General features: G+C 69.1%; 82 protein-coding genes, 1 tRNA gene and 1 other annotated feature (1 of these 84 cut by a window edge). Of the genes, 30 read left to right on the top strand and 53 right to left on the bottom strand.

What is annotated here, in order from left to right; genetic code table 11:
- On the top strand, positions 1-224 hold a 224-nt coding region (locus ABD324_RS22285), incomplete at its 5' end, for a hypothetical protein (RefSeq protein WP_344420345.1).
- 169 nt (positions 225-393) lie between these two features.
- On the opposite strand, the gene ABD324_RS22280 is transcribed toward ABD324_RS22285, so the two are convergent.
- Positions 394-2,571 carry a bifunctional copper resistance protein CopD/cytochrome c oxidase assembly protein gene (locus tag ABD324_RS22280; protein WP_344420342.1) on the bottom strand — a complete coding sequence of 726 codons (2,178 nt, stop codon included), beginning with the start codon at positions 2,569-2,571 and terminating at the stop codon, positions 394-396.
- A 61-nt stretch (positions 2,572-2,632) separates the two neighbouring features.
- Here ABD324_RS22280 and ABD324_RS22275 point away from each other — a divergent pair, with 61 nt between their 5' ends.
- Positions 2,633-3,166, top strand: coding sequence for a methyltransferase domain-containing protein (locus ABD324_RS22275; protein ID WP_344420338.1), 534 nt, complete (start codon positions 2,633-2,635; stop codon positions 3,164-3,166).
- A 25-nt stretch (positions 3,167-3,191) separates the two neighbouring features.
- Here ABD324_RS22275 and ABD324_RS22270 read toward each other — a convergent pair whose 3' ends face one another.
- A complete protein-coding gene (locus ABD324_RS22270) occupies positions 3,192-3,986 on the bottom strand; it encodes a PP2C family protein-serine/threonine phosphatase (RefSeq protein ID WP_344420335.1) in 795 nt (264 codons plus the stop codon).
- A gap of 138 nt (positions 3,987-4,124) precedes the next feature.
- Here ABD324_RS22270 and ABD324_RS22265 point away from each other — a divergent pair.
- The 3 genes from ABD324_RS22265 to ABD324_RS22255 all read left to right on the top strand — a co-directional run bounded on the left by ABD324_RS22265 (position 4,125) and on the right by ABD324_RS22255 (position 6,986).
- Positions 4,125-4,198: transfer RNA gene (locus ABD324_RS22265), tRNA-Arg, on the top strand.
- An 80-nt stretch (positions 4,199-4,278) separates the two neighbouring features.
- Entirely contained in the window at positions 4,279-5,793 is a 1,515-nt protein-coding gene (locus tag ABD324_RS22260) for a tyrosine-type recombinase/integrase (protein ID WP_344420332.1), read from the top strand.
- A 98-nt stretch (positions 5,794-5,891) separates the two neighbouring features.
- Positions 5,892-6,986: a GntR family transcriptional regulator gene (locus ABD324_RS22255; protein WP_344420329.1), complete on the top strand. Its 1,095-nt coding sequence runs from the start codon at positions 5,892-5,894 to the stop codon at positions 6,984-6,986.
- Positions 6,987-7,196: 210 nt separating this feature from the next.
- On the opposite strand, the gene ABD324_RS22250 is transcribed toward ABD324_RS22255, so the two are convergent.
- Entirely contained in the window at positions 7,197-7,715 is a 519-nt protein-coding gene (locus tag ABD324_RS22250; protein ID WP_344420326.1) for an Rv3235 family protein, read from the bottom strand.
- 349 nt (positions 7,716-8,064) lie between these two features.
- On the opposite strand from ABD324_RS22250, the gene ABD324_RS22245 reads away from it, so the two are divergent.
- The 3 genes from ABD324_RS22245 to ABD324_RS22240 are packed head-to-tail and all read left to right on the top strand — an operon-like array spanning position 8,065 to position 10,157.
- Positions 8,065-8,727, top strand: coding sequence for an HhH-GDP family DNA glycosylase (locus ABD324_RS22245; RefSeq protein WP_344420323.1), 663 nt, complete (start codon positions 8,065-8,067; stop codon positions 8,725-8,727).
- Positions 8,630-9,205: a DUF6416 domain-containing protein gene (locus tag ABD324_RS37350; RefSeq protein ID WP_425565879.1), complete on the top strand. Its 576-nt coding sequence runs from the start codon at positions 8,630-8,632 to the stop codon at positions 9,203-9,205. The genes ABD324_RS22245 and ABD324_RS37350 overlap by 98 nt, the downstream gene beginning before the upstream one ends.
- A 7-nt stretch (positions 9,206-9,212) precedes the next feature.
- Positions 9,213-10,157, top strand: coding sequence for a hypothetical protein (locus ABD324_RS22240; RefSeq protein WP_344420320.1), 945 nt, complete (start codon positions 9,213-9,215; stop codon positions 10,155-10,157).
- A 77-nt stretch (positions 10,158-10,234) separates the two neighbouring features.
- Here ABD324_RS22240 and ABD324_RS22235 read toward each other — a convergent pair whose 3' ends face one another.
- The 4 genes from ABD324_RS22235 to ABD324_RS22220 form a co-directional block, all read right to left on the bottom strand.
- The gene (locus ABD324_RS22235) at positions 10,235-10,489 is read right to left on the bottom strand and encodes a hypothetical protein (RefSeq protein WP_344420317.1); all 255 of its coding nucleotides are present in this window, start codon (positions 10,487-10,489) and stop codon (positions 10,235-10,237) included.
- A 278-nt stretch (positions 10,490-10,767) separates the two neighbouring features.
- Complete coding sequence (locus ABD324_RS22230; protein WP_344420314.1) at positions 10,768-12,084, bottom strand: FAD-dependent oxidoreductase; 1,317 nt, start codon at positions 12,082-12,084, stop codon at positions 10,768-10,770.
- Positions 12,081-13,637 (bottom strand): phenylacetic acid degradation bifunctional protein PaaZ, encoded by a 1,557-nt coding sequence (gene paaZ, locus ABD324_RS22225; RefSeq protein WP_344420312.1) that lies wholly within the window; start codon positions 13,635-13,637, stop codon positions 12,081-12,083. The genes ABD324_RS22230 and paaZ overlap by 4 nt, the downstream gene beginning before the upstream one ends.
- Positions 13,634-13,939 carry a hypothetical protein gene (locus tag ABD324_RS22220; protein WP_344420362.1) on the bottom strand — a complete coding sequence of 102 codons (306 nt, stop codon included), beginning with the start codon at positions 13,937-13,939 and terminating at the stop codon, positions 13,634-13,636. The genes paaZ and ABD324_RS22220 overlap by 4 nt, the downstream gene beginning before the upstream one ends.
- On the opposite strand from ABD324_RS22220, the gene ABD324_RS22215 reads away from it, so the two are divergent.
- Positions 13,865-15,088: an IS110 family RNA-guided transposase gene (locus tag ABD324_RS22215; protein ID WP_344420310.1), complete on the top strand. Its 1,224-nt coding sequence runs from the start codon at positions 13,865-13,867 to the stop codon at positions 15,086-15,088. The two genes, ABD324_RS22220 and ABD324_RS22215, sit on opposite strands and share 75 nt — an antisense overlap.
- A 43-nt stretch (positions 15,089-15,131) precedes the next feature.
- On the opposite strand, the gene fdxA (ABD324_RS22210) is transcribed toward ABD324_RS22215, so the two are convergent.
- The 17 genes from fdxA (ABD324_RS22210) to ABD324_RS22130 all read right to left on the bottom strand — a co-directional run bounded on the left by fdxA (ABD324_RS22210) (position 15,132) and on the right by ABD324_RS22130 (position 34,114).
- Positions 15,132-15,473, bottom strand: a complete 342-nt coding sequence (gene fdxA, locus ABD324_RS22210; protein ID WP_344420307.1) for a ferredoxin — start codon at positions 15,471-15,473, stop codon at positions 15,132-15,134.
- 15 nt (positions 15,474-15,488) lie between these two features.
- The gene (gene boxB / locus ABD324_RS22205; protein WP_344420304.1) at positions 15,489-16,901 is read right to left on the bottom strand and encodes a benzoyl-CoA 2,3-epoxidase subunit BoxB; all 1,413 of its coding nucleotides are present in this window, start codon (positions 16,899-16,901) and stop codon (positions 15,489-15,491) included.
- Positions 16,902-16,961: 60 nt separating this feature from the next.
- Positions 16,962-18,653, bottom strand: a complete 1,692-nt coding sequence (gene boxC / locus ABD324_RS22200) for a 2,3-epoxybenzoyl-CoA dihydrolase (protein ID WP_425565880.1) — start codon at positions 18,651-18,653, stop codon at positions 16,962-16,964.
- Between the two features lie 254 nt (positions 18,654-18,907).
- Complete coding sequence (locus ABD324_RS22195; protein ID WP_344420298.1) at positions 18,908-20,146, bottom strand: ABC transporter substrate-binding protein; 1,239 nt, start codon at positions 20,144-20,146, stop codon at positions 18,908-18,910.
- 55 nt (positions 20,147-20,201) lie between these two features.
- Positions 20,202-20,897: an ABC transporter ATP-binding protein gene (locus tag ABD324_RS22190; protein WP_344420295.1), complete on the bottom strand. Its 696-nt coding sequence runs from the start codon at positions 20,895-20,897 to the stop codon at positions 20,202-20,204.
- Positions 20,894-21,685, bottom strand: a complete 792-nt coding sequence (locus ABD324_RS22185; RefSeq protein ID WP_344420292.1) for an ABC transporter ATP-binding protein — start codon at positions 21,683-21,685, stop codon at positions 20,894-20,896. Before ABD324_RS22185 ends, ABD324_RS22190 begins: the two co-directional genes overlap by 4 nt.
- Positions 21,640-22,584: a branched-chain amino acid ABC transporter permease gene (locus tag ABD324_RS22180; protein WP_344420289.1), complete on the bottom strand. Its 945-nt coding sequence runs from the start codon at positions 22,582-22,584 to the stop codon at positions 21,640-21,642. The genes ABD324_RS22185 and ABD324_RS22180 overlap by 46 nt, the downstream gene beginning before the upstream one ends.
- Positions 22,585-22,673: 89 nt before the next feature.
- Positions 22,674-23,528 carry a branched-chain amino acid ABC transporter permease gene (locus ABD324_RS22175; protein WP_344420286.1) on the bottom strand — a complete coding sequence of 285 codons (855 nt, stop codon included), beginning with the start codon at positions 23,526-23,528 and terminating at the stop codon, positions 22,674-22,676.
- A 151-nt stretch (positions 23,529-23,679) separates the two neighbouring features.
- Positions 23,680-24,477: an SDR family NAD(P)-dependent oxidoreductase gene (locus ABD324_RS22170; protein ID WP_344420283.1), complete on the bottom strand. Its 798-nt coding sequence runs from the start codon at positions 24,475-24,477 to the stop codon at positions 23,680-23,682.
- The gene (locus ABD324_RS22165) at positions 24,474-25,286 is read right to left on the bottom strand and encodes a citrate/2-methylcitrate synthase (protein ID WP_344420280.1); all 813 of its coding nucleotides are present in this window, start codon (positions 25,284-25,286) and stop codon (positions 24,474-24,476) included. Before ABD324_RS22165 ends, ABD324_RS22170 begins: the two co-directional genes overlap by 4 nt.
- Before the next feature lie 35 nt (positions 25,287-25,321).
- Positions 25,322-26,491, bottom strand: coding sequence for an acyl-CoA dehydrogenase family protein (locus tag ABD324_RS22160; protein ID WP_344420359.1), 1,170 nt, complete (start codon positions 26,489-26,491; stop codon positions 25,322-25,324).
- Positions 26,492-26,684: 193 nt separating this feature from the next.
- Complete coding sequence (locus ABD324_RS22155; RefSeq protein WP_344420277.1) at positions 26,685-27,533, bottom strand: PaaX family transcriptional regulator; 849 nt, start codon at positions 27,531-27,533, stop codon at positions 26,685-26,687.
- A gap of 158 nt (positions 27,534-27,691) precedes the next feature.
- The gene (locus ABD324_RS22150) at positions 27,692-29,866 is read right to left on the bottom strand and encodes an acetate--CoA ligase family protein (protein ID WP_344420274.1); all 2,175 of its coding nucleotides are present in this window, start codon (positions 29,864-29,866) and stop codon (positions 27,692-27,694) included.
- 61 nt (positions 29,867-29,927) lie between these two features.
- Positions 29,928-30,275: a Rieske (2Fe-2S) protein gene (locus tag ABD324_RS22145; RefSeq protein WP_344420271.1), complete on the bottom strand. Its 348-nt coding sequence runs from the start codon at positions 30,273-30,275 to the stop codon at positions 29,928-29,930.
- A complete protein-coding gene (locus tag ABD324_RS22140; RefSeq protein WP_344420267.1) occupies positions 30,272-31,408 on the bottom strand; it encodes an amidohydrolase family protein in 1,137 nt (378 codons plus the stop codon). The genes ABD324_RS22145 and ABD324_RS22140 overlap by 4 nt, the downstream gene beginning before the upstream one ends.
- A 502-nt stretch (positions 31,409-31,910) precedes the next feature.
- Positions 31,911-32,042: a sequence feature (AL1L pseudoknot), on the top strand.
- A gap of 187 nt (positions 32,043-32,229) precedes the next feature.
- Positions 32,230-32,847, bottom strand: a complete 618-nt coding sequence (locus ABD324_RS22135; protein WP_344420356.1) for an enoyl-CoA hydratase/isomerase family protein — start codon at positions 32,845-32,847, stop codon at positions 32,230-32,232.
- Between the two features lie 505 nt (positions 32,848-33,352).
- Positions 33,353-34,114, bottom strand: a complete 762-nt coding sequence (locus tag ABD324_RS22130; protein WP_344420264.1) for a GntR family transcriptional regulator — start codon at positions 34,112-34,114, stop codon at positions 33,353-33,355.
- A gap of 137 nt (positions 34,115-34,251) precedes the next feature.
- Here ABD324_RS22130 and ABD324_RS22125 point away from each other — a divergent pair, with 137 nt between their 5' ends.
- From ABD324_RS22125 to ABD324_RS22090, 8 genes are all read left to right on the top strand, one after another.
- Positions 34,252-35,022, top strand: a complete 771-nt coding sequence (locus ABD324_RS22125) for an IclR family transcriptional regulator (protein ID WP_344420261.1) — start codon at positions 34,252-34,254, stop codon at positions 35,020-35,022.
- A gap of 7 nt (positions 35,023-35,029) precedes the next feature.
- Complete coding sequence (locus ABD324_RS22120; RefSeq protein WP_344420258.1) at positions 35,030-36,163, top strand: acyl-CoA dehydrogenase family protein; 1,134 nt, start codon at positions 35,030-35,032, stop codon at positions 36,161-36,163.
- A gap of 114 nt (positions 36,164-36,277) precedes the next feature.
- Positions 36,278-37,228, top strand: coding sequence for an isocitrate lyase/PEP mutase family protein (locus tag ABD324_RS22115; protein WP_344420255.1), 951 nt, complete (start codon positions 36,278-36,280; stop codon positions 37,226-37,228).
- 51 nt (positions 37,229-37,279) lie between these two features.
- Positions 37,280-37,681 carry a putative quinol monooxygenase gene (locus ABD324_RS22110; protein ID WP_344420252.1) on the top strand — a complete coding sequence of 134 codons (402 nt, stop codon included), beginning with the start codon at positions 37,280-37,282 and terminating at the stop codon, positions 37,679-37,681.
- Positions 37,682-37,801: 120 nt separating this feature from the next.
- Complete coding sequence (locus ABD324_RS22105) at positions 37,802-37,999, top strand: ferredoxin (RefSeq protein WP_344420249.1); 198 nt, start codon at positions 37,802-37,804, stop codon at positions 37,997-37,999.
- A gap of 92 nt (positions 38,000-38,091) precedes the next feature.
- The gene (locus tag ABD324_RS22100; RefSeq protein WP_344420247.1) at positions 38,092-39,543 is read left to right on the top strand and encodes an aldehyde dehydrogenase family protein; all 1,452 of its coding nucleotides are present in this window, start codon (positions 38,092-38,094) and stop codon (positions 39,541-39,543) included.
- A gap of 58 nt (positions 39,544-39,601) precedes the next feature.
- Entirely contained in the window at positions 39,602-40,438 is an 837-nt protein-coding gene (locus tag ABD324_RS22095) for a mycofactocin-coupled SDR family oxidoreductase (protein WP_344420244.1), read from the top strand.
- A 102-nt stretch (positions 40,439-40,540) separates the two neighbouring features.
- On the top strand, positions 40,541-41,716 hold the full coding sequence (locus ABD324_RS22090) for an NAD(P)-dependent malic enzyme (RefSeq protein WP_344420242.1): 1,176 nt from the start codon (positions 40,541-40,543) through the stop codon (positions 41,714-41,716).
- Positions 41,717-41,720: 4 nt separating this feature from the next.
- Here the strand turns inward: ABD324_RS22090 and ABD324_RS22085 are convergent, their stop codons facing one another.
- Positions 41,721-42,554, bottom strand: coding sequence for an SDR family NAD(P)-dependent oxidoreductase (locus ABD324_RS22085; protein ID WP_344420239.1), 834 nt, complete (start codon positions 42,552-42,554; stop codon positions 41,721-41,723).
- Between the two features lie 152 nt (positions 42,555-42,706).
- On the opposite strand from ABD324_RS22085, the gene ABD324_RS22080 reads away from it, so the two are divergent.
- Entirely contained in the window at positions 42,707-43,735 is a 1,029-nt protein-coding gene (locus ABD324_RS22080) for a phosphotransferase family protein (protein WP_344420236.1), read from the top strand.
- Between the two features lie 37 nt (positions 43,736-43,772).
- Entirely contained in the window at positions 43,773-45,128 is a 1,356-nt protein-coding gene (locus ABD324_RS22075) for an acyl-CoA dehydrogenase family protein (protein ID WP_344420233.1), read from the top strand.
- A 56-nt stretch (positions 45,129-45,184) separates the two neighbouring features.
- On the opposite strand, the gene ABD324_RS22070 is transcribed toward ABD324_RS22075, so the two are convergent.
- The gene (locus tag ABD324_RS22070; RefSeq protein ID WP_344420353.1) at positions 45,185-46,561 is read right to left on the bottom strand and encodes an NAD(P)-binding protein; all 1,377 of its coding nucleotides are present in this window, start codon (positions 46,559-46,561) and stop codon (positions 45,185-45,187) included.
- Between the two features lie 22 nt (positions 46,562-46,583).
- Positions 46,584-47,762 carry an acyl-CoA dehydrogenase family protein gene (locus ABD324_RS22065; protein WP_344420230.1) on the bottom strand — a complete coding sequence of 393 codons (1,179 nt, stop codon included), beginning with the start codon at positions 47,760-47,762 and terminating at the stop codon, positions 46,584-46,586.
- A 308-nt stretch (positions 47,763-48,070) separates the two neighbouring features.
- Between ABD324_RS22065 and ABD324_RS22060 the strand changes: the two genes are divergently transcribed.
- The 8 genes from ABD324_RS22060 (at position 48,071) to ABD324_RS22025 (ending at position 54,940) form a co-directional block, all read left to right on the top strand.
- Complete coding sequence (locus ABD324_RS22060; RefSeq protein WP_344420227.1) at positions 48,071-49,327, top strand: MFS transporter; 1,257 nt, start codon at positions 48,071-48,073, stop codon at positions 49,325-49,327.
- A gap of 17 nt (positions 49,328-49,344) precedes the next feature.
- Complete coding sequence (locus ABD324_RS22055; protein ID WP_344420224.1) at positions 49,345-50,328, top strand: NAD-dependent epimerase/dehydratase family protein; 984 nt, start codon at positions 49,345-49,347, stop codon at positions 50,326-50,328.
- 78 nt (positions 50,329-50,406) lie between these two features.
- The gene (gene fdxA, locus ABD324_RS22050) at positions 50,407-50,748 is read left to right on the top strand and encodes a ferredoxin (RefSeq protein WP_344420221.1); all 342 of its coding nucleotides are present in this window, start codon (positions 50,407-50,409) and stop codon (positions 50,746-50,748) included.
- A 90-nt stretch (positions 50,749-50,838) separates the two neighbouring features.
- The gene (locus ABD324_RS22045; protein ID WP_344420218.1) at positions 50,839-51,195 is read left to right on the top strand and encodes a hypothetical protein; all 357 of its coding nucleotides are present in this window, start codon (positions 50,839-50,841) and stop codon (positions 51,193-51,195) included.
- Positions 51,196-51,310: 115 nt separating this feature from the next.
- Positions 51,311-52,141, top strand: coding sequence for a TauD/TfdA dioxygenase family protein (locus ABD324_RS22040; RefSeq protein WP_344420215.1), 831 nt, complete (start codon positions 51,311-51,313; stop codon positions 52,139-52,141).
- Between the two features lie 40 nt (positions 52,142-52,181).
- Positions 52,182-53,693, top strand: coding sequence for a class I adenylate-forming enzyme family protein (locus tag ABD324_RS22035; RefSeq protein ID WP_344420212.1), 1,512 nt, complete (start codon positions 52,182-52,184; stop codon positions 53,691-53,693).
- Entirely contained in the window at positions 53,662-53,964 is a 303-nt protein-coding gene (locus tag ABD324_RS22030) for a hypothetical protein (RefSeq protein WP_344420209.1), read from the top strand. Before ABD324_RS22035 ends, ABD324_RS22030 begins: the two co-directional genes overlap by 32 nt.
- 40 nt (positions 53,965-54,004) lie before the next feature.
- Positions 54,005-54,940 carry an SDR family NAD(P)-dependent oxidoreductase gene (locus ABD324_RS22025; RefSeq protein WP_344420206.1) on the top strand — a complete coding sequence of 312 codons (936 nt, stop codon included), beginning with the start codon at positions 54,005-54,007 and terminating at the stop codon, positions 54,938-54,940.
- Between the two features lie 133 nt (positions 54,941-55,073).
- Here the strand turns inward: ABD324_RS22025 and ABD324_RS22020 are convergent, their stop codons facing one another.
- The 11 genes from ABD324_RS22020 to ABD324_RS21970 form a co-directional block, all read right to left on the bottom strand.
- The gene (locus ABD324_RS22020) at positions 55,074-56,375 is read right to left on the bottom strand and encodes a cytochrome P450 (protein WP_344420203.1); all 1,302 of its coding nucleotides are present in this window, start codon (positions 56,373-56,375) and stop codon (positions 55,074-55,076) included.
- 52 nt (positions 56,376-56,427) lie between these two features.
- The gene (locus tag ABD324_RS22015) at positions 56,428-57,249 is read right to left on the bottom strand and encodes an SDR family NAD(P)-dependent oxidoreductase (protein ID WP_344420200.1); all 822 of its coding nucleotides are present in this window, start codon (positions 57,247-57,249) and stop codon (positions 56,428-56,430) included.
- Positions 57,250-57,253: 4 nt separating this feature from the next.
- Positions 57,254-57,682 (bottom strand): nuclear transport factor 2 family protein, encoded by a 429-nt coding sequence (locus tag ABD324_RS22010; RefSeq protein WP_344420197.1) that lies wholly within the window; start codon positions 57,680-57,682, stop codon positions 57,254-57,256.
- A 20-nt stretch (positions 57,683-57,702) separates the two neighbouring features.
- Positions 57,703-58,884, bottom strand: coding sequence for a thiolase family protein (locus tag ABD324_RS22005; protein ID WP_344420194.1), 1,182 nt, complete (start codon positions 58,882-58,884; stop codon positions 57,703-57,705).
- 1 nt (position 58,885) lies between these two features.
- A complete protein-coding gene (locus tag ABD324_RS22000; RefSeq protein ID WP_344420191.1) occupies positions 58,886-59,296 on the bottom strand; it encodes a Zn-ribbon domain-containing OB-fold protein in 411 nt (136 codons plus the stop codon).
- Positions 59,293-61,752, bottom strand: coding sequence for a CaiB/BaiF CoA transferase family protein (locus ABD324_RS21995; protein ID WP_344420188.1), 2,460 nt, complete (start codon positions 61,750-61,752; stop codon positions 59,293-59,295). The genes ABD324_RS22000 and ABD324_RS21995 overlap by 4 nt, the downstream gene beginning before the upstream one ends.
- Positions 61,749-62,885, bottom strand: coding sequence for an alpha/beta hydrolase (locus tag ABD324_RS21990; protein WP_344420185.1), 1,137 nt, complete (start codon positions 62,883-62,885; stop codon positions 61,749-61,751). The genes ABD324_RS21995 and ABD324_RS21990 overlap by 4 nt, the downstream gene beginning before the upstream one ends.
- Positions 62,886-63,006: 121 nt before the next feature.
- Positions 63,007-63,735 carry a GntR family transcriptional regulator gene (locus tag ABD324_RS21985; protein ID WP_344420183.1) on the bottom strand — a complete coding sequence of 243 codons (729 nt, stop codon included), beginning with the start codon at positions 63,733-63,735 and terminating at the stop codon, positions 63,007-63,009.
- Positions 63,736-63,831: 96 nt separating this feature from the next.
- The gene (locus tag ABD324_RS21980; protein WP_344420180.1) at positions 63,832-64,410 is read right to left on the bottom strand and encodes a VOC family protein; all 579 of its coding nucleotides are present in this window, start codon (positions 64,408-64,410) and stop codon (positions 63,832-63,834) included.
- A gap of 110 nt (positions 64,411-64,520) precedes the next feature.
- Positions 64,521-66,614, bottom strand: a complete 2,094-nt coding sequence (locus tag ABD324_RS21975) for an oxidoreductase (protein WP_344420177.1) — start codon at positions 66,612-66,614, stop codon at positions 64,521-64,523.
- A gap of 20 nt (positions 66,615-66,634) precedes the next feature.
- Entirely contained in the window at positions 66,635-67,807 is a 1,173-nt protein-coding gene (locus tag ABD324_RS21970; RefSeq protein ID WP_344420350.1) for a PrpF domain-containing protein, read from the bottom strand.
- A gap of 222 nt (positions 67,808-68,029) precedes the next feature.
- On the opposite strand from ABD324_RS21970, the gene ABD324_RS21965 reads away from it, so the two are divergent.
- Complete coding sequence (locus ABD324_RS21965) at positions 68,030-69,235, top strand: cytochrome P450 (protein ID WP_344420174.1); 1,206 nt, start codon at positions 68,030-68,032, stop codon at positions 69,233-69,235.
- A 72-nt stretch (positions 69,236-69,307) separates the two neighbouring features.
- On the opposite strand, the gene ABD324_RS21960 is transcribed toward ABD324_RS21965, so the two are convergent.
- The 6 genes from ABD324_RS21960 to ABD324_RS21935 form a co-directional block, all read right to left on the bottom strand.
- Entirely contained in the window at positions 69,308-70,093 is a 786-nt protein-coding gene (locus ABD324_RS21960; protein WP_344420172.1) for an enoyl-CoA hydratase-related protein, read from the bottom strand.
- 49 nt (positions 70,094-70,142) lie between these two features.
- Positions 70,143-70,931 carry an SDR family NAD(P)-dependent oxidoreductase gene (locus ABD324_RS21955; RefSeq protein WP_344420168.1) on the bottom strand — a complete coding sequence of 263 codons (789 nt, stop codon included), beginning with the start codon at positions 70,929-70,931 and terminating at the stop codon, positions 70,143-70,145.
- Positions 70,932-71,073: 142 nt separating this feature from the next.
- Positions 71,074-71,877 carry an SDR family NAD(P)-dependent oxidoreductase gene (locus tag ABD324_RS21950; protein ID WP_344420165.1) on the bottom strand — a complete coding sequence of 268 codons (804 nt, stop codon included), beginning with the start codon at positions 71,875-71,877 and terminating at the stop codon, positions 71,074-71,076.
- Positions 71,874-73,007: an ABC transporter ATP-binding protein gene (locus ABD324_RS21945; RefSeq protein ID WP_344420163.1), complete on the bottom strand. Its 1,134-nt coding sequence runs from the start codon at positions 73,005-73,007 to the stop codon at positions 71,874-71,876. The genes ABD324_RS21950 and ABD324_RS21945 overlap by 4 nt, the downstream gene beginning before the upstream one ends.
- Positions 73,008-73,033: 26 nt before the next feature.
- Entirely contained in the window at positions 73,034-74,737 is a 1,704-nt protein-coding gene (locus tag ABD324_RS21940; protein ID WP_344420161.1) for an ABC transporter permease, read from the bottom strand.
- A 4-nt stretch (positions 74,738-74,741) separates the two neighbouring features.
- Entirely contained in the window at positions 74,742-75,788 is a 1,047-nt protein-coding gene (locus tag ABD324_RS21935; RefSeq protein ID WP_344420159.1) for an ABC transporter substrate-binding protein, read from the bottom strand.
- A 259-nt stretch (positions 75,789-76,047) separates the two neighbouring features.
- Here ABD324_RS21935 and ABD324_RS21930 point away from each other — a divergent pair, with 259 nt between their 5' ends.
- A complete protein-coding gene (locus ABD324_RS21930) occupies positions 76,048-77,085 on the top strand; it encodes an LLM class flavin-dependent oxidoreductase (protein ID WP_344420156.1) in 1,038 nt (345 codons plus the stop codon).
- A gap of 21 nt (positions 77,086-77,106) precedes the next feature.
- Positions 77,107-77,460 (top strand): EthD domain-containing protein, encoded by a 354-nt coding sequence (locus tag ABD324_RS21925; protein ID WP_344420153.1) that lies wholly within the window; start codon positions 77,107-77,109, stop codon positions 77,458-77,460.
- 100 nt (positions 77,461-77,560) lie between these two features.
- On the opposite strand, the gene ABD324_RS21920 is transcribed toward ABD324_RS21925, so the two are convergent.
- The 9 genes from ABD324_RS21920 to ABD324_RS21885 form a co-directional block, all read right to left on the bottom strand.
- Positions 77,561-79,012: an MFS transporter gene (locus ABD324_RS21920; RefSeq protein ID WP_344420347.1), complete on the bottom strand. Its 1,452-nt coding sequence runs from the start codon at positions 79,010-79,012 to the stop codon at positions 77,561-77,563.
- 42 nt (positions 79,013-79,054) lie between these two features.
- The gene (locus tag ABD324_RS21915; RefSeq protein WP_344420150.1) at positions 79,055-80,662 is read right to left on the bottom strand and encodes a class I adenylate-forming enzyme family protein; all 1,608 of its coding nucleotides are present in this window, start codon (positions 80,660-80,662) and stop codon (positions 79,055-79,057) included.
- Between the two features lie 2 nt (positions 80,663-80,664).
- Complete coding sequence (locus ABD324_RS21910; protein WP_344420147.1) at positions 80,665-82,005, bottom strand: amidohydrolase family protein; 1,341 nt, start codon at positions 82,003-82,005, stop codon at positions 80,665-80,667.
- 42 nt (positions 82,006-82,047) lie between these two features.
- Positions 82,048-82,875 (bottom strand): SDR family NAD(P)-dependent oxidoreductase, encoded by an 828-nt coding sequence (locus ABD324_RS21905; protein WP_344420144.1) that lies wholly within the window; start codon positions 82,873-82,875, stop codon positions 82,048-82,050.
- Positions 82,872-84,161: a cytochrome P450 gene (locus tag ABD324_RS21900; protein ID WP_344420141.1), complete on the bottom strand. Its 1,290-nt coding sequence runs from the start codon at positions 84,159-84,161 to the stop codon at positions 82,872-82,874. The genes ABD324_RS21905 and ABD324_RS21900 overlap by 4 nt, the downstream gene beginning before the upstream one ends.
- A 92-nt stretch (positions 84,162-84,253) precedes the next feature.
- Entirely contained in the window at positions 84,254-84,790 is a 537-nt protein-coding gene (locus tag ABD324_RS37345; RefSeq protein WP_425565878.1) for a PaaI family thioesterase, read from the bottom strand.
- The gene (locus ABD324_RS21895; RefSeq protein WP_344420138.1) at positions 84,741-85,490 is read right to left on the bottom strand and encodes an SDR family NAD(P)-dependent oxidoreductase; all 750 of its coding nucleotides are present in this window, start codon (positions 85,488-85,490) and stop codon (positions 84,741-84,743) included. Before ABD324_RS21895 ends, ABD324_RS37345 begins: the two co-directional genes overlap by 50 nt.
- Complete coding sequence (locus ABD324_RS21890; protein ID WP_344420135.1) at positions 85,487-85,903, bottom strand: Zn-ribbon domain-containing OB-fold protein; 417 nt, start codon at positions 85,901-85,903, stop codon at positions 85,487-85,489. The genes ABD324_RS21895 and ABD324_RS21890 overlap by 4 nt, the downstream gene beginning before the upstream one ends.
- 4 nt (positions 85,904-85,907) lie before the next feature.
- Positions 85,908-86,493: the 3' end of a thiolase family protein gene (locus ABD324_RS21885; protein WP_344420132.1), read on the bottom strand. Its footprint extends 617 nt past the window's final position; the window shows 586 of its 1,203 coding nt (coding positions 618-1,203); the start codon falls outside the window, past its right edge — the gene reads right to left on this strand; it ends in the stop codon at positions 85,908-85,910.

Raw genomic sequence — 86,493 nt, 5'->3', positions numbered from 1 at the left:
CAAAGGACACCCGCACACCATCACCGAACCCACCAAAGGGCCACAAGCTCAGGGGCGTCGTCGTCGTTCTGTCAGTCCCCATCGAGCCGACCGGCTCGGAGGCAACTTTCTTATCTTACAGCTCCCGATCGACCGAGGCAAGCCCCAGTTTTTCCGGCGCTGTCCGCATGGTTCTGCCCGAAGGCTTCGCTTCCGCGGAGGTGGTTACTCACGTGGCGGTCTGACTCTGGGCCGAAGATCTCGTCCCGGTCTGTCGTGCTGGCCGCCGTGGCAACGAAGAGAAAGTTACACAGGGCCTCCGGGGGTGGTCAAATCGCCCCCCTATTTGGGCCCTGAGCTGGGAAAACAGCTCGATCGACGATGATCGGCCGGATCCGGGCCGGCGACGAACGGTCAGTCTCCGGAGGTCCGGTCCGACGGCTGCTGACCAGGGACGATGTCACCGTCCGTGACCGTCGCGAGACCGCTGTGGGACCCGTTCGACTGTCGTTCGTCGTGCGCACCGCCGCCCCGAGAAACTTCGGAAAAATCTTGGACCGCGCCGGACGGTCGTTCTCCCCCGGCCAAGCGGCGCAGCATCTCGTTGTACGCCTTGAGGTCTGCATCCCCGTCCGCGTCCGCCCGGCGATCATCGCGCCGCGCCGACCGTTCGTCCTGCCGCGACCACTGGATCAGCAACGCGAGGATGACGAGCAGCAGCGGGGCCTCCCCCGACGCCCACGCGAGCCCGCCGCCGAGCTTCTGGTCGACGAGCGGATCCGTGACCCAGGGCAGGGCCAGCGACCGGTAGAACGCGCCGCCGATCACGGTGTCCGCACTCATGAGCGCGACACCGAAGAACGCGTGGAACGGCACCGAGATGAACACGACCGCCAGCCTGGCCACCGGGGGCAGCCTCCGTGGCGCGGGATCCACCCCGATCAGGGGCCAGAAGAAGATCAGGCCGGCCACCAGGAAGTGCAGGTTCATCGCGATGTGCGCCCAGTGTTCGGTCAGCGCCCAGCCGAAGAGGTCCGAGAAGTACAGCGCGTAGTACGTGCCGACGAAGACCGGCAGCGAGAACAGGGGGTGGGTGACGACCCGCGCGACCGGCGAGTGGATCGCCGCCAGCAGCCACTCCCGCGGCCCCGGCGGATTGTCCTTGCCCGCGACCGGCAGCGCGCGCAGCGCCAGCGTGACGGGGGCGCCGAGCACCAGCAGGATCGGCGTCAGCATCGCCAGCATCATGTGCGAGGCCATGTGCACGCTGAACATGGCCGGCGCGTACTTGCCGACCCCCGAGCTCGTCGCGATCAGCAGGACCGCGCAGCCGGCCAGCCACGCCGCGGTCCGTCCCGGCCCCCAACTGTCCCCGCGGGCCCGCAGCCTGCGCACCCCCAGCAGGTAGAACAGGGCGAGCAGCACGGCGGCCGTGCCGAAGACGATGTCGAAGCGCCACTCGAAGGCCAGTCGCGCGAGGGTCGGCGGACCGTCGAGGTCGTACCCCAGCAGGACGTCCAGGCGCGAGGGCGGCGCGGCGGCGGTCGCGGGCGGCGAGCTGCGCCCGAGCGCCACGGCGAGGCCGATCGTCCCCAACATGATGAGGACCTCGACGGCACCGAGCCGGAGCAACGCGCCCCGCTCTCCCCGCCCGGCCGCCTCCACGGAGTGTCGCCGGTGGAGGGCGCCGAGCGCGCCGAGGGCGAGCAGCGCGAGTGTCTTGGCCAGCAGCAGCGCTCCGTAGGTGGTCCCGACCAGGTCGCTCAGCGAGACGCGGACCAGCGCGTTCAGCACCCCGGTGATCGCCAGCACCACCCAGCACCACAGCGCCGTGCGGGAGAACCGGCGCACGGCCACCCCCAGCACCCCGGGGTCCCGGTCGCGGGCGGCGCCGAGCGACAGGACCGCCACCAGCCCACCCACCCACAGGGAGGCCGCCAGGACGTGCATCACCAGGCTGTTGGTCGCGATGTCGTGCGAACCGCCCGACGACGAGTGCCCGGTCAGCGCCACCGGCAACGGCCCCAGCAGCGACAACCCGAACGTCACGACCGTCCAGCCCCATGACAGCACCAGCCGGCAGGCGACCAGCAACAACAGGGCGACGATCGCCGTCAACAGCCAGGACGACGCGTCCGACAGCTTGGGGATGACCTCGATGAGCAGCCCCGGGTCGAGGACGTCCGCGACCGGTCTGCCGAGCGCGTCCGCGGCACTCAGCGGCACGAGGAGCAGGGCGCTGACCGCCCAGCCCGCGGCGGCGTACGAGGCCGCGCGGATCCCGCGGTACCCGGCCACGTCCAGGTACCCGCTCCGTTGGGGAGGGACCAGGAACGCCGCGAGCAGCAGGAAGCCGATCGCCAGCACCGCACACGACTCGGCGGCGGCCCGCATCGCCGGCAGCCCGATGGTGGTGAGCGTGCCGGGATCCGGCAGCCCCAGGTTCTCCACGGGACGGGCCCCGGTCAGGGCCGTGAGGCCCGCCGCCACGAGCACCGCCACCGCGATGCCGAGCCCCACCAGGCCTCCGACGCCCGACCCGGGCCGCGGGTCGGACGGCGACAGGCTGGGCTCGACGGTCGTCTGCGCCATGCGACCAGGCTATGCCCGCACCACGACGGTTTTCGTCGTACCCCGCTGCCACACTCCCGGCATGGACGATGTCGAGGTGCCCGGGCTGCGCGGGTGGATCACCGCCGCGGTCCCTCGCGAGGCCCGGGTCGTGGAGGTCGGCCCGGCCGGCGGCGGGCTGGTGCGGTGCGCCGGTGGGATCGGCCCGCCCGGTTCGCTGCCGGTCGCCACCTCGGATGCGGACGTCGTGGTGGTCGCCTTCGCCCTCCCCTGCCTGGAGCGCCCGCAGGAGCTGCTCGCCGAGGTCAGGAGGGTGCTGCGGCCCGCCGGCAGCATGGTCGTCGTCGGGCCGGCTCCCGGTCGGTCTCCGGCGGAGCTGCGGCGCGCCCCACCTCGGAGGACCTTGCGGGACGGGTGGGCGTGCCCGACCGCCGTCGACCATCCGGGATGGATGGTCGCCGCGGCGGACTTCGCCGTCCTCGGGGACGACCGCAGGGTCTTCGAGATCCCCGAGGCGCCCGCGGACGCGCTGGCCGGCGCCGGCCTCTGCCCACCGGGTGCGGAGGTGGCAGGCGGATTCCCGATGGGCGTCCGGCGGCTGGTGGCGCGCCGGTGAGCGGCCTCGGTCCTACGCGACGGTCCTACGCGACCTCGGCCGCCGCCCCCACGATGCGCACCTCGGGTTCGTCGTCTGCCGGCTCGTCCGTGTCCACGATGTCGGCGACGATGCAGGTGATGTTGTCCGGGCCGCCGCCGTCGTTCGCGTAGGTGATCAGGGTGTCGACCACGGCTTCGGGCTCGGTCGGCGCGGCCAGCAGGTCGAGCAGCGCGGCGTCCGGCAGGACCGCCGTGACCCCGTCCGAGCACAGCAGGTACCGGTCCCCCGCCTGCGGCTGGACGACGAACAGGTCGGGCTCGACGGGATGGTCCGTGCTCAGCGCGCGCATCAGCACTGAGCGGCGCGGGTGCACCAGCGCCTCCTCGGGCGTGATCTGCCCTTCGTCCACGAGCTGCTGGACCATCGTGTGGTCCTTGGTGAGCTGGACGAGCTCTCCCGCGCGGCAGCGGTAGATGCGCGAGTCCCCGACGTGGGCGAGGCCGAACCGGTCGCCGTCGAGCACCAGCACGACCACGGTCGTCCCCATGCCCTGGGTGTCCGGCTCCTGGCGCGCGTGCTGGGCGAGCCGGTCCGACACCTCGTCGACCGCGCCCGCGAGCTCGCGCAGCAGGTCCTCGTCCGGCAGCTCGCGGGGCAGCCGCCCGCCGAGCTCGAGCATCGTCGCGACGGTGAGCGCGCTCGCCAGCTCGCCATGGGCGTGCCCACCCATCCCGTCGGCCACGACGAGCAGGCGGCCCGCAGTAGCACCGGAGTCCTCGTTCGCGGTGCGCCGGCGGCCGACGTCGGAGCCGATCGCGGAGCGCAGTCCCAGAGCCATGTGCCCAGTATGGATCTCGCCTCCCGGGATCGTGAGGGCGGACACCGCGAAACGGACGGGTGATAACGGTCGGGCAGCGTCCGGGGCTCTCACCGGACCCCTGCCGCTACGCTCTCCGGCGGCGGCCTCCGGCCCCACGCCCTCGTAGCTCAGCTGGATAGAGCAAGAGCCTTCTAATCTCTAGGTCGCAGGTTCGAGTCCTGCCGGGGGCACCCAGGTCAACGCGTTGCCGCCTCTGACCAGCACCGACACGTGGAGCTACACGTGGAGCCAACCGGCCTACCGTGGCTCCATGCCCGCATCCCGCAAGCCCCGTCGTAGCCGCGGCGAGGTCGAGCAACTCCCGAGCGGCTCCTACCGCGTCCGGGTCTATGCCGGCATCGACCCGCTCTCCAGGAAGCGGCACTACCTGACCGAGACGGTGCCGGCAGGCCCCGGAGCCGCCACCGCGGCGGAGAAGGTCCGGACCCGCTTCCTCAACGAGGTCGACGAGCGCCGCGCACCCCGCACCAAGGCGACCGTTTCCGAACTCCTCGAGCGATACCTCGACGTCCTGGAGATCGAGGACACGACGCGCAACGGCTACGAGCAGATGGTGCGGCTCTACATCGGCCCGCTGCTCGGCGCGATCCCGGTCGGTCGTATGGACGGCGAGGTGCTGGACACCTTCTACTCCCAGCTCCGTCGCTGCCGCAGACGCTGCTCACGCCGCCGCGGCCAGGTCGACCACCGGGTCGTCGGCGATCACGAGTGCAACGGCCGCTGCAAGCCGCACGTCTGCAGGCCCCTCGGCGCCTCCTACCTCCGCCAGATGCACAGCCTGCTCAACGGGGCCTTCGCCCGAGCAGTGAAGTGGCGCTGGCTCGGCGTCAACCCCGTCGAACAGGCCGACGCGCCGTCGCAACCCCCGCCCGACCCGCAGCCTCCGACGGCCGAGCAGGCGGCGCGCATCGTCGAGGAGGCGTTCAAGGATCCGGACTGGGGCATGCTCGTCTGGACCGCCATGACGACCGGTGCCCGACGCGGCGAACTCTGCGCGCTCCGGCTGGACCGGCACGACGTCGACGGGGGCGTGCTCGACATCCGCACGAGCATCGCCCAGATCAACACCCGGCTCTGGGAGAAGGACACCAAGACCCACCAGCGCCGCCGCATCGTCCTCGACGACCAGACGGCCGCGCTCCTGGCCGCCTATCGGGCCGAGGCCGTCCGCACGGCCAAGGTCGTCGGAGTCGATCTCCGGGACATCGACTATCTGTTCTCGGCCCTCCCGGACCACAGCGAGCACCTCAAGCCGGACACCGTCACCCAGCGGTACTCGCGGATGTGCGCCCGCCTCGGCTACGACATGCACATCCACCAGCTGCGGCACTACTCCGCCACGGAGCTCATCGCCGCAGGCGTCGACATCCGGACCGTCGCCGGCCGCCTCGGTCACAGCGGCGGCGGGACCACCACGTTGCGGGTCTACAGCGCCTGGGTCGCCGAGGCGGACCAACGCGCGGCGAAGTCCCTGACCGGCCGTCTCCAGCTGCCGAGCTCGATCACAGCTCCGGCTGATGCGCCGCTCCTCCGGCCCAAGAGCGAGCCCGCCGGCCCCTACGAACGGATCGCGAACGACCTCGAGGGCGCCATCCGCCTCGGCGCACTCGCACCCGGCGAACGTCTCCCCACGCTCAAGCTGATCGCCGAGCGCTACAGCGTCTCCGTCGGAACCGCTCACCGGGCACTGTCGCTGCTCGCCGAGCGCGGGTTCGCCGAGCTCGGCGGACGAGGGCGACCATCGACGGCACTCCTCGGCGCTTGATCCACCGCCCAGTCGCAACCTGTTGTCGTCGTTCACCATTGCGAACGCATGCCGACGTTTCGCCTCCTTGAGCCGCCCGCCCTGGTTAGCCTCCCGCCGTGCTCGACGACCTCGGGAGCCTCGATCCAGGATCTACGGTCCCGCCCTACCGGCAGATCGCGGCTCACCTGCGCTCGCAGATCGTCGGCCGCGCGCCGGGGACCAAGCTTCCTTCGGAATCTCAACTGACTTCTCACTACGGAGTCGCCCGCATGACGGTCCGGGCGGCCATGCGAGCTCTGCAGGACGACGGCCTGGTCCGATCCCGGCAGGGCGCGGGCGTGTTCGTCGTCGACCCGGCCGCGACTTCGGATCCCGCTGCTCCCCGGCCCGCCGAGGCGACCGGGATCACCCCGGACTTCACCGTCCACGCGCTCAGCGCGGCAACCGCGCTTCTCCGAGTTCACAGCCCCGAGGAGCAGCTCCGGCATCTCGCCGACCTGGCCGCCGCCGTCGAGGTCGGCACCGGTGTCGTCCGCCGACGCCTCGTCGACGATCGCCTCGAGGCAGACGTCCGTGCCGCATCCCGCCAGTTGGCGGCCGCGAGCCGCCGACTTCGACAGGCCGCCGCCGACTCGACGGTGGCGCCGGAGGACCAGATAGCCGCTGCGCGCGACCTCGCTCGCCATCACCTGGCCGAGGCGCTTCCGAGGCGCTGGGCGCATGTCCAGGCGGTAGCGGCCCGGGCGGCCGTACTCGCCATGGCATTGGACGAGCCCGACGGAGCCGCATTGTGCATGGCGGCGTGGCTCCACGACATCGGCTATGCCCCATCCTTGGCGCACAACGGGTTTCATCCCCTGGACGGAGCCGGTCATCTCCGGGCGAGCACTGTCGACGCCCGAGTGGTCGCGCTCGTCGCGCACCACTCCGCCGCCGCGTCCGAGGCAGCCGAGGTCGGGCTCGCCGATGAGCTCGCGGCCTTCGTGGACGAGGGCGGCATCGTCCGAGATCTCCTGTGGTTCTGCGACATGACGACGGGACCGGACGGGCAGCCGATGACGTTCGGACAGCGGATGGACGAGGTCCGAGCGCGATACGGACCGGACCACTACGTCACCCGCGCCATGGCCCAGGGGATGCCGGCTCGCGAGCAAGCTGTCGCCCGGGCATGGGCGTGGATCTGCGAACACGGCCTCGCGTCGTCCTTGTGACGGTTCCGCTCGCTCGTCATGACAACTGGTACAACCTGAGTCCGCGAACGCGGTCGATCACGGTGCTCCGGCCCGGGGCGGCCTTGAGCCCCTCCCGCGCCGGCATGGTCCGGCGGCACTATTGCCGGCCCACACCGGCGCAGCGGTAGAGCCCGTCAGGTCCGCTCCACGCCCGGTGGGGCGGGGACAGGCCCCGCCCCCGCTGCCGCGTCACAGAATGCGGACCGTCGTGCACGTCCACGCGTCCAGCCCGGCCAGGACGAACGACGCCGCCATCGCCCGAAGGCGACCGCCCAACCGGATCATCGCGGCGACCTCCACCGCACCCTCGTGAGGCTGACTCGCCCGGGCGGAGAGCAGCCGCGCCCCGCCCCGCAGCCCGGAGGGTCCGGTAGGCACCGCCCGCAGGTACCGGAGCACCTCAGGCACAGCCAGGTTCACGACCTGCTTGGGCGGACGGCGCTGGTCGAGGACATCCACCAGCCATGCGACCGTCCGCGCAGCCGTCCTCAGCGCCCTGGGGTCCTGCACGACGTCGACGACTGGCTCCCCCGGCGGCAGCTCCGGCGGGATCGACGTCGGCGGGACGTGTCCGCAGGCCTTGCAAGCCTCGGTGAACTCGCCGTGCTCATAGACGACCGTCCGGACCAGCGGCAGCCCGAGGAGACGCCGAAGCTCGTCGTCGGTCGCTTCTTGGCTGGTCCCGGTGCGCTCGAACGTCGCGGTCATGGCGGCCTCCCGGCGGGGTCGGCAGCAGGCCCGAAGGGTCAGAACGGTGGTGGGCCAACTGCGGGGCGCGGTGCGAAGCGCCCGCCCTTGCCGTCCGCGCCCGACTCCGCCCGGAGAGGCTCGCGACCAAGGGCGGCCGCAGGCCGTCGGCGAAGCCGATGCGCAGCACCCTTTGTCGGGAGAGCCCGGGCGGAGTAAGCGGCCCACCGGAAAGAACAGCCCGAAGGGCCGCGCCGCGTCAGCGGCCTGCAGTGGACAGCACTAGCGGCCGTTGCTCCGATCGGCGGCCAACTTGATCAACTGCCGGACGTCTTGACGCTGGGAGCAACGCATCAGGAGGCAGCGGGCAGTGGATCTCTTTCATCGCGAGCGAGTGGTGGCGCTCCTTACCAAGGTCGGCCGACTCCCGGGGTTCCCCGACTTCCCGGGTGTCGAGGCCGGTGGGGCCCGCTACCAGCACATGGGTGCGCTCCTCGCCGACGCTGCGCTGCAGGCCGCGATCGACTTCGACTCCGTCGTGAAGCTCCGCGTCGAGAAGCTCCTCGTTGCCTGGCCCGATGCCGTCACCGTCGACACCTTCCGCGCGCGGGTAGCTGCCGAAGGGCTGGGCGGCGTCCTGGACTGGAAGCACCCCGAGAAGCTGGCCCGAGCTCTTCGCCTCGCGGACCTCCTCGCGGCCGAGGGGGTCCAGACCGTCGATCAGCTCCGCTCGTGGTGCCAGCTACCGGACAGCCGTTCGAAGCTGCTGAAGATCAAGGGCGTGGGCGAGAAGACCGCGGATTACGTCGCCGTCCTCGCCGGCGGCCAGGCGATCGCCGTCGACCGGCGAATCCGCGCCTTCGTCGGCAGCGGTTCCGGCGAGGAGATCCGGAGCCTGCTGACGGCCGTCGCCTCCGAGCTGAACCTCGACCTCGGTGTGCTGGACCGGGTGGTGTGGGCAGCGGGCAAAGCCGAGCTCCCGCCGGACGACCCGTCCCGACACCGTCGAGGTCGTCCTGACCGTCCCTGCTGACAAGGCAGCGCGACTCCGCGATCTCACGAAGCTGTGGCTCGAGGGGAGACCGAACGCCGAGTGGCGAGACACCGATCACGATCTCGCCGTCACACTCTGGGAGCAGCTCGACGATCGACGGCGACGAGTCCTCGGCGTCTTCATCGACCACCCCGGCCGGCGGTTCCGCGCCGACGAGCTTCTCGATCGCACCGGCGACGCCACGTCACCCACAGGCCTGACGAGTCTGTTGGGCCAAACCCAGGTGCTCTGCGAAAAGCTCGGCCGTGCATGGCCCTGGCACTTCGACTATCCGGCGGGACGAGCCAACCGGGCCGTCTACTGGTTCGAACCCGAGATCGCCGCGATGTTCGAGAAGGTACGAAGGCAGTACACGCGACTCCATCGAGTGACGCGCTGCGTTGGGCTCACGGGACTACCGTGGCAAGGAATGACAGCCCGGGCGATTCCTACTCTGCTGCTCGTCGCGCACTTCTGAGCCGGCCGTGGACGAGGCCCCTTCGAAGGTGTGCGCGAACTGCGGGACCAGCCTTGGTGTCTCGGTCGCCCGGAGCGGCGGCGTCCGCGCGGTGGCATGGATGAACCACTGCGCCGAGTGCGCAGAAGGCGTCGCGGACCAGATGGTCCTCGACGAGGAGCTCGCCGGCATCGGGATCTGGCGATGCTCCTGGTGTGGGCTGACGAGGACCTGCCGACGGGGTTGGACCACCCGTTGCCACGCCTGCCTCGACGACCGCACGAACACCAGGGAACTCGAGCTCGACGGTCTCGCTCAGGCCTTCGCGAGCCGATTTCCCGGCTACTTCATGCAGGTGCAGGCAGAGCTCCCGACGATCGAGCTCGACGACGTTGCCGTCCACGAGTTGCTGTCCGCGTCGGCGTACGCGGACGAACTTGAGTTTCGGGGCCAGCCTGGCTGGACCGTCGTGGCCGGCGATGTGAAGGGGCTGCCCTACCTTCGATGGGGCAACGAATCCCACGGGTTCTGGGGCCGCCACGACAAGTGCGGCAAGGTCCAGAACCTCAGCGCACGGGAGTGCCGCTTCTGCGACCCCGAGCCGGGATCGAGGACCCATCGTGCGCGGAAGGACGATCCTCATCTGCTCTACCTCGTCCGGTACAACGACCGTCTCAAGGTCGGCCACGGCGACCGCGGCCGAATCCTCACCCACGTCCGCGGCGGAGCCACGATCGTCGCCGTCCGACGGGCGCGGTTCGCGGAGACCGTCCAGGCGGAGCGGGCCATCCTCCGGCGACACGAGAAGCTCATCAAGAAGCGCCAGAGAGGGCTCCCGCTCAGCTTCGGCTCCGGCACAGAGGTGCTCCCCGGTGGCACCGACGTCGACCTGGCCGAGTTCCTGCCGGAGGCCGAGGACGTCACGGGTTATTACGAGCTTCATGCGCTCGGCATAGGAGCGGCTAAGGAGTAGCGGCCTACTCTTGGCACGTCGTGCCACCAGCCCGTGACCGGACGTGCGACAACGCCGTACGCGCCGGGCCGGAGGCCTCAGCCGGGGTAACGCTCCGACCAATGCGGGTCAGTCCCCTTGTTCTGGTCGCTCCCCGCGGGGTGATCGAACTGCTGAGCGACGATGTCCCGGGCGAGGACATCGACGACCCAGGCCAGGTCGAGGCGCGCAAGCAGTGCGACGGGCAACGACTCGACGCCGCACGTCGCACCGAGCAGCGCACCGGCCACCGGACCGGCCGCGGCCGGCACCGCTGCGCCGCGCGCTTCCCGGAGTGCGTCGGCTACTGTCACCGATGTCCTGATGCCGAACTGTCACCCATGTCCTGAGACATCACAGCCCGGGTGTACCGCCGGGTGTCTGCCCTGGACAAGTGCCTGACGTCAGGAGTTCTGCGGCGTCCAGGAGCGGTGTGGTCGCGGATCGCACCTCGACATCTGCGTCCCTCGTGCGGTGCAACCAGATCATCAGGCCTTACCCCTCGGCTCCTGATACGACTACCGCGGTCGCCGAAACCCACGTGAACCTGCTCGACGGACACGTAGGCGGGCTAGCTGCGCCGTTGCTCACCTCAGGCCCCAAGACACTGCTTCAGCATCGAGGCGAGATCCCGGACTTTCACCCGGCCACGGCCCGCGGACCCACCTAGCTCCGCCTCGTGGCCATCCAGACGCAGCCAGGCCGCCCAGTCGACAACTCGCACGGCCCGTTCGTCGAGCAGTTGGAGCAGGTCGCCGCGGATCGGTCGCGCGGCCAGCGCAGCAAGATCCTCCACCACCGCGGCGGCGGTCTCCGCACCGTCCGGCTTGTTGGTGCCGATGATCCCGCTGGGCCCGCGCTTGAGCCAGCCCGCCACGTAGACACCCGGCACCGGTGCGCCGTCGCGTACCACCCGGCCCTGCACGCTCGGCACGATGCCGTGCTCGTCGTGCGGCAGGTCCGCCGGGGGCGCCCCGCGGAACCCGACCGCGGTGATCACCGCGCCGACCGGGATCCGTTCGGTGCGCCCGGTGCCGGTGATCCGGCCGTCGGCGCCCCGCTCGTTGTGCTCGACGACGATCCCCTCGACCCGCCCGTCGCCCACGATCTCGGTGGGCGACACCAGGAACCGCAGGTGGATCCGGCGCGAACGGCCCGCGGGCGGGGTATCGGCGAAGGTCCGGAAGGTCTCCAGGTTGAGCCGGACCCGGCGGTCCTCGGCGGTCTCCGGATCGTCGACGCCCGCTCCCCCGTCGTGCAGGATCACGTCCGCATCCGCGAGCTCACTGAGCTGGAAGAGCTCCGCCGGGGTGAACCGCGCGTCCGTAGGGGTGCGGCGGATCAGCACGTGCACGTCCGTGACCCGGCTGCGGTCGAGCACCTCCAGGACCCGATGCGGCACATCGGTCTCGCGCATCTCGTCCGCGGTCCGGGACAGCACGCGGGCCACGTCGAGCGCGACGTTGCCGGCGCCGATCACGGCCACCTCGCGGGCGTCGAGAACCAGCTCGCGCTCGGCCGCGTCCGGATGCCCGTTGTACCAGCGGACGAATTGCGACGACCCCAGGACACCGTCGAGGTCCTCGCCCGGGATCCCCACGCGCGCATCGTGTTCCGTGCCCGACGCGTAGACGACCGCGTGGTACTGCTCGAGGAGCTCCTCGTGGGTCACGTCCCGACCGACCTCGACGTTGCCGAGGTAGCGGACACCTTTCGCGAAGGGCTTGGCCAGCACCCGGGTGACGGCCTTCATCTTCGCGTGGTCCGGTGCCACGCCGTAGCGCACCAGGCCGTACGGCGTGGGGAGCCGGTCGATCACGTCGATCTCGACCGGCTCTCCCGAGGACAGCAGAGCCGCAACGGTGTAGAGCCCCGCCGGCCCCGACCCGACGACCGCGACGCGGCTCATCGCGACACCGCGTCCAGGACCGAGGGCGACCCCTGCACGGCGACCGTCTGCATGTGGTGCCGCACGGACTCGAGCCCGCCGAGCTCGGCGCCGCCGCCCGCGCGGCCGGGGCCGCCGTGCAGCAGCGTTGGCATCGGCGACCCGTGGCCGGTGGACTCCGGCGCCGAGTCGCGATCCAGCACCAGCACGCGACCGTGCCACGGGCCGAGGCCCCGCACCACCTGGCGGGCGACCTGCGGATCCGCGGTCACGACCGATGAGGCGAGGCTGCCCCGCCCGCGGGCCGCGGCCGCGATCGCGCCCTCGACCGAGCCGTACCCGATCACCGTGCTGACCGGCCCGAACGCCTCGACGTGGTGGGGCTCGGGGCGCTCCGGATCGTCGGCCACCAGGAGGACCGGCGCCAGGAACGCGCCGCGGGTTGGGTCGGCGTCGACCGGATCGACCTTGTCCGGGTCCCCGATGACGGTGCGCGCGCCGACCGCAAGGGTGCGCACCGCGGTGCGTACGTGCTCGCGCTGGGCCAGCCCGGCCAGGGCACCCATGGTCACGCCCTCACTCGTCGGGTTGCCGACGACGACCTGGTCCAGCCGGGCCGCCACCGCGTCGACCACCGCGGCGACGAGCCCGGCCGGGACCAGCGCCCGGCGGATCGCCGTGCACTTCTGCCCGGCCTTGACCGTCATCTCGGTGACGAGCTGGGCGACGTAGAGATCGAACTCCGGCGTGCCGGGGACCGCGTCGGGCCCGAGAATGGAGCAGTTCAGCGAGTCCGCCTCGACGGTGAACCGCACGGCCTCGCCGAGCACCGTCGCGTTGCCGCGCAGGCGCCGGCCGGTGGCGGCGGACCCGGTGAACGCCACCGAGTCCTGCGGCCCGAGCCGGTCCAGCAGGTCGCCCACGGAGCCGCAGACGAGCTGGAGCGCACCCTCCGGGAGCAGCCCGGACTCGATCACGTCCCGCACCACGAGCTCGGTCAGGAACGCGGTCGGCGTGGCCGGCTTGACGATCGACGGGACCCCGGCCAGCAACGCGGGGCCGAGCTTCTCGAGCATCCCCCAGACCGGGAAGTTGTAGGCGTTGATCTGAACGGCCACACCGGGTCGCGACACCGCGAGGTGCCGGCCGACGAACCCGCCGCCGCGCCCGAGCAGATGCGGCTCGTCGACCGGCAGGACGGTGTCGTCCGGCAGCTCCCGCGCCCCGATGCCCGCGTAGGCGCTGAGCACCCCGATTCCGCCGTCGACGTCGAACCGCGAGTCGAACAGGGTCGCGCCGGTGCGGTGCGACAGCGCGTAGTACTCCGGCCGCCGCTCCTTCAGGTATCCGGCGAGGGCCTTGAGCAGGGCGGCACGCTGCGGGAACGTCAGCTCGCGCAGCGCGGGCCCGCCCACGCCCGTCGCGTGGTCCAGGACCGCGCCCATGTCGAGCCCGGTGCTGGAGACCACGGCGACCGGGTCGCCGGTCACGGCGTCGGACACCACGGTGCCCGCCGCCGCGTCGGGTGCGGTGTACCACCGGCCGGCGACGTAGGACCTCAGCGGTGTGGTCACGGGTTCTCCGTAAGGTTGTTGATGTTCGGGACGAGGTGTTCCGGACGCCCGTAACGGCAGGGTGTGGCTGATGGGTTCTTGCCCTCGAGTGGCTTCGAAGGAGTGGCCGCCCTGCCGTTTCGGACGCCTTGGCCGCTGATTGAGATCTGCGCACGGTCGCTGTTTACGGAGCTGCAGGCGGGGACGTCCATGGGCTGTCGAACCGCACGAGAAAGGGCCGCCATCACGTGGCCGGCAAGAAACTGTGGGTCGGGATCGACGTCGGCGAAAGCGCGCATCACGCCTGCGCCGTCGACGACCACGGAAAGATCGTCTTCTCCCGTAAGGTGACCAACACCCAGGCCGCGATCGAGGACCTGATCACCCGCACGACCACGAAAGCGGGGCAGGCGGGTGAGGTGGTGTGGGCGGTCGACATGACCTCCGGATCGGCTGCGCTGTTGGTCGCGCTGCTGCAGGGCAGCGGGCATCGGTTGTTGTCGGTGCCGGGCCGGCTGGTCAACCGCATGGCCGGAGCCTTCACCGGCGAGGGCAAGACCGACGCCAAGGACGCCCGCACCATCGCCGAGACCGCCCGGCTGCGCGCCGACCTCGCCGAGGTGGCCGTGCCGGACCAGATCACCGGGGACCTGCAGGTCCTCACCGCCCGCCGCGAGGACCTGATGGCCGACTGGGTCCGTGGGGTCAACCGGCTCCGCGAGCTCCTCGGCTCGATCTTCCCCGGCCTCGAGCAGGCCTTCGACTACACCACCCGGTCGGCGTTGATCCTGGTCAGCGGTTACCAGACCCCCGCCGAGCTGCGCGTGGCCGGGGTTGAGCAGGTCGAGGGGTTCCTGGCCGCACAGCGGTCCTGGGCGCCCGGGCGCGCGGCGATGGCCGCGACCGCGGTCACCGTCGCCGGCGAGCAGAGCCTGGCATTGCCCGGTGAGTCGGTGACCGCCCCGCTGATCGCACGACTGGCCCGCCAACTGCTCGACCTTGACCGGGAGACCAAGGACCTGGACAAGCTGCTCGGGGCCCGTTTCGTCGAACATCCCCAGGCGGAGATCATCACCAGCATCGACGGATTCGGACCGATCCTCGGAGCCGAGCTGCTCGCCGACACCGGCGGGAACCTCGTCGCCGCGTTCGGCACCTCGAGCCGGCTGGCCGCCTACGCCGGGCTGGCGCCGGTTCCGCGGGACTCCGGCCGGATCCGGGGGAATCTGCACCGCCCCAAGCGCTATCACCGCGGCCTGCGGCGAGTGTTCTACATGGCCGCCCTGTCGTCGCTCAAACGCGCCGACAGCCGATCCCGCGCCTTCTACGACAAGAAGCGAGCCGAAGGCAAACGACACGTCCAGGCCCTGATCGCCCTCGCTCGCCGACTCGTCGACCTCGTCTGGGCCCTGCTCCGCGACAACCGCCCGTTCACCACCGAGGCACCCGCCCCGACGGCAACTGCGGCTTGACACGGTCATTGAAACTCCCTCTCGCTCGGGTGCCGGAGGCGCGCTAGTCGGCGCGCTTGAACTGTTTGACGAAGTCCGTGTCGATCCCGATCGGCCCGATGTCCGACGCGCCGCCGGGCTGGCCGAGCGCCTCGTCCCGGCCCGGCAGCACGTCCTCGAAGAACCGCAGGTTGTCGTCGACGAACTGCTCCTGCCCGGCGGGCACGGCGCGGTCCTGCGAGATCGCCTCGACCGGGCAGGCCGGTTCGCACGCGCCGCAGTCGATGCACTCGAGCGGGTTGATGTAGAGCTTGCGGCTGCCCTCGTAGATGCAATCGACCGGGCACTCGTCCATACAGGACCGGTCCATGATGTCGACGCAGGCGGCAGCGATGACGTACGGCATGGGTCGCCTCCGGTCTCAGGTGAGGTGGACGTACTCGTAGTCGAACGGCCTGCCGTTGATCCCGCTGACGGGCGGGGCCACCCAACCCGCGATCTTCCCCGGCTCGTAGACGGGCCGCATCAGGCTCTGAACGTGGGCGCGGTCCGCGTCGGACGGGAGCCACCGGTCCCGCTCGGCCTCCCAAGCGTCCGTCCCGACGAGCCGGCCGGCGGGGGTGACGTGGTGCTCGGCGAACAGCCCGACCTCGCGGTTGAAGCCGACGTGCGGCAGGTACAGCGGGGTCTCGATCCCGGCCTTCTCGATCACCCGGTTCCAGCGCTTGAGGCCGTTTTCGCAGTCCTTCACGTACTCGCCCTGCAGGTCGAGGTTCAGCGCCAGCAGCGCGGACACCTCGTCCGTACCCATCTGGCCGTCGCGCACGACGACGATCGAGGCCGAGTCGTCCGTGAGCCGGTGGTCGTCACCGCGGCGCTCCTCCTGCCAGCGGCCCTTCAGCCCGGCGGTGAAGTAGTTCGCCGCGTTCGTGGACTGCTCGGACCCGAACAGGTCCAGCGACACCGAGTAGTGGAAGTTGACGTACTTCTGCAGCACGTCCAACGGGATCCCGCCGTGGGGGGCGATGTCGACGGTGTCGTGCTCGCGCATCAGCTCGCAGGTCCGGGTGACCACGCGGTCGATCCCGGTGGTGCCCACGAACATGTGGTGCGCCTCCTCCTTCAGCATGAACTCGCAGGTGCGCGAGAGCGGGTCGAAGGCGGACTCCTTCAACGTCCCGAGCTGGTACTTGCCGTCCCGGTCGGTGAAGTACGTGAACATGTAGAAGGACAGCCAGTCCGGGGTCTCCTCGTTGAACGCGCCGAGGATCCGCGGGCTGTCGAGGTCGCCGGAGTTGCGCTGCAGCAACGCCTCCGCCTCCTCGCGCCCGTTGCGGCCGAAGTAGGCGTGCAGCAAATACACCATCGCCCAGAGGTGCCGGCCCTCCTCGACATTGACCTGGAACAGGTTCCGCAGGTCGTACAGCGACGGCGCCGTCTCCCCCAGCCGCCGCTGCTGCTCCACCGACGCCGGCTCGGTGTCGCCCTGGATCACGATGAGCCGCTGCAGGTCCGCCCGGTACTCGCCCGGCACCTGCTGCCAGACGGGCTCGCCCTTCTGCTCCCCGAAGGCGATGCGGCGGTCCGGGTTGCGCTCCGACAGGAACACTCCCCAGCGGTACTCCTCCATCGCGACGTGCCCGAAATGCGCCCACCCCTCCTGGCCCACGTCCACGGCTGTGCGCAGGTACACGTCCTCGGTCGGCACGGCCGGGCCCATGGTCTTCCACCAGTCGAGGAAGTTGGGCTGCCAGGACTCGAGGGCGCGCTGGAGCTTGCGGTCGCCGGCGAGATCGACGTTGTTGGGGATCTTCTCGCTGTAGTCGATGCTCATGAGGGTCCGTCCTCTCCACCGCGGGCCGCGGCGGGTCGAAGGTCGATGGGTGCGGGCGGGTCAGATCCGAGTGCGGTCGAAGTCGGCGCGGGTCCCCGTGCCGTACCTGCGCAGCGCACCCTCAGGACCCGAAGCGTTGGGGCGGACGAAGATCCAGTTCTGCCAGGCCGTCAGCCGCGAGAAGATCCGCGACTCCATCGTCTCCGGGCCGACGAACCGGTGGTTGGCCTCCATGCCGGTCAACGCGTCCGGGGACAGCGAGGCCCGCTCCTCCAGCATGATCCGGATCTCGTCCTCCCAGTCGATGTCGTCCGGGGCGTCCGTGACCAGGCCCAGCTCGAGGGCGTCCGACGCCGTGATCCGCCGGTCGATCCCCTCCCGCAGCTCTGCGACATGGTCGTTGTCCCCGTAGAACCGGCTGCCCAGCCGGGAGAGCCCGTTCGCCATCGGGAACGCGCCGAAGTTGCTGGCGGACAGCATGATCTGCGCCCCGTCGCCCTGCTCGGAGTCCGTCTCGTCGAGCGTCCCGTCCAGCATGTACTGGCGGTCGCAGGCCAGGGCCAGCTCCAGCAGCGCGCCGGCGAAGCACGAACCCGGCTCGATCAGCGCGATCAGCGACCGCGAGGTCACGTCGAGCCGCTTGAGGACTCGCTTGAAGTAGTGCCGGATCTCGTTGACCAGCCAGTCGTCGCGGCTGTGCTCCTCGATCAGGCGCTCGAAGGCCAGCGCGTCCTCGACGTCGCCCTTCGTGCGGATGATCCAGGTACCGAGCTCGAGCTCGTTGGCGCGCAGCCGCAGGATCAGGTCGTCGAGCTCGCGGGTCACGGCCAGCGGCCAGAACTCGTCGCCCAGCTGGTGCACGCGGTCCAGGGACTCCGGGACCCCACCCTCGGGTCCGTGCACCGTGATCTCGACCAGGGCGCGCTCGCGGTCGACGTCGGCCTTCACGTAGCGGTAGTGGTAGCCGTCCGAGACCAGCGGGCGCAGGCTGATGCCCGCCGCGTCTACCGGGCGGGTCGAGCCCTCGGCCGCCCGCGCCGCCCGTTCGGCCACGGTCTCCGACCACACCCGCTTCGGGATCGTCTCGTCGACCAGCTTCCACTCCACGGCCTGCTTGCCCTGGATCCCCTCGGGCCGGGTCGCGAACACATCCGCCCGGTCCTTGCGCACCCGACGCTTGTCGATCACCCGCGTCAGGCCACCGGTCCCCGGCAACACACCCAGCAGCGGTACCTCCGGCAACGACACCGCCGACGACCGATCGTCGATCAACAGGATCTGCTCACACGCCAGCGCCAGCTCGTACCCGCCACCCGCCGCCGTCCCGTTCACCGCCGCGATCCACGTCTGACCCGAGTTCGCGGTCGCGTCCTCGATTCCGTTGCGGGTCTCGTTGGTGAACTTGCAGAAGTTCACCTTCCACGGATGACTGCTCTGCGCCAGCATCCGGATGTTCGCACCGGCGCAGAAGGTGCGGTCTTTCCCGCTGGTCACGACCACCGACCGGACGCCCGGGTGCTCGAACCGCAGGCGCTGAGTCGCGTCGTAGAGCTCGATGTCCACCCCCAGGTCGTACGAGTTCATCTTCAGTTCGTAGCCCGGGACGATCCCACCCGCCTCGTCGATGTCGAGGGTCAGCGTCGCAACGGGACCGTCGATGTCGAGCCGCCAGTGGCGGTACCGCGCCGGGGCGGTCCGGAAATCGACCTCCGGTGCCGTCGGCGCGGTCTGAATCTCCTCGTGGTGGGACATCGGCGTCTCGGCTGTCGGGACACTCATTTGGGCACCCTCCTCGCAAGCTCGGTCGAGATCGACCGTTCTATGGTCGACTTGAACACGATGCCGCGTCAAGATTTTGTAGAATGACTGGACGTGGGGCACAGCTCACTCGTGTGGGTCCGAGAGATGCGTCGGGATCACGCAAGTCGGGGACCAGCGCCAGATCGCAGGAGCGCACGGCATTCGTCGTCGTTCGTCGCGTCGTCCTATCGCGGGTCGCCCGCTCGTCAGCCCAGGTTGCACCCCTCCACCGGAGGCACCAGCTGGTCGGCCGGGATGGCGCGCGCCTGTGCCAGCCGCCACTTGCCGTTCTCCTGCACGATCTTGCCGATAGCCCCGGGGACCAAGAGCTGATGATCCTCGGCTCGCATCTTCGCGGTCCCCAGAGGCAGCTCGATCGTCAGGCCACCGAGAGCCTTCCTGACGGCGAGGGGGTCGTCGCTGCGGGCGGCAGCGACGCCACTGACGATGACCTGCACAGCATTCCAGCCGTTGTTGGCCTTCTTTGCCGTCTCGTTGATGTCCTGTCCGGGGCGGGCCTCGGCGAAGCGCCTCAGGTAGTCGGTGTTCGCAGGCGTGCTGACCTCCTGCGGGTAGTAGCCGCTCGACACCTCCACCGTGTTGGCCTGCAGCTTCGGTGCGATGTTCGCGAAGTCGCCCGCCGACAGGTTGGTCAGCAGGACGTCGCCGACGATCTGCTTGTACGTCGGGAGGAAACCGAACTGGTCGGCCTGCTTGAGGAATGTCGACGAGTCGGCGCCGGGGAGTGCAGTGAAAAGCCCGTCGGACCTCTTCGCGGCCAGCTGAGAGATCGCCGACCCGAAGTCGGAGTTGCCAACCGGAGTACGGATGATCTGATTGACCGTGCCGCCCGCCTCCGCGACAGCCTTGGACACTCCCTCAGCCATATCGTTACCGAACGCATAGTCCGCGACCACCAGCGACCACGTCTTCGCCGGTGAAGCCGAGACCGCCGCGCCGACGATCTTGCTGTAGATCGCTGCGTTGGCGACGGCGCGGAAGTACCCGGCCTGGCAGGCTGAACCGGTGAGCTGGTTCCCCTGCGCGCTCGTGTCCACGAACAGCGCGCCGAGCCGGGTGACGACCGGGCCGACGGCGAGTGCCTGCGCGGAGCTGACCACTCCGGTGATCAGACGCACGCCACGCTGCTGCACCAGTTGTGTCGCCGCGGCGGCGGTACCTGCCGGGGTCCCGTCCTCCTCGGCGGTCACCAGTTCGACGCGACGGCCGCCGAGCGCGCCGGCCGCGGCCGCCGCTGCGACCTCGTAGCCGGCCTGGTACTCGGCGCTGGACTGGGCGAGTGTGCCGGCCTTGTTCACGAGCACACCGATCCGCAGCGGTTCGGTGGTGGCTCCCGACGTGGAACCACCACCCCCACCCCCGCACGCGGAGAGGACGGTGAGAGACACGAGGACGGTGAGAGAGGTCAGTATGCGCCGATGCATCGTCGACCCTTTCGGGAGAGGTGTGGGGAAAGCGCGGACGAAAGGAGGACTGGCTTCAGAGGGCGAGAAGCCCGCGCAGGTCGGCGACGCCGACATCTGCGATCGGACCGCCGAGGGCAAGCTGCCCCTTGTTCATCACCGCGAACTCACGGCTGGTGCGGGTCACGAGCTCGAGGTGTTGTTCGACGATCACGGTGCTCGTACCGGTGGAGTGGATCGTGGCGAGGGCGTCGACGATCTGGTCGATGAGTACGGGCGCGAGACCCTCGCTCGGCTCGTCCAGCAGGAGGAGGGCAGGGTTGGCCATCAGCGCTCGACCGATCGACACCATCTGCTGCTGCCCGCCGCTGAGGGCGGTGCCGGGCTTTCGGGCCCGCTGGGCGAGCACGGGGAAGAGATCGTAGACCGTGTCGAGAGTCCAGACGCCTCGACGACGACTCGCGGCACCGAGCATCAGGTTTTCGGCGACACTGAGGTTGGGCAAGAGGTGCTTGCCCTGAGGCGCCAGTGCGATGCCGTGTGCCGCGGCGCGGAAGCCCCGGCGGGTGTCGAGCGGTTCTCCCCTGACCAGGATGGTCCCCGAGAAGATCGTCGTGCCGCCGTAGATCGTGGCGAGAAGGCTGGTCTTGCCAGAACCGTTCCGGCCGATGATGGCCAGCGCGTCGCCTTCCTCCACGACGAGATCGACGTCGCGCAGCACCGGAGCTCGGCCGTATCCTGCAACGAGACCGCGGATCTCCAACAAGCTCATGCGGCACTCCCGAGGTAGGCGGCGATGACAGCGGGGTCGCTGCGGACCGTTCGTGCATCGCCGGACCGCAGCACCTGTCCCAGGTCGAGGACGGTGACCGTGTCGCACGAGGCGAACACGGCGTCGACGTCGTGCTCGACCACGAGCGCAGTGACACCGCGCTCGCGAACCAAGGTTCGAAGGTGCTCGAACAGCGTGTCGGTCTCCTCGACCGACAGGCCGGCGGCCGGTTCGTCGAGTACGAGCAGCCGAGGCTTGCCCAGTAGTGCCAGCGCGATGTCGACGCGGCGTTGGTCACCGTAGGCGATCGTGCCGGCGACCCGATCGCGCAGGGCGGCCAGCGACATGATCTCCAGTACGGCGTCGACGTCCTGGTCTCCGAGATGGTCACCGACCAGGCCGAGCTGTTCACCGACTGTGAGCTCGGGAAATATGCTCGTCCGCTGGAAGGACCGGGAGATGCCCAGGCGGCGGCGGGCTGCGATCCGGGAGCGGGCGATCTCCCGGCCATCGAACAGCACCGAGCCTGCCGCCGGACGCCTGCTGCCCGTCACCGCGTCCATCAACGTCGACTTCCCTGCCCCGTTCGGTCCGATCACCCCGTGGAAGGCGCCCTCCCGAACGTCCAGGGTCACATCGCGCAGAGCGGTGAACCGGCCATAGCGCACGGTCACGTCTCGTACCGCGAGCAGCGGCTGCGCTTCCGGCAACGGGGTGGCGACCGTTGCCGCGTGGTGTGCCGTCACAGCAGCCGATCCTTCACTCGTCGAGCCGCGGACCGGGTCCATCTGATCGTCGCGGGCACGGCTCCGCCCGGCAGGATTACTACAACGACAACCAGGCTCAGCCCGACGAAGAACTGCAGGTTCCCCGAGTCGGAGAGGGCCGACTGACCGAACGCGAACACCACGCCACCCACCATCGGGCCGATCACCGTGGCCGAGCCACCGATGAGCGCGGCGACGAGGGCGTTGCCGGAGAGGTGGAAGCCGAGGATGTCCGGCGACGCCAGCCCCTGGGTCAGCGCCTGCAGCACTCCAGCAACGGCCGCGATGGCTGCCGACACGACGAATACGAGGATCTTGTCGCGATACGGGTCGAAGCCGGAGTAGCGCATACGCTCCTCGTTCTGCTTGATCGCGCGGAGCCGGGTCCCGAAGCGGGACCGCACCATGACGGCGGTCAAGGCGACAACCACGACCACGACGGTCCACACCAACGGCCAGGCGCTCTCGGGGTCGAGCAGGTCGCTCTGCCGCAGACCTGCCAGCTCACCGCTGAACTCGACGAGAAGCCCGTCGTCTCCCCCGGTCAGGTCCTTCAGACCCGCCAGGCCCGCCGCGACGAAGAACGCCTGCGCGATAGCGAGCGTCACCATCACGAACGACAGCGCCTTGACGCGCACCACAACCGCCCCCAGCAGCGCCGCGAGAGCGATCACCCCCAGCAGCGCCACAGCAGCGGCGGCGGTAGGTCCCCATCCGAAGCGCGTGGTGAGGATCGAGAACGCGTAGCAGGAGAGGCCGAAGAAGGCCCCGATACCGAAGGAGACCAGGCCGAGTTGCTGGTTCAGCAGTCCGACAGCCAGGCCGGCGAGGCCGAGCGTCAGCCCGCGCACCAGCACGGTCACCAGGTACGGGTCAGCGAGGAAAGTGGGCAGGAACAGGCCGAGCACGGTGGCGGCCACGACTGTGCCTGCCACCGCGGCGCGGTGACCTCCGACCCGCGGAGCGCGCCTAACGTCGGTCGGTGGCGGGGGCGACGGGTCGAGGGCGGTCATACGATCACCCGACCCATGAGCCCACGGGGTCGCAACACCAGGACGACCACCAGGAGCAGGTAGGGGACCAACGCGGCGACCGACGGCACCACAAGATCTCCCAGCACCTGCACGAACCCGATCACCACGGCGGCGACCACCGCGCCCGCGATGCTGCCGATGCCGCCGAGCACCACGACGATCAGGCTGGTGATGAGGATGGCATCACCCATTCCGGGGTTCACCGCGAGGTACGGACCGGCGAGGACGCCGGCCAGGCCGGCAAACGCGGTGCTCAGACACACCACGAGCAGTCCGAGCCGCCCGGTATCGACACCCGCCATCCGGGCGGTGTCGGGGCGTGCGCTCACCGCGCGCACATGCAGGCCGCTGCGGGTGAAACGCAGCCAGGCCGCGATCAGCAGTACCGAGCCGATGCCGAAGCCGATCAAGAGCAGGCGGTATGCGGGGTACGGCTCCTCACCGATCTGAACGACGCCGTCCAGTGGAGCCGGAGTGGCCATCACGCGGGCCTGAGGGCCGTAGACCGCGACGATGACGTTCTGGAGCATCCAGGCGATGCCGGTGAGGACGATGGCGAGCTCGATCGGGCCGCGGCCGGCCAGCGGCCGGAGAACGGCGAACTCGAGTGCGACACCGAGCCCGAACATCGCCACCGGAACCACGACCAGGGCCGTCCAGAAGCCGGCGACTGCCGAGACACTGGTTCCGAGGTAGGCGGCGAGCATGTAGTTGCCGCCGTGTCCGAAGTTCATCACGTGGCGCAGCCCGTAGATGAGCGCGAGGCCGCTGGCGAGCAGGGTCAGCAACGCGCCGAGCGCGAGACCGTTGAGAACCTGCGCGGCGCTCATCCTGGCCCCACGGGATCTCGTGCAGGTCGCAGGGGGCTTGGGTTCATTCGCGTTCTCCCTTGAACGGCGAGGCAGGTGCCCGGAAGCCGCTAACCTTCCACAAGTTATTCACCTGGCGCAACAACTTTGACGAAAGTCGTCGGAGGTCGGGTCACCAACCCCCGAACGACAGTCCACCGTTGACGCTGATCGTCTGGCCGGTGACCTGAGACATCTCGGTCGCGAGGTGTTCGGCGACGGCGGCCACCTCACCCGCCGTCGGCGCCCGCCCCTGAGGAAACCGATCCACAGCCTTGGAGAACAACCGCGACTGGAAGGTCTCGCCGGCGAAAGCGCGGTCCCACGACGGTGTGTCGGAGGTGATCGTCATTGCCACGCTGTTGACCCGGATGCTCCATCGGGAGAACTCCCGGGCGAGCGCCTTCGTCGAGAGGATCACCGCAGCACCGACGGCGCCGATGATCGACTCACCCGGAGTCGGGTAGCGAGCGGCATCGGTGGTGAGCATCACCACCGATCCTCCACGCACACGCAGTGCGGGGAGCGCAGCCTTCACCGGAAACAGCCGTGCGTGGAGAAGTGTGTCGATCTCTTGGCTGATCTGCTCAAACGTCAGATCGGCGAACGGTGTCGGCCCTACGTTGTGTCCACTGCCGGCACTGACCAGCATGTCGATCGCGTCGCCGTGGGACGAGCGCACCCGTTCCACCAGATCGGTGATCTCGGCGGGATCACTTGCGTCACCCTGCTCGAAGGACACGGTGCCGGCGAGCGGACCCATCCGGGTGAGCGCCTTGGCGCCTCGTCCTGCATCGCGGCCGGTGATTACCACGTGAGCGCCACGGCGAGCAAGACGCTCGGCGACATCGAAACCCACGCCGTCCGTTCCGCCGGTAACCAACGCGCAGCGGCCCTCGAGATGGCCTTCGCCTGTCGACGAGCCGGTCATGTCGACACCTCCTCGACGTTCGACTCACAGGCCCGACCTGTATAGGTCACCTGACCGCCCGAGACATTTCGTATCCGATGCCCCTGGTCGACCTCCTCGAGGAAATGCGCCGCGAGACCGATGGCTCGGGGAGAAATGATCAGGGCGCGCGCCGCCCGATGGTCGATTCCCAGGTCCAGGGCGAGCGCCGCCGAGACGCTCTGAAAGCTCGCCGGCACACGTCGGCCGAGGGACTGCGCCAGCTCGGTCTCCAGGTACGACACGAGGCGCGTGTGCAGCCCGGCGACCCCTTCCTCGGCGGCGATGCGCAGCAGGATCGGGACTCGTGGGTCGACGTCGTGCTGAGGGTGACCGAAGCCCAGCACCCGCTGCTTCGCCTCGCGGCTTTCCGCCACGTGGCGGGCTGCTGTCGTCCGCAGATTCCGGTCCAAGTCTCCAGGCGTCGCCGACGCCGCCACGACGAGACTGCTCAGCTCCTCGCCGATCTGCTGGCTCGTGCCGCCGTGGTAGTCACCGAAAGCGAGTTCGCCACCCGCGATGGCCACCTGGATGGGCACGCCGTAGGAGGCGTACATGCGAGTCAGCATGCTCGAGGGGGAGATCCCGTGATCGACGACGGAGACCAGGAGCGCTTCCAGCACTCGTGCCTGCCCGGGGGTGGCCTCGCTTCCCGTCAGGACCAGGTAGACCATCTCCGCGAAGCTGAGCTTTCCGAGGATGTCGGTCAGTCTGCGTCCGCGGACGACGACGTCGTCGGGTAGGACCTCGGCAATCGCCGTCTCCCAGTGGTTGATGTCGGCCTGCGGCATGCTGATTACCTCCTGTTCGATCCTGCCGGCCCGACTTACCAGACCTGCCCGACCTTGTCATAGCCTCGCAACAGGTTGCGGGAGATGGACAGCAGGTTGATCTCGTCCGTTCCCTCGTAGATGCGGGCGATCCGGAAGTCCCGGTACCACCGCTCGATCGGGAGCTCCTTCGAGTACCCCATGCCGCCGTGGATCTGCAGGACACGATCGACGATGGCATTGGCGACGCGTGCGCCGTGGAACTTGGTGAAACACGACGAGTGTCGCGGATCACGTCCCGTATCGCCGACCCACGCGGCATGCAGGGTGAGCAGCTTGAGGGTCCGCAGCTCGACCTCGGACTCGGCAATCATGAAGCGGATGTTCTCACGATCTGCCAGCGGTTCTCCCCAGGTGACCCTGTTCTTGGCGTAGTCGATCGCCATCTCGAGGAGGCGCTCGCATGCGCCCGCCCACAGGGCCGGCATTACTACGGCCCGGTTGCGGTGGATCAGTCGCATCGCAACGTCGAAGCCGGCGTTGACCTCGCCGAACCGGTTGTCGTCCGGCACGCGGACGTCCTGGAACGAGATGGTGGCCGGATTGCGCACCCCCATCACCGGGACGGGCGAGGACTTCCACCCCATGTCGCGGTCGACGAGGAAGGCGGTCACGCCGTAGGTGCCCGAATCATCGCGTGTACGGCAGAAGGCGACGCCGTAATCGGCGTCGTTGCCCCTGCTGATCCACGTCTTCTCGCCGTTGATCACCCAGCCGTCGCCGTCGCGAACCGCGGTCGTCTGGATGTTCCGAGCGTCGGATCCCACCCCGGGCTCGCTCAGCATGAAGCAGAACCGCTTCTCTCCCTGGATGGTCGGGACCAGGTAGCGCCGCTTCTGATCGTCATTGAGCCTGTAGAGGATCTCCTGCGCCGACCCGCCGAACGTGAACGGAATGAAGGTGCGTCCGAGCTCCATGTTTATGAGTGCCTGCGTACCCCAGTCCAGGTCGGCGCCGCCGTACTCCTCGGGAGTATCGACGCCCCACAGCCCCGACGCCTTCGCCTTCTCACGGAGCTGCCGCTCCTCGGCATCGGTCAGGTGCGGCTCGAGGCCGTTGATGTCGCGCTCCATCAGAAGCGGCTCGAACGGCAGGAGCTCCTTGTCGACGAAACGGCGCACCGTCTCCCGGATCGCCCGCTGTTCGTCCGTCGGCTCGAAGTCGATCACGTATCCCCCTGAGGGTGCTGGACGCCGGACCGCAGCTGCGTGGCGTCGTTCGAGGACCTGCTCTCCCGCAGGCCACATCACACTACATAGACGTCGTGCTGAGCAAGATTTTCGTCGAACTTTGCAAGGTAGCCTTGGCGGGGCTCCCACGAGAGCCTGCTCGAGGCCGTGTCGGAGGGAACGCTGCCCGTCAGGCGCGCACGAGCGCGTGCCAGTGCTCGTCGGCCGAGGGGCGCCACATCGCGCGCAACGCCGCGAACAGCCGGGCCGCCTCGAAACCCGTCCACTGCGCGGGGAGCAGGGCGGGTGGCAGGCCCGGGTCGACGAACGGAAAGCGCCGCCATCGATGTGTGACCTGGACGAGCGCGACGAACCGGTCCGTCCCGGGGACGGGCGACAGATCTCGGAACTCATCGAGGAATGCCTGGTAGTCCCGCTCGACAGCGGCCAGATCCCAGGACCGCCAGACGACGTCGCGGAACACCCCCAACGTGCCCGGCTCGGCGACGTACGAGTTGCAGGGCAGGCTGAGCTTCTCCATGAGCATGCCCGCAGGGATCTCGTTCGGCACATGGGTGGAGATCCACACCCCCGGAGCCAGCGCGGCGAATCCCAACCAGTCCAGCCGGGTTCGAAGCTGATGCCGGACCGCCCGGTCGTTCTCCGGCACCTCCGCCGTGAGGATGAGCGCCCGTCCGTCCCAGGGCCGGTCCACGTCGGACAGACGGGCGATCCGCGCCGCACCCTCCTCGAAGAGCTGGTAGCCGGCGCCCGTCAGATGCCAGTGGGCCTGCCTGCCCACCTTCGTCGCGGTGATCCAGCCTGACGCTGCGCTGCGCTGCAAGGCCTGCCGGGTGGCGTTGCTACCGAAACCCAGCGGCTCCAGAGCGTCGATGAACGTCGACGTGGGCACCGGCTTCGGGTCGGGGTACACGAACAAACTGATCACCGTGAGCAGTGCCGACCGGGCGCTGTTCATGTGCATCCCGCTGGTCCGCCGGCCGAGGGCCGTCTGACCGCCCGCTCCACTGGTCGCCATCGCCCGCTCCGTCAGGTCCGCTGTCGCCGGCGCTCTGCCCGGCGCACATCGTGGCTCCCAGGACAGAGCCGCATCGTCCCGAGAGACAGATCGCCGGCCGGCCGAGGATACCTCGTGTGCTCGCCTGCCCCCTCGGCCGGGCACGAGCGCGGACGGCTCTATGGCTTCCTCCACGTGATGAGGCCGTCGAGTGCCTCCACGACCTGCCCGTCCACCCGCATCGGGTTGACGTCGAGCGATCCGAGCGGCGCGCCCAGGGCCGCGGCCAGGTCCCCGACACGCACGATCTGCGCCGCCAGGGCCTCGAGGTCGACCGGTCGTCTGCCGTGGCCGCCGTCGAACAGTCCGGCGCCACGGAGGCCCCGCAGCTTGTCGATGACGCGTTCCGGCGTCGTGGGCAACGCCAGGACGGCCGTGTCGGCGAGGACTTCGGTCCACACCCCTCCGAAGCCGACCACAAGGACGAGTCCCCAGGTCGGGTCCCGTTTGGCACCCACGATAAGCTCGAGGCCACCGCTGCGCATGGGCATGACCAGCGCCCCGTCGAACGCGGCACCCGGCTGTGCGCTCCGCGCGGCTTGCATCACCGCGTCGAACGCGGCCGCCGCAGCAGCACCGTCCTGGACGTCGAGGACGACGCCACCGATCCGGCTCTTGTGGGCGATGTCGGGCGATGCGATCTTCACGACCACGGGATGGCCGAACATCTCGGCCGCTTCGACTACGTCGTCTCGCGAGCTACACAGCGCCCACGGCACCGTTGCGACCCCAGCCGCCCCTAGGAGATCGAGCACCGCGCTCTCGCCGAGCGAGCTGCCCGGCGACACGCTCAGCCCTGGCACGCTACCGATGACGCCGGGGGCCGATGCCAAGAGCCGTTGACGCCGCTCGGTCCACCAGACAGCCCGTTCGAGCGCGAAGGGGCCGTGTTCGGAGCCCCCGATCTCGAATCCTTTCCCCGTCCGCTCGGCCATGACGGCATTGAGGGGGTGTGGGGCGCCGTACGTCGTGGTCGCGGCCAGAACCGGTATCGGCGATGCCTTCACCGCCGCACCGACCGCCTCAGCGACCGCGTACATCGGATGGGCCGTCACGTCGCCCGGTTCGTCCCCGTCCAGCTGGTCAGGCGCGGCGACGATTTCCAGCTTGGGGTCGCCGTAGACCACCATGTCGATGTTCCGGTCGGCGGTGATCACCCGCAACACATCGGCCACGAACGCCCGGTTCGACTGGGCGACGCCGGTGTAGTCCAAGGGGTTCTTCGTCGCGGCGAAGGGCGGGAGGATCTTCCGCAGCTCTGCCTGGGTTTCCGCCGTGAACTGCGGAAACGTCAGACCGACCTCCAGTGCACGGTCGGCGAACAGCTCGCAGAGCCCGCCGGAGACGCTCGTGAACGCAACCCTTCGGCCGTGCAGTGGCCCGTAGTTCGCCAGGAGCGCGGTCGTCGCGTAGAAGTCTTCGAGACACGTCACCATGATGATGCCGAGGTCGTCGAACATCGCTTCGCGTACACGCTGGTCGCCGACCAATGCGCCTGTGTGGGATGCCGCCGTGTCCGCCGTCACTGTCGTCCGTGCACCAGTGAGGACGACGATCGGCTTGCCCGCCTCCAGCGCGCGCCGCGCCGCCCGCCGGAAGCCGGCCGCATCCCGCGTCGTCTCCATGAACAGAGCGATGACCTTGGTCGCCTCGTCGTCGACGAAGTAGTCGATCATGTGATGGAGAGCGATGACCGACTCGTTCGCCACGGCGGCGAGCACCGACATGCCGACGCCGGAGGCGGCAAGGTTCCGCACCGTCTGACTGAGCAGAACACCGCTCTGGGTGGCAACCCCGACGCACCCCCGCTTGATGGGGCTGTCGTTCTGCGTCCCGTACAGGACGACACCATCGTTCAGGTTGGCGAATCCGATGGTGTTGGGCCCGAGGATGAGCATGTCGTTCGCCCGCGCGATCTCGACGAGCTCGGCCTGGCGCCTGCCGCCGTCCTCGCCCACCTCGTCGAAGCCCGAGGAGAGGACGACGAGGTTCTTCGTCCCGATCGCTGCGGCTTCACGGGCGACCTCGATCACCCGGTCGCCGCCGAAGAGCACGAATGCGAGGTCAACCGGACCACCCGCAGCAGACAGCGACGACACCGTCGGACGCCCGTGGACGCTCTCGGCTCGGGCGTTGACGTAGTACACGGGCCGGTCGTACCCGTGCATCCGCAGATTGACATCGACCTGGCGCGACATGTCGTTCCGGTCGCTGGCTCCCACCAACGCGACGGAGGCCGGGTCGAAGAACGCCCGCAACCGTGCTGCGGAGAGCCCGCTACGCAGCTCACTCACTTCGAATCACGCTCCTGCTTCGCGACGAGAGACAAGATTCGCGCCAGGGGCCGGCAGGATCTCACCATTCGACGACTACCATGTCGTTCTCGATCGACACGGCGAACGGACGCACCCGGTGGCTCGCGTCCGCGGGACAGAGGCCGGTAGCGACATCGAACTCGTGTCCGTGCCGGGGGCATCGGACGATATAGGTGTCCGAGAGCTCCTTCTCCCCCACTTCATCGCCGACCACCATCTGCTCCAGGCGACCGTCCGACAGCCTCGCATAGTGGTGCGGGCAGACGTCGCGCAATGCGGTGAGGTTGCCCGCGCCGTCCCGGATGACGACGACCGAAATCTTTCCGACCGAGGCCCCACGCATCGTACCCACTGCTAGCTCGGCTGCCGGGAACAACTCGTGTCTCATCTTCCGACGCCCGCGAGACGCGGATAGGTGTCGATGGCGTTCTGGTGCAGGATCTGACTGCGGAACTCGTCGGGAAGCTGTTTCGGCAGCACAGCCTCTACAGAGTCGGCGTCGTAATGGGGGTAATCGGTGGAGAACATGAACACTCGATCCAGGCCCGCACCCGTGACCAGCTCCAAGAACTCGCGCGGACGGATATCGGCCAGCGGCTGGGTCGACATCCGGATGTTGTCGCGGAGGTACTCGGTGGGCAGCCGGTGCACCCACGGAACATCGATACGCAGCTCACGATACTGCTGGTCGAAGCGCTTGAAGAAGGAGGGAACCCAGCTGACGCTCGCTTCCAGGATGGCGACGCGCAGCTCGGGCAGCCGATCGAAGATCCCGTTGCAGATCAGGCTGACGATCTGGTTCTGCGCGGCCTGCATCGCAGCGAGCATGTGCCACTCGATGAAGTTCCGCGGGTATCCGAGGAGCGTCTGTGTGGCAGTTCCGTGATGGAATGCCACAACGAGGCCGTGTGCGAGCGCGGTCTCGAAAATGGGCAGGTAGCAGGGGTCACCGTACTGGCGATCGGTGGCCAGCGGCAGGAACACCTGAACCATCTGCGGGTGGCCCGCAAGACGCTCGATCTCTCGGACCGCCGCAGCCGGATCGTGGGCCACCACGTGAATCGAGCCGCGGAGGCGTGGCTCAGGATCGAGCCACGTAGCGATCTGCCAGTCGTTGTAGGCCGATGCCAGAGCTATCATCAAATCGTAGTTCCCGTGCACAGCGGACGGGTGATACAGGCCGTTGAGGATGCCCAGCGACACCCCCTCGCCGTCGAAGAGCTGCTTCTGCATGAGTGACAGCGAGGTCCCTGGCGTGTGATCCGGATCCTGCCACTCGAGCCGCGAATTGGCCTTGCCCTGCGTCGGCATGGAGTAGGGGAAAGCCGTGGGCACGCCTGTCGCACTGCCAGCGAAGGGGCCGTTGTACTCCGACAGATGCCGCCGCCAGGAAGGGGCGAGGTGCGGTAACAGGTCCTTGTGTGAGCGCAGTAGCTCGTGAATGTCGGTATCCACGACGAACATCGACCTGTCGCTGTCCTGAATCGTTCTGGCCAAACCGGACTCGATGACGTCAGTCATCTTTGACCTCCTTGTCCGCGTGGTGGTCTGCGCCGGCGAGAGGCCTCCGACCAGCCACGCCGCATCGCGCAGCGAGAGCTGTGGCGACCTGCCACCTCTGCAGTGCGTCCCAAGTATGCCATATTTATCGCATGGCGCAAGAGTTGTGTAGTACATGAGCTCGGCTGGCCCCTGCCGCTCAGCGCGCTGATCACGACCGTGCTCGCGACTCCTGCCGCCTGAGTGTGGGCCGCCGTACGAACCAGAGATGCGTGAGCGCGCGTAGCGGATGGTCCGCCAGGCGCGTCGGGAGAATCCGGGGCTCTCGGTCAATGCGGCGTGCAAGCGGATCGGCCCGCAGGGTGGGGATCCTGCCCGACACCCTGTGAGGGTGGTGCCGCCAAGCCGACATCGACGACGGTGTCACCCCAGTGTGACCACGGCGGAGTCCGAGGAGCTCAGGCAGCTGCGGTAGGAGAACGCCGAGCTGCGGCGGGCGAACGAGACATCCTCAAGACGGCGTCGGCTTTTTCGCGGCGGCGGAGCTCGACCGTCGTATCCGCTGATCGTCGCCTACATCGACGCTCCCAAGGACCGGTTCGGGGGCGAGCCGATCTGCGCCGACCTGCGCGCGCAGGGCATCGCGGTCGCCCCGTCGGGCTACTACGTCCACAAGAACCGGCACCCGTCGTCGCGTGCACCGACCGACGCGGTGCTGGCGGAGACGATCGCGGCCACGTTCTTCGACCGGGACGAGGGCCGCGGGCCTACGGCACCCGCAAGATGTGGCAGCAGTTGCGCCGCGACGGCGTCACAGGCCGGTCGGGGCGGCCGGTGGCGCGCTAAACGGTGGAGCGCCTGATGCGCTGCCTCGGGCTGCGCGGTGTCCGACGGGCGGTGGACATTGGCGCGGGTTCTGTGGAGCTGCCGGGTGTTCGGTGAGCCCTGGAACTGGTCGAGGTAGCGCTCCAGGAGCTGAGCGAGGCTCGCGCTCGTCTTCGGGTTTCGGCGCTCGGCAACCTGGACGAGCAGTCGCGAGCCCGCTCGGCGTCCCGCCTCATGTTTGGACCCTTAGGGATGACCTCGGTGAGAACCTCGACTCGATCCCTCAACTCGTGGAGGGGGAGCGCCGCCCCTCCCCGGGTGCGCACGAAATGCGCAGTCGCCAGGTCCGGCGTAGTGCCGAATTCATCCAGGTCACCACCGGCGCAGAATGCCGGGCCGATCCCGCTGAGCTCGATAGTTGCCACAGAGTGGTCGTGACGCGCCAAATCGAGAGCGTCGACGAGGGAGTCCCGCAGTTGGCGTCCGTAGGCGTTGCGCCGTTCCGGTCGGTTCAGTCGAATGACAAGCCTGTCTCGCTGGCGTTCGAGCAGGACGGGGTCAGATACGTTTGACGGCGTGGTCCGGTCTCCACGGCGAGTGAGCCATCGGCGAAACTCCACTCCGCCCAGCAGCATCGAGTACGCAAACGACTCGGCATCCACGGCCGCTTCAACGGGAAGCTGGATCGACCACCGGAGTACGTCGGCCAGGGCCTGAGCAGCGAGCGGCGAAGCTGCCACTGCTCGGCGAAGTGCAGCAAGCTCCTCTTCGGAGTTCTCGACCGTGACCGTCTCCCTGCCTCCCGCCTCGGGTACGAGGGTCACGTCGAGCTTGCTCAACAGAGACTCCAGGCCCGGCGCGACGGGGCCGATGCCGACGAGGATCCCGCCTCGAGGAAGGAGATCAACAGCCAGGCTCGCGACCCGGAGATCGATCCCGATCACGGGATTGCCGGGGAGACCAGGAATGTCGCGGCGATAAGGATCGACCGATTCACCAGCCGAAATGATTGACATACCCATTAGACTCGCCTTTCGCAAATTTGGACAGCGGCTGCGACATATCGCGACCGACCGAGTGGTCGCGCCGCCGCACACGGCATGTCTTCATGATCAGCCGTGGGTACTGCCCCTCACATAGCTATGAAATAGCCTTGTCCATGACGAGATATTCGGGTACACCGACCCCTAGTTTGGCGAATCCCCCAGAGAGGATATGCGACCGCACCGCGGCCTCTGCTTCACCGGGAACCGTCTCCTTCAACGTCGCAGCCAAGCTGGTGTAGCGACCCGCCCGGTCGGACAGTGTCCTGTTGTCCGTAATGTTCGCGAACGCGAGCCTCAGCCTGCGGTACACCTGCTCCCAGGTCGTGACCAGTTCGCCGGTCCCGGCGGCCTCACAGAGAGCCCGGGAGAACCTCCACTCGAGCCTCTTGAACACGGATCCATTCTTCGCCTCGGCTGCGCGCTCGAGGTGCATGGCCACAACGTGCAGTTCGGTGAGGTCCTTGCGGGTGCCGATCAGCATCCGGGCCGCCACTCCCTCGAGCGTGCTGCGCAAAACGATGAGATCCTTAATCTGAGCACTCGAGAACTCGACGACGAACGATCCGTGATGCGGCACCGCTTCGATTATGCCGAGGTCTTGAAGATAGCGAAAGGCCTCGCGAACCGGTCCGCGGCTCGTCCCCATACGTTTTGCGATCTCCACCTCGTTGAGCCGACCACCGGGCGCGATCTCGCCGAGGAAGATCGACTGGCTCAGGCGGTCGGCGATCTCGACCGCCAGCGTCCTGCGCTCCGCCAAGCCGTCCGCCGGCGTAGTTACGAGACTCCGGTGATCGTGTCGACCCATCTTCCAGCCCTCCCAGAGAACAGCTCTAACCGTCGCTGTGCGCCTCAACTGTTGACAGTTGGTGGCACCTTCCCAGATCCCGTAGGAGGGTGTCACCCTCCAGAACGCGCACACATCCCGCCCAGTGCATGCTGTCGACAGCACACAGTACGGCCGGGACGCGGTCCTAATGCAAGGGAGCACTAATGACCACAGCGGGGGTAGCGCCCGGCCGTTGCCGCACCACTCGGGTCTTCACCGTCCTGGAGCTCATCTCGCGTACCCGTGGCGCCCGGCTCACGCAAATCGCAGACGCCTCGGGCTTGCCGGTCACGACGACCCATCGGCTCCTGGCAGAACTCGTCGAGCTCGGGGTCATCGAACGACGGAGCGAGGGCTACCAAATTGGATCCGCTCTCTTTGACATCGCCTTCCGCGCCCCTGCGCGGGCCGAGCTGCTGGCGGCTGTCCGCCCTGCACTGCACGACCTGTACGCGAGCACCAGAGCGACCCTCTACCTAGCCATCCTGTCGGGTTCCGCAGTCTCGGTGATGGATGTCGTCGGCGGGGGCGAGTTGTCCGGCATCAGGGTCCGGAGCGGGGACCAGCTGGCTGCTCATGCGACTGCTGCAGGCAAGTGTCTGCTCGCCACTGCCGGGAGCGACACGCTACCGGTCAAGCTCGAACGCCTCGTGCCGCGAACCGTCACCAGCTCGCAGGTCTTCGCACAGCAGCTTCAGTCCGTCCGCGCCCTGGGGTATGCAGTCGATGTGGAGGAATGGCAGGTCGGCGTCGCCTCGGTGGCCGCCCCTGTGGTCTCGGAGGGGCATGTGGTCGGCGTCGTCGCCGTGGCCCTCCCCGTCCACCACTTCAACCCCCACCGATGGGGATCACAGGTGGTCAACGCGGCCCGAGCGGCGTCTGCGCGTCTGGCCTCCGGGCGCGCGCACGCGGACTCGCGGGAGCGCGTGGCATGAGCCGGCCGTGCCCGTGACCCGCCGGCCGGGCTCCGCAGGCCAGGCCCCCCTCCCCGGATTCCCGTACGAGCTCCAGAAAGAGGCGACTGAGTTCGCGCAGACCTGGGTCGAGCAGCACGGGGGCTACGACGACTGCTGGATGGTCGGGCACAGCCGCGACGCGGCGCTCGCCGTCGCGGAGCGCGGCTGGATCGGTATGACGTGGCCGGAGGCGGTCGGTGGCGGCGGGCGTTCCGCACTCGAACACTTCGCAGTGCTCGAGGCCCTGATCGAGGCCGGGGTTCCCATTGCCGACTGGTGGTTCGCGGACCAGACCGTGGGCCCGGTACTCGCCGAGTACGGCAGCCCAGAACAGCGGGACCGTTGGCTCACCGACATCGTTCACGGCCGCACGCGATGGACGCTCGGCAGCGCCGAGCGCGCCGCCGGCTCCGATCCGACGCTTATGACGACCACAGCCCGACCAGACGGACCGGAGCATCTCCGCATCAGCGGGGAGAAGATGTGGGTCCAGTGGCCGGCGGACTGGTGCTACGTCATCTGCAGGATCGAGGCCGGCGGTGACTCCGCAGCCACGCCAACGATGGGTGAGTTCCTCGTCGACCTCGCCTCCGAAGGCGTCGGCTGGGAACCGCTCCGCGACTCGTCGGGATCGGAGAGCTTCGGTGTCCTCCACCTCGATAACGTGCGCATCCCACGCTCGCAGCAGATCGACCCGGGAGCCTCGCGCATCCGCCTACTCCAGGTACTCGACGCGGAGCGCGGTGGCATCGACAGGCTGGTGTCGAACCGCGCCGCCTTCGTGGACGCGGTTCGTCGACTGGACCCGGACGACTCGACCGGCCGCGAGTGGGCAGAGCGTCTAGAACTCGAGTACAGGGTCGCCCGACTGATGGTGGTCCGCTCCTCGGTGGCCCCGCCCTACTCGGGCTACGGGTCGCTGTCAAAGATCTTCTGCTCGGAGTACTCGCAACGCGTAGCGAAGTTCGTCGCCCGCGCCGCCGGTGCAGCAGGGCTACTCGAGGCCCGCCCAATTCGCGCGCAGCTGTCCGCCGGCGCCTACACCGTGATGGGCGGGACGAGCCAGGTCCTGCGTGCGGTCGCTGCTCGGCGAGTCCTTGGGCTCCCCTCGTCCCTCTGACGGTCGGCGTCCGCTTTCGGTGAGCGGAAGGAAGATCTGGCTCCCGGCAGGGAGCACGGCGATTCTAATGGCGGCTTTGCGCACGACGCTCCCATCACGACAGGCAGGTATTCCGTGATCCCAACCAGCGGAGCTGGTCGACTACGGCAGCTCCTCGCAGCGCCCGGCACCTTGACCGTCCCGGGCGCGGGCAACGCGCTCACCGCGCGACTGATCGAGGATGCGGGCTTCGAGGTCGTCTACCTCTCCGGTGCCGGTGTCGCAAACACGTTCCTCGGAGCTCCGGACATCGGACTGGTGACGCTCACCGACATCGTCGCCCACACCGCCGCGCTCCACGGGGCGGTCGGGATCCCGATCATCGTCGACGCCGACACCGGTTTCGGGAACGCCATCAACACCTGGCACGCGGTCCAGTCCCTGGAGCGTGCCGGCGCCAGTGCTATTCAGCTCGAGGACCAGACGTTTCCCAAGCGCTGCGGGCATTTCGCCGATAAGACCGTTGCCCCCGCCAGCGAAATGGTCGAGAAGATCCGCGCCGCGCGCGACGCTCGCCGCAACCCCGACACGGTCATCATCGCCAGGACGGACTCACTCGCGATCGAAGGAGTCGAGGCTGCGTGTGAGCGTGCCAATCTATACCACGACACCGGGGCGGACCTTGTGTTCGTCGAGGGACCGACGTCGATCGCCGAGATCGACCACGTCGCCAGGGCCGTCCGCGGTCCCCAGATCCTGAACCTTGTCGAGGGAGGGAGCACCCCCATCCTCGACAAGGCAGCGATCGAGGAACGCGGGTTCGCGATCGCCCTCTACGCCAACCTCGCGCTGTTGGCCGCGATCGAGTCGACCCGGGCGGTCCTCCGGCACCTCCGGTCCGCGGACGGGACCGCCCTCGACCGACCGCGCACGGCGACCTGGGCCGAGCGACAGGCAACAGTTCGCAAGTCCTGGTTCGACGACCTCGGCGCGCGTCTGGCGGATCCCGGGCAGGACGACGAGCCCCGCGTTCTCACGACCCGGATCGCGACGCCGGAGTCCAACGGTCACCTGCCCACTAGCTGACCGTCACATTCCCGAGACGCATCAACGGCGTCCGAACTCTGTGGAGGAACAATGGTCATCATCTACGCCTCGTGGAAAGTCAACGCCGCCGATCGCGACGCCTACGACGCGTGGTTCCTCGAGAAGGTCCGGGAGGCCCAGAAGGAGCCGGGAGCCATCAGGTACCAGTACCTGGTCGACATGGAGCGTCCCGGCCGCGCGATCAACTTCGAGGTCTGGGAGGACCAGGCAGCCCTCGAGAAGCACCTGCTCGCACCCGGTCACATCGAGGTCGTCCGCGACAACAGCGGCAAGTGGGGATCGTCCGACTTCGAGATCGACTTCTGGGACGACGCGCAGGGGCATCGTCATATGGATGTCCCTTCGTCCCGGAACACCGTGGGGATCCACGGCCTCGGTGAGGGCAATGCGGCCGAGAAGGAGCTCGCCGAGCGGGTCTCGGCTCAGGACTGATCGACGGCTGCAGCGGACGTGGCCACGTCGTCGGCATCCGGGCCCAACCGGCTCCGAGCGCGGCGTCCGCGCCACCACCGGCTGCAGTCCGAACCGCGACATCAAGTGGAGATGATGCTGGTGAGCCTCAGTGTGACCGTCGACTACGACCGGTGCGAGGGCCACGGGCTGTGCGTGGCCGCAGTGCCCGAGGCCTTTCAACTCGACGACAACGGCGACCTGGAGGTCCAGGAGGGCCTCAGTACGGCCGACCCCGAGAAGCTCGAGGTCGCCGTATCGATGTGCCCCGTCGCTGCGTTGTCCGCTCGGCGCGGATAGACGAGCGGCCGGCCACAGCCTCGCTCGGCAACCCGACCCGGACCGGTCGAGACGCCTCTCACCCAGACGCAACGACGCACAAGGAGGTCGTCATGACCGTCGCAGAAACAGCCTTCCCTCCCCTTCCCTCCCGGATGCTCGTCGCCGGGGACTGGGTCGACACCGGGAGCGCCGGAACACTCGAGCCCTTCAACCCGAGCACGGGGAAGGTGGCGGGCTGGCTGCCCTACGCCGGAGCCGAGGAGCTCGACCGCGCGGTGGACGGTGCGAGGACCGCGTTCGTCACCTGGCGCACGACCCCGCCTGCTGAGCGTCGCCGCGTCCTGCAGCGCGTCGCGGAGCTGATGACGACGCACATCGATGAGCTGGCACTGCTCGTCACGCGGGAGACGGGGGTACCGATCAGCCAGACCCCCTGGATGGTCCAGTACGGGATCGACTGGCTCGAGGACGCCGCCGGATGGCCCGAGAAGCTGCTGGGTGAGGTCGCACCGGGCGGACAGGGCAACCTGACGTACTCCGTCCACGAGCCGTACGGGGTAGTCGCGTCGATCGCCACCTGGAACGGCTCGGTGGGCGGGTTCGCGATGTGCGTCGCGCCTGTGTTGGCGGCCGGTTGTTCGGTCGTGGTCAAACCGTCGGAGTTGGCCCCGTTCGGGGCTCTCCGGATGGCCGAGATCTTCACGGAGGCCGGCCTGCCACCCGGTGTGCTCAGCGTCCTCGTCGGAGGGGCGGAGCTCGGCGACCGGCTCGTCCGTCATCCCGGCATCGACAAGGTCGCCTTCACCGGAGGCGGAAAGGCGGCGTCGGCGATCGCTCGAGCCTGCGCGGACTCGCTTGTTCCGTGCTTGTTCGAGCTCGGGGGGAAGTCCGCCAGCCTCGTCTTCGATGACGCGGACGTCGACCGGGCGGTGGCCGCTGCTATGCACCTGACCTTCAACGCCGGCCAAACCTGCACGGTCGGCACACGTCTCCTCGTCCAGAACGGGGTGTACGACGAGTTCGTCGACAAGTTGGGCCAGGCGATGGCGGCCACGGCCGTGGGCGACCCGCTGGCAGCCGACACCGCCATGGGCCCGCTGATCAGTGCCCGGTCACTCGCAAGGACGCTCGAGATGATCGGCCGCGCTGCCGGCGACGCTCGGCTCGTCACCGGGGGCGAGGCCGTCTCCGACGGTCCCGGCGGGTTCTTCATGCGGCCCACTCTGCTCGCGGATGTCTCCAACACCTCGGAGCTGGCCCGGACGGAGGTGTTCGGGCCCGTCGGTGCCGTGATCCCCTTCGGGGACGAGGCCGAAGCCATCGCGATCGCCAACGACACGGAGTACGGCCTCGCCGCCTATGCCTACACGTCGGATCTGACGAGGGCGCTGCGCGTCGCGTCGGCACTCGACGCCGGCGGCGTAGGCGTCAACGGTGGCACCGTGCCCGCGGGCCCGTCGATGCCCTTTGGCGGGCGGCGCCGCAGTGGCTACGGCAGACAGGGTGGTCGGGCCGGCGTCATGGAGTACATCAACACCAAGACCGTCAACATCTCGGGCTGAGTTCATCCGTTCCACACCGCACGACCACATTTCGCTTCGGACAGAGAAGGAGTCGATGATGAGTTCCGGACGGGTTGCAGGAAAACTGGCGATCATCACGGGGGCGGCACGCGGTCAGGGCCGGGCCCACGCGGTCCGGCTTGCAGAAGAGGGCGCGCGGATCGTGGCGGTCGACATCGCTGCTCCGATCGACACGGTCGAGTACGACCTGAGCACTCCCGACGACCTCGACGAGACCGTCCGCCTGGTCAAGGACGCCGGAGGCGAAGCTCGGTCGTTCGTGGCCGACGTGCGCGATCAAGCGGCGCTCGACGGCATCGTGTCGACGGTGCTGGCCGAGCTCGGACCGATCGACGTCGTGGTGGCGAATGCCGGTATTTCGACCTACGGGCCGAGCCAGGACCTGAGCGAGCAGCAGTGGCAGACCATGCTCGACATCAATCTGACCGGTGTCTGGCACACCGTCAAGGCGGCACTCCCGGCGATGATCGAGGCCGGGCGCGGCGGGTCGATCATCCTGACCAGCTCGATCAACGGCCTGAAGGGTATCGCCAACTCGACGCACTACACCGCGGCCAAGCACGGGGTCGTCGGCTTGATGCGGGGGCTGGTCCAAGAGGTGTCAGGTCACAGCATCAGGGTCAACACGGTGCACCCGACCTGCGTCGAGACCGGCATGATCATCAACGACGCCACCTACCGGCTCTTCCGGCCGGACCTGGAGAACCCGACCCTCGAGGACACACTCGAGGGATTCCAGAGCCTGCAGATGCTGCCGACTCCGTTCGTTCAGCCGGTGGACATCGCCAACGCCGTGCTGTGGCTCGCCTCGGATGAGGCTCGCTACGTCACCGGCGTGACCCTGCCGATCGACGCCGGCTGTCTGCAGAAGTAGCCGGCACCGGCGTCCACCAGCTCGACGGTGCGGCCTGGCCGGGGCCAGGCCGCACCGTCATATCGGCGACACCTTCTCGCGGGTGCGCACAAGGACCTCACCATGACACACTTCACCAAGCCGACCCCCAACGAGATCATCAACGCGCACCTGGGCGGCAAGCTGAGCACCGGGCTCACGGTCGACCTCGAGTCCTCCCGTGACCTCTCGATCTCCTACACGCCCGGCGTCGCCGACATCTGCCGCCTGATCGCGACGGCTCCCGATCGAGCAGCCTCCCTCACCTGGGCACACCGGATGGTCGCGGTGGTCAGCGACGGCAGCGCGGTGCTCGGCCTCGGTGATATCGGGCCGCGCGCGAGCCTGCCCGTCATGGAGGGCAAGTCGGCGCTCTTCAAACGATTCGGCGGGCTCGACTCGGTCCCACTGGTGCTCGACACTCAGGATGTCGACGCGATCGTGGAGACCCTGGTCCGCCTGCGTCCGTCTTTCGGCGCCGTCAACTTGGAGGACATCTCCGCCCCCCGCTGCTTCGAGCTGGAGCAGCGGCTCATCGATGCGCTCGACTGTCCAGTCATGCACGACGACCAGCACGGTACGGCGATCGTCCTCCTGGCTGCGTTGAAGGGTGGGTGCGCGGTCCTGGGACGTGCACTGGACGGTCTGCGAGTGGTGATCTCCGGCGCGGGCGCGGCGGGGGTCGCGTGTGCGCGGATCCTCCTCCGTGCGGGGGTGTCCGACCTCGTCGTCGTGGATTCCCAGGGCATCATCGGCTCGGACCGGGGCGGCATCAAGGGTTCACTCGCCGCGGTGAGCAACCCCCGGGGAGTGAGGGGCGGGATCGGCGCCGCCATTCACGATGCCGACGTCTTCGTTGGCTTGTCGGGCGCCACGCTGCCGGACGGTCTCGTCGCGATGATGGCGCCCGAAGCCATGGTCTTCGCCCTGTCGAACCCTGATCCCGAGGTCACGCCCGAGGTCGCTGCCCGGTCGGCCTCGATCGTCGCCACCGGCCGCAGCGACTACCCCAATCAGATCAACAACGTGCTCGCCTTCCCCGGTGTCTTCAGGGGCGCGCTCGACGCCGGTGCCCGGACGATCAGTGAGTCCATGAAGCTGGCCGCGGCGGACGCGATCTTCCGGGTCGCCGAGGAGAACCTCAGCCCCACCCGAATCGTGCCCGACCCCTTCGATCCTCGAGTGGCACCCGCGGTCGCCGCCGCAGTCGCGGCAGCGGCGACCGCGACGGCTTCCAACCCGCAGCGACTCGTCGGCTGACGTCCTAGTCCTCGCGCGGACCGCCGAACGAGTTCCTCGCCCGCTCCCAGCGCTCCTCGTCGTTGCCGGACCTCCAGGTGTCGAGCGCGGCGGCGGAGACCGGGTCGCAGCCGCGGCGGACCGGACCCGTGCCGTCGAGGAGGTCGTCGACGATCCTCGACGCCGCCTCGGCCGGTTCGGTCCGCGTAGCCTTGGCTCCCCGACCCGCGGGGAACGCGCGCTCGGCCAACGAGGCATATCGCGGATCAGCCGCGGCGTCCGGCGGGCGGAACATCGTCGAGTCCCGCAGCATGTCGGTCTCGATCGGACCGGGCACGAGCTCCAACACCCGGATCCCGAACCCCATGACCTCCAGCCGCAGGATATCGGTGATCGCGCTGACTGCGGCTTTGCTGCCGCAGTAGGTGCCGAAGAACGGGCGCGGCGCCAGGATCGCCGCGCTGGTCACGTTGCCGATCACTCCGCCTCCCGCGGTTCTGAGCACCGGTATCGCCTGACGTGTGACTTCGAGAGTGCCGAACACGTTCGTCTCGAACACGGTCCGCCACTCCTCGCGGTCGGTGCTCTCCACGGGGAGGTACGCGCGCCGCACTCCCCCGTTGTTCACCAGGATTCTCAGGTCCGACGGGAAGGCGATCTCGCCCGGGTCGCGCAGATCCAGCCGCAGGAGCTCGACCGAGCCCACGCGTCCTTCGCGTCGACGCTCGAGGGATCGCGCGGCATCCGGATCACGGACCCCCGCGACGACGTCGAACCCGCGATCTGCCAGGGCGAGCGCCACGGCCCGCCCGAGCCCCCGGCTTGCCCCCGTCACCAGTGCGCTTCCTTCGATCTCCATCTCGGGGAGTCTGGCCGCCGCAGGTCGGTTGCCGCCAGTGGCGGCTTCCGCCGTGCGGATATCCGCCCATCGGAAGCCGCTGCTTCGTCAAGTCGGGGGACGCGCCCCAGAATTGGGGACGACCACGACAGTCGGAGAGGTGCTGCCCGTTCATGGACGAACTCGAGGGTCTGATCGACCGGGACCGACTCGAATCCTGGGCCGGTTCCACGCTTCCTGGCGATGACGGCCCACTGGCCGTCCGCCGGATCACGACGGGCGGCGCGAACGAGCTGTTCGAATTGCGCCGACGTGACCAGGTCTGGGTGCTGCGCAGGCCGCTACGCGTGCCGCAGGACGCCGCGGCGAGCAACCGCATCATGGCGCGCGAGTTCCGGGTGCTCGGCGCTCTGGCCGGCACCACGGTGCCTCACCCGAAGCCCGTTGCTCTGTGTGAGGATCCCGGTGTCATCGGGGCCGCCTTCTACATCATGGAGCGGGTCGAGGGAATCACCACTGACGGCGCCCTCCCCGACGTCTTCGCCCACGACCCGCAGGCGCAGCGCAACATCGGGCTCGAGGCCATCGACGCGCTGGCCGCGCTCCACCGTGTCGACTGGCAGGCCGCCGGGCTCGCCGACTTCGGCCGCCCGGACGGCTTCCTCAACCGTCAGGTCGACCGTTGGCTCAGCCATCTCGACAGACATCGTGTCCGGGAGATCGAGGGAATCGACGAGGTCGGTTCCTGGCTCCGGGAGCACCAACCGGTGTCCGGCCCGCCGACGATCATGCACGGTGACTACACCCCGCACAACTGGATGTTCGCCGCGGCCCCGCCCACCCGGCTCGTCGCCGTCGTGGACTGGGAGCAGTCGACCATCGGCGACCCCCTGATGGACCTCGGACATCTGCTGGCGGGATGGGCCGATCCGGGTGAGCCCCCGCGCTTCGCCTCCTACCTCGAGCCGCGCGACCATCTTCCGAGCCGCGCCGAGCTGCTGGAGAGGTATGCCACCGCCACGGGCCGGGACGTCTCCATGAGCAGCTACTACGAAGTCATGGCGCTCTACAAGCTGGCCTGCGTCATGGAGGGGAACTACACGCTCTTCGCCACCGGCCGGAGTACCACCGAGAAGCATCGGCGTGCGGGCGAGCTGGTACCTCGGCTCGTGCAGGCGGCCCTCGCGACCTCAGCGGGTTGATCGAACACTACAACCACAACGACAGGAGCATTCCGGCATGGCCTGGGACTTCGAGACACCGCCCGAACTCGCAGCGCAGCTGAGCTGGGTGCGGGAGTTCGTCGCCGACGAGGTCGAGCTGTTGGACCATGTCATCGGAAATCCGCACGACACGACGGACCCGGTTCGCAACGAGCTCGTTCGGCCGCTCCAAGAGGAAGTACGGCGTCGTGGCCTCTGGGCCGCCCACCTGACCCGCGTCCACGGAGGCGCCGAGTTCGACCAGGTGGCCTTCGTCCTGCTCAACGAGCAGCTCGGCCGGAGCCGGGCTGCTCCGGTCGTGTTCGGCTGCCAGGCGCCGGACGCCGGGAACCAGGAGATCCTGAGCCAGTTCGGATCTCCGGGCCAACGGGAACGGTTCCTCGTCCCTTCCGTCGCCGGAGACATCGCCACCTGCTTCGCGGTGACCGAACCGACCGGAGGGGCGGACCCGACGCGCTACCGAACGCGCGCCGACAAGGTCTCCGGAGGCTGGGAGCTGCACGGCCGCAAGTGGTTCGCCAGCGGGTTCGGCTATGCCGGCTGGGCGCTCGTCATGGCGACGACCGACGACACCGCGCCCCGCCACGACCGCGCCACGATGTTCATCCTCCCGACGGACCTGCCGGGGATCCGGATCGAGCGCCGGGTCGCGAGCGGGATGGCACCCGAGGGCCCCATCCATGCCTTCGTCACCTTCGACGGCGTGCACGTGCCCGACGACCTCGTCCTCGGTTCACCGGGCGAGGGCTTCCGGCTGATGCAGCAGCGGCTGGGACGGGCGCGGTTGGCACTCGCCGCGCGGATGTGCGGCCTCATGCGGTGGGCCTTCGAGCTCATGCAGGAGCGGGCGGTCTCCCGCGAGGTCGGACCCGGTCTGCTCGGGAGCCAGCAGCTCGCCCAGAAGGCGATCGCCGACACCTGGACGGACATCGAGACCTTCCGGCTGCTCCTCCTGCGGACCGCGTGGCGGCTCGACCGGGACGATGACCTGCGGCGGGCTCGGGCCGACATCAGCGCGGTGAAGTCGCTGCTGCCGGAGGTACTGAACAAGGTCGCGCGCCGGGCCGCGCAGCTCCACGGGTCGCTCGGCGCGTCGCAGGAGATGCCGTTCGTCGCCATGGCCGCTCAGGCGTTGTCCGTCGGGGTCGCCGACGGCCCGAGCGAGGTACACACCCAGGCTCTCGCCCGGGCGCTGCTCCGCGGGATCGAGCCGAGTCCGGACCTGTTCCCCAGCTACCACCTGCCGAGGCGACGAGCCGAGGCGTACCGACGCCATCGAGCGGTGATCGAGCGTTTCGGAAGAGTCATCCCTGAGGACGTGTCCTCGGCCTCTGGGGAATCGGGCGAGAGACTCGCCACCTCGTCCGGCTGATCACGGGGGGCCGGGTCGCGGACGCGGTCGGGCCCCTCGACCGGAGACCGACGAGATCACTCGGCCGGTACCGCCGCTTCCGTGCCCCTCGCTGCAGCCAGCATCGCGTCGATGTGCGCGATCTTGACCCGTTCGGCCCCACCGCGCGTGCGGCCCAGTCCGACCTCCGCGTCGTCGAGACGCTGCCAGTCCGTCCACACCACCGGAACGATGCCGAGCTCGGCCAGCCGACGGTCGATCGCTTCCGGATCGGGCTCGACCGCAGCGGGGAGCGCCCCGAGATCACTCAGTACTGCACCGGCGGTCTCCTCGCCGCATGCCTTGTTCGTTCCGATGACACCCGTCGGCCCCCGCTTCAGCCAGCCGGTGACGTAGCAACCGGTGAGGGTTCGGTCCCCGTCGACGACCCGCCCACCGACATTGGGCACGATCCCGCGGATCGGGTCGTGGGGCAGCCCGTCGATCGGCTCGCTGCGGTAACCGATGGCACGGACGACGAGCCCGGCATGGATGAGTTCCTCCTCCCCGGTTCCGACCAGCCGGCCGTCGCGCACCTCGGTGCGTTCCACGACCAGGCCCACCACTCGTCCGCCCTGCCCGACCAGCCGACGAGGGGTGCGGAGGAAGTGGAGGTGAACGCGGCGGCGCCCCGGGTCCCTCGCGGGCACGGTCGAGTCGGCCCAGCTGCCGAGGATCGCCAGGTTCTGGGCCTGCCGGCGCTCGAGAGCCCCGGCGTCCACCGAGGCGATGACATGGCGGTCCTCGACGATCACGTCGACGCCTTCCAGTGCACCCAGCTGACGGAGCTCAGGCGAAGTGAACTTCACGTGCTCCGGACCGCGCCGGACGACGATGTGCACATCGGACACCTCGCTGCGCCGCAACAGCTCCAGGACGTCGTCGGGCACGTCGGTGCTCGCCAACTCGCCGGGCGACCGGACCAGGATGCGGGCGATGTCGAGCGCCACGTTGCCGGCCCCCACCACGACTGCACCGCTGTGCGCGAGGTCGGGACGGACCGCAATGTGGTCGGGGTGGCCGGAGTACCAGCTCACGAATTCTCCCGAGCCGTGGCTGCCCTCCAATGTCTCCCCGTCGATACCGAGGCCACGGTCGGAGATGCTGCCCGAGGCCCAGACAACGGCATGGTAGTGCTCACGGAGGACTTCGGCGGACAGGCCTGCAGGCCCGACGGGCACGTGGCCGAGGAACCGAACGCCCGAGCTTTCCATGAAGGGCCGCTGCAACGCCCGGGTCACCGACTTCGTACGGAGGTGATCGGGAGCGACGCCGTAGCGCACCAACCCGAAGGGTGCGGGAAGCCGGTCGAACACGTCGACGGCCACGGGTGTTCCGGTCGATACGAGCGCCGCCGCCGTGTAGAGACCGGACGGTCCGGCCCCGATGACGGCGACGCGGAAGGGGGTCTGCATCCGGAGCTTCTTCCTCTGGGGCTCAGGCGCCGACGTGATCGGCGCTGATGGGGAGCGAGCGGCCACCGGCAGTGGCGCGAGCTCGCCACTTCGCCGGCGTGCCGAACAGACGGACGCCCGCGGAGGCCCGGCGGATATGGAGATGCGCGGAGCCGGTCCACAGAAATCCACTTCCGCCCTGGACCTGTGCAGCCCTTGCGGCACAGCGGCTGTACGCCTCGGCGCAGCAGGCCGCGGCCAGGGCGACCGCCGTCGGGCCGTTGTCCGCGTCCCCGGTGGTGTGGTCTCTTCCGTCCTGCATGCATCGCACGGCGTGGTCGAGTGCCACCCGGGCGACCTCGAGATCGATCAGGGTGTCGACGCAGAGCGTCTGCACCGCCTGGAAGGTTCCGACCGGGCGTCCGAACTGTTCGCGCTCACACGCATGACCCACGGCTGTCTCCAGGACAGCCAGCATGCCGCCCACGTGTTCCGCAGCCAGAGCGAGGGCCGCCAGGTCGAGGGCGGCGTCCAGGATGTGGCGTCCCTGTCCCGGGACTCCGACCGGCTGCGCCGCCACGGACCGGAACTCCAAGTCCGCCAGCCTGCGGGTGCGATCGGCGACGTGCAGCGGCGATCGACGGATCTGCCGGGCACCGTCGCCTTCGACGATGTAAAGCGACGGACCCTGTTGGCTGTCGGCAACGACAAGCACGACGTTGGCGTTCATCCCGTCGAGCACGAAGTGCGCCCGGCCCTCCAGCGCCCACCGGTCCCCGTCCTGCGTCGCGGCCACAGGCGCAGGCGCCCAGTCACCCTCCGACGTCAGGACCTCCCCCGCGAATGCGAGGGTGGCGGTCGTCCGACCAGCCGCGAGCAGCGGCAGGAGGCGGCTACTCACCCGCACGTCGTCTGCCTTCAGAAGCGCCTCTGACGCGAGCACAGCTGTCGCCATGAAGGGAACAGGCACCAAGGTGCGTCCGAGCTCGACCTGAACAGCTGCCAGCGAATGCAGGTCCCGACCCGGACCCCCGAGCTCACCGGGGACCACCAGACCGAGCAGTCCGCGGTCCGACAACGCTGCCCACAGGGTCGGGTCGACACCGCCTTCCGACTCCACGATGCCGCGGGCCCGCTCGGGCGGGCACATCGCCGCCACGAGATCCGCTACACCGTCACCCAGCGATGACGGGCCCGACGCTCGTCCTACCTCGGATCGCACAGCACTCCCCCGGTCGCGGTCAGCGAGGTGATCCTCCCTGTCCCGACGGGCAGCAGGAAGACGGAATTACCGCTGCGCGGAAGCCGTGGATTGGCCCTTGTCGCCTCTGCCCTCATCCTCGACACGGCGTGGCCATGCGAAGGCGCGATCCGGGTCTTGACAGGGACGCGGGCGCCCATCAAGCGGGGGCCTGAGACACGCTTCCTCTACCGGACCCAGAGCGGAGATCACCGATGACTTCCGAGCACGTCGACACATCACCCACACCCGCGGAACCCGCGGCGCCACCAGCCTCGACGACGAGGCGCGTGGCAGCGGCCGGCTTCGTCGGTACCTTCATCGAGTACTACGACTTCGCGCTCTACGGCCTCCTGACCGTCTACTTCTCGCAGCAGTTCTTCCCGGCCGACAGCCCCTCCACCTCGTTCCTCATCAGCCTTGCCGTGTTCGGGGCGGGCTTCGTGGCGAGGCCGATCGGCGGAATCCTCTTCGGCCTCCTCGGTGACCGCCGGGGCCGCCGGACGGCGTTGGTCGCGTCCCTCGTCCTGATGGGCGCCAGCTCCGGCCTGATCGGGCTGCTGCCGACGACGGCGTCGATCGGCGTCTGGGCCACCGTCCTCCTGGTCGCCCTCCGCCTGCTGCAGGGCGTCTCAGCAGGCTCTGAGCTCCCCGGTTCCATCACGTTCATCATGGAGTCGACGCCGGCAGAGAAGCGGACCTTCCTGATGTCCATGACCCCGTTCGGCTCCTCGCTGGGTGTCGCCACCGCGACAGCCATGGCCTGGGTGCTCGGCGCCACCGCCGACAAGGCCTGGATGATGTCGACGGGCTGGCGGATCCCATTCCTGGTCAGTATCCCGTTGACGCTCGTCGCCCTGTGGATCCGGACCCGCGTCCCGGACTCCCCGGAGTTCCAGAAGCTCGTCGCGGAGCGCAAGGTCGCCGAGGCCCCTCTGGCCGAGCTGTTCCGGCGGCACTGGCGCATCATCCTGGTCGCCAGTTTCGTCGCCATCGGGGTCAACGGCAGCCCGGCTCTCATCGCGTACTTCTCGACGTTCCTGGTCGGCGGTCGGCAGATCGCGGCGAGCACCGTCTTCGGTGCGCTCACCATCGCGAGCCTCGTCGGCACCCTCGGCATCCCGATCGTCGGCCGTCTCGCGACCCGACACGGTCGAGCCCGTGTCGCTCGCTACTGTCTCCTGCTCGTCGCCGTCGCGACCGTGCCGATCTTCCTCATCCTCGCCAGCGCCACCTCGTTCGGCGCAATCGTGGTCGCGATGTCGTTGTACACCCTCGTGGCTTTCAGCCTCATGCCGGCCGTGTTCCCGCTGGTGGCGAGCACCTACCCGACAGAGGTCCGCTACACCGGGAACAACTTGTCCCAGACCATCGGCACCATTCTCGGAGCGGGCCTGGCGCCGTTCGCCGTCGCGCAGCTCTCGCTGGGCGCGGGCTTCGTCGCGGGACCGATCATCTGGATGGGCCTCATGGTCGTCATCGGCTACGTCGGGCTCGCGCTACTCATGCGGGTGCGGCGGCAGAGACGACTCGACCCCGCTGCCTGAGACCGGAGGATCGACACGTGTCCGATCTCTTGCCACTTCGGAACAAGCGGATCGTCGTCACCGGCGCGACCGGGCTGCTCGGCAGGCCCCTTTGCTCTGCCCTCGCCAAGGAGAACGAGGTCGTGGCGGCCGCTCGCTTCGGGGACCCGGCGACCGCCGACGCACTCCGCGCTGAGCGCGTCGAGCCGGTCGGTTTCGACCTCCAGAACGACGATCTCTCCGTACTGCCGGCCAGCGCGGACGTCGTCTTCCACCTCGGGGCGTCGACGATGGTCGCGGGGTCGGCGACGCCGGAGCAGAACCATTTGATGGAGGTCAACGTCCGGGCGACGGGTCGGCTGCTCAGTCGCTACCGGTCGGCATCGGCGTTCGTCTACGCGAGCTCAGGCGCGGTCTACGCCTACCAGGGTGGTCGCCCCGTGCACGAGGAGGACCCTCTCGCGCTGCTGCCAGGGCTCGAGGACTACAGCATGAGCAAGATCGCCGCGGAGCAGGTCGTGCAGTCTCTCGCCCGGGAGTGGCGCACGCCGACGGTCATCCTGCGGATCGTCGGCCTCTACAGCGAGCGCGGCGGACTGCTGGCCAACCGTGTCGACAAGGTCGCGAGAGGTGAGCCTGTGGCGATCCGCCGGGGCGCGGCCAACGAGACGACAGCGATGTACGAGACGGACTTCGTCGAGAAGATCATCCGGGCACCGTCGGTCGCCGATGTCCCTCCCCGTGTCCTGAACTTCACGGGCACCCAGACGGTGACGGTGCCCGAATGCTGCCGGCTGGCCGGCGAGCTGCTGAGGACGATCCCACGGCTCGCTCAGTCGGAGGAAGCGGCGCATTCGGTCCTCCTCGATACCACCCGCATGCAGGATGCCCTCGGCGCGACGTCGGTCGGCGTTGCCGAAGGCATCGCCCGGGTCGTCGAAGCCGGACCGGCGGCACGGCTAAGCAGTTGGTCGAGCTGGGGAGCCGGGACTCGACCGGCTCCCGCCGGTCGATCGTCCTGACCTTGCCGAGTCCGGTCTCACCGGCGACGGGCCCGATCCGCCCGAAGCCCCCGGGAAGAGAGCGCGAAGAGAGATCCCATGACCTACGTGATCACGGCAGCCTGTGTCGACGTCAAGGACCGGACCTGCCTGACCCAGTGTCCCGTCGACTGCATCTACGAGGGCGAGAGGTCGCTCTACATCCAGGCCGACGAATGCATCGAGTGCGGGGCCTGCGAACCGGTCTGCCCCCAGGAGGCGATCTACCACGACGCCGAGCTGCCGGTCGACCAGCTCTTCGCGCTCGACAGCTCGGCCCAGTTCTTCAGCATGGTCCACCCCGGGCGCGACGCACCCCTCGGCAAGCCGGGCGGGTCGAAGCCGATCGGCGTGGTCGAGGGCGACTCCGATGCCGTTGCCGCTCTTCCGCCCGGCGAGTAGTTGTGACCTCCGTCAGACCACCGATCGCCTTCCCGATGAACGGAAGCACTGCCTTGCCCGCTGCCTGCGCAGGTCCGGATCATCGGCTTGGTGAGGCCGAGCGGTGGACGACCGCCGGAGTCGCTCGGCGAGCCCGGCGGCACTGTCGCCCGCCGCACGCAGGACGACGGAGGGTTCGTGATGGCGGAGCAGAAGGAAGCGGGCGGGGAGAGTGCAGGCCACGGGTCCGTCGGGAGCGTTCGACTGTCCATGCCCCGCAGCAACGACGTGGCAGAGAGTCTGACCGTCTCGACCGTGCGGTGGTCCGACGACGACGGCTCGACCGCCACGGCGGTCGAGATCGCCCTCTCCATCGGGGCGACGCAGGTCCTCACCGCACTCAGTCCCGCAGAGGCGACAGCTCTCGCCCGCATGCTCGACGATGCAATCGGCCAGATCGCTGCCTGAGCGGGAGTACCACGGCGCTCCGACCTGTTCTTGCCTGGCAGGTTGGAGCGTGAACGGCGCCGGCCTCGCCTGCGCCGGCCGAACCACGGAAATACGATCACCACGAGGAGAGACCATGTCGGCCACACTCAACTGCAGGCCCATCGCCGGGCACATCGGCGCCGTGGTCGAGGACTTCGACCTGACCCAGCCGCTCGGCCCGGACACCGGTCAGGCGATCCGCGAGGCGGTCGCCACGCACGGCGTCATCTTCTTCCGCGAGCAGAACCTCGACGTCGAGCAGCACGTCGCGGTGGCCGAGGCGCTCGGGCCGCTCCGCGACAAGACCCTCGCCGCCGAGAAAGCCGCCGGCCGCGCGCAGGTCGGTGTCATCTCGACCGGCAACGGCCTGGCCTACGAAGCCGCCACGTGGCACACCGACAGTACCAGCGAGGAGCTGCCGCCGTCCTTCTGCGTCCTCCACATGCAGCAGCCTGCGGCGGTCGGTGGTGACACGATGTGGGCCAGCCAGGCCGCGGCGTACGAGGCACTGTCACCGTCGATCAAGGACCTCCTCGACGGGAAGACCGCCCATCACGGCTACAGCGCCAAGCACCTGGTGTTCAACCCGCATCTGTCGCTGACCGGTATCGACCACCCCGTGGTCGTGGAGCAGCCGATCACCGGGCGCAAGGCCCTCTTCGTCAACAAGGTCTTCACCCAGCAGATCAACGGCCTGTCCTTCGTCGAGAGCGACAACCTGCTGCGGCTCCTCTTCGAGCACTCCGTGCAGCCACAGTTCACCTGCCGGTGGAGCTGGACCAAGAACGACGTGGCGATCTGGAACAACCCGTACGTGCAGCACTTCGCCATCCACGACTATGGCACGTCCTCGCGCAAGATCCACCGCGTCGAGGTCGAGGGCACGCCGATGGTGATGGCGAAGACCTCCCAGCAGGGCGCGTGACGACCGGTCGTTGCGGGCGACCGGTAGGGGGACCGACCTGATGGGTGTCGAGCTCCTGCTGGAGATGGCGGTGTCCGCCCATCCCGACCGGGTCGCCGTGCGCGACGGGCGCCGCGAGCTGACCTACGACGAGTTGAGACGTGCCGCCGGTGACCTGGCGGCACGCCTCCACGCCCAGGGCGCCCGGTCTCTCGCCTTCGTCGGTGTCAACTCGGCGGTGGTACCGATCGCCCTCTTCGGTGCCGCTCTGGCAGGCGTCCCGTTCACGCCGTTGAACTACCGGCTCTCCGCCGACGCGCTCGACGTGCTGGTCGGGCGCCTCGACGCCCCCCTAGTGCTCGGGGATTCCGACAAGCTCACCGCCCTGTCCCTCTCGGACTCGGTGGTCGAGGTCGTCGACACGGACACGATCGGAGGGCCCTCGGCCGGGTCGAACTGGTCCCCGCCGGAGACCGACGACGGCGCGCCGGTGGTCATGCTCTTCACGAGCGGCACGACCGCGGCGCCCAAGGGCGTGCTGCTGCGTCACCACCAGCTGATGGCCTACATCCTGCAGACGGTCGAGTTCGACGCCGGCGCAGGGGAGACGTCGTTGGTGAGCCTGCCCCCTTATCACGTCGCCGGCGTCGGGGCGGTGCTCTCAAACATCTACTCGGGCCGTTGCCTGAGCTACCTGGCCGACTTCTCCGCCCAGGTGTGGCTCGACCGGGTGCGGTCCGAGCGGGTGACCTCGGCAATGGTCGTTCCGACGATGCTGGCCCGAGTCGTCGACTCGCTCGACGGCGAGCCCGCGGACGTCCCCTCGCTGCGTTTTCTCGCCTACGGCGGTGCCCGGATGCCCCTCCCGGTCCTCGAGGCCGCTGTCGCGGCCTTCCCGGACACGGGCTTCACCAATGCGTACGGCCTGACCGAGACCAGCTCGACGATCGCCGTGCTGAGCCCCGACGACCACCGGGACGCGATGTCCTCGGACGACCCCCTCGTGCGGCAGCGGCTGGGCTCGGCCGGGCGATTCGTTCCGGGCGTCGAGGGCCAGATCCGAGGTCCGGACCGGTCGCTGCTCGGTCCCGGCGAGATCGGCGCGCTCTGGGTCCGCGGGCCGCAGGTCTCCGGTGACTACGCGGAGACGGGCTCGGTCCTCGACGAGGACGGATGGTTCGCCACCCGCGACGACGCATGGCTGGATGCCGGCGGATACCTGTTCATCGCGGGCCGCACGGACGACACCATCATCCGGGGCGGCGAGAACATCGCGCCTGACGAGGTGGAGCAGACGGTGATCACCCATCCCGATGTCGCCGACGTCGCGGTCTTCGGCACGCCCGACACCCAGTGGGGCGAGCGCACGGTCGCGTGCATCGTTCTGCGGTCGGACGCGGTCTGCACCGAGGCCGACATCCGGGAGTGGGCTCGGACCCGAGCGCGGTCGTCACGCACTCCGGACGTGGTCCGTTTCGTCGATAACCTGCCGTACTCCCCCACCGGGAAGCTGCTGCGGCGTGAGTTGAAGGGAACGATCGGTGGAGCTGAAGATCGGACAGCGGCTTCGTAGCCAGGTCTGTGACACCGAGGTCATCGTCGTGCGGTCGGGCTCGGTCGAGCTCACCTGCGGCGGTGCCCCGGTCATCCTGCACGGCCAGGATCCCGAAGCCGGGCTCGCGCTCGTCCCGGGCCTTGACGGTGGCACCCAGATCGGGAAGCGCTATACGGACGAGCGCGGCGTCCTCGAGATCCTCGTGACCAAGCCCGGCAAGGGCACGCTGGCCGACGGCCAGAACCCGCTGCCGCTGCGCGAGAGCCGGGAGCTCCCTGCGAGCGATTGACGGCCACGCGTCCAACAGATTCAGCAGGACAGGAGCAGGAATGCAGGAAGGCGAGTCCCGAGCCGCGAGTGCGATGCGGTTCGACGGGCGCGTTGCCGTGGTCACCGGCGCAGGCCGGGGCCTGGGACGGGCGTACGCACGACTGCTGGCCGCTCGCGGCGCCCGGGTGGTGGTGAACGATCTGGGCGGCCCGTCCGATGGCGGCCTACAGGACGCCAGTCCCGCGCGCAGCCAACAGGTGGTCGCAGAGATCGAAGCCGCAGGCGGTTCCGCAGTGGCGAGCGGCCACGACATCTCGACCCTCGACGGCGCCCGGGGCGTGATCGACATGGCGCTCGAGGCCTGGGGGCGGATCGATGTCGTCGTCAACAACGCGGGGACGCTGAAGACCGCGTCCTTCGCGGACACCGAACGCTCGGCCCTCGAGCGCACCATGGCGGTCCACGTGCTCGGGACGTGGGGAGTCACGCAGGAGGCCTGGCGGCACATGGCCGAGCAGGGCTACGGACGCGTCGTCATCACGACGTCTGCGGCGGGCCTGTACGGCAACCATACTCCACCGATGGCCGCCTACTCCGCGGCGAAGGGCGCCGTCTACGGGCTGACCCGCGCGCTGGCGGCCGAGGGCGTGGATCTCGGCATCCGCGTCAACGGCCTCGCGCCACGCGCCTTCACCCCGATGCAGGCCGAGCACATGACGGACGAGGCCCAGGCCCGTCGGTTGGCGCACGAGCAGCCGCCGGAGGCCGTCGCCCCGATCGTGGCGTTGCTGGCACACGAGGACTGCCCCGTCAACGGAGAGATCTTCTTCGCGGGCGGTGGTCGGGTCGCGCGCCCCTTCATGGCGGAGACGCCGGGCGCCGCGATTGCCCTCGACGCACCTCCGGAGAAGCTGATCGAACTGCTTCCCGAGATCCTCGCGGAGGACGGGTACACGGTCCCGCAGCCCTATGTCGCACCACGCGGGATGCGCTGACTGGAGCTGGACGCGAACGAAGGCCTCCGAGCTGATCGGAGGCCTTCGTCGTGTCCAGGGCGGGTCCCCCTGCGCAGAACGAGAGGCGCGGCCGACCTGGCCGGCCGGCCGCGCCGTGTGGTGGGCGGTCGGCTCAGTCCCGGACGAGCCGGATCGGCAGCTCGACCGGCCGGTGCAGGTTGATCTGGGGGTGGAAGCGGATGTCCTCGAACGGAACCGGGAGCTCCAGCAGCCGGTAGCGCCGGAGCAGCCGGTCCAGAGCCACCCTGACCTGGACGCGGGCGAGCTCGGCGCCGGCGCAGTAGTGCGCGCCGGAGCCGAACATGAGCTGGGGCGGCTGCGTGCGGTTCACGTCCACCTCGTGCGGCACGGGGCAGCTCTCGGCGTCGCGGCCCGCGGCGCCGAGGTGCACCCCGACCCGGGTACCCGCCGGGATCATGACCCCGCCGAGATCGACGTCCCGGGTCGCCCGCCGGAACAGCAGGTGGATGGGTCCGTTGAGTCGCAACGTCTCCTCGACGAAACCGGCCAGCTTCGAGGGCTCGGCCCGGAGCTCGTCGGCGAGCTCCGGATGCTGGGTCAGATGCAGCACGGCCTTCGACGTCGTCGTCGACGACGTCTCCGTGCCGCCGACGAGGAGCGTCTGGGCCACCATCAGCAGCTCGGCCACGGTCAGGCGCTCGCCCTCGATCTCCGCGGCGACGAGCTTGCCCAGCAGGTCGTCGGAACCGTTCGCCTGGATGTCCGCGATCCGCTCGAGGAAGTACTCGTCGAAGTCGACCCGGGCCTGCGCGATCTCGTCGAGCTCGTCGTCGGTCAGCTTGCTGCCCTGCATCCGGATGAAGGCCCCCACCCAGCCCAGCAACATCTCCGCGTGCTCCGGCACGCTGTGCAGCTCGGTCAGGATGTAACCGACCATGAGCGGGTCCGAGTACTCGGACCGGATCTCGATCTGGTCCCGGTCGCCCAGGCCGTCGAGGATCCGGTCTGCCATCTCGACGATCATGTCCTCGGCCGCGCGGGCCCGTCGGGGCGCGAAGGCCGGCTGGATGAGCCGCCGCTGGCGGGTGTGCAGCGGCGGGTCCGAGTGCGGCGGCACGGGAGGGTAGGTCTGGCCGGAGGCGTCGAGCAGGTCAGTGTGCCCACCACGCTGCCGGGCGATGGCGGAAGCCCTGCGCAGGACCTCCGTCATGTTGTGCGAGCTCTCCTCGTTGGCGTGCTGGTTGCTCGAGAAGGTCGCGGTGTCACGCAAGACCTGCGACACCTCAGCCCGTCCGGTCACGACCACCATCCGGTGCGAGGGGTACTCGACGACCGGGGCGATGTCGCGCAGCTCGTCGAAGGCGTCGACAGGACACGACATGACCCCCGGGTCGAGGGACAGGAAACGCCCCACCTCCTCAGGGAGTGCTCGGTCTGCCACTGAACCGGTCATGGGCGGGACACTCCTTCGTGTTCGGTTCTGATCGGCCTGCCGGTCAGCGTGTTCATCGCGCGGCCGGTGCGTCCAACGGCGAGGTCACCGGGTCGCCGTAGGTCGGCATGTGCCCCGTCAGCCCGCCGTCGACGACCAGGGCCTGACCCGTGATGAAGCCCGCGGCGTCCGACGCCAGGAAGGCGACCGCCTCCGCGATGTCCTCCGGCCGGCCCGAGCGCCCGACCGGCTGACGCCGCAGGATCCTCTCGAGCATGTCGGGCTCGGTACGCACGCCGGGGATCAGACCCGGACAGACCGCGTTGCACCGGATGCCCTGGCGTCCGTACTGGGTGGCGATCGACCGGGTGAGCGAGAGCAGGCCGGCCTTCGCCGCGCTGTAGGCCGGCACCCAGGTGTCCCCGATCAAGGCCTGGATGGACGACGTGTTCACGATGGCGCCGCCACCGCGAGCGATCATCAGTGGGATCACGGTGCGGCAGCACAGGAACGCGCCACGCAGGCCGATGTCCATCGTCCCGTCCCACACCTCGTCGGTGAGGTCGGCGACGGGACCGTCGGATCGGGCGAGGTGCACGGCGGCGGCGTTGTTGTGGAAGATGTCGACCCCGCCGAACGCCTCGGTCGCCGTCGAGAAGATCCGCTCGACCGCATCGTCGTCGGCGACGTCGCCCCCGACGGCGACGGCGGTGCCGCCCGCTGCGACGATCGCCTTCGCCCTGGTCTCCGCGCTCTCGAGGTTCCAGTCGGCGACCACAACAGAGGCTCCACGCGCTGCAAGGAGGGTCGCCGTCGCACCACCGAGCGCACCGCCACCACCGGTGACGACTGCGACCTTGCCGATCATTCCGCCGGCCGGTCCGTTGTCGGTCATCGGCTCAGTCCTTCGAGAAGGCGCGGTCGTACTCGGCCGGGTCGTGGTATTCCTTCCACAGCCTGATCTGCCCGTCCCGGAACTCGAAGATGGCACAGTAGGTGTTGCGGTAGGGCTTCCCGGTCGATGCTGCGATGCCGTCGCTGCGGTACTCGACCACGGCGCGATCGCCGCCCTCGACCAGGTGTACGAGGTCGATGTCGAAGGTCAGCCTGCTGAAGATGTCCGCGCTGCGCGTGTAGAGCGCCACGATGGCGGCGCGCCCGACCAGCGGGTTGTCGTACTCGACCGTGGTGTGGGCGTTGACGGACTCCTGGTCCCAGTGCACAAGCAGCATCTCGGCGTCGTCGGTGAGCAGATCCGGCAGCCGGTCGAACTCGCGGGCTCCCAGGGCCCCGAACCACTCACGGATGAGCTTCTCTCGAATGTCCACTACATCTCCTGTAGGAATAGTCAGTTCAGTCTCGTGAGCGTCATGCAGCCGGCGATGAAACCGGCGCCGTTACTGACCAGCGCCACCTCGGGGCTGTTCGCCACCTGCCGGTCCCCGCCGTCACCGCGTAGCTGCAGCACGGCCTCGTGGACGAGACCGAAGCCGCTGAGCCGGCCCGCCGAGAGCTGGCCTCCTCCGGTGTTCAGCGGCAGCTCCCCGTCGAGGGCAATGCGCTTACCGCCCTCGAGGAACGTCCCGCCCTCACCCGTACCGCAGAATCCGAGGGCTTCCAGCCAGATCAGGGCGGACCAGCTGAACCCGTCGTAGAGTTGGGCGACGTCGACGTCGGCGGGACTCAGGTCGGTCCGGTTCCACAGCGAGCGGGCGGCCCCGAACGACGCGTGGTCCTCATGTCCCCCCCACTGGTCCCACGAGGCGCGTCCGGTCAGCGCGCTGCCGAAGGCGTCGAACCCGACCGCCGGGCGACGGCTGTCGCGCGCGGTGTCCCTGTGCGACACGACGACCGCCGTCGAGCCATCGACGGGCACGTCGCAGTCGAGCAGGCACAGGGGCGTACTGATCATCCGGGCGTCCAGATAGTCCGCCACCGTGAGCGGATCACGGTAGACCGCCCGGTCGTTGAGCCCGGCGTTGTACCGCTGGGTGACGGCCAGCATGCCGAGCTGCTCGCGGGTCGTTCCGAAGTCGTGGAAATGCCGACTCGCCTGCAGGGCGACCCGGTTGGCGCCGCTGTGCCCGCCGAACGGCTGCGACCACTGGGCCCATCCCCCGGTCTCCCGCTGCGGCTCCTTCGGAACTCGCCGGCCGGAGGCCTCGGTCGTGGTCCGGTAGACCAGGACATGCCTGGCCAGGCCCGCAGAGACCGCCAGGCAGGCACTGAGCAGGGCGCCGAGCTGGCCAGGACCCTCCATGCCGCTGCCAGTGTGCCAGTTCAAGGCCAGCCGCATCGCGTCCTGGACCTCCCAGGTACCCGGACCGGAGAACGGGGTCGCCCCACCACCCGGCACCCCCGTGCCCGGCCAGGTCGCGAGGCCGTCGACCTCGGCCGGGGTCAGACCGGCGTCGCGCAGGGCCGCGTGGGCGGCCTCGAGGGTGAGATCCAGGCCGCCGCGCCCGAGGTGTCGTCCCACCTGGGACATCCCGATCCCCGTGATCGCGCAGGAGTCCTCGAACCGAGCCATGTCACGTCCTCGCCGGGACAAAGAGCGGGAGGAAGACCGGATCGTGGTCCTCGAACGCCACGGTCACGTCCATCCCGATGCGGACGTCGTCGGCCGGGCAGCCGACGACCGCCGTCGTCAGCCTGAGCCCCGGCTGCTCCGGCAGCTCCACGACAGCCATCGCGTAGGGCTCCCGGAACCCCGGTGTCCAGGCCTGATGGTTGACGGTCACCGCGAACACCGTCGCTCTGCCGCTCACGGCCTCGGGCTCGACGGCCGTCGCGCTGCACCGTGGACAGACCGGCGCCGGCGGATGGATGTAGTAGCGGCACTCGGTACAGCGGGCGATACGCAGCACCCCGTCACGCCCTGACGTCCAGAAGAACCGGGTGTCGGGATCGAGGACGGGCAGCACGCGGGGGACGTCGGTCACCGGCGCCCCTTCGCCCGGAAGACGGCACCCTCGGCAAGCAGACCGTCCACCTCGGACTGGGAGTAGTCCAGGTCGGCCAGCACCGAGTCGGTGTGCTGCCCCGGCACGAACGGGGGCCCGGCGATCGTCCCCGGAGTCTCGGAGAGCTCGAACAGCAGCCCCGCGGCCTCGAGCTTCCCTACCGCCGGGTGTGGGTAGGAGGTGACAACCTGCCGCTCGACGAGATCGGCGTCGTCGAACATCCCCAGCACGAAGTCCGGGGTCGAGATCTCGCACGGCACACCCGCTCCGTCGAGCGCGTCGAACCAATCCTGCGCGGTCCGCCCCGCGAAGGCCTCCCGGAGCGCGGCCGTGAGTTCCTCGTCGTGGACCGCCCGCGAGGCGGATCCGTCGAAGCGGGGGTCCGCCAGCAGTTCGGCGCGGCCCAGGGTCCGACACAGGGCTTCCCAATGGACCTGCGACCGCACTGCGATGCAGATCCAGGCGTCGTCGGCGCTGCGGTACAGACGGTAGAGGGCGTCCCACCCGGTCTGGTCACGGTCGAGCCGCGGTCGCATTCCGGACTCCGTGCCGTCGGCCGTCATCCACGCCTGGGAGTTGTTCAGCAGATGCGCGTTGACGATCGCGGTGTCCACGAACTGACCCTTGCCGGTGCGCTCCCGCTCGTAGAGCGCTTGGACGATGCCGATGGCAGCGAGCAGGCCGTTGCCGGGGTCGCCGAGCGAGGTGCACGGCCACAGGGGCTGCCCGCCGGCGTCCGTCGCCCCCTCGGCCCACTGCGTCCCGGCGATGGCCCCGGCGGTCTGGTCGTTGCCCGGCAGCCCGGCCCGCGGCCCGGTATCGTGGCCGCGCGTGTGGCAGTACACGAGGTTCGGGTTGATCTCCCGCAGCGACGCCTCGTCCAGGCCGATCCGGGTCGCGGCGTCCATCCGCATGTTGTGCATGACGACATCGGCACTCGCGACGAGCTTGCGGAGCACCGTGCGGGCGCCGGCCTCCTTGAGGTTCAGCCCGATCGACCGCTTGCCCCGGTTGGCCCCCATCGCCCAGGCGTTGCTCATCCAGAACTCCTCGCCCGGACGGTTCACCTTGATGACCTCGGCGCCGAGGTCGGCGAGCATCTGACCGCCGTAGGGGCCCGCCACGGCGAGCCCGAGATCGAGAACCCGGATACCGGAGAGAGCGTGGGCGAGCGGCGCACCACCGACAGCTTGCGCAGCGTCCCGGCCGCTCCGGGTCGCGGCCTCCCGCAGGACGGCCTCGGTGTCCGCGCCGGCGTCGACCGGAGCCACCAGCGGCCCCGGGGTGTGACCCGACAGACCGATGACGCGGCCAACCTGCCGCACCGGGCCACGCTTCGGGTCGTCCACCTCGACGACGATGCCGTCGGCGATCAGCTCCGGGTCCCCGAGGGCCTCCTCCGGGGACCGGACGACCTGAAGCGGGACCCCGACCTTCGCGGCGAGTTCGGACCAGTCCGCCGAGTCGAAACGACGGACCGCCTCCGCCATCAGCGGCTGGTAGTGGTGCAGGACGATCATCTCGGCCGCCTGCGGCCCGATCCTGTCGGTCGCCCCACGGGGCCCGGTCAGGGTGGACGCGTCCGCCATCTCCTCGCCCGCCGCGGCACCGAGCAGGAAGCTCGGCAGCGACATCCACTGCTGGATCCAGCGGTCGTCGGCACAGCGGAAGACACCGTGCGGGGCGCGCGGGTCGTTGACCCACGACTGGAAGTCCGGTGCGTCCGGGCGTTCGACGCGTTGCCACACCGAACCGGTCGTCGCCAGCACGCCCTGCAGGAGCGAGGTCTGCACCCACTGACCGCGGCCGGTGACCTCGCGGGCGCGCAGGGCGGCGCTCAGGACGAGGGTGGCCAGCGACGCCGCCGCGAGGCTCGGCCACGGAAGGGCGGAGAACAGCGGCCCGTCCCGCTCGGCTCCACGCCAGCAGCCTTCCGGCGCCTCGATGCCCTCGAGGATCGGCTCCGAGCCGGCCAATCTAGCGATCGTCCCTCCGACCACGCCCCGCGACTCCCACTGATGACCGGTACGAGCCGCGACCAGCGCGTCGTAGGCGGGCCGGTGGGCGTGCGGGCCCGTCTGGCCGTAGCCGGTGATCGAGCAGGTGATCAGGCGCGGGTTGAGCACCGAGAGCCGATCGTGGTCGAGCCCCAGCCGCTGCATCGTCCCCGGGGAGAAGCTCTCCAGGACGACGTCGGCCGACGCGGCAAGGTTCCGGAAGGCCTCGGCCCCATGTGGTTCCTTGAGGTCGAGGAATGCGCTGCGCTTGCCGCGGCCCCACACCTGGTAGCCCGACAGGTCGCGGAACGGGTCCCCGGTTGGCGGTTCGATCTTGGTGACCGCGGCGCCCTGGTCGGCCAGCATCATGCCTGTGATCGGGCCCGCCACACCCCACGACAGGTCAAGGACGGTGAGGCCCTCCAGCACGCCGCTCACGAGAGGTCCCCGAACTTCTTCGCCACCCACTCGGCGATGAGGTCGGCGCCTTCGTCGCGAGTGTCGGGTGCGTCGTTGAGGTAGTGGTTCGCGCTGATCTCCGCGTACTCCTTGTCGGCCGAGGCGATCGCGGCGAAGATCCTGTCCGCGTCGCTGCGGTACACGCCCGGGTCACCGGTGGCATGCAGAACATACGACGGGACCGTTACCCGTGCCAGGTGCGGTTCCGCCCGGCACTGGGAGGTCCGCATGCTCCACATGGACAGCCAGGTGCGCAACGTGCTGGCGACGCCCAGCCCCCACACCGACGAGTTCGCCCGCTGGGGGTCGCCACCGATGGACCAGTTGGGCCTCCTGTCCGAGGGCTCAATGGAAGGGTCGATCATGCGGGGGTCCGCCCAGCTGCGGCTGACGGCGAACACGCGGTCGCTGACGCCGGCCTTGCGCAGCCGGGACAGCTCGGCCTCGGCCCAGTCGGTGATGCGGCCGTTCCGGGCGAGCTGAGCCTCCCGGTAACGGGCAAGGAACTCCTCTGTATAGGGAGGCCCGTTCTCCGGGTTCCACAGGTCGAGGTCGGGATCGGTCACCGTCGGATCGAATTCGTCGAGCAGCGAGGCGTCGAGCCGGGAGGTGAGGCAGTCCGGTCGACCCGGGTGCGCCGCCAGCGAGATGTAGCCGTCCGCCGGCTGGAGATCGTCGAGCCCTCGGGCCGGGCGCATCCCGGCGACCGGCTCGATGTTCGGTTCGACCGCCTGGGACTGGTAGCAGGACATCAACGATGCCCCACCCGAGTTGCCGAGCAGGATGACCTTCTCGACACCGAGCTGCTCTCGCAGGTACCGCACCCCTACCCCGATCTCGACCACGGCGTGATCGAGCAGGAAATGGATCTCGTCGCCCCGGTAGCGGGTGTTCCAACCCAGGAACGCGATCCCGCGCTCGGCCAGGAGCGGAGCCAGGTAGTGCTCCGAGAAGTCGACGTTGTAGTGCGTCGCGATAATCGCGACCTTCGGTGCACTCCCTCGCCGCCGGTGCAGGAGCCCCTGGCAAGGGTGGCCCCCCGCCCCTGCCGGGCCGCTGATCGGCGAGGGCAGACCGACGAACATCCGCTCAACGCCGTCGCTGGTGTCCATGACATTCGTCCTCTCGTGGCGCGGACGGGTCGCGCCATGACCGTTCACAGGCGGCGGACATGAGGCATCGTCAGGACGACGCCCACGTCGCCAGCGGTGGTGTGGATGTGAAATGCAGGCCCTACGGCCGCCGGCGCGTCGGCCTGTCGGCGGTGGTGTCCTTCCGGGTCAGGGCATCGCGCGCGCTCACCACCGCGAGCTCGAGGTGGGCGTGGACGGCCTTCTCGGCGGCTCGCGGGTCCCTCGCACGGAGGGCGTCGACGATGGCGACGTGCTCCTCGTACGCCTCACGAGCGCGCGTCCTGTTGTGTCCCGAAGCGAGGCGGGCCAGTCGCATCCTGGTGTTGACGGACGACGCCAGCTCCTCGATGACCGAGTTACCGCTGGCCCGCAGGATGAGGTCATGGAGATCGAACTCGGCGGGCCAGCGGCTGTCGTCCGCGCGGAGGGTTCGCTCCGCATCCGCGAGCACCCGTTCCATGGCCTCGATGTCGGCGTCTGTCGCGCGCACCGCGGCCAGCGCGGCCGCAGCGCACTCCAGGGACAGACGTGCCTCGCCGAGCTCATGGAGCATCATCGGCGTGATCGTCGGTACGAATGCACCCTTGCCGGGGTTCAGGACGACAAGTTTCTCGCTGGCCAGCAGGTTGAGCGCTTCCCGAATCGGCGAGCGGCTGATCCCCAGCATCTGCGAGAGGGCGACCTCGTTCAACCGGTCGCCGCCCTTGATCTCGCCGGAGACGATGATTTCACGGATCATCTCGGCTGCCTGGTCGGCAAAGGTGCGTGGTTGTGCGAGCTGCCGCTTCCGCCGCGATGACACGTAGGTGGCGCCATCACGAGTGGTCACCTGCGCCAGGCTACCTGTCACCATGTCGAATCCCATCATTCCTCCGGACCCGGCCGCCGGAGAACCGCGAGCCCCGACGGCCGGAGACGAGCTAGCTCAGGCGCGGGCGCCGGCCGCTGCGATGTCGGCTCCGACAAGAGTCTCCGGCCGGAAGTTGACATCGCTGTCGGTCAGGGTCGACGGGTCCCGCATCCAGCAGGCGAACTCCAGCAGGATGCCGTCCGGGTCGAAGAAGTAGAGGGACTTCAGGAACACCTTGTCGTTGTCCGTCCGTGACCAGCCCTCCTTGCTGTTGTCGTGCTTGGTCACCTTGCTGCACTCGATGCCGCGCTCGCGGAGAACCTTCGCGTAGGCGTGGATGTCATCCGGCGACACGTTGATCGCGATGTGATTCATCGTGCCCGGAGGGGTCAGGAACTCACCCTGAGCCGGCAACGTGGTCGGCATCGCCGCGGGAACGGCCGCCGGGCCGTCTTTGAACCAGAAGAAGGCGAGCGTGTCGCCGTTCCCGATGTCGAAGAAGAAGTGCTTGCCCATGTCGTTGGGGAGGTCGACGGTCATCATGACCGGCAGACCGAGCACGTTCTCGTAGAAGTCGATCGTGCGGTCCATGTCGGCGCACACCAGCGCGAGGTGGTTGACTCCGCGGAGCTTGAAGGGGCCCTGTTCAGCCATGTCGCCTCTCCTCTTGAGTCCGTTCGTTCCAACAGTTCCAGGATCGGCGCCCGCTCCGGGAGCGGCAACGATCGCCTTCCGGCGAGCGGAAGTGAGTGCGCCCACTGCAGCTAGGCATCGGTCGCCGGCTGCAGGACCGCTGCGGCACGGGGAAACACCTCCGGGGCGAGGGGCTCCCAGTAGGCCTCGGTGAAGGTCCGGGGTGCCATCGGCTCCCCGATGAGCCGCGCGAACCGCTGGCCCTCGAAGGTCGCGTCGGGCAGGCCGCGCGGGGCCAACGCGTCCCCGACCACGAAGACCTGCTCCACCTGTGTCTCCAGTGCAGCGCTGAGGGTGTCACGCTGGCGGCGCATCGTCACGAGGATGACCCCGTCGACCTCGTCGACAAGGCTCAGCTGCTCCTCGACATGAACGTCGAACAGCGTCACCTGCCGGTCGCCGATCTCTCCGACGTAACTCAGCGTGTGGAAGGTGACCCCGAGGCGCTTGAGCCGCGGCACGATGAACTCCCGCTCGAACGTGCCGGCGAGGCTGTGCGCGGGCTCCCCGTGCCGGGTGACGAAGTGGACGTCGACGCCGGACTGCGCGAGGAGCTCCGCGATCCCCGCAGCGGCGTTCATACCCTCGTCGTCCAGGATCACGACGCGGCCGGAGGTCGGCCGGTAGCTCCCGTCGAAGAACGCCTCGGGCGTCACGACGAAGGGCCGGTCGGCGCCGGGGATCGGCTGCGGCAGGAATCCGCCTTCCCCCGTCGCGACGTAGTCCGCGCCGGTCGCGACGACCACGGCGGTCGGCGACTCGCCGAGTACCGACTCCGGGGTGGCCGAGACACCCAGCCGGACCTCTACCCCGAGGTCTGCCAGCCGCTCTGCGTACCAGTCCGCGGTCAGTCCGACGAGCTCTCGATCCGGCAGTGTCGCCCACGAGCGCAGATGACCGCCGAGGACGTCCCCGCGCTCCATGAGGACTACCTGGTGCCCCCGCTGTGCGGCCACCCGCGCGGTCTCGAGGCCCGCGGGACCACCGCCGACCACGACGACCCTGCCCGGCCGTGTCGCGCGATCACCGGGCGACTCCCTCCAGCGCCGCTCTCGGCCCGTGGCCGGGTTGATGCCGCAGCCCACGGCGCCGTTGCGGCGGCGGTCCTGGCACATGTTCGCGCCGATGCACGCACGGCTGCGCTCGGGATGCCCCTCGAGGGCGTTGCGGAGCAGGGCCGGCTCCGCGATCAGGCCGCGGACCATGCCGACCACGTCGACCACGCCGTCGGCCAGTGCCTGCTCCGCCGTCGCGATGTCGGTGATCCGCCCCAGCGTGCTCAGGACCGGGGTCTGCCCCGCAGCAGACCGCACCTTCTCGACGTAGGGCCGGTAGACCTGCCGGGGATGGAAGTAGGGCGGGATGGCGTCCAGCGACCCCTTCGGCTCGACGGAGATGTCCAGGTCGACGAAGTCGATCAGACCGTCGCCGGCGATCCGGCCCAGCACCTCGTGCGCCATGTCCGTGTCGATGCCGCCCGGCAGGCGCTCGTCGCACTGGAAACGCATCCCGACGGCAAGCTCCGGACCCGCACCGTCGCGGATCGCGGACAGGGCCTCCCACAGGAAGCGCGTCCGCCCTTCCACGCTTCCGCCGTACCGGTCGGTGCGCTTGTTGAAATACGGTGAGAGGAACATCTCGGGCAGCATCCCGTGCGTGCTGTGGAGCTCGATGCCGTCGTAGCCGGCAAGCCGGAGGTTGGCTGCTGCCCGGGCGTAGCAGGCGAGCATTGCGTCGATGTCGGCGGTCGTCATCTCCCGCGTCGTCGAGAATGTCATGTAGCTGGCCGTACCCGACGGCGTCAGCATCGGCGCGAACGGCGTCTGCGGTTCCCACTGGACGGGGAAGTCGTAGAAGTAGTTGACCTGCGCGAACAGCTTCGCTCCGTGGGAGTGGACCCGCTCGGCAACGGCGGCGAAGGCAGGGACCGACTCGTCGACGCTCGGGCAGGCACGACCGATACCGGCGCGTGGGAAGAGCGGCAGGCTGTGGATCAGCATCCCTACGCCGTTCGCTGCGCGCTCACCGTAGTAGGCGGCGAAGTCCTCGGCCGGGCCACGGCCGACCTCGAGCGGGTTGCCGTGCGGTCCGAAGTAGAGGCGGTTGGGCAGCTCGACCGGTCCCAACCGGATGGGCTCGACGATGTTCGGGTAGTGCTCGCTCATGGTGCTGAACTTCTTCCTGGCTAGTCGGTTCGGGGAAGGTGGGCGGTCCCGGTGAGGAGCCTGCGGGCTGTGCGAACCACGCCGACCGACTCGATCGCTATGTGGGGCGGGGTGCCGCTCGTCCGGACCGTGACCGTGGTGGTGCCCTTCGGGTGCCGGATGTCGAGCATCCCGTCGGGGCACGACGCGAACTCGCTCGGCAGGGTTTCCGCCCCGCACGCCACCGCCGCTCCGAGACAGAGGGCACCGGTCATCGGGAGGGCGTGGTGGATCCGTCCCATCGAGACCGCGACCGTCCGGATGCCGGTGGCCCCACCCCGACCATCGTCGGGACCGACCAGGATCAGTCTCGGGAGCGCCGGGACCCTCGCGGCCGCATCGGTCGGGTCGGCGACGAGTCCGAGGGCGACGGCGGAGGCCCCACGAATCCGCTCGAGCCGGTCGCGCAGGTGTGTGTCTCCGTCCAGCTCGGCCACCGGGGTGGCCATGTCGACGCCGACATCGGCGGCGCGCACGAAGGCGTAGGGGTGTGTCACGTCGAGTAGGGACACCTCCACCGCGCCGGCGCCGTCCCCGACCGGCTCCCGCGTCGAACCCGTCGGGAACATCGACCCGAGGGTTCCACCAACAGGATCTAGGTATCTCGTGGTGACCGGTGCGCCGCTGCCAGGGACGCCGGCCACGACGCAGTCGCCAGCTGTCTCCGCCCGGCCGGCTCGAACGCCGAAGGTGGAGTCGACGACCACACCGGTGTTGCGATTGCGCATCCGCACCGTCACGGTCGGCCCCACCGCCTTGGCCAGACCCTCGTCCAGGGCGAAGGGGCCGACCGCGGTGGTGAGGTTGCCGCAGTTGCCGCTCCACGATACCGCGGGTGAGTCCACCGAGACCTGGGCGAACCAGTAGTCGACGTCCACGCCGGGCTCTGCGGACGGGGCCACGACGATGACCTTGCTCGTACTCGAGCGGGCGCCCCCGAGCCCGTCGATCTGGACGGGATCGGGACTGCCCATGAGCCGCAGCAGGAGGTCATCGAGCGCGGGTCCCGGCTCCGCGGGCAGGTCACGAGCGTGCACGAACACTCCCTTGCTTGTGCCGCCGCGCATCAGGACGACAGGGAGCCCGGTAGGGAACCGCCTCCCAACATCACGTGCGGACACCTGTGAGCCCCTCCCCGTCGGTCGCCCGAGCATGCCGGGCGCGCCCCCCGTCGCCAACTTCGTACTTCCGGTCGTAGGAAACGCGCAGCCTCGCTCGCGGACCACGTCCTCGCGTTCCCGCACAGCGGAAGTCAGTGGTTCCGCTCTCCGTGTGCGCTTCGCAATGCTCGTGCGATACCCCGGCCACATGGCCAGAGACCGCCTCGACGTCCATCCGACCCGCCCGCCGCCCACCACCTGGGGAACGGACTGAACATGACAACGCAGTCAGAGACCAACGACGAGACGAGCCAGGGCAAGTGCCCGGTGCTGCACTACACCGACCAGCTGCAGGCGTCCGATGCCCTCGAGCACTACTCCCGCTTCGACGAGATGCGGGAACGGGCCCCGTTCTACTCGGGCGACATCGCGGACTTCGTCGCGATCACCCGGGCTGACCACCAGAAGGAGGCGTTCCTCAACACGAGCCTGTTCTCGAGCTCGTCCATCATCCACGTCAACCCCGAGCCCGACTTCCGCTGGGTTCCGGTCAATGTGGACCCGCCGCAGCACGGGCAGTGGCGGAAGCTTCTCGGCCCCCTCTTCTCCCCCAGCTCGGTCCGCGACCGGCAGGCGAACATCCAGAAGTGGTGCACCACCTACCTGGACCAGCTCGGGGAGGAGGGATGCGAGTTCATCGAAGAGTTCGCGTTCCGATACCCGACCAGTGTGTTCATGGACCTGGTCGGGTTCCCCGCGTCGGACACCGCCCAGTTCCTCGCTTGGGAAGACGCCACCGTCCGGGCGCCGAACTGGGCCGACCAGGCGGAGGTGTCCCGGGTCGTCGGAGAGATCCTGGCCTACTTCCAGGAGTACATCGCGCACCGGCGCGCCCATCCGGGTGACGACATCATCTCTCAGGCCACGCAGTGGGAGATCGACGGGAAGGCGGTCACCGACGAGGAGATCCAGAGCCTGTGCCTTCTTCTGTTCATGGCCGGCCTCGACACGGTAGCGATGCAGACGTCATTTTCCTTCCTGCATCTCGCGACCCATCCGGAGGACCAGCAGAAGCTGCGGGAGAACCCCGATCTCGCGCCGTCGACGATCGAGGAGATGATGCGGCTCTACTCACTAGTGGCTACCTCCCGCAAGGTGACCGAAGACGTCGACTTCCATGGCGTGCAGCTACACAAGGACCAGATGGTCTGGTTGCCGCTCTGGATGTCCAACCGGGACCCGCGCCTACTCGAGAACCCCAACGAGGCGAAGATCGACCGGAAGAACAATCCGAACTGGGGCTTCGGCGTCGGCATCCACCGCTGCCTCGGCGCACACCTCGCCCGCGAGGAGATGCGCATCGCGCTGGTGGACTGGCACAAGCGCTTTCCTAAGTACTCGCTCGATCCGGCCTTCCCGGCCCCCAAGCAGCGACTGGCGTCGAACATGTCACTCGACGCCATCCACCTGAAGTTCGGCTGACGAGGGTTGAGACAAGAGCGGGCCGCCTGGCAGCTGAAGCCAGGCGGCCCGCTGAGCTCGGCACGTACAGGACTAGCGACCCGTGAACCGCGGTGCTCGCTTCTCCAGGAAGGCCTTCGGCCCTTCCGCCGCGTCGGCGCTCGCGAGGATGACCTCCGAGCTCCGAGATTCGATCGCGAAGGCTTCCTCCCACGGCCGGTTGTACGCCGCCAGCACCGTCTGCTTGATCCGCCGCACCGCCAGTGGGCCGTTCTCACAGATCCGCTCGGCCAGAACGTAGGCCGTGGTCAGGAGCTCCTCGTGCGGGACGACGCGGTTGACCAGACCGATCGCCTGCGCTTCCGCCGCCGACATCCGGTCACCCACCAACAGGATCTCCATGGCCCTCGCCCACGGGATCTGCTGCGGCAGGCGCACATGGGACCCTCCGAAGGGCGCGAGGCCCCAACGCGGTTCCGGGAGTCCGAAGGTCGCATGCTCGCTGGCGATGCGGATGTCGGTCCCCAGCACCAGCTCCATACCGCCGGCGAGGGCGTGGCCGTTGATCGCCGCAATGACGGGCTTGGTGATGCCCAGGAACGGTCTGCGCGCGGTGCCGTCCGCCGCCGTGTCGTCGGGCCTGCCGGCGGCGGCGACGGCGGGAATCAGCTTGCCCAGGTCCGCGCCCGCACAGAAAGCGCGATCACCAGCTCCCGTCACGACCGCCACGCGGAGCCGGGGACTCGCCTCGAACTCCGTGAGCCTGCCGTAGAGCGCCTCCCGCATCTCGGCCGAGATCGCGTTGTGCACCTCCGGCCGGTTCAGCGTGAGGGTCGCGACCGACCCGTCCTCGCGGTAGAGCAGATGATCCGTGGCCACCCGAGCCCTTTCGTCGGTTGCGGTCGGAGTTGGTCGTGCGGGGCTCGGGTCAGGCAAGCGCGCCGCCTTCGGCGTAGGCGGGTGTGTGCGCTGTGGTGCCGCCGTCGACCGGGATGACCTGCCCGGTCACGAAGGAGCCTTCATCGGATGCCAGGAAGGCGACCATGTTGCCGATGTCCTGCGGCATCCCGTCGCGGGCGAGCAGCTGCTGGCGAACCAGCCGGGCCTTCTTCTCCGGCGAGACACGTGGTGAGGGGATGTGCCCGGGACACACCGCGTTGCAACGGATCCCGTGCCGCCCGTACTGGGTCGCGATGGACTTCGTCAAGGAAAGGAGCCCTGTCTTGGACGTTGCGTACGCGGACACCCCGGTGTCCCCGTAGAGCGCCTGGATCGACGAGGTGAAGACGATCGACCCGCCACCCCGCTCGATCAGCAGAGGGATGGCGTACCGGCTGCAGAGGAACGGGCCGGTGAGACCGGCATCCATGATCCCCTTCCAGACCTCGACCGGGGTCTCGGCCACCGGGCCGTCCTCGTGTGCCAGGTGCTGCGGGAACGCGTTGTTGTGCAACACGTCCAACCCGCCGAACGTCGACGCCACCGTGCCGAACATCTCGGCGACGGAGTTCTCGTCGGAGATGTCGACGCCGACGCCCAGCGCGGATCCCCCGGACTCCGCGACCGTGGCGGCCAGCTTCGCCGCCCGGTCGCCGTCGATGTCCGCGATCACCACGGATGCGTTCTGGCGGACGAAGACCTCGACGGTCGCGGCGCCGATCCCACCGGCTCCCCCGGTCACGACCACGACCTTGCCGTCGAGCCCACTCACCTTCATGCGATGTCCTCCACTGTGCTCGTGGGTCGATGTCGACCGATGGAGGCGGGCCACGGCACGGAGTACCCAGTCCGGGACCCGCCCCTCACCGTGATCTCGATTCTCCCGCCACCCCCATGGGTCACCAAGATCGGCGATCCGGTCAGCGGAAGGTGGGGCCGGACACGAAGCCCGAGCTCAGTGCGGCCTGCCCGCCGTCTACCGGGAGGGTCACACCGGTCACGTGGTCCGCGTCGTCGGAGGCCAGGAAGGCGATGGCCCGTGCCTGGTCCTCCGGGGTGGCCGGGTGGGCCATCGGAATGCGGGCGAGGCGCGCGGCGAACCGCTCCGGGTCGCCGACCCGCCATCCGTCGACCATTCCGGTCAGTGTGAGGCCCGGGGCGATCGCGTTGACCCGGACGCCTCGCCCCGCCCACTCGGCGGCGAGGGTGCGGGTCAGGCCGACGACGGCATGCTTGGAGGTCGTGTAGGCCACGTCACCCGGGACCGCGGCAAGACTTGCGAGCGATCCGACGTTCACCACGGCCCCGCGGCCCTGTCGCAGCATGCAGGCCGTGGCGACCGCACGGGACCAGTAGTAGGTGCCGAGCACGTTGACGGCGAGGACGTCGGCGAAGTCCGAGCTGGCCTCGGCAGGTCCCCGACCCGTCCTGCCAGCGCTGTTGACCAGCACGTCGATGCGCCCGAACCGGTCCATCACCACTGAGCATGCCTGCTCCACGGCCCGGACGTCCGCGACGTCGCAGGCAAGCGCGAGGGTGGTCGACCCGGCCGCGGTGAGCTCCCCCGCGGCCGTCTCGGCCTTCGCCAGGTCCCGGTCGACGACCGCCACCGCGGCTCCCTCCGCCGCGAACAGCCGAGCCGTGGCCCGACCGATCCCGGCGGCGCCACCGGTGACGACGGCGACCCGGCCGTCGAAGCGTTCACCCCTGCCGGCACCACTCACGAGGCCGCCCGGCTCGTGCTCGACGCGCTCGTCCTGCCCCTGCCGAAGGCGAGTACACGATCGGCCGCGATCGCGACGGTCACCAGGTCGCCCGCCGCCGCGGACGCGAGTCCGTCACCCGGCGCGAGATGTGCCCGCAGCACGCCACCGTCAACGACGTCCAGCGTGAGCTCGACCGAGCGGCCGAGGAATGAGCGGTCGAGCACCGTCGCATAGCCCAGCCCGACGAGACCGTCCGGGTCCGTTCCCCGAGGGAGAACCCGGACGTCGTCGTTGCGGAAACGCAGGGTGGCGCCCTTGTCCGGCTCGCCGGAACAGACCGTTGTGAGGCCGACCAGGGGTCGCCCGGCAGCTTCCCAGCCACCTGTGGTCCGGGTGACGTCCAGTCGCTCGGTGAACCCGACGAAATCGGCGACATACTCCGTCGCGGGACTCGAGAAGACGTCTTCGGGGGTGCCGAGCTGTTCGATGCGGCCCGCCCGCATCACCGCGACCCGGTCTCCCAGCGCGAGGGCCTCGACCTGGTCGTGGGTCACATAGACACCGGTGAAGCCCAGTCTTCGGTGGAGCTCGTGCAGCTGGGTGCGCACCTGGTCGCGCAGCCGGGCATCCAGATTGGACAAAGGCTCGTCGAGCAGGACCAGGTCCGGGCGGGCGACGATGCCACGGGCCAGCCCCACCCGTTGTTGCTGTCCTCCCGAGAGCTGCGCCGGATAGCGGTCGAGCAGTTCGGAGCAGTCGACCAGGGCAGCGGCCTCCTCGACCCAGCCCGGCTTGCGCAGCTTGCGCGCCGTGAGGGGATATCCGATGTTGGCGCGCACCGTCTTGTGGGGCCACAGCGCGTAGGACTGGAAGACCATCCCGATGTTCCGTCGCTCGGGCGGGACGTCCAGCCGTTGGGCGGAGTCGAACACGACCCGGTCGCCCTGGACGATCCGGCCCGAATCGGGGGTTTCCAGCCCGGCCAGGGACCGCAGTGTCGTGCTCTTGCCGCATCCGCTCGGCCCGAGCAGGACCAGGAGCTCGCCCGGTGCGATGTCCAGGTCGAGCCCGTCCATCGCGGCCACCGGGGGGCGACCGCGGCGACCCGGGTAGATCTTGCTGACGGCGTCCAGGCGCACACCCGTCATGGTCGGCGCTCCTCCTTCGCGAGATTTCACAGCCGTTCGAGGGGGTTCGAGCCGCCACTAGCCGCCATGGCGACCACCACGCCTGCCGCGGTGATGCCGGTCATCACCAGGGCCATGGCCGCGACCTGGGGATAGGAACCGTTGGACCACAGGTCGAACAGTTTGGTGCCCATGACCTGGGTAGTTCCGGAGCGCACCAGCAGGGAGGCGGTGAACTCGTGGGTGAGCAGCACGAACATCAGTGCTACCGCGCCGCCGATGGCCGCCCGCATCAGGGGAACGACGATCTGCAGGTGCGTCCGCAGTGGACCCGCACCGGCGACGCGGGACGCCGCCAGGTAGTCGTCGCCCAGGGCGATACGCGCACCGAGCAGCGACCGAGTCGCGTACGGGAGCATCAGGGTCAGGTAGACGACCACGATCACGGCGTCCGTGCCGTAGAGCACCACCGGTGGCCGCGAGTAAGCGTAGAGGAAGCCCGCGCCGTAGACCACCGCGGGGACGCCGAGGGGCAGGTTGACCAGGACGTCCAACATCCGGGCGGTACGGGGCCACCGGCGCTCGTGGATCACCGTCGCGGCGAGGTAGCCGAGCACTAGAGCCAGTAGCGCTCCGGCGATCGAGGCCATCAGGCTCGTCATCACCGCATCCAGGACGAACGGAGTACGGAAGAGCCTGGTGAAGTTGGCGAGGGTGAACATGGACGGCTGGATCCGCGCGGAGTAGAAGGGGGACAACGCGACGACGACGAGCGCGGCCAACGGCAGCACCACCGCCACGAGCGCGAAGACCAGCAGCGGAACGGGCGCCCAGCGCACCGGGCGACTCGTCCGCCAGGCCCCCTTGCCGGAGTGGGCCACGAACCGGGTCTGGTCCCCCAGCGCCAGGCGCTGCAGCAGCACCAGGGCGATGCCGAGCACCAGCAGAGGCGAGCCGACCAGGGCAGCGGCCGCGTAGTCGGCCGGCGTGTCGGCGGTGAACCGATAGATCCTGGTGGCCAGCACCTCGACTCCGGACGCGGTACCGAGCAGCAACGGCACCGTGAACTGCCCGAGTCCTAGCAGCAGAGATATCCCCGCCGCGTAGACGAGTACCGGCCGCAGCAGGGGCAGCTGGATCCGCAGGAACGCCCTGCCCGGTGAGAGACCGGCGACCTGGGCGGCCTCGAGCAGCCCGCGGTCGAGATTCAGCATGCCGGTCCGCACGAACACGTACACGAACGAGCTCAAGGTGATGCCGGTGATGACGACGATCCACGGCGCCGTGTAGACGTCGACCGGACCGCTGTCGCCGCCGACGAACGGCACCATCCGGAGCAGCGCGTTGGCGTACCCCGAGCGTGGCGAGAAGAGGAACGCCCATCCCGTTACGCTCGCGACGGCCGGGGCGACGACGGGCAGGATCGGCAAGACGGCGGTCCATCGCCAGCCACGTGGCAACCGGACCGACAGAGCCGCCATTCCGACGCCGAGGACCATCGCGATCGCCAGGGAACCGAGGGTCAAGACGACCGTCGTGACGATCGCCGATCCCAGGCCGCGCCCGGCGACCGCATTACCGGCCGCCGCCGCCCCTCCCTCGGCGACGGCGACAAGCAGCTGGATCAGCGGCACCAACACGAGGTAGCCGAGGAGAGCGACCAGCACGACCAGGCCGAGGGTGGCGGACCGTGGCCTGCGGCGCTCCCGGATCGCGACGGGAGCGGGCGGCGCGGTGTCAACTGCGGTCATCGCGTCACTTCCGGAACAGCTCGCCCCATCGGGCGTCGAACTGCTTTATCGCGTCGGGCGTCGACGGGGCAACCGGGGAGATCCTCACCTTGTCGATGGGGACCAGACCGGAGGTTCCGGGGAGCGCCGAGACACCGTTGAGGGCGAGGGCGTTCTGGCCTTCCGGCGACATCATGAAGTCCAGCAGGACCCGAGCGGCATTGGGGTGCTTCGCCCAGGTCACCCCGAAAGCGACCTGAGGGGCTGCCCACGCCGGGTCGGGCAGCGCGAACCCCACCGGCGCCCCCGACCTCTCGTCCTCCCGGACATCGGGAACCACCATGCCGATCGCCGCCACCTCGCCGGCGACGGCCGCCTGCTGGAGCGGAACGGCGCTCGGGTAGAACCGTGGCTGCTGCCGAGCCAGAGCGGCGAGGTAGTCTGGGCCTTGGGTCTGCTCGAGGAACTGGTAGAAGTCGGCGACCGCGGGTCCCGTGGCGACGTCGAGCAGGCCGATCCGCCCCACCAGATCCGGACGGAGCAGATCCCGATAGGTGGTGACCGCCTGCTTCACCTGGTCGGTGTTCCAGGTGAGGCCCCAGACGTTGAACGTCGCCGGGAACGACTTCCCATCGAAGTGGGGGCTGCCCTTCCACTGCTCGGCGTGAGGACCCTCGATGGTCATCAGGTCGCCGGCGGGAGCGAGCTGGTCCGGAAGCTGCGCCTCGGTCGTCACCACGACATCCGCACCGGCAGCGCCGGTCTGCTTCTCGGCCTGAATCTTTCCGGCGACCCCTGCGACCACACGCGACATCTGCACGTCGATCGCCGGGTACTTGGCGTGGAACGCATCCAGGAGTGCGTCCTGCTGGTTCTGCCGGAACGAGGTGTAGACCACCGCGCTTCCCTCCCGGCTCGCATCGGACAACACCTGGGCCCACTCCGGGGTCGTCTCCGCGGCGTTTGCCGGAGCTGCCGGGGCGGAACCGCATGCCGCTACGAGCAGCGCTACCGCGGCCCCCACGATTGCGGTCGCGGCCCGCGCTCGCGGTGGCAGCCTGGTGAGCTTCATCGAACCTCCTCGTACCGGGGGCTGCATCGTTGGCGCCGACGCACACCAGGGTCAACGCGGCACCTCCGGTGGGCGGAAACGGCCGCCGACGCAAACATGGACGTCGCGGGCTTCCGTCGACCGGAAATGCGCTTTTGACCCCGGGCCGATGATGAGCAACGCTCATCATCGGCCGTAGAGCTGCCCGTCGCCGGTCCAACGCCGAGCCCCTTGCAGGACATTGCGGCTTCACCGTTCCGACCGAGTGAACGAAGGTCCCATGACTGCCAGGGGAAGACGGCTCAGACTCGAGCTGCAGAGCGACCTGCAGATCCCCGAGTTCGCCCGTGTCGACCGCCCGACCCAGTACCGATGCGCACTCGACCAGGCGCGGTGGGCCGACCAGGTCGGCTTCGACGCGATCAACCTGCCCGAGCACCACTGCGCGGAGGACGGCTACCTCCCAGCTCCGTTGATCCTCGCCGCGGCGGTCGCAGCGGTCACGAGCGCCGCCCGGATCCGGACCGCGCTGATCGCACCACTCTACGAGCCGGTCCGGCTGGCCGAGGAGATCGCCGTCGTCGACCACCTCTCCGACGGCCGGCTGGTGCCGGTTCTGATCCCGGGGTACCGACAGGCCGAGTTCGAGTCGCTCGGCAAGGTGCTGGAGGAGCGGTTCGCCGCCGTGGGGGACGTGCTGGCCGTGCTCAGATCGGCCGTGCACGGAGCCCCCTTCCAGTTCCGGGGTCGTACGGTCCACGTGACCCCGGCCCCGAGCGCCCGGCTACCGTTGCTCCTCGGCGGCGGAGGAACCCGCACAGCCGAACGGGCGGCGACGCTCGCCGACGGCTTCCGCCCGACGACCGCTGCCGCGTGGGAGGCCTACCGACGAGCCCGTCTCGCCGCGGGCCACGAGGACCCCGGCGGCTGGCTGGCCCGCGGCCCGGCCTTCCTGCACGTGGCCGAGGACCCCGGGGACGCGTGGGGGCGAGTCGGTCCTCACCTCCTGCACTACGCGACCCAGTACGACCGGTGGATCCGCGACGAGCTGGGCGTCACGAGCGGGGGGCCGGGGAGCACCTACGTGAACGGGCCGACATCGATCGGGGAGCTCAAGGCCTCTCCCGCCTACCGGGTGGTGACGCCCGCGCAGTGCGTCGAGCTAGTGCAGTCGCTGCCGGACGGGGCCGTGCTCTCCCTGCACCCGCAGATGGGCGGGATCCATCCGGACGACGCCTGGTCGAGCCTGCGGCTCTTCGAGGAGCGCGTCCTGCCGTCGATCGAGCCGATGCAGGGCGGCCCGTTCCGCCCGAACTGATCCCACCGAGAGGAACCCTACATGATCAAGACAATCGCGCTCGTGCGGCGGAGGGTCGACCTCACCCACGGGGAGTTCCGGGACTACTACGAGAACCACCACGCGAAGCTCATCTCGGAAGTGCCCCACGTCGCCCGCTACGTCCGTCGCTACATCGAGCCCTCCGGCCTCTGGAACGGTCCCGGAGCCTTCGACGCGATCACCGAGATCTGGTTTAGCTCGCAAGCCGACTATGACGCTGCGATGGCACGTCTTGTCGAGCTGCAGGAGCTGTTCGCGACCGACGCCGCGAACGTCTTCGACACCTCCGCCACCCAACGATTCGTGGTGCTCGACGAGTGCGACACGGACGTACCGGGCGCCTCGGAGGCTTGACCCTCGGGTACGCCAAGGGGGTGAGCCGGACGAGGCCCTTCGGTGGCAGGCGAGAGATCCACCACCGAAGGGCCTCGACTCTGTCTAAAGCGGGATCCGGCTATCGGTCCGGTCGGGCAGGTGCCTCGGCGACCCTGTCGGCGTCACCCGCCAGCACCGACCGCTCGTCGCTGCGGTCTGCCGCGTCGGCAGGCGTCCCACCGGTGCGCCCCAGTCTGACGACCAGGACGATCAGCGAGATCGCCGCGATGGCAGCGGGCACGGCGATCATCCGCAGGATGAGCTCGCCGGCGACCCCCTGGGTGATGAGCACGCCCCCGACGAGAGGCGCGATCAGAGATCCGATCCGCCCCGCCCCGAACGCCCAGCCGACCCCGGTCGCCCGCACCTCGACCGGGTACAGCGCGCTCGACAGTGCCGACAACGCCTGGCTGACACCCACTGCGAGGAAGCCGATGAGGCAGATCACCACCATCAACAACGCCGAGTTGGCGAAGGTGGACGGCACCACGAGGATGAGGACCACCGAGATCGGCAGCCCGACAGCGAGAGAGACGAAGTCCCGCCGGCGGTCGATGATCCAGCCCTGGACCAGACCGCCGACGGTGCTGGCCAGCAGGGCCAGCGACATCGTCATGATGGCGATGGACTGGGGGACACCAACCCGCGTCAGCAGGGTCGGCAGCCAGCTGTATAGGAAGTACAGGATCACGAAGCACGCGAACCAACTGGTCCACAGCAGCGCCGTGTTCAGTCGCCTGCCCCCGGCGAAGAGCCGCCCGATCGGAATACGCTTCGTCCTGGCCGCGGGCGCCGACGCGGCGAAGTCGATGTCGACCTCTGCGAAGCGGGGGTCGATACGACCGAGCGTGCGCCGCGCAGCGCCGGTTTTGCCACGGACGGCGAGGAAGTCCATCGATTCGGGCAACGTTCGCCAGGCGATGCCGACGAGGACGAGCGGCACGACGACCCCGACGAGGTAGACCGACTGCCAGCCGAATGCCGGCACCAGCCAGCCCGCGACGAGTCCTGCCAGGAAGCCACCCACCGTCGTGCTGCTCAGCACGACGAGGATCGCCCTGCCCTTCGCCCTGCCGGGCATGACCTCGCCGGCGACCGCGACCAGGTTGGGCAGGACCGCGCCGAGCCCGATGCCGGCGAAGAACCTCATGACCGCGAGCAGAGTCACCGACGAGACCAGCATGATGGCGGCGGTGAACACCGCGTACAGGAGCGTGGCGGCGAGGAGGAGGATCCGCCGCCCGAACCGGTCGGCTAGCGGCGCGATCATCGTAGTCCCGATGATCATCCCGACCAGGCCGACCGTGATCGCGGGCCCGAACTCGCCCGGCGAGACTCCCCACTCCTTCGCCATCGAAGGAAGCAGATAGCCGATGGCCAACGCGTCGAAACCGTCGGCCAGTCCCAACAACACGCACAACAACAGTACGCGGTGCTGGAACCACGACACCGGTACGGAGTCGATCAGCTCCCGCACCGACAATGCGCTCCCGCGGCCCGCGGGCTCACCGGAGTTCTCTGGATCGTGCACGGCCACCCCTTCGTGACGGACAAGTCCTACGGAACTTCTCTCTTACTTCAGCCGCACTGCCGTCGCCGGAGCGGCGGGCAGGCGCTCGCGGAGCACCCTCTTGAGGATCTTTCCGCCGAGTGTCCGGGGCAGGGGTTCCCGCGCCGATGCGATATATCGAGGCCGCTTGTAGTCGGCGAGGTGTTCGAGACAGAACGCGCGGAGATGCTCGGTGTCGACACCGGTGAGATCGTCGACGACGATCATGCCGACCTCACCCCACCGGTCGTCCGGCACCGGGATCACACAGAAGTCAGCAAGGCCCGGGAAGGCGCTCAGGACGTCTTCCACGTCGGCGATGTAGACGTTGAGCCCGCCGCTGATCAGCATGTCCTTGAGGCGACCGACGACGGTCAGGTGACCGTCGTCGTCGATGACACCGGTGTCCCCGGTCCGGAGCCACCCGTCGACGATCACCTCCGCGGTCAGGTCCGGTCGGCCGAGGTACCCCGACATGAGGTAGGGGCACCTGATCTGGATCTCGCCCTCGGTGCCGGCGGAGAGCGTTCGACCCGAGGCGTCGACGATCCGCACCTCGACGTGCGGGATCGGCTTTCCCGCGGTGCCGAGGCGGTCGAGCGCATCCTCCGGGTTCAGCGCGATCACCGCACCCGAGGTCTCGGTCTGCCCGTAGGCCTGGGTGAGCCGCACTCCCTTCTGCGCGAACGCGTTCAGGAGATGCCGGGACACCATCGAGCCGGCGACCATGGCCACCCGGAGCGACGAGAGGTCAGCTTCCTGGAAGGCGGGCGCGCGCATCATTGCCTCGTAGACCACGGGGAGGCACGGCCAGATCGAGACCCTCTCGGTCGCGATCCGCGTCATCAGGTAGTCCGGGTCAAGGCTCCCCGCGATGATCGTCGTCGCCCCGGTGACCATCCCCTCCCGGAGATAGTTGGTCACCCCGCCGGTGAACGCCAGCGGCTGCGCCAGCAGGAGGGTGTCCCTCCAGGTGATGCCGGCGGCGAGTGCCCGCGCCTCACCACCGAAGAGGATGCCGCCGTGGGACAGCAGAACTCCCTTCGCCTCCTGCGTCGTGCCCGAGGTGAAACAGAGCAGAGCCGTGTCGGACGGCGAGATCTCGACACGGGGCGGGCGCTCGCCCGGCCGGGCAAGGTCCTCGAAGCGCTCGTCCCCGAGCTGTCCGTCGTCGACGGAGAAGCAGCGCAGGCCGTGAGCACAGGTCAGCGCCAGATCGAGACGAGGCCGCAGCGCCGCCTCGGTGACGACGATCCGGGCCCCGGACGCCGCCAGCGGTCCGGTGAGCTCGCCGGCCGTCGCCCGGACGTTGAGCGGGACGACGATCGCCCCGATCTTGAACGCCGCGAGGACGACCTGGATGAACTCCGGCCTGTTGTCGAGGAGGACCGCCACGGGGTCGCCCTTCCCGACCCCGGCCGCCACCAGCCCGGCGGCGAGCGAGTCCGTCAGGACGTCCAGGTCCTGCCAGGTGAAGTCGACGTCGTCGAACCGCACGGCGTTCCGCGAGCTGCGGTGGTGGTGCGCCCAGAACCGGAACGCGTCCGCGAGGTTCTGACCCGAACGTCCCGGCAGCGTGGGTTCCTCCGTCGTGCTGTCGCCGAGGCCCGACGGACGGTCCGTCGCCGACATCGTCACGGCGTGGATCCGGCCTGATCCGTCCCCGCCGCCGAGGGCGAGGTGCGCAGGCTCCGGAGGTGGTCGGCATTGAATCCGAAGAAGCGAGCGGCGTTGAGCCCGAGGGCGTTCTCGCGCTGCGCCTCGGTCATGCCCTGCAGCTGCCGCTGGATGGCCGCGCTCGAATGGGGCCAGGTCCCCTCGTGGTGCGGGTAGTCGTTGGACCACATGATCCTGTCGGTCAGCTTGTACTGGTCGGCGAGCCGGACGCCGACGTTGTCCTCCATGAAGGACGCCCAGCAGTTCGTGTACCAGTAGTGGCTCGGCGGCTCGGTCGTCCACGGCCGAACCCACATGTGGTGCTTGAGGTAGGTGCGGTCGAGCTCCTCGAGCATCCACGGGAGCCATCCGAAGTCGGCCTCGATCGTCGCCAGCTGGAGACCGGGGTGCTTCTCGAAGACGCCGGAGGCGAGGAATGTGGCCAGCGGCTCCATGGTCCCCCGCAGGAATCCCACCGCCTTGTTGATGATCGCCCCACCCGAGCCGGACGCGGCCCGCGGGTCGCGGCCGGTGGCGGCGTGCATGCACACAGGGAGCCCGGTCTCCTCGATCGCCGCCCACAGCCGGTCGAACGACGGGTGGTTGTAGGACAGCTCGTTCGCACCGCGGTGGCCGTGGAGAGGCTTGCACGGGATGTTGATGGCACGGAACCCCGTCGACGCGATCCAGTCCAGCTCCTTCAACGCCGCATCGACATCGGCGGTCGTCAGCTGCGCCGCAGCGATGAAGCGGTCCGAGTGCGCCCCGTAGGTCTCCCAGGCCCAGACGTTGTAGGCGTGGCTCATGGCCAGGGCGAACTCGTCGTCGTAGGTCGCCCAGCTCAGGATCGCCCGGTTGGCGAAGGCAACGGCACCATCGACGCCGTCCCGCTCCATGTCCTGCCGGAAGCGGGTCAGGGTCGGCTCGTCGAACATGCGGGTACTCGAGGCGTTCTGCCGTTCGAGGTCGTCGGGCTCCATCCGGTCGCTCCACATCTGGAACTCCGCGGTGGGATCCTCGAGGTCGGCCAGCTCCTCGCCGTCCTTCGGTTTTCCCTTGACCAGGTTGGGCTTGTCCCAGCCCTCCACCATGAGGAACTCTCGCCCCTCGCTGTCCCTGACGACATGCGGGACGCGATCGCGGTACTTCGGGTCGAGCCCGCCCAACTCGTAGACATTGACGGGCTCGCTGACATGGCTGTCGACGCTGATCGTCAGGTAACGGTCCGCGCTCTGCGGGTCGACCGACCTCTGCCATCCGGCCTCACCCGGGGTCTCGAGACGACGCGAGTTGATCTCACCGATCATGGTTTCCGTCATGACACCTCCACGACTCTGCACAATGTGACAAGGAAAGTCCGGTCAGTCGGCCAGCGGGAACCGGGCCGTCGCGCCTCCGTCGACGACGAGGGTCTGGCCGGAGACGTAGGCCGCCGCGTCGGAGACCAGGAAGGCGACCGCGTTCCCGATGTCGGCGGCGGTCGCGGGTCGCCCGAGCGGGATGCGGTTACGCATTCCGCCGGCCGTGTCGGAGCTCAGCACCTCACCCGCCGCAGGGGTGGCGACGAGCCCGGGGGCCACGATGTTCATTCGGACGCCGGACGGCCCGTACTCGATGGTCGTGGTGCGGGCGAGATGGGCAAGGCCGGCTTTCGCGGCGCCGTACACGCTGTGGTTCGGCGCACTCACCTGTCCGCTCAGGGAGCCGATGCTCACGATGCTGCCTCCACCGCCGGCCATCATGGGTGGTAGCACCGCACGGACCGCCGAGAAGACGTAACGCAGGTTGAGCGCCAACACTCGGTCGATCTGCTCGTCGGTCATGAGGTGGAGGGGGCCCATCGGCGCGAACCTTCCCATCCCCCCGACCACCGTAACCAGCCCGTCGATGCCGCCCAGCACCCGGACCGTGTGCCTCACGGCCGCGTCGATGGACGCCGTACTCGTGACATCGCACCCCGTGCCCGACGCGACGGCGCCGGCACGGGCCAGCTCCTCTGCCGTGTTGACGACCGCGCGCTCGTCAACGTCCGCGAGGACCAGTCCTGCGGACCGACAGGACAGCGCGGCGACGACCGCGGCGCTGATGCTGCCCTGCCCCCCTCCCGCGCCCAGGACCAGGATCCGCCGTCCGGCGAGGCCTCTGGATACATCCTCTCGCGACGCCGCCCGTGCCGACGACACGCTCATGCGATCGTCCTGAACCGCACGGGAAGCTGCTCGAACCCGTGGAGCACGATGCTCGGGATCTTGCGGAGCTCGCTCTCGTCGACGGCGAGCTCGATGTCGGTTGCCCGGGCCAGGAGCCGTTCGAGGGCGATCCGAATCTGCGCCTTGCCGAGCGCGGCACCCAGGCAGAAGTGCGGGCCACCGCCGAAGACCAACGATCGTTGTGGCGGCCGGGAGTAGTCGAGCTCGCCCGGGTGGTCGTAGACACGGGGATCGCGGGACGCCGCCGCCTTGTGGACCATCACCACCGAGCCTGTGGGGATCAGGGTCCCGGCGACCTCGGTGTCGTTGACAGCTGTGCGGTGCAGCATCTGGTCAGGCTGGTCCCAGCGCATGTACTCATCGATGAACGCCGGGATCGCGCCCGGATCGGCACGCAACCGATCTGCCTCCGACGGGTGGCCGGCAAGAAAGTGGACAATGTTGGTCGTGGTGTTTCCGGAGGTCTCGGTTCCGCCCTGGAGCAACAGTTCGCAGATCATCAGCAGTTCACCGCGCGTCAGGGGCTCCTCGTCCTCCGCCACCCGCTCGTTCACGATCGCACCCAGCATGTCCTCGACCGGCTGTCCCCGGACCTCGTCGATCCGGTGGTCGAAGTACTCGTCGAACTCGAACCGGGCGCGGGCCATCTCGTCGAGCTCAGCGTCGGTGAGGTCCCGGCCGACTGCACGCATGAAGATGCGCGCCCAGCGCTGCAGGGTGGGGGCGTCGCTGACAGGGCAGTGCAGCTCGGTGGTCACGATCTGGCTCATGAGCGCATCGCTGTACTCGGCCCTGACGTCCATACGACCTCGTTCGACGACCTTGTCGAGGAGCCCGTCGGCCAGCTCGGCGATGCGGGACTCCGCCCTCCTGACCCGGGCGGCCGAGAAGGACGGCCGGACCAGGGCGCGTTGGCGCGTGTGGACCGGCGGGTCGGCGTGGGCGAGCACCAAGGGGTGGGCGTCACCCAAGGGCGCGGTCCCGCCGGTGCGACCGGCGTCGCGAGCGAGTGCGGCGGCACGGGAGAGCATCTCGGCGTAGTTCCGGGTCGCTTGCTCCCCTGCCATGTTGGCACTGCTGAAATTGACGGCATCGTCCAGGACGGTCTGGGCCTCGTGATAGCCCGTCACCGCGAAGACCTTCTGGGATTCAAGCCAGACGACCGGTCCGGCAGCACGGAGTCCGTCGAACGCCGTCACCGGACACCGGAGCTTTTCCTGCTCGAGCCGATACACCGCATCGACTTCGTGAAAGACGTCGGTCACCCCGTACTCCCTACAGTATCCGTAATCCGACAAAAAGAGCAGAACACTCGTACTGTCGACGATCAAGATCGCGTTTCCGCTGGCCGGGATCGTCAGGCAGGACGTGGGGGTTCCGAGCGCCGGCCTCCTCGCGTCCGCGGCTCGACGAACACACCGGATCCGCTCGCCACGTCGGCCCCGTCCCCGTCCGAGATCCGGGAATCCACCCACCACTCCCGGCCCGATACCCCGACGACACCCGCTTCCACCTGCAGTCGAACACCCACCGGCATCGGGCGCCGAAACCGGATCTCGAGGGACTTCGTGACCGCGAGCCGCCCGAAGGTCATCGCCACAAGGCCGCTGACCTCGTCCAGCACGGCAGCGATGAAGCCCCCGTGCGCGGCTCCTCCGCCCCCTCCTTGGTACCGGCGGGGAAGACGCACGGTTCCCCGAACTCCACCAGGCGCGATGTCGACGTCGATCCCCAGCTGACACGCCCCCCGCTCGGAACATCCGACGCAGAGCCTGGTCGCACTCCAGCGCTCGCGATCGCGCGGTTCGGCCACCAATTCGCGAGGCAGGCAGGACGAGGCGCCGTCAGCCGGTGCTCCACCCGCCGTCGACGTTGATAATCTGTCCTGTGACATAACTGCTTCCATTTCCCACGAGAAGGAGGATGACCCCGTCGATGTCCTCCGGCTCACCACTTCGCTGCAGGATCGTCCGGCGCCGTATCCAGCGCTGAACCGACTCGGTGTCGATCGAATCGCCGGTCAGTTCGCTCCGGAAGAGGCCTGCTGCGATGGCATTGACCCGGATGCCCCGCGCCCCCCATTGAGCGGCCCAGTGGCGAGTGAGCGCATTGACGCTCGCCTTGGACGCGGCGTAGGCCGCTTGGGCCGGCGAGCTGGTGCCCCGTGCCGCCGCGACCGAGGTCATGTTCACGATGCTGCCGGAACCTCGATCGAGCATCGGCTGCACGAGCCGCTGGGTCAGCCGGACGAGCCCGAACACGTTGACCGCGAACATCTGCGCAATGTCGTCCGCCGTCTCGGTCTCCGCCGGTCCGACCCGCACGCAAGCGGCGTTGTTGACGAGGATGTCAACGGACCCCAGTTGCACCAGCGCCTCGGCCGCGATGGCGTCGACGTCGTCGGGATGGCCGAGGTCACCAGCGAGCACCACTGCCCCAGGCAGGTCATCGGCGAGGCGGGTCAGTCGCTCACGGCGCCGGGCGACCAGCCCGACCCGGGCACCCGCTCCGGCGAGGGCCCGTGCGATATGGGCGCCGAGGCCTGCGCTGGCGCCGGTGACGATCGCCGTTCGTCCGGACAGCGACGGCGTCATCGGTCCTCACCGGCGACGAACACCGGCAGGGCCGGGCCTGCCGGTTGTGGGCGGAAACGGACCTCCACTCGCGCTCCGATCTCCCAATCCACCGGTCCGTCCCGCTCCAGGTTCGAGAACATCGAGAAGCCCTCGTCGACGTCGACGATCGCGAGAACGGTGGGCACGGGGAAACGTGGTACCGGTTCGCGGTGGATGACGGTGAACGTGTAGACCGAGCCGGTCCCGCTGCTCTCCGTCCACCGGAGATCAGGAGAAAGACAGGATCGACAGATCTCGTGGGCCGGGAACGTCGCTGTACCGCATGAAGCGCACTGCTGGTAGAGCAGGACACCGCGATCACATCCGTCCCAGAAGGGCTGAGAAAGCGCGGTGGGGCGGGGAACCGGCCGGAAGGAGTCATGCGTCGTCATGTGCTCACCCCGCACCCAGGATCATGCACTCGAGGTGCTGGCCGGCAGGCATCGAGTTCGTGACGACGGCCGTCCGGGCACCCGCTACCTGGCGCTCGCCCGCGCGCCCTGACAACTGGCGCACGGCCTCAATGATCTTCAGAATCATCGAGGCGGGCCCACCGTAGCCGTGAGACAACATTCCTCCGTCGGTGTTCGTCGGGAACCTCCCACCGCGCAGCCCTAACGCCCCGCCCTCGACGAAAGGCCCGCCCTCTCCCTGCTCGCACAGACCCAGCATCTCGACGTAACGGATCACTTCGAACGCAGTGACATCGTGAAGGGAGAGGACGTCCAGCTCGGCCGGCTTGATCCCGGCCTGCGCGAACGCCACCGCCATACGCTCGGCCCCCAGCATCGCGACATCACGATTCAGCGCAGGGTTGGCGTGGGCACCGTCGACGATCTCCATCGCCCCGGCGAGCACATAAACGGGGTTGCGAACCAGTCGCCGCGCCCGGTCCCCGGACGTGATGACAATTGCCGCCCCCGCCTGCCCTGCCATGCCGCACTCCAGCAGATGAAGCGGCTCGGCGATCCATCGAGAATTC

The sequence above is a fragment of the Pseudonocardia ailaonensis genome (assembly GCF_039531635.1).
Taxonomy (GTDB): Bacteria; Actinomycetota; Actinomycetes; order Mycobacteriales; family Pseudonocardiaceae; genus Pseudonocardia; species Pseudonocardia ailaonensis.
This window is presented reverse-complemented; position numbering and strand designations above follow the sequence as displayed.

What these genes read in the sequence shown, in the direction of transcription:
- ABD324_RS22025 (WP_344420206.1), top strand. Translation starts at nt 54,005, where the DNA reads ATGCAGGAAGGCGAGTCCCGAGCCGCGAGTGCGATGCGGTTCGACGGG.
- ABD324_RS22005 (WP_344420194.1), bottom strand. Translation starts at nt 58,884, where the DNA reads ATGGCTCGGTTCGAGGACTCCTGCGCGATCACGGGGATCGGGATGTCC.
- ABD324_RS22125 (WP_344420261.1), top strand. Translation starts at nt 34,252, where the DNA reads ATGACCACAGCGGGGGTAGCGCCCGGCCGTTGCCGCACCACTCGGGTC.
- ABD324_RS22015 (WP_344420200.1), bottom strand. Translation starts at nt 57,249, where the DNA reads ATGACCGACAACGGACCGGCCGGCGGAATGATCGGCAAGGTCGCAGTC.
- ABD324_RS21990 (WP_344420185.1), bottom strand. Translation starts at nt 62,885, where the DNA reads ATGGACACCAGCGACGGCGTTGAGCGGATGTTCGTCGGTCTGCCCTCG.
- fdxA (WP_344420221.1), top strand. Translation starts at nt 50,407, where the DNA reads ATGACCTACGTGATCACGGCAGCCTGTGTCGACGTCAAGGACCGGACC.
- ABD324_RS21905 (WP_344420144.1), bottom strand. Translation starts at nt 82,875, where the DNA reads ATGAGCGTGTCGTCGGCACGGGCGGCGTCGCGAGAGGATGTATCCAGA.
- ABD324_RS22270 (WP_344420335.1), bottom strand. Translation starts at nt 3,986, where the DNA reads ATGGCTCTGGGACTGCGCTCCGCGATCGGCTCCGACGTCGGCCGCCGG.
- ABD324_RS21955 (WP_344420168.1), bottom strand. Translation starts at nt 70,931, where the DNA reads ATGAAGGTGAGTGGGCTCGACGGCAAGGTCGTGGTCGTGACCGGGGGA.
- fdxA (WP_344420307.1), bottom strand. Translation starts at nt 15,473, where the DNA reads ATGCCGTACGTCATCGCTGCCGCCTGCGTCGACATCATGGACCGGTCC.
- ABD324_RS22040 (WP_344420215.1), top strand. Translation starts at nt 51,311, where the DNA reads ATGTCGGCCACACTCAACTGCAGGCCCATCGCCGGGCACATCGGCGCC.
- ABD324_RS22190 (WP_344420295.1), bottom strand. Translation starts at nt 20,897, where the DNA reads ATGAGCTTGTTGGAGATCCGCGGTCTCGTTGCAGGATACGGCCGAGCT.
- ABD324_RS22175 (WP_344420286.1), bottom strand. Translation starts at nt 23,528, where the DNA reads ATGAGCGCCGCGCAGGTTCTCAACGGTCTCGCGCTCGGCGCGTTGCTG.
- ABD324_RS22155 (WP_344420277.1), bottom strand. Translation starts at nt 27,533, where the DNA reads ATGGCGACCAGTGGAGCGGGCGGTCAGACGGCCCTCGGCCGGCGGACC.
- ABD324_RS22145 (WP_344420271.1), bottom strand. Translation starts at nt 30,275, where the DNA reads ATGAGACACGAGTTGTTCCCGGCAGCCGAGCTAGCAGTGGGTACGATG.
- ABD324_RS22140 (WP_344420267.1), bottom strand. Translation starts at nt 31,408, where the DNA reads ATGACTGACGTCATCGAGTCCGGTTTGGCCAGAACGATTCAGGACAGC.
- ABD324_RS22035 (WP_344420212.1), top strand. Translation starts at nt 52,182, where the DNA reads ATGGGTGTCGAGCTCCTGCTGGAGATGGCGGTGTCCGCCCATCCCGAC.
- ABD324_RS21890 (WP_344420135.1), bottom strand. Translation starts at nt 85,903, where the DNA reads ATGACGACGCATGACTCCTTCCGGCCGGTTCCCCGCCCCACCGCGCTT.
- ABD324_RS22070 (WP_344420353.1), bottom strand. Translation starts at nt 46,561, where the DNA reads ATGCAGACCCCCTTCCGCGTCGCCGTCATCGGGGCCGGACCGTCCGGT.
- ABD324_RS21925 (WP_344420153.1), top strand. Translation starts at nt 77,107, where the DNA reads ATGATCAAGACAATCGCGCTCGTGCGGCGGAGGGTCGACCTCACCCAC.
- ABD324_RS21940 (WP_344420161.1), bottom strand. Translation starts at nt 74,737, where the DNA reads ATGACCGCAGTTGACACCGCGCCGCCCGCTCCCGTCGCGATCCGGGAG.
- ABD324_RS21970 (WP_344420350.1), bottom strand. Translation starts at nt 67,807, where the DNA reads ATGCTCGGGCGACCGACGGGGAGGGGCTCACAGGTGTCCGCACGTGAT.
- ABD324_RS21980 (WP_344420180.1), bottom strand. Translation starts at nt 64,410, where the DNA reads ATGGCTGAACAGGGCCCCTTCAAGCTCCGCGGAGTCAACCACCTCGCG.
- ABD324_RS22250 (WP_344420326.1), bottom strand. Translation starts at nt 7,715, where the DNA reads ATGACCGCGACGTTCGAGCGCACCGGGACCAGCCAAGAAGCGACCGAC.
- ABD324_RS21910 (WP_344420147.1), bottom strand. Translation starts at nt 82,005, where the DNA reads ATGACGGAAACCATGATCGGTGAGATCAACTCGCGTCGTCTCGAGACC.
- ABD324_RS21975 (WP_344420177.1), bottom strand. Translation starts at nt 66,614, where the DNA reads ATGAGCGAGCACTACCCGAACATCGTCGAGCCCATCCGGTTGGGACCG.
- ABD324_RS37345 (WP_425565878.1), bottom strand. Translation starts at nt 84,790, where the DNA reads ATGTCACAGGACAGATTATCAACGTCGACGGCGGGTGGAGCACCGGCT.
- ABD324_RS22230 (WP_344420314.1), bottom strand. Translation starts at nt 12,084, where the DNA reads ATGAGCCGCGTCGCGGTCGTCGGGTCGGGGCCGGCGGGGCTCTACACC.
- ABD324_RS22165 (WP_344420280.1), bottom strand. Translation starts at nt 25,286, where the DNA reads ATGCCGCAGGCCGACATCAACCACTGGGAGACGGCGATTGCCGAGGTC.
- ABD324_RS21930 (WP_344420156.1), top strand. Translation starts at nt 76,048, where the DNA reads ATGACTGCCAGGGGAAGACGGCTCAGACTCGAGCTGCAGAGCGACCTG.
- ABD324_RS22275 (WP_344420338.1), top strand. Translation starts at nt 2,633, where the DNA reads ATGGACGATGTCGAGGTGCCCGGGCTGCGCGGGTGGATCACCGCCGCG.
- ABD324_RS22170 (WP_344420283.1), bottom strand. Translation starts at nt 24,477, where the DNA reads ATGACCGGCTCGTCGACAGGCGAAGGCCATCTCGAGGGCCGCTGCGCG.
- ABD324_RS22110 (WP_344420252.1), top strand. Translation starts at nt 37,280, where the DNA reads ATGGTCATCATCTACGCCTCGTGGAAAGTCAACGCCGCCGATCGCGAC.
- ABD324_RS22085 (WP_344420239.1), bottom strand. Translation starts at nt 42,554, where the DNA reads ATGGAGATCGAAGGAAGCGCACTGGTGACGGGGGCAAGCCGGGGGCTC.
- ABD324_RS22020 (WP_344420203.1), bottom strand. Translation starts at nt 56,375, where the DNA reads ATGACCGGTTCAGTGGCAGACCGAGCACTCCCTGAGGAGGTGGGGCGT.
- ABD324_RS22280 (WP_344420342.1), bottom strand. Translation starts at nt 2,571, where the DNA reads ATGGCGCAGACGACCGTCGAGCCCAGCCTGTCGCCGTCCGACCCGCGG.
- boxB (WP_344420304.1), bottom strand. Translation starts at nt 16,901, where the DNA reads ATGAGCATCGACTACAGCGAGAAGATCCCCAACAACGTCGATCTCGCC.
- ABD324_RS22185 (WP_344420292.1), bottom strand. Translation starts at nt 21,685, where the DNA reads ATGGACCCGGTCCGCGGCTCGACGAGTGAAGGATCGGCTGCTGTGACG.
- ABD324_RS22100 (WP_344420247.1), top strand. Translation starts at nt 38,092, where the DNA reads ATGACCGTCGCAGAAACAGCCTTCCCTCCCCTTCCCTCCCGGATGCTC.
- ABD324_RS22195 (WP_344420298.1), bottom strand. Translation starts at nt 20,146, where the DNA reads ATGCATCGGCGCATACTGACCTCTCTCACCGTCCTCGTGTCTCTCACC.
- ABD324_RS21915 (WP_344420150.1), bottom strand. Translation starts at nt 80,662, where the DNA reads ATGTCGGCGACGGACCGTCCGTCGGGCCTCGGCGACAGCACGACGGAG.
- ABD324_RS21935 (WP_344420159.1), bottom strand. Translation starts at nt 75,788, where the DNA reads ATGAAGCTCACCAGGCTGCCACCGCGAGCGCGGGCCGCGACCGCAATC.
- ABD324_RS22090 (WP_344420242.1), top strand. Translation starts at nt 40,541, where the DNA reads ATGACACACTTCACCAAGCCGACCCCCAACGAGATCATCAACGCGCAC.
- ABD324_RS22135 (WP_344420356.1), bottom strand. Translation starts at nt 32,847, where the DNA reads ATGCTGCTGGGCGGAGTGGAGTTTCGCCGATGGCTCACTCGCCGTGGA.
- ABD324_RS22095 (WP_344420244.1), top strand. Translation starts at nt 39,602, where the DNA reads ATGAGTTCCGGACGGGTTGCAGGAAAACTGGCGATCATCACGGGGGCG.
- ABD324_RS21965 (WP_344420174.1), top strand. Translation starts at nt 68,030, where the DNA reads ATGACAACGCAGTCAGAGACCAACGACGAGACGAGCCAGGGCAAGTGC.
- ABD324_RS22260 (WP_344420332.1), top strand. Translation starts at nt 4,279, where the DNA reads ATGCCCGCATCCCGCAAGCCCCGTCGTAGCCGCGGCGAGGTCGAGCAA.
- boxC (WP_425565880.1), bottom strand. Translation starts at nt 18,653, where the DNA reads ATGTCCCACCACGAGGAGATTCAGACCGCGCCGACGGCACCGGAGGTC.
- ABD324_RS21895 (WP_344420138.1), bottom strand. Translation starts at nt 85,490, where the DNA reads ATGACGCCGTCGCTGTCCGGACGAACGGCGATCGTCACCGGCGCCAGC.
- ABD324_RS22080 (WP_344420236.1), top strand. Translation starts at nt 42,707, where the DNA reads ATGGACGAACTCGAGGGTCTGATCGACCGGGACCGACTCGAATCCTGG.
- ABD324_RS21945 (WP_344420163.1), bottom strand. Translation starts at nt 73,007, where the DNA reads ATGACGGGTGTGCGCCTGGACGCCGTCAGCAAGATCTACCCGGGTCGC.
- ABD324_RS22075 (WP_344420233.1), top strand. Translation starts at nt 43,773, where the DNA reads ATGGCCTGGGACTTCGAGACACCGCCCGAACTCGCAGCGCAGCTGAGC.